General features: G+C 71.6%; 101 protein-coding genes, 12 tRNA genes and 1 other RNA gene (1 of these 114 cut by a window edge). 64 read left to right on the top strand and 50 right to left on the bottom strand.

Annotated elements, in window-relative coordinates; all coding sequences use genetic code 11:
- Positions 1-604, top strand: the 3' end of a protein-coding gene (locus LN251_RS13675) for a long-chain fatty acid--CoA ligase (protein ID WP_458244675.1). It extends 1,076 nt beyond the left edge of the window; the window shows 604 of its 1,680 coding nt (coding positions 1,077-1,680); its start codon lies off the left edge, out of view; it ends in the stop codon at positions 602-604.
- A gap of 168 nt (positions 605-772) precedes the next feature.
- Here LN251_RS13675 and LN251_RS13670 read toward each other — a convergent pair whose 3' ends face one another.
- A complete protein-coding gene (locus LN251_RS13670) occupies positions 773-1,978 on the bottom strand; it encodes an MFS transporter (RefSeq protein ID WP_458244674.1) in 1,206 nt (401 codons plus the stop codon).
- 126 nt (positions 1,979-2,104) lie between these two features.
- Between LN251_RS13670 and LN251_RS13665 the strand changes: the two genes are divergently transcribed.
- Entirely contained in the window at positions 2,105-2,689 is a 585-nt protein-coding gene (locus LN251_RS13665) for a TetR family transcriptional regulator (protein ID WP_458244673.1), read from the top strand.
- A 13-nt stretch (positions 2,690-2,702) separates the two neighbouring features.
- Here the strand turns inward: LN251_RS13665 and LN251_RS13660 are convergent, their stop codons facing one another.
- Complete coding sequence (locus LN251_RS13660; RefSeq protein ID WP_458244672.1) at positions 2,703-7,280, bottom strand: PAS domain-containing protein; 4,578 nt, start codon at positions 7,278-7,280, stop codon at positions 2,703-2,705.
- A 306-nt stretch (positions 7,281-7,586) separates the two neighbouring features.
- On the bottom strand, positions 7,587-8,063 hold the full coding sequence (locus LN251_RS13655; RefSeq protein ID WP_458244671.1) for an SSI family serine proteinase inhibitor: 477 nt from the start codon (positions 8,061-8,063) through the stop codon (positions 7,587-7,589).
- A gap of 182 nt (positions 8,064-8,245) precedes the next feature.
- On the opposite strand from LN251_RS13655, the gene LN251_RS13650 reads away from it, so the two are divergent.
- The 5 genes from LN251_RS13650 to LN251_RS13630 all read left to right on the top strand — a co-directional run bounded on the left by LN251_RS13650 (position 8,246) and on the right by LN251_RS13630 (position 11,664).
- A tRNA-Ser gene (locus LN251_RS13650) sits at positions 8,246-8,336 on the top strand.
- A gap of 210 nt (positions 8,337-8,546) precedes the next feature.
- A tRNA-Arg gene (locus LN251_RS13645) sits at positions 8,547-8,619 on the top strand.
- 211 nt (positions 8,620-8,830) lie between these two features.
- Positions 8,831-9,199 (top strand): hypothetical protein, encoded by a 369-nt coding sequence (locus LN251_RS13640; protein WP_458244670.1) that lies wholly within the window; start codon positions 8,831-8,833, stop codon positions 9,197-9,199.
- Between the two features lie 144 nt (positions 9,200-9,343).
- Positions 9,344-10,879, top strand: a complete 1,536-nt coding sequence (locus LN251_RS13635) for a hypothetical protein (RefSeq protein ID WP_458244669.1) — start codon at positions 9,344-9,346, stop codon at positions 10,877-10,879.
- A 95-nt stretch (positions 10,880-10,974) separates the two neighbouring features.
- Positions 10,975-11,664, top strand: coding sequence for a hypothetical protein (locus tag LN251_RS13630; protein WP_458244668.1), 690 nt, complete (start codon positions 10,975-10,977; stop codon positions 11,662-11,664).
- Between the two features lie 27 nt (positions 11,665-11,691).
- Here the strand turns inward: LN251_RS13630 and LN251_RS13625 are convergent, their stop codons facing one another.
- A complete protein-coding gene (locus tag LN251_RS13625; protein WP_458244667.1) occupies positions 11,692-11,898 on the bottom strand; it encodes a hypothetical protein in 207 nt (68 codons plus the stop codon).
- A 161-nt stretch (positions 11,899-12,059) separates the two neighbouring features.
- Here LN251_RS13625 and LN251_RS13620 point away from each other — a divergent pair, with 161 nt between their 5' ends.
- The 9 genes from LN251_RS13620 to LN251_RS13580 all read left to right on the top strand — a co-directional run bounded on the left by LN251_RS13620 (position 12,060) and on the right by LN251_RS13580 (position 23,029).
- The gene (locus LN251_RS13620) at positions 12,060-12,248 is read left to right on the top strand and encodes a hypothetical protein (RefSeq protein WP_272176592.1); all 189 of its coding nucleotides are present in this window, start codon (positions 12,060-12,062) and stop codon (positions 12,246-12,248) included.
- Between the two features lie 62 nt (positions 12,249-12,310).
- Positions 12,311-13,186: a DUF2797 domain-containing protein gene (locus tag LN251_RS13615; RefSeq protein WP_458244666.1), complete on the top strand. Its 876-nt coding sequence runs from the start codon at positions 12,311-12,313 to the stop codon at positions 13,184-13,186.
- Between the two features lie 149 nt (positions 13,187-13,335).
- The gene (locus tag LN251_RS13610) at positions 13,336-14,235 is read left to right on the top strand and encodes an amidohydrolase family protein (protein ID WP_458244665.1); all 900 of its coding nucleotides are present in this window, start codon (positions 13,336-13,338) and stop codon (positions 14,233-14,235) included.
- Positions 14,236-14,440: 205 nt separating this feature from the next.
- Positions 14,441-15,181 carry a response regulator transcription factor gene (locus LN251_RS13605; protein WP_249835676.1) on the top strand — a complete coding sequence of 247 codons (741 nt, stop codon included), beginning with the start codon at positions 14,441-14,443 and terminating at the stop codon, positions 15,179-15,181.
- Entirely contained in the window at positions 15,178-16,869 is a 1,692-nt protein-coding gene (locus tag LN251_RS13600; RefSeq protein WP_458244664.1) for an ATP-binding protein, read from the top strand. The genes LN251_RS13605 and LN251_RS13600 overlap by 4 nt, the downstream gene beginning before the upstream one ends.
- A gap of 14 nt (positions 16,870-16,883) precedes the next feature.
- Positions 16,884-18,380, top strand: coding sequence for a glycosyltransferase (locus LN251_RS13595; protein ID WP_458244663.1), 1,497 nt, complete (start codon positions 16,884-16,886; stop codon positions 18,378-18,380).
- Positions 18,377-20,653, top strand: coding sequence for a glycosyltransferase family 39 protein (locus LN251_RS13590; protein ID WP_458244662.1), 2,277 nt, complete (start codon positions 18,377-18,379; stop codon positions 20,651-20,653). Before LN251_RS13595 ends, LN251_RS13590 begins: the two co-directional genes overlap by 4 nt.
- Before the next feature lie 61 nt (positions 20,654-20,714).
- Positions 20,715-22,115: an MFS transporter gene (locus tag LN251_RS13585; RefSeq protein ID WP_458244661.1), complete on the top strand. Its 1,401-nt coding sequence runs from the start codon at positions 20,715-20,717 to the stop codon at positions 22,113-22,115.
- 152 nt (positions 22,116-22,267) lie between these two features.
- The gene (locus LN251_RS13580; RefSeq protein WP_458244660.1) at positions 22,268-23,029 is read left to right on the top strand and encodes a TetR/AcrR family transcriptional regulator; all 762 of its coding nucleotides are present in this window, start codon (positions 22,268-22,270) and stop codon (positions 23,027-23,029) included.
- Between the two features lie 14 nt (positions 23,030-23,043).
- Here the strand turns inward: LN251_RS13580 and LN251_RS13575 are convergent, their stop codons facing one another.
- The 4 genes from LN251_RS13575 to LN251_RS13560 form a co-directional block, all read right to left on the bottom strand.
- Positions 23,044-23,517: a PPOX class F420-dependent oxidoreductase gene (locus LN251_RS13575; protein WP_458244659.1), complete on the bottom strand. Its 474-nt coding sequence runs from the start codon at positions 23,515-23,517 to the stop codon at positions 23,044-23,046.
- Between the two features lie 48 nt (positions 23,518-23,565).
- Entirely contained in the window at positions 23,566-24,387 is an 822-nt protein-coding gene (locus LN251_RS13570) for a YceI family protein (RefSeq protein ID WP_458244658.1), read from the bottom strand.
- A 115-nt stretch (positions 24,388-24,502) separates the two neighbouring features.
- On the bottom strand, positions 24,503-27,040 hold the full coding sequence (locus tag LN251_RS13565; protein ID WP_458244657.1) for an MFS transporter: 2,538 nt from the start codon (positions 27,038-27,040) through the stop codon (positions 24,503-24,505).
- Between the two features lie 13 nt (positions 27,041-27,053).
- Entirely contained in the window at positions 27,054-27,557 is a 504-nt protein-coding gene (locus LN251_RS13560; protein ID WP_362983746.1) for a MarR family winged helix-turn-helix transcriptional regulator, read from the bottom strand.
- A 194-nt stretch (positions 27,558-27,751) separates the two neighbouring features.
- Between LN251_RS13560 and LN251_RS13555 the strand changes: the two genes are divergently transcribed.
- Entirely contained in the window at positions 27,752-27,949 is a 198-nt protein-coding gene (locus LN251_RS13555) for a hypothetical protein (RefSeq protein WP_142153387.1), read from the top strand.
- A 13-nt stretch (positions 27,950-27,962) separates the two neighbouring features.
- Here the strand turns inward: LN251_RS13555 and LN251_RS13550 are convergent, their stop codons facing one another.
- From LN251_RS13550 to LN251_RS13510, 9 genes are all read right to left on the bottom strand, one after another.
- Positions 27,963-28,685 (bottom strand): hypothetical protein, encoded by a 723-nt coding sequence (locus LN251_RS13550; protein ID WP_458244656.1) that lies wholly within the window; start codon positions 28,683-28,685, stop codon positions 27,963-27,965.
- A 49-nt stretch (positions 28,686-28,734) separates the two neighbouring features.
- Positions 28,735-29,625: an RNA polymerase sigma factor SigF gene (locus LN251_RS13545; protein WP_058924409.1), complete on the bottom strand. Its 891-nt coding sequence runs from the start codon at positions 29,623-29,625 to the stop codon at positions 28,735-28,737.
- 317 nt (positions 29,626-29,942) lie between these two features.
- Positions 29,943-30,791 (bottom strand): RNA polymerase sigma factor SigF, encoded by an 849-nt coding sequence (locus LN251_RS13540; RefSeq protein WP_362983740.1) that lies wholly within the window; start codon positions 30,789-30,791, stop codon positions 29,943-29,945.
- Between the two features lie 182 nt (positions 30,792-30,973).
- On the bottom strand, positions 30,974-31,267 hold the full coding sequence (locus LN251_RS13535) for a Dabb family protein (RefSeq protein WP_058924411.1): 294 nt from the start codon (positions 31,265-31,267) through the stop codon (positions 30,974-30,976).
- 26 nt (positions 31,268-31,293) lie between these two features.
- Positions 31,294-31,470: a hypothetical protein gene (locus tag LN251_RS13530; RefSeq protein ID WP_203237704.1), complete on the bottom strand. Its 177-nt coding sequence runs from the start codon at positions 31,468-31,470 to the stop codon at positions 31,294-31,296.
- A gap of 355 nt (positions 31,471-31,825) precedes the next feature.
- Positions 31,826-31,910, bottom strand: a tRNA-Ser gene (locus LN251_RS13525).
- A 56-nt stretch (positions 31,911-31,966) separates the two neighbouring features.
- A complete protein-coding gene (gene tadA, locus LN251_RS13520; RefSeq protein WP_458244655.1) occupies positions 31,967-32,392 on the bottom strand; it encodes a tRNA adenosine(34) deaminase TadA in 426 nt (141 codons plus the stop codon).
- A 38-nt stretch (positions 32,393-32,430) separates the two neighbouring features.
- Positions 32,431-32,964 (bottom strand): tRNA adenosine deaminase-associated protein, encoded by a 534-nt coding sequence (locus LN251_RS13515; protein WP_458246716.1) that lies wholly within the window; start codon positions 32,962-32,964, stop codon positions 32,431-32,433.
- A gap of 240 nt (positions 32,965-33,204) precedes the next feature.
- Positions 33,205-33,390: a hypothetical protein gene (locus LN251_RS13510; RefSeq protein WP_079078070.1), complete on the bottom strand. Its 186-nt coding sequence runs from the start codon at positions 33,388-33,390 to the stop codon at positions 33,205-33,207.
- A gap of 95 nt (positions 33,391-33,485) precedes the next feature.
- Here LN251_RS13510 and upp point away from each other — a divergent pair, with 95 nt between their 5' ends.
- On the top strand, positions 33,486-34,121 hold the full coding sequence (gene upp, locus LN251_RS13505) for a uracil phosphoribosyltransferase (protein WP_351563514.1): 636 nt from the start codon (positions 33,486-33,488) through the stop codon (positions 34,119-34,121).
- A gap of 91 nt (positions 34,122-34,212) precedes the next feature.
- On the opposite strand, the gene LN251_RS13500 is transcribed toward upp, so the two are convergent.
- Positions 34,213-34,860: a LytR C-terminal domain-containing protein gene (locus LN251_RS13500; RefSeq protein WP_458244654.1), complete on the bottom strand. Its 648-nt coding sequence runs from the start codon at positions 34,858-34,860 to the stop codon at positions 34,213-34,215.
- 112 nt (positions 34,861-34,972) lie between these two features.
- Positions 34,973-35,269, bottom strand: coding sequence for a type II toxin-antitoxin system VapB family antitoxin (locus tag LN251_RS13495; RefSeq protein WP_003999914.1), 297 nt, complete (start codon positions 35,267-35,269; stop codon positions 34,973-34,975).
- A gap of 106 nt (positions 35,270-35,375) precedes the next feature.
- Between LN251_RS13495 and LN251_RS13490 the strand changes: the two genes are divergently transcribed.
- Positions 35,376-36,965, top strand: coding sequence for a helicase HerA-like domain-containing protein (locus LN251_RS13490; protein WP_458244653.1), 1,590 nt, complete (start codon positions 35,376-35,378; stop codon positions 36,963-36,965).
- A gap of 19 nt (positions 36,966-36,984) precedes the next feature.
- Here LN251_RS13490 and LN251_RS13485 read toward each other — a convergent pair whose 3' ends face one another.
- The 6 genes from LN251_RS13485 to LN251_RS13460 all read right to left on the bottom strand — a co-directional run bounded on the left by LN251_RS13485 (position 36,985) and on the right by LN251_RS13460 (position 40,348).
- Positions 36,985-37,107, bottom strand: a complete 123-nt coding sequence (locus tag LN251_RS13485; RefSeq protein WP_458244652.1) for a hypothetical protein — start codon at positions 37,105-37,107, stop codon at positions 36,985-36,987.
- A gap of 48 nt (positions 37,108-37,155) precedes the next feature.
- The gene (locus LN251_RS13480) at positions 37,156-37,461 is read right to left on the bottom strand and encodes a hypothetical protein (RefSeq protein ID WP_458244651.1); all 306 of its coding nucleotides are present in this window, start codon (positions 37,459-37,461) and stop codon (positions 37,156-37,158) included.
- Positions 37,462-37,538: 77 nt separating this feature from the next.
- Positions 37,539-38,183 carry an HdeD family acid-resistance protein gene (locus LN251_RS13475; protein ID WP_458244650.1) on the bottom strand — a complete coding sequence of 215 codons (645 nt, stop codon included), beginning with the start codon at positions 38,181-38,183 and terminating at the stop codon, positions 37,539-37,541.
- A 60-nt stretch (positions 38,184-38,243) separates the two neighbouring features.
- A complete protein-coding gene (locus tag LN251_RS13470; RefSeq protein ID WP_458244649.1) occupies positions 38,244-38,834 on the bottom strand; it encodes an HhH-GPD-type base excision DNA repair protein in 591 nt (196 codons plus the stop codon).
- Between the two features lie 25 nt (positions 38,835-38,859).
- The gene (locus LN251_RS13465; RefSeq protein WP_458244648.1) at positions 38,860-39,885 is read right to left on the bottom strand and encodes a VCBS repeat-containing protein; all 1,026 of its coding nucleotides are present in this window, start codon (positions 39,883-39,885) and stop codon (positions 38,860-38,862) included.
- A complete protein-coding gene (locus LN251_RS13460; RefSeq protein ID WP_458244647.1) occupies positions 39,797-40,348 on the bottom strand; it encodes an integrin alpha in 552 nt (183 codons plus the stop codon). Before LN251_RS13460 ends, LN251_RS13465 begins: the two co-directional genes overlap by 89 nt.
- Before the next feature lie 163 nt (positions 40,349-40,511).
- On the opposite strand from LN251_RS13460, the gene LN251_RS13455 reads away from it, so the two are divergent.
- The 9 genes from LN251_RS13455 (at position 40,512) to LN251_RS13415 (ending at position 50,816) form a co-directional block, all read left to right on the top strand.
- Complete coding sequence (locus tag LN251_RS13455) at positions 40,512-40,979, top strand: cupin domain-containing protein (RefSeq protein ID WP_458246715.1); 468 nt, start codon at positions 40,512-40,514, stop codon at positions 40,977-40,979.
- Positions 40,976-41,734: an SDR family NAD(P)-dependent oxidoreductase gene (locus LN251_RS13450; RefSeq protein ID WP_458244646.1), complete on the top strand. Its 759-nt coding sequence runs from the start codon at positions 40,976-40,978 to the stop codon at positions 41,732-41,734. Before LN251_RS13455 ends, LN251_RS13450 begins: the two co-directional genes overlap by 4 nt.
- Positions 41,735-41,934: 200 nt before the next feature.
- Positions 41,935-42,492 carry a copper resistance CopC family protein gene (locus LN251_RS13445; RefSeq protein ID WP_458244645.1) on the top strand — a complete coding sequence of 186 codons (558 nt, stop codon included), beginning with the start codon at positions 41,935-41,937 and terminating at the stop codon, positions 42,490-42,492.
- Entirely contained in the window at positions 42,450-44,054 is a 1,605-nt protein-coding gene (locus LN251_RS13440) for a CopD family protein (protein ID WP_458244644.1), read from the top strand. The genes LN251_RS13445 and LN251_RS13440 overlap by 43 nt, the downstream gene beginning before the upstream one ends.
- A gap of 250 nt (positions 44,055-44,304) precedes the next feature.
- Positions 44,305-45,615: an ABC transporter substrate-binding protein gene (locus tag LN251_RS13435; RefSeq protein WP_458244643.1), complete on the top strand. Its 1,311-nt coding sequence runs from the start codon at positions 44,305-44,307 to the stop codon at positions 45,613-45,615.
- Positions 45,615-46,595 (top strand): carbohydrate ABC transporter permease, encoded by a 981-nt coding sequence (locus LN251_RS13430; protein ID WP_458244642.1) that lies wholly within the window; start codon positions 45,615-45,617, stop codon positions 46,593-46,595. The genes LN251_RS13435 and LN251_RS13430 overlap by 1 nt, the downstream gene beginning before the upstream one ends.
- On the top strand, positions 46,592-47,476 hold the full coding sequence (locus tag LN251_RS13425; RefSeq protein ID WP_249835698.1) for a carbohydrate ABC transporter permease: 885 nt from the start codon (positions 46,592-46,594) through the stop codon (positions 47,474-47,476). Before LN251_RS13430 ends, LN251_RS13425 begins: the two co-directional genes overlap by 4 nt.
- Positions 47,477-47,502: 26 nt before the next feature.
- Positions 47,503-48,816, top strand: a complete 1,314-nt coding sequence (locus LN251_RS13420; RefSeq protein WP_458246714.1) for a glycoside hydrolase family 36 protein — start codon at positions 47,503-47,505, stop codon at positions 48,814-48,816.
- Positions 48,813-50,816: a beta-galactosidase gene (locus LN251_RS13415; protein WP_458244641.1), complete on the top strand. Its 2,004-nt coding sequence runs from the start codon at positions 48,813-48,815 to the stop codon at positions 50,814-50,816. Before LN251_RS13420 ends, LN251_RS13415 begins: the two co-directional genes overlap by 4 nt.
- A 36-nt stretch (positions 50,817-50,852) precedes the next feature.
- Here the strand turns inward: LN251_RS13415 and LN251_RS13410 are convergent, their stop codons facing one another.
- Entirely contained in the window at positions 50,853-51,107 is a 255-nt protein-coding gene (locus LN251_RS13410) for a hypothetical protein (protein ID WP_458244640.1), read from the bottom strand.
- Positions 51,108-51,190: 83 nt separating this feature from the next.
- Between LN251_RS13410 and LN251_RS13405 the strand changes: the two genes are divergently transcribed.
- From LN251_RS13405 to LN251_RS13370, 8 genes are all read left to right on the top strand, one after another.
- Positions 51,191-51,691: a tetratricopeptide repeat protein gene (locus LN251_RS13405; protein WP_458244639.1), complete on the top strand. Its 501-nt coding sequence runs from the start codon at positions 51,191-51,193 to the stop codon at positions 51,689-51,691.
- A 413-nt stretch (positions 51,692-52,104) separates the two neighbouring features.
- Positions 52,105-53,295 carry a cupin domain-containing protein gene (locus LN251_RS13400; RefSeq protein WP_249841503.1) on the top strand — a complete coding sequence of 397 codons (1,191 nt, stop codon included), beginning with the start codon at positions 52,105-52,107 and terminating at the stop codon, positions 53,293-53,295.
- 142 nt (positions 53,296-53,437) lie between these two features.
- Positions 53,438-54,652: a cupin domain-containing protein gene (locus LN251_RS13395; RefSeq protein WP_458244638.1), complete on the top strand. Its 1,215-nt coding sequence runs from the start codon at positions 53,438-53,440 to the stop codon at positions 54,650-54,652.
- A 159-nt stretch (positions 54,653-54,811) separates the two neighbouring features.
- A complete protein-coding gene (locus LN251_RS13390) occupies positions 54,812-56,080 on the top strand; it encodes an MFS transporter (protein ID WP_458244637.1) in 1,269 nt (422 codons plus the stop codon).
- Positions 56,077-58,038, top strand: coding sequence for a M13 family metallopeptidase (locus tag LN251_RS13385; RefSeq protein WP_458244636.1), 1,962 nt, complete (start codon positions 56,077-56,079; stop codon positions 58,036-58,038). The genes LN251_RS13390 and LN251_RS13385 overlap by 4 nt, the downstream gene beginning before the upstream one ends.
- A 17-nt stretch (positions 58,039-58,055) precedes the next feature.
- The gene (locus LN251_RS13380; protein WP_458244635.1) at positions 58,056-60,017 is read left to right on the top strand and encodes a S9 family peptidase; all 1,962 of its coding nucleotides are present in this window, start codon (positions 58,056-58,058) and stop codon (positions 60,015-60,017) included.
- Positions 60,014-61,426, top strand: coding sequence for a M20 family metallo-hydrolase (locus LN251_RS13375; protein WP_458244634.1), 1,413 nt, complete (start codon positions 60,014-60,016; stop codon positions 61,424-61,426). The genes LN251_RS13380 and LN251_RS13375 overlap by 4 nt, the downstream gene beginning before the upstream one ends.
- A 47-nt stretch (positions 61,427-61,473) precedes the next feature.
- On the top strand, positions 61,474-62,070 hold the full coding sequence (locus tag LN251_RS13370; protein WP_458244633.1) for an LOG family protein: 597 nt from the start codon (positions 61,474-61,476) through the stop codon (positions 62,068-62,070).
- Between the two features lie 98 nt (positions 62,071-62,168).
- Here LN251_RS13370 and LN251_RS13365 read toward each other — a convergent pair whose 3' ends face one another.
- Complete coding sequence (locus LN251_RS13365) at positions 62,169-63,119, bottom strand: LuxR C-terminal-related transcriptional regulator (protein WP_458244632.1); 951 nt, start codon at positions 63,117-63,119, stop codon at positions 62,169-62,171.
- 247 nt (positions 63,120-63,366) lie between these two features.
- On the opposite strand from LN251_RS13365, the gene LN251_RS13360 reads away from it, so the two are divergent.
- The 7 genes from LN251_RS13360 (at position 63,367) to LN251_RS13330 (ending at position 69,334) form a co-directional block, all read left to right on the top strand.
- Entirely contained in the window at positions 63,367-63,678 is a 312-nt protein-coding gene (locus LN251_RS13360; RefSeq protein ID WP_458244631.1) for a hypothetical protein, read from the top strand.
- Positions 63,679-63,906: 228 nt separating this feature from the next.
- Entirely contained in the window at positions 63,907-64,065 is a 159-nt protein-coding gene (locus LN251_RS13355; RefSeq protein WP_458244630.1) for a hypothetical protein, read from the top strand.
- A gap of 51 nt (positions 64,066-64,116) precedes the next feature.
- A complete protein-coding gene (locus tag LN251_RS13350; protein ID WP_458244629.1) occupies positions 64,117-65,211 on the top strand; it encodes a hypothetical protein in 1,095 nt (364 codons plus the stop codon).
- Between the two features lie 22 nt (positions 65,212-65,233).
- Complete coding sequence (locus LN251_RS13345) at positions 65,234-67,210, top strand: aminotransferase class I/II-fold pyridoxal phosphate-dependent enzyme (protein WP_458244628.1); 1,977 nt, start codon at positions 65,234-65,236, stop codon at positions 67,208-67,210.
- A complete protein-coding gene (gene gatA, locus LN251_RS13340) occupies positions 67,207-68,706 on the top strand; it encodes an Asp-tRNA(Asn)/Glu-tRNA(Gln) amidotransferase subunit GatA (protein WP_458244627.1) in 1,500 nt (499 codons plus the stop codon). The genes LN251_RS13345 and gatA overlap by 4 nt, the downstream gene beginning before the upstream one ends.
- A 49-nt stretch (positions 68,707-68,755) precedes the next feature.
- Complete coding sequence (locus tag LN251_RS13335) at positions 68,756-69,028, top strand: hypothetical protein (RefSeq protein ID WP_383677307.1); 273 nt, start codon at positions 68,756-68,758, stop codon at positions 69,026-69,028.
- A gap of 108 nt (positions 69,029-69,136) precedes the next feature.
- Entirely contained in the window at positions 69,137-69,334 is a 198-nt protein-coding gene (locus LN251_RS13330) for a hypothetical protein (RefSeq protein ID WP_458244626.1), read from the top strand.
- Between the two features lie 61 nt (positions 69,335-69,395).
- Here the strand turns inward: LN251_RS13330 and LN251_RS13325 are convergent.
- A tRNA-Ser gene (locus LN251_RS13325) sits at positions 69,396-69,483 on the bottom strand.
- 72 nt (positions 69,484-69,555) lie between these two features.
- On the opposite strand from LN251_RS13325, the gene ffs reads away from it, so the two are divergent.
- The 6 genes from ffs (at position 69,556) to LN251_RS13295 (ending at position 78,645) form a co-directional block, all read left to right on the top strand.
- Positions 69,556-69,654: signal recognition particle sRNA small type (ffs, locus tag LN251_RS13320), an RNA gene on the top strand.
- 45 nt (positions 69,655-69,699) lie between these two features.
- A complete protein-coding gene (locus LN251_RS13315; RefSeq protein ID WP_458244625.1) occupies positions 69,700-72,081 on the top strand; it encodes a DNA polymerase III subunit gamma and tau in 2,382 nt (793 codons plus the stop codon).
- 527 nt (positions 72,082-72,608) lie between these two features.
- A complete protein-coding gene (purD, locus tag LN251_RS13310) occupies positions 72,609-73,859 on the top strand; it encodes a phosphoribosylamine--glycine ligase (RefSeq protein WP_458244624.1) in 1,251 nt (416 codons plus the stop codon).
- A gap of 353 nt (positions 73,860-74,212) precedes the next feature.
- A complete protein-coding gene (locus tag LN251_RS13305) occupies positions 74,213-75,967 on the top strand; it encodes a hypothetical protein (protein ID WP_458246713.1) in 1,755 nt (584 codons plus the stop codon).
- Positions 75,968-76,135: 168 nt separating this feature from the next.
- Positions 76,136-77,638: a N,N-dimethylformamidase beta subunit family domain-containing protein gene (locus LN251_RS13300; protein WP_458244623.1), complete on the top strand. Its 1,503-nt coding sequence runs from the start codon at positions 76,136-76,138 to the stop codon at positions 77,636-77,638.
- 107 nt (positions 77,639-77,745) lie between these two features.
- On the top strand, positions 77,746-78,645 hold the full coding sequence (locus LN251_RS13295) for a phosphoribosylaminoimidazolesuccinocarboxamide synthase (RefSeq protein WP_458244622.1): 900 nt from the start codon (positions 77,746-77,748) through the stop codon (positions 78,643-78,645).
- Between the two features lie 41 nt (positions 78,646-78,686).
- On the opposite strand, the gene LN251_RS13290 is transcribed toward LN251_RS13295, so the two are convergent.
- From LN251_RS13290 to LN251_RS13255, 8 genes are all read right to left on the bottom strand, one after another.
- A tRNA-Gly gene (locus tag LN251_RS13290) sits at positions 78,687-78,762 on the bottom strand.
- Positions 78,763-78,785: 23 nt separating this feature from the next.
- Positions 78,786-79,400 carry a response regulator gene (locus LN251_RS13285; RefSeq protein ID WP_458244621.1) on the bottom strand — a complete coding sequence of 205 codons (615 nt, stop codon included), beginning with the start codon at positions 79,398-79,400 and terminating at the stop codon, positions 78,786-78,788.
- Positions 79,397-80,632: a sensor histidine kinase gene (locus tag LN251_RS13280; protein ID WP_458244620.1), complete on the bottom strand. Its 1,236-nt coding sequence runs from the start codon at positions 80,630-80,632 to the stop codon at positions 79,397-79,399. Before LN251_RS13280 ends, LN251_RS13285 begins: the two co-directional genes overlap by 4 nt.
- Positions 80,633-80,646: 14 nt before the next feature.
- On the bottom strand, positions 80,647-81,426 hold the full coding sequence (locus tag LN251_RS13275) for an ABC transporter permease (protein ID WP_458244619.1): 780 nt from the start codon (positions 81,424-81,426) through the stop codon (positions 80,647-80,649).
- Positions 81,423-82,355 carry an ABC transporter ATP-binding protein gene (locus LN251_RS13270; protein ID WP_458244618.1) on the bottom strand — a complete coding sequence of 311 codons (933 nt, stop codon included), beginning with the start codon at positions 82,353-82,355 and terminating at the stop codon, positions 81,423-81,425. Before LN251_RS13270 ends, LN251_RS13275 begins: the two co-directional genes overlap by 4 nt.
- 158 nt (positions 82,356-82,513) lie before the next feature.
- Positions 82,514-82,586: transfer RNA gene (locus tag LN251_RS13265), tRNA-Gly, on the bottom strand.
- A gap of 81 nt (positions 82,587-82,667) precedes the next feature.
- Positions 82,668-82,739: transfer RNA gene (locus LN251_RS13260), tRNA-Gly, on the bottom strand.
- A 138-nt stretch (positions 82,740-82,877) separates the two neighbouring features.
- Entirely contained in the window at positions 82,878-83,195 is a 318-nt protein-coding gene (locus tag LN251_RS13255; RefSeq protein WP_058924446.1) for a histone-like nucleoid-structuring protein Lsr2, read from the bottom strand.
- A gap of 280 nt (positions 83,196-83,475) precedes the next feature.
- Here LN251_RS13255 and purS point away from each other — a divergent pair, with 280 nt between their 5' ends.
- From purS to purM, 7 genes are all read left to right on the top strand, one after another.
- Entirely contained in the window at positions 83,476-83,739 is a 264-nt protein-coding gene (purS, locus tag LN251_RS13250) for a phosphoribosylformylglycinamidine synthase subunit PurS (RefSeq protein ID WP_058924447.1), read from the top strand.
- On the top strand, positions 83,736-84,416 hold the full coding sequence (gene purQ / locus LN251_RS13245) for a phosphoribosylformylglycinamidine synthase subunit PurQ (RefSeq protein ID WP_383677318.1): 681 nt from the start codon (positions 83,736-83,738) through the stop codon (positions 84,414-84,416). The genes purS and purQ overlap by 4 nt, the downstream gene beginning before the upstream one ends.
- A complete protein-coding gene (gene purL, locus LN251_RS13240) occupies positions 84,413-86,671 on the top strand; it encodes a phosphoribosylformylglycinamidine synthase subunit PurL (RefSeq protein ID WP_458244617.1) in 2,259 nt (752 codons plus the stop codon). The genes purQ and purL overlap by 4 nt, the downstream gene beginning before the upstream one ends.
- A 93-nt stretch (positions 86,672-86,764) precedes the next feature.
- The gene (locus tag LN251_RS13235) at positions 86,765-87,562 is read left to right on the top strand and encodes a sterol carrier family protein (RefSeq protein WP_458244616.1); all 798 of its coding nucleotides are present in this window, start codon (positions 86,765-86,767) and stop codon (positions 87,560-87,562) included.
- A 37-nt stretch (positions 87,563-87,599) separates the two neighbouring features.
- Positions 87,600-88,046, top strand: a complete 447-nt coding sequence (locus LN251_RS13230) for an META domain-containing protein (protein WP_458244615.1) — start codon at positions 87,600-87,602, stop codon at positions 88,044-88,046.
- A gap of 61 nt (positions 88,047-88,107) precedes the next feature.
- Positions 88,108-89,637, top strand: a complete 1,530-nt coding sequence (purF, locus tag LN251_RS13225; RefSeq protein WP_458244614.1) for an amidophosphoribosyltransferase — start codon at positions 88,108-88,110, stop codon at positions 89,635-89,637.
- Positions 89,638-89,682: 45 nt separating this feature from the next.
- Positions 89,683-90,750 carry a phosphoribosylformylglycinamidine cyclo-ligase gene (gene purM / locus LN251_RS13220; protein ID WP_458244613.1) on the top strand — a complete coding sequence of 356 codons (1,068 nt, stop codon included), beginning with the start codon at positions 89,683-89,685 and terminating at the stop codon, positions 90,748-90,750.
- Between the two features lie 71 nt (positions 90,751-90,821).
- Here the strand turns inward: purM and LN251_RS13215 are convergent, their stop codons facing one another.
- On the bottom strand, positions 90,822-91,079 hold the full coding sequence (locus tag LN251_RS13215) for a DUF3073 domain-containing protein (protein WP_458244612.1): 258 nt from the start codon (positions 91,077-91,079) through the stop codon (positions 90,822-90,824).
- 281 nt (positions 91,080-91,360) lie between these two features.
- On the bottom strand, positions 91,361-92,464 hold the full coding sequence (locus tag LN251_RS13210) for a Leu/Phe/Val dehydrogenase (RefSeq protein WP_458244611.1): 1,104 nt from the start codon (positions 92,462-92,464) through the stop codon (positions 91,361-91,363).
- 222 nt (positions 92,465-92,686) lie between these two features.
- On the opposite strand from LN251_RS13210, the gene LN251_RS13205 reads away from it, so the two are divergent.
- On the top strand, positions 92,687-93,529 hold the full coding sequence (locus LN251_RS13205) for a hypothetical protein (RefSeq protein ID WP_458244610.1): 843 nt from the start codon (positions 92,687-92,689) through the stop codon (positions 93,527-93,529).
- A 535-nt stretch (positions 93,530-94,064) separates the two neighbouring features.
- Positions 94,065-94,271 (top strand): developmental transcriptional regulator BldC, encoded by a 207-nt coding sequence (bldC, locus tag LN251_RS13200; protein WP_003949541.1) that lies wholly within the window; start codon positions 94,065-94,067, stop codon positions 94,269-94,271.
- A gap of 472 nt (positions 94,272-94,743) precedes the next feature.
- Here the strand turns inward: bldC and LN251_RS13195 are convergent, their stop codons facing one another.
- From LN251_RS13195 to LN251_RS13170, 6 genes are all read right to left on the bottom strand, one after another.
- Positions 94,744-94,935: a DUF6274 family protein gene (locus tag LN251_RS13195; protein ID WP_458244609.1), complete on the bottom strand. Its 192-nt coding sequence runs from the start codon at positions 94,933-94,935 to the stop codon at positions 94,744-94,746.
- 190 nt (positions 94,936-95,125) lie between these two features.
- Positions 95,126-95,200, bottom strand: a tRNA-Asp gene (locus LN251_RS13190).
- Positions 95,201-95,294: 94 nt separating this feature from the next.
- On the bottom strand, positions 95,295-99,272 hold the full coding sequence (gene hrpA, locus LN251_RS13185) for an ATP-dependent RNA helicase HrpA (RefSeq protein ID WP_458244608.1): 3,978 nt from the start codon (positions 99,270-99,272) through the stop codon (positions 95,295-95,297).
- 108 nt (positions 99,273-99,380) lie between these two features.
- A tRNA-Phe gene (locus LN251_RS13180) sits at positions 99,381-99,454 on the bottom strand.
- 22 nt (positions 99,455-99,476) lie between these two features.
- Positions 99,477-99,551: transfer RNA gene (locus tag LN251_RS13175), tRNA-Asp, on the bottom strand.
- A gap of 223 nt (positions 99,552-99,774) precedes the next feature.
- Positions 99,775-100,764 (bottom strand): ScbA/BarX family gamma-butyrolactone biosynthesis protein, encoded by a 990-nt coding sequence (locus LN251_RS13170; protein ID WP_458244607.1) that lies wholly within the window; start codon positions 100,762-100,764, stop codon positions 99,775-99,777.
- A 441-nt stretch (positions 100,765-101,205) separates the two neighbouring features.
- Here LN251_RS13170 and LN251_RS13165 point away from each other — a divergent pair, with 441 nt between their 5' ends.
- Complete coding sequence (locus LN251_RS13165; protein ID WP_458244606.1) at positions 101,206-101,868, top strand: ScbR family autoregulator-binding transcription factor; 663 nt, start codon at positions 101,206-101,208, stop codon at positions 101,866-101,868.
- Between the two features lie 10 nt (positions 101,869-101,878).
- Here the strand turns inward: LN251_RS13165 and LN251_RS13160 are convergent, their stop codons facing one another.
- Positions 101,879-102,655: an SDR family NAD(P)-dependent oxidoreductase gene (locus LN251_RS13160; protein WP_458244605.1), complete on the bottom strand. Its 777-nt coding sequence runs from the start codon at positions 102,653-102,655 to the stop codon at positions 101,879-101,881.
- 282 nt (positions 102,656-102,937) lie between these two features.
- Here LN251_RS13160 and LN251_RS13155 point away from each other — a divergent pair, with 282 nt between their 5' ends.
- A complete protein-coding gene (locus LN251_RS13155) occupies positions 102,938-103,816 on the top strand; it encodes a DUF4097 family beta strand repeat-containing protein (protein WP_458244604.1) in 879 nt (292 codons plus the stop codon).
- Positions 103,817-103,905: 89 nt separating this feature from the next.
- Here LN251_RS13155 and LN251_RS13150 read toward each other — a convergent pair.
- The 4 genes from LN251_RS13150 to LN251_RS13135 all read right to left on the bottom strand — a co-directional run bounded on the left by LN251_RS13150 (position 103,906) and on the right by LN251_RS13135 (position 106,547).
- A tRNA-Glu gene (locus LN251_RS13150) sits at positions 103,906-103,981 on the bottom strand.
- Between the two features lie 80 nt (positions 103,982-104,061).
- Positions 104,062-105,651 carry a metallophosphoesterase family protein gene (locus tag LN251_RS13145; RefSeq protein ID WP_458244603.1) on the bottom strand — a complete coding sequence of 530 codons (1,590 nt, stop codon included), beginning with the start codon at positions 105,649-105,651 and terminating at the stop codon, positions 104,062-104,064.
- 89 nt (positions 105,652-105,740) lie between these two features.
- Positions 105,741-106,091, bottom strand: a complete 351-nt coding sequence (locus LN251_RS13140; protein ID WP_058924463.1) for a metallopeptidase family protein — start codon at positions 106,089-106,091, stop codon at positions 105,741-105,743.
- A gap of 45 nt (positions 106,092-106,136) precedes the next feature.
- Positions 106,137-106,547 (bottom strand): VOC family protein, encoded by a 411-nt coding sequence (locus tag LN251_RS13135; RefSeq protein ID WP_458244602.1) that lies wholly within the window; start codon positions 106,545-106,547, stop codon positions 106,137-106,139.
- Between the two features lie 138 nt (positions 106,548-106,685).
- On the opposite strand from LN251_RS13135, the gene LN251_RS13130 reads away from it, so the two are divergent.
- From LN251_RS13130 to LN251_RS13115, 4 genes are all read left to right on the top strand, one after another.
- Entirely contained in the window at positions 106,686-107,249 is a 564-nt protein-coding gene (locus tag LN251_RS13130) for a hypothetical protein (RefSeq protein WP_458244601.1), read from the top strand.
- Positions 107,250-107,462: 213 nt separating this feature from the next.
- The gene (locus tag LN251_RS13125; protein WP_458244600.1) at positions 107,463-109,595 is read left to right on the top strand and encodes a DEAD/DEAH box helicase; all 2,133 of its coding nucleotides are present in this window, start codon (positions 107,463-107,465) and stop codon (positions 109,593-109,595) included.
- Positions 109,596-109,744: 149 nt separating this feature from the next.
- Positions 109,745-111,307 (top strand): amino acid permease, encoded by a 1,563-nt coding sequence (locus tag LN251_RS13120; RefSeq protein ID WP_458244599.1) that lies wholly within the window; start codon positions 109,745-109,747, stop codon positions 111,305-111,307.
- Positions 111,308-111,407: 100 nt separating this feature from the next.
- Positions 111,408-111,480, top strand: a tRNA-Lys gene (locus LN251_RS13115).
- Positions 111,481-111,547: 67 nt separating this feature from the next.
- Here the strand turns inward: LN251_RS13115 and LN251_RS13110 are convergent.
- Positions 111,548-113,467 carry an N-acetylmuramoyl-L-alanine amidase gene (locus tag LN251_RS13110; protein ID WP_458244598.1) on the bottom strand — a complete coding sequence of 640 codons (1,920 nt, stop codon included), beginning with the start codon at positions 113,465-113,467 and terminating at the stop codon, positions 111,548-111,550.
- Between the last annotated feature and the right edge of the window lie 589 nt (positions 113,468-114,056).

Genomic DNA, 114,056 nt, shown 5'->3' with positions numbered 1-114,056 from the left:
CGCCTACCGCCTCACCCAGGGCCGCTTCCCCGCCTCCGTCGAGGCCCGCCTCACCGGCCCCGGCGGCGAGCGCCTCCCCTGGGACGGCGAGTCGGCCGGCGAGCTGGAGGTCCGCGGCCCGTGGATCGCCGGCGCCTACTACAACGGCCCCGACGCCGAACCCCTGCGCCCCGCCGACAAGTTCAGCGAGGACGGCTGGCTGAAGACCGGCGACGTCGGCACCATCTCCGCCGACGGCTTCCTGACCCTCACCGACCGCGCCAAGGACGTCATCAAGTCCGGCGGCGAGTGGATCTCCTCGGTCGAGCTGGAGAACGCGCTGATGTCCCACCCGGACGTCGCCGAGGCCGCCGTGGTCGCCGTACCGGACGACAAGTGGGGCGAACGCCCGCTCGCCACGGTCGTGCTGAAGGAGGGCTCCACCGCCGACTTCGAGACCCTGCGCGCCTTCCTCGCCTCCGACGCCTGCAAGATCGCCAAGTGGCAGCTGCCGGAGCGCTGGTCGATCGTCGAGGCGGTGCCGAAGACGAGCGTGGGCAAGTTCGACAAGAAGGTGCTGCGCAGGCGGTACGCCGAGGGAGACCTGGACGTCACACAGCTCTGACGCACGGACGCGCCGGGCGGGACTCCCGAGGAGTCCCGCCCGGCCCGTATCCGTGCGGCTGCGGAAGCCGCGGCGGTCACCGTTGCATGGCCGTGACGGTCACCGTCGCATGGCCGTGACGGTCACCGGCGTACGGCCGCGGTGATCACCGTCGTACAGCCGTGGCGCTCAGCGCCGTACGGCCGTCGTGGTCCAGCCCAGCAGGAGCCACACGCCCGCCACCGCGCACACTCCGCCCCAGCCCCAGTGGCTGAAGGCGAGGCCCGCGAGGGCCGAGGCGGTGGCGCCGCCCGCGAAGCCCGCGACCACATAGGCGCTGTTGGCGGTGGCCGGGGTGGAGGTCGTCGTCAGGGCCAGGGTCTGGTTGGCGACGTGGGAGGCGACCAGGGCCGCGTGGATGGCGACCGCCGCCGCGAACAGGGCCACGAGCATGTGCCCGCCCAGCCAGAACAGGGGGACGGAGACGGCCGCGAGGACATAGGCGGACCGTACGACCTTGGCGGCGCCGAAGCGGTCCACCAGTCCGCCCGCCAGGGGCGCCACCACGCTGGCCGCGAGCCCGAAGAGGCCGAAGAGGCCGGCGGTGGCGGTGGAGTAGCCGTAGGAACCGCCCGTCAGCAGCAGGGCGAGCGAGGTCCACAGGGCGCTCCAGGCGCCGTACATCCCCGCCTGCCGGAAGCACGCGCGCCACAGGTCGGGCGAGCGGCGGACCACCGAGGGCATGGCGAGCAGCCCGGCGAACAGCGACCCCTGGCGGTTGCGGGTCTCCGTGGGCAGGACGGCGGCGGTGGCCAGGCCGAGCGCGGCCGTCAGCACCGCCGCGCCGACGAACACCGTCCGCCAGCCGAAGGTCTGCCCGACCAGCCCGCCGAGCACGCGGGCCGCGACGATGCCGGTGAACAGGCCCGCGATGACGGCCGCGACATGGCGGGCGCGCCGGTCGGCGGGAGCGCGCTGGGCGACCAGCGGGACCAGGAGCTGCGGGACCACGGTGGCCGCCGAGGCGATCAGGACGGCCGCGGCGAGCGCGGTGGTCCCGGCGGCGGTGGCGCCGGCGATCAGGGCCGCCGTGGTGACCACCGACAGGACGGCCACCAGGCGGCGCCGGCTGACGCTGTCGCCGAGCGGGGCGAAGAAGAGCAGGCCGGCCGCGTAGCCGAACTGGGCGACCGAGGCGATCCAGGCCACCGCCGACGGGGTGGAGCCGAAGTCGCGGGCGATGAGGGGGAGCAGGGGGGCCGCGAGGTAGATGTTGGCGGCCGTGACGGCGGTGCACAGGGCGATGAGGGGTAGCAGCAGGCGACCGGCCAGGCCGTCGGCGGGGCGCCGGGGGTCGGTGGTGCGGGCTCGGGTGAGGGTGGTGGTGGTGGACATGGCGGGCGTGCTCCTTCGAGCCAGCTCTAGCAACTAACTGGTTGGTTGGAATGGTGAACAGTCTGGAGCGCGGTCCGATTCCCTGTCAACCAAACGGTTGGTTACTTGTCCCGCTACCCTGTCCTCATGGCAGCAGTGAGGGACCCCGAGGCCACCAGGGCCCGGATCTTCGAGGCGGCGGTCGCCGAGTTCGCCCGGCACGGCATCGCGGGCGCCCGCATCGACCGCATCGCGGCCGAGGCCAAGGCCAACAAGCAGTTGATCTACGCCTACTTCGGCAATAAGGCCGAGCTGTTCACCCAGGTCCTGGGAAAGGTCATGCTCGACCTGGCCGTCGCCGTCCCCGTCGACCCCGACGACGTCGAGGGCTGGATCGACCGCCTCATGAACTACCACGAGCAGCACCCCGAGGTGCTGCGCCTGCTCTTCTGGGAGGGCCTGGAGTACGGCGCCACCGCCGAACTCCCCGACGAGGCCGAACGCCAGGAGCACTACCGCCGCAAGGTCGCCGCCCTGGAGGACGGCCAGGCGCGCGGTGTCGTCACCGACGCCATCCCGCCCCGCGACCTGCTGTTCCTGCTGATCGCCGTGGCCAACTGGACCGCCGTCGTCCCGCAGATGAGGCGCATCCTGGTCGGTGCCGAGGCGACCGACCGCGACCGCCTGCGCGCCTCGGTGAAGGAGGCGGCGCGGCGGCTGGTGGCGAAGTGACCGCCGTCAGGCGCTAGTTGGTGCCGATCCGGGCCAGCAGGTCCACGATCCGGGCCTGCACCTCGTCACTGGTCGACCTTTCCGCGAGGAAGAGGACGGTCTCCCCCGACGCCAGCCTGGGCAGGTCGGCCTGGTCGACGGCGGCGGTGTAGACGACGAGCGGAGTACGGTTGAGCTGGCCGTTCGCGCGCAGCCAGTCGATGATCCCGGCCTGCCGGCGATGCACCTGCATCAGGTCCATCACGACGAGGTTGGGCCTGAGCTGCCCGGCCAGCGTCACGGCGTCCGCGTCGCTCGCGGCCCGCGCCACCTGCATCCCCCGGCGCTCCAGCGTCGCGGTCAGGGCGAGCGCGATCTCGGCGTGCTCCTCGATGAGCAGCACCCGCGGCGGATGCTGCTCGCTGTCCCGGGGTGCGAGCGCCTTCAGCAGGACGGCGGGGTCGGCGCCGTAGGCCGCCTCGCGCGTCGCCTGCCCGAGCCCCGCGGTCACCATCACCGGCACCTCGGCGGCGACGGCCGCCTGCCGCAGCGACTGCAGTGCGGTCCGCGTGATCGGGCCGGTCAGCGGGTCCACGAACAGCGCGGCCGGGAAGGCGGCGATCTGTGCGTCGACCTCCTCGCGCGAGTGCACGATCACCGGCCGGTACCCGCGCTCGCTGAGCGCCTGCTGAGTCGTCACGTCCGGCGCGGGCCACACCAGCAGCCGGCGCGGATTGTCCAGCGGCTCCGGCGGCAGCTCGTCGTCCAACGGCTGTGGCCGCGGCGGGTCGGCGACCTCGACGGCGCCACCCGGTCCGTCCAGCGGCTCGGGCCCCTCGGCGGCGTTCTCGTCCGGCGCCCCTATGGCGTACGACCGTCCAGTGCCCTCGGTCGCCTGCGCGAGCCGGGCCTGACCGGCGAGGGAGGGTTGTGCCTGCGGCTGCGGCTGCGCGGGAGTCTGGTCGGCCGTCGGGTGCGGGCGGGCTGCCTGCTCCGGCGCGCCCGCCGCGGCGGGGTCGGGCCGCGTCCCCAGCTTGCGGCGCCGTCCGGAACCGCCGGGGTTGTGCGGCGCGGGGGTCGCCGTCGGCTGCTGGACCTGCGCCGCCTGCCGGGTGAAGGGCACCCCCTGCCCCAGCGTCCGCACGCTGATCGCGCGCCCCTGCGTCGAGTTGGGGTCGACGGGAGCGGCCGCGTCGGCGGGAAGCGGCTGGGCGACGACGCGTGCGTCCGGAGCCATCCGCCCCGCACCGGCCGTCGCTTCGGTGGGCGGCTGGACACCGGGGTGCGGAGGGGGCGTGGGCTGGGAGGACTGCACGGGCTGCACCGGCTGCACGGGCTGCGGCGGCTGTGGCGGTACCGGGGTGGCGGCACCGTCGGCCGGGACGGGCACGCCGACGCCGGGAACCGCCGCCTGTGCCGGCAGGGGCTGGGCGGGGGCAGGGGTGCCGGGGGGCACAGGGGGAGGTGCCGGCGTGGTCTGTGTGCCCGGTGCCGGCGCCGGAGCGGCCTGGGCGGGCAGGGGCTGGCCGGGGGCGAGCGGGACGGCCGCGTTCATCACGTTCGCCGCGTCCGGGGCTGGAGCGCCCGGCATCTGAGCGGCGGGCGCCGGTGGCACAGGGGCAGGCTGGCCCGGCAGTACCTGGGCGGGTCGGCCGGGAAGTGCCTGAGCGGGCCCCGGCTGTACGGGAGCGACCGGCACTCCCTGTGCCGGGACAGGCTGGCCGGGGGCACCCGGGACCCCGACGGGCCGGCCGGGGGCGCCCTGGACCGGGATCGGCTGCCCCGGCGCCATCTGCACGCCCCCCGGCAGCGCGCCCTGCGCGGGAACGGCCACCGACTGCTGGGCCACGGCCTGCTGGACCTGCGGCTGCTGCCCGGGCGGCACCGCCTGCACCGGCTGGCCCGGCGGAATCGGCTGACCGGGCATCGACTGCCCCGGCACGGTCTGCCCGGCGGGCGCCATGCCGCTCTGCTCGCCGACGCCCTCCTGCGCCGGTACGCCTGCGCCCTGCGCGGGCGTTCCGGCCGCGGGCGTCCCCTGCGCGGGCGCCGGCTGTGCCACGGCACGGCGACGGCGGCCCGTCGGAGCGGTCGTGGGATGAGGCTGCGGCGGGGTGTGGTCCCCGGACTGGTCGTGGGGCACGGCGTCGTGCCGGCCGTCGTCGACCAGGGCGTCACCGGCCGCGTCCTGACCGCTCTGACCGGGAAGCTGCGTCTGCGGGCCGGGAACCTGGCCCTGGGCCTGGACCTGTACCTGCCCGGGAATCTGGGGCTGCGCCGGGGCCGGCGGGGGAGCCACCGCGCTGTCGGGCGTCCGGTCCGCCTCCGCCGGGGGCAGCGCGAACACCGCGCGGGGGCCGGCCTCCTGTGCGGCGGCGCGCTCGTTCGCGGCGGCCAGGGCACGCCGACGGCGCCCGGTCGGCTGGCCGTCCTCGGTGGCAACGGGCTCTCCGGACTGGTCTCCCGGAGCCGGTTCCCCGGTCGGCGTGGGCGCCGCGGGCAGTGCCGCCGGCAACGCCTGCTGGGCCCCGCCGCCGTGCCGGGCGCGGCGCCCGCCGGACGCGGGCACGCCCTGCGGCGGAACGGTGCCGCCCAGTCCCGTACCCACGGCGGCGGTTCCCGCGGCATGCTCGGCGGCCATGACGACGGCACCCTCGCTGACCCCGTCACCGGAGCTCTCCGCCGGCCGTCCACGCCGCCGCCCGGTGCCACCGGACACCTCCAGGGCGGCCGAGGCCGCGGCGGCGGCCGACTCCTCCACGGCCCGCCGCCTGCGCCGCCCGGTGGGCACACCGGCCTCCGCGTCGGCGGCGGCCGGCTCCCCGCTCTCCCCCGCGACCTCGCTGTCCAGGAAGGCGTCCACGGAGGACCGCCGGGCCCGCCGCCGCCCCCCGCCGGAGGTGTCATCCCCTGCCGGCGTCTCCACGGGGACCTCGGCCGCGACGGCCCCGGCCCCGCCCCCGATGGGCACCTCCAGCACGAAGGCGCTGCCGCTCATGCCGGGCACCTCGTGGGTCTGCAGCACACCGCCGTGGGCGCGCACGACCCCGCGGACGATCGGCTCGTGCACCGGGTCTCCCCCGGCGTACGGCCCGCGCACCTCGATCCGTACGACCTCGCCGCGCTGAGCGGCGGCGACGACGACGGTGTTGTCCATGTAACCGCCCGCGGAGACGGGCGCGTTGCCGGTGGCGTCCACTCCGGCGACATCGGCGATGAGGTGCGCGAGCGCGCCCGCGAGTCGCTGCGGGTCGACCTCGGCCTCGATCGGCGGGGCGTGGACGGCGAACTGCACGCGCCCGGGCCCGATCAGCTCGACGGCGCCGTCGACACCGGCCGCGACGACGGCGTCCAGCATGACCTTCGTACGGGTGATCTGCTCGCTGCCGGCGTCGAGGCGCTGGTATCCGAGGACGCTGTCGATGAGCGTCGTGATCCGGGAGTAGCCGGCGGACAGGTGGTGCAGCACCTGGTTGGCCTCGGGCCACAGCTGCCCGGCGTCGTCGGCGGCGAGCGCGGCCAGTTCGCGCCGCAGCTCGTCCAGCGGCCCCCGCAGCGAGCGGCCCAGCAGGGTCAGCAGCTGCTCGTGGCGTCCGGCGAGAGCCTCGTACCGGTCCTTCTCCCGCTCGCCGAGCGCGGCGTACCGCTCCTCGCCGGCGGCGAGCTCCTCCTCGTGCTGCGCCTGGAGGTCCTCGAGTTCGTTGAGGTGCTTCTGCCGCAGGGCGGTCAGCTCCGAGGCGTGCTCCTCGTCGATCCGCTCCAGTTCCTCGGCGTGCCGCTTCTCCTCAGCGGCCTTCTCCTCGGCGAGGGCGTCGTAGGGCCGCCGGTCGGTGAAGGTCATCACGGCGCCGACGAGCTGGTCGCCGTCGCGCACGGGCGCGGTGGTGAGGTCGACGGAGACGGGGTTCCCGTTCTTGGCGTAGAGCACCTGCCCGCGCACCCGGTGCTTGCGCCCGGAGCGCAGGGTGTCGGCGAGGGGGGACTCGTCGTACGGGAAGGGGGAGCCGTCGGCCCGCGAGTGCAGGACGAGGGTGTGCAGCTCCTTGCCGCCGAGATCGCTGGCCCGGTAGCCCAGTATCTGGGCGGCGGCCGGGTTGACGAGCACGATCCGCCCGTCGGTGTCCGTCCCCACGACGCCCTCGGCCGCGGCGCGCAGGATCATCTCGGTCTGCCGCTGCGACCGGGCCAGCTCGGCCTCGGTGTCCACGGTGCCGGTCAGGTCGCGCACGACGAGCATGAGCAGCTCGTCGCCGCTGTAGCCGTAGCCGTCGTACGCCTGCTGCCCGTTCTCCAGGTTGGCGCTGGTCACCTCGACGGGGAACTCGCTCCCGTCGGTCCGCCGGGCGATCATCCGGGTCGGCTTGGTCCGCCCGTGCGGGTCCATGTGATCGGGCCGCCGCATGGACCCGGGGATGAGCTTGGAGTCGAACTGCGGCAGCAGGTCCAGCAGCCCCCGGCCCACCAGAGCCGTCCCCGGTGCCTCGAAGGCCTCCAGGGCGATGGTGTTGGCGTTGACGACGGTCCCGTTGGCGTTGACCAGCACCAACGCGTCGGGAAGCGCGTCGAGTATGGCTGCGAGGCGAGCAGCGCCTCGGGATGGCCTGCTGCTCACGAGACGCTTCCTCCCTGTTACCGCACCTTGCCGACCGCTCGGGCCATCTTGCCAACCGGCCCGCGGCGTGTCACGCGGGGGAGTCTACGGGCACCGGTTGCGCCCGCGGCCCCGGATGAGAGGGAGGTCGCACGAGGAAGTGAAGTAGAACGTGTGATCGCATCTTCCGGGCCCTCGGCCTGGCCTGGGCGACTTTACGAAGCCGTGGTTTCCGCCAGGTGATGCCCGCGGGCATCGGGGATTCGGGGCGAACGCCCGGCTACGGACCCCGCACGCCCGGCCGCCCCGAACGCCCATGCCCGGCCGCTACGGACGGCCCTGGGGTCGTAGATCCGGCAGCAGCGGCGCCATCCGGTCCCAGCGGGCGATCTCGCACCCGTTGTCGCGGCTGTACGTCGCGTCCACGGGGCGGCCCGCCCAGACGCCGGTGACGTGCGCGGTCGCGGGGCCGCCGTACTGCATGGTGCAGATGCTGCCCTCGGGCACGGGGGCGAAGGTCTCCCGTCCCCATCGGCTGCCCCGATCGAGGGCCGCGCAGGCGCCGGCCACGTCCGGGTGGTCCCCGGCACCGGGGTGGCAGTACAGCCGGAAGGTCCCGTCCCTGCCGTCGCCCGCGTGCCGCACGGTGACGGTGAGGTGGTCGGCGGGGAGGTCCCCGTCGCGGGCGGGAGGGGGAGCGAGGGCGGCGGCGGGGGTGAGGGGGGAGACGGCGCCGAGTGCGCCGAGGGTGAGCAGGAGCCGGGCGAGGGGCCGGCGGCGGGTACGGACGATGACCTGGGACATGACCTGACTAACGCGGAGCGCGGCACGACGTTGCGCACCCCGTCGCACGCGCCGCCGCGCGCGGGGCAACCCCTTTGCTCTGCGGCCCGAGTGCCTAGTACCGTGGAGGCCGATTGGTGACAGCACGCTCGACTGTGTCATCATCTGCACGCACCACTCGCGCTCGCGCGAGCGGCTGTGCTGGAGGCGTCGCCTAGTCCGGTCTATGGCGCCGCACTGCTAATGCGGTTTGGGCCTTAAAGCCCATCGAGGGTTCAAATCCCTCCGCCTCCGCCCCTGATCACCAGTGATCACCGAAGCCCCGGTCCCACGGACCGGGGCTTCGTCGTTCCCCACCTCGTCCCACACCCCCACTCGAGCGCGTTTTCGCAGCTCACAAGGGGTAGGCCAAACGGATTTCACATGGCGGCGGCAGTCATGTAATGTTCTTCCTGTCGCCGCGAGCGGGCCGAAAGGACCGGGAGCGGCGGAAAAACAAAACAAGCACTCGTAGCTTAACGGATAGAGCATCTGACTACGGATCAGAAGGTTGCAGGTTCGAATCCTGCCGAGTGCACACAGGTCGAAGCCCCCTCGGAATCATCCCGCAGGGGGCTTTGTCGTGCCGTGGTGAAGATCAGGTCCCGGTCGGGGTGGCGGGGTGAGGCTGATTAACCGTTGGCCGGTCGGCCGGTGGGTTCTGTACTTTGCCGCTATGACCGACAACCGAAGGGGCGATGCCGCGTAGGCGCCCGTCAGTTCTGCGGGGTGAGCTGCCCGTCCGTGGTGTGCGGCGGCGCCGGTATCCGCCGATCGACCGTCTTTCCGGGTCCTGTGCCGCCGCTCTGCGCCGGCTGGAGCGGACCCGTTTCTGGCCCGAGGCCACGGAAGAGGCCTTCTGGCACTGGCGTGCTCTCGCCCATGGTCCGCTGAGGCGCCTCGTCGACCCCCTCGCGGGTCCCGGCTGCGGGATTCTCGAGTGCGGGTGCTACGACGCCGGTTTTCGCGGGCACCTCGAAACCGTGCTGCACGCTCTGCCCAAGAAGAGCGCGCGTGAGTTGCGCGCGCTCGTGCGCGCCCTCGACGAGAAGATCCTGACGAGGGCCGCGGTCATCCCGGCCGACAGCCTGGACGTGCCCTGGTGGCGCGAACTCTGAGACGCCGCAAGGCGGTTGCGGGGACGGCGGGCAGCGGCAGGCTGTCGGCGGGCTTCTGGCTCCGGGGAGGGGGCGGTGGCCCCTCGTGCGTCCTGCCTGCGCTACGGTGGCTCGCTTTTGTCGTGTACACCTATGGGGGGTTTGATGCGGCGAACCGCAGCGGCCGCGAGCGTCGTCACCGTGCTCGTGCCGCTTCTCCTGGCCGGCGCCTCGGATGCGTCGGCCGTGACCAAGGGGTCTCTCACCGTCAGGACGCTGGACCGCGGCGGCAAGGCCGTCTACGCGCAGGTGGCGGTCTACAACACGAAGACGTACGACTTCCGCTACATCGACGGCAACAAGAAGATCTCGCTGCCCAACGGCACGTACGAGCTGGTCACGTCCTTCACCGGGGGCAACGGTGAGGACGGCGTCGTGGGCGGCCGCACCGTGAAGGTGTCCGGGGCCACGACGACCACGTTCGACGCCCGCAAGGGCCGCGCGGTCAAGGTCTCGCTCAGTCCCGGCCCGGGCGGCGGGTACGACCACGGCGTCACCGCGGCCGTCTGCGCCACCGACAACAGCCCCGCCACCATGAGCATTTCGGCACCGTCGGGCGAGGTGTACGCCATCCCGAACAGCAGCAGGGCGTACGAGCTGGCCTACGGCACCCTCTACGAGCCGCGGTCGGCGACCGGCGGGGACGTCTGGCTGGCGTCCGCCACGCACGGCCACGGTGTGCCCGCCGGTGTCTCCGCGACGCTCAGGACATCGGGGCTGACCACCCTCAAGGTGTCCGCCCGTTCCGGCCCCGACAGCGGACAGGCGCGGTTCTCGTTCAACGGCGAGCGGAAGGACAGCGGCGTCGACTGCGAGTCCGGGATCGACATCGTCGACGTCGAGCGGGACCTGCCGGCCTCCTTCGCCGTCCATGTCCCGGCCGGCCAATGGGAAGTGGGCCAGGAGGGCCACGACCTCATCGACGGCGGATTCCGCAAGTACGCGGCCGGCAGGACGACTTCGCTGTCCCTCGGGCACGCGGTCTGGGGACCCGGCGGGCATCTGCCGTACACCTGGTACCACCAGCTGTACTTCGGGAACGACAATCCGTTCGCCGACCCGAAGTTCACCGCCGGCGGGATCCTCGCCTCGGGAACCCTGAAACTGACCCACGCCGGCAAGAAGCTCTTCAAGCGCAGCTACGGCCCGTCCCAGGACCTCGACGCGACCCCGCGGATCCCGGGCTCGGGCTGGTACACGGTCACCGAGACCGCCCGCCGCGGCGGGCTGCCGGCCGGATCGCTGTCGACGTCCTCCAGTCTCTCCCTGCACTTCTACGCCGACGCCGGCAAGAACCAGCAGATCCGGGACTACATCACCCGCTTCTGGCCGGAAGGGCTCGACTCCCGCAACAGCGCGGCGGCCGGGTCGACCACCACCGTCGACCTGGGCATGCAGCGCCTGGGCACGGACGACGGCACGATCGGCCGGCTGTCGGACGGCGTGAAGTCCGTACGGGCCTGGTACACCACCGACAACGGCACCACCTGGCACGCCTGCACGGCGAAGCTGTCCGGCGGCAAGTGGACGACCGCCGTCCACAACCCCGCCTCCGGGCGCGTCGGCCTGCGCTCGACGGTCACCGACACCCACGGCGACAGCTCCACGACCACGGTGTACAACGCGTACGCCGTGCGCTGAGGACCTCCTCGGCCACGACGATCGGAAGGCCCCGGCGAGCGCCGGGGCCTTCCGTGCGCGCGGTCGGCACCGATCCGGACGGTGATACTCGGGGGATGGCTGCCGTGTCACCCGTCTCCGAGCCGTGCCGCCGGCTGCTCGCCGACGTACTCGCCGCAGGCGCTCCGTACCGTCTCGCGCTCGCGGGCGATCACGCACTCCACGCGCACGGCCTGACCGGCCACCCCGGCCGGGAACGGAACCTGGAGTTCGCCACGGAGCATGCCGAGGACATGGGGCGGATCGTGGCCGTGCTGCGGGCCGGGCTGTGGGGCCGGGGCCGGCAGGCGGGGGCGTGGGAGACGGGCGCCCTGTCCGCGCGGCTGATCGTCACCGAACCGGACGGCGGCGAGGAGTACGAAGTGGGGGTGGCGAAGGAAGTCCTGTGGCGTCCGCCGGTGCCCACCGGGCACGGACTCGCCCTGTCCCTGGAGGACGCGGTCGGCATCAAGGTCCGGTCGCTGGCCGGGCGAGGACTGGTCGGGGACCTGATCGGCGTCCGGGCCGCCGCGGACCGATGGAGCCTTCCCGAACTCGAGGAGCTCGGCCGCCGTCACGCCCCCGACGGGTTCGACCTCGGCGACCTGCGTATGCGCCTCACCGGCACGGACTGGATCGACGACACCGACTTCGCCGTCCACGGCCTCGACGCGCCCGCGATCGACGAGCTGCGCCGGTGGGCTCAGCGGTGGGCCGACGAGATCGGGGAGCAGTTGTGTGAGGCGGGAGCGCCGGAAGAGGACTGACGCCCTTGAGGGGGCAGGCGGGGCCGCTCAGGCCGACGTGTCCGCCAGGCGGTGGAAGGCACGTGTGGTGCGCGGGTGGGCGAGTTCGTCCAGAACGTGGCGCCACTCCGGGTCCGAGGTGTCCGGGTGGGCCTGGTCCCAGGCGAGGAGAAGGGGAGCGAGCTCGCTCTCGGGGACCTCCTGGGCCGCCTGGACCTCGTGCGGAATCGATTCGCCGTGCTGCTGCGGCTGCATGAAAGGTCTCCGTCCTCGAAGGTTTCCGTCCTCGTCCTACGATGCCGCCCACTGCCGGACCTCACTATGAGGTGCGCCACCGCACCGAGGGTGCGGGTGGCCGTACCTCCGTGAGGGCCGTTCCCCCACCATGGTGCCTCAGGACAAGAAGGAGGAAGCCGGTGAGTCGGAGGCGTTACGTCGCCAGAGGGGTTCCCGGTGGCTACCGGATCTGGGACAACCACGGCCGCCGCTGGTGGGGCGACCTCTACGAGCTGTGCCCCGACGATCTGCTCACCGAGCTCAACGGTGAGGCGAACAGCGAGCGCATCACGGCACTGCTGAAGCGGTACCGGGCCCTGAAGCGGTGAGCACGGCGGTCCTCGTCGTGCTCGGACCCCGTTGTCAGTGGGGTCTTCTACTCTCGTGAGCGATGGCACAGGCGTGGAAGTGCACGGGGCTGCGGTGGTCGGCGGATGGTCCCGTGCTGGTGTGGGACGGCGGGCGGCGCAGCGTGCTGACCCGGGGGAAACGGGTGGCCTTCGGCGTCGCGGACGGGGGTGTGCGGACGTGTGTGGGAGCGCGGGGGAACGCGTGTCCGGTGCGGGCGGCCGTGCCGGCGCGGAGTACGGGGGCGCGGTGCGAGGAGTGCGCGCGGCTGGACCGGGCGCACTCCGTGGCCGCCGACACGATCGCGGACGACCCGCGGCCGTACCGCGTATATCTGGCCTGGTTCGGTCCCGGCCTGGTCAAGGTCGGGATCACCGCCGAGGAGCGGGGCAGCGCGCGGCTGCTGGAGCAGGGGGCCGTCTGCTTCAGCTGGCTCGGGCTCGGTCCGCTCATGGCCGCGCGGCGCACTGAGGAGCTGCTGCGGGCCGCCCTGCGGGTGCCGGACCGGATTCCGTACGCCGAGAAGCGTGCCGTGCGGTCCCGGCTGCCGGCGTCGGCGGCCGAGCGGGCGGCCGAGGTGGAGGCGCTGCACGGGCGGGCCGTGGCGCTGGGCGGCTGGCCCGAGTCGCTGGAGCGGCAGCCGTGCCGGGTCGTCGACCACGTCGGGGTGTTCGGGCTGGAGGGGGTGCCGGGCGCCGTCGCGGAGGTCGGCGAGCTGGCCGGCGGCGGGTGGGTGAGCGGGGAGCTGGTCGCTGCCGCGGGGCCGGATCTGCACCTCGGCACCGCGCGGGGCGTGGTGGTGCTGGACACCCGGCTGATGACGGGGTGGGAGATCGTGCCGGCCGGGGAGGAGCACGGGCTGACCGTTCCGGTGAGGGAGTTCAAGGAGGCCGCAGGGGTGCAGGACGGGCTGTTCTGAGGGGGTCCAGGAGCCCTTTCCGCCCTTTTCGTCCTTTCTGTCCTTCCCGCAGGGAGGTGGACGCGGCCGTGGTGCGAGGGTGATCGTTGGGGGGCTCGCCACGCGGGGCCGCGGCGGGCGCGGTCACGGTCACGGTTTCGAGAGGGCGCATGACAGGGACACCGACGCAGACGGAAACAGAGCCCGAGCAGGTCCGGCGGTTCTGGCGGCGGCTCGGGCTGCCGGGGATCGTCGACGTCCACACGCACTTCATGCCGGAGCAGGTGCTGCGGAAGGTCTGGGGCTACTTCGACTCGCTCGGGCCGTTGACCGGCGGGCTGGAGTGGCCGATCACGTACCGGAAGGAGGAAGAGGAACGGGTCGCGCTCATCAGGGAGTTCGGGGCGCGCGCCTTCACGGCCATGCTCTACCCGCACAAGCCGGGCATGGCGCGGTGGCTCAACGGCTGGGCCGTCGACTTCGCCCGGCGCACGCCTGACTGTCTGCACACCTCGACTCTCTTTCCGGAGGCGGGCGTCGAGGACTACGTCCGGGAGGCACTCGACGCGGGAGCACGGGTGTTCAAGGCGCACGTGCAGGTGGGGGCGTACGACCCGGCGAGTGAACTCCTCGACGGCGCCTGGGGGTTGCTCGCGGAGGCGGGGACGCCGGTGGTGATCCACTGCGGGTCCGGTCCGGCACCCGGCAAGCACACCGGGCCCGAGCCGATCGCGCGCGTGCTGGCCAGGCACCCCCGACTACGGCTGGTGATCGCGCACATGGGCATGCCCGAGTACGAGGACTTCCTCGGCCTGGCCGAGCGGTACGGGGAGGTGCGGCTGGACACGACGATGGCGTTCACGGACTTCGCCGAGCAGCTGGCGCCCTTCCCCCGGCGGGCGTTGCCCCGGCTGGCGGACCTCGGCGACCGCATCCTGCTCGGCACCGACTTCCCGAACATCCCCTATCCGTACGTCGAGCAGCTGCACGCCCTGGAGCGGCTGGGGCTCGGTGCGGAGTGGCTGAGAGCCGTGTGCCATGACAACGGGGCGCGGCTGTTCGGGCTGTGACCGCGCCGCCGAGCCGCGCCTCAGGCCGCGCACAGCAAGCCTTTACGCGCTGATGACCTGGGTCTGGCCGATGATGGGGCGGCTGCCCCTGGCCCCGCGGGGAAAGAGCTTCCCAGGGGTTCCCTGAGAGGTGCCTGTGCGTTTCTTAGGGAAATCACAGGTTGTCGAAAGGGCTCTCTCAGAGCGTCCCGACAGTGTGTCCACCATGACCACGACCTCGCCCCAGGGGCGCACCGAACTGCTGAGGCCGGACGGGAGCCCCGTCCGAGTGCTTGTGGTGGACGACGAGATGTCGATCACCGAGCTGCTGTCCATGGCCCTTCGCTACGAGGGATGGCAGATCCGGAGTGCGGGGGATGGCACGGGTGCCATCCAGACCGCGCGGGAGTTCCGGCCCGACGCCGTCGTTCTCGACATGATGCTTCCGGACATGGACGGGCTGACCGTTCTCGGCCGGCTGCGGCGCGAGCTGCCGGACGTGCCGGTGCTGTTCCTGACGGCGAAGGACGCCGTCGAGGACCGTATCGCCGGGCTGACCGCCGGGGGCGACGACTACGTCACCAAGCCGTTCAGCCTGGAGGAGGTCGTGGCCCGGCTGCGGGGCCTCATCCGCCGCTCGGGCGCCGCCGACCGCCGCTCGGACTCCGTGCTGGTCGTCGGTGACCTGACGCTGGACGAGGACAGCCACGAGGTGTCGCGGGCCGGGGATTCCATCCACCTCACCGCCACCGAGTTCGAGCTGCTGCGGTTCCTGATGCGCAACCCCCGGCGGGTGCTCAGCAAGGCGCAGATCCTCGACCGGGTCTGGTCCTACGACTTCGGCGGACAGGCCAACGTGGTCGAGCTGTACATCTCGTATCTGCGGCGGAAGATCGACGCGGGGCGGGAACCGATGATCCACACCCGGCGCGGTGCCGGTTACCTGATCAAGCCCGCCGCGTCATGAGCGGGCGACGACGACCGCGTGCGCAGAAGCGACGTGCCGGCAAGCCGCGCACCCTGCGGGCGCGGCTCGTCGTCGCGTCCGTGGTGCTGATCGCGGTGGTCTGCGCGGTGATCGGCACGGTGACGACGGTCGCGCTGCGGTCCCACCTGTACGACCAGCTCGGTGACAAGGTGAAGGAGTCCGTCGGCCGTGTCGCGGGCCATGTTCCGGGCGGCGGCGCCGGAGCCCCGGGCGGTCTTCCCGGCAAACCGAACAACGTGCCCTCGGACTCGACCTCCTCTTCCTCGACGCAGCGCTCCCCGGACCAGGACACGGACACGCCGTCCGCCAAGGTCAACAGGTTCCTCCGCAACGGACCGCCAGCGGAGAAGACCGTTGCCGCCTACGTGAAGAAGGGCAAGATCGCCCAAGCCGGCTACAGCCAGCAGCAGAAGTACAGCAACGGCGCGTTCAAGGAGATGAACGCGGTCAGTCTGACCTCTGCCCAGAAGCAGGCCCTGGCGTCCGTGCCGAAGGACGGCAAGAAGCACACCGTCTCCCTGCCGGGGCTCGGGGACTATCTCGCGCAGTACGTCCCGACCGACAACCGCAGTGACGCGTACTACGTTGCTCTGCCGACCAAGGACGTCGACAGCACCGTCAACACCCTCATCGTCGTGGAAGTCAGCGTCACCGCCGCCGGGCTCGGCGCTGCCGTCATCGCCGGTTACGTCCTCGTCGGCTTGGCCACCCGCCCCCTCCGTCGCGTCGCCACCACGGCGACCCGGGTGTCCGAACTCCCCCTGCACACCGGCGAGGTGAACCTCAGTGAGCGGGTGCCGGAGTCGGAGACCGATCCGCACACCGAGGTCGGTCAGGTGGGCGCGGCCCTCAACCGAATGCTGGACCACGTCCACGGCGCCCTGCACGCACGCCAGCAGAGCGAGATGCGGGTACGGCAGTTCGTCGCCGACGCCAGCCACGAGCTCAGGACGCCGCTCGCCTCCATCCGGGGGTACGCGGAGCTGACCCGGCGCGGCAGGGAGCAGATCGGGCCCGACACCCGGCACGCCCTCGGCCGTATCGAGTCCGAGGCGGGCCGGATGACGCTGCTCGTCGAGGACCTGCTGCTGCTCGCCCGGCTGGACGCGGGCAGACCGCTCCAGTTCGAGCACACCGACCTCATCCCCCTCGTCGTCGACACCGTCAGCGACTCCCGCGCGGCCGGCATGGACCACAACTGGCGCCTCGACCTGCCCGACGAGCCGGCCCTGGTGTCGGCGGACGCCGCCCGCATCCAGCAGGTGCTGGTCAACCTCCTCGGCAACGCCCGTAAGCACACCCCCGCGGGGACGACCATCACCGCGCGCGTGCAGCGGCGCGGGCCGTGGATGTGCGTGGACGTCGAGGACAACGGGCAGGGAATCTCCCCCGAGTTGCTGCCGCACGTCTTCGAGAGGTTCGCGCGAGGCGACTCGGCGCGCTCCCGCGCCACGGGCTCCACCGGGCTCGGGCTCGCCATCGTCCAGGCCGTCGCGACCGCGCACGGCGGTGCCGTGACCGTGGACAGCGTCCCCGGGCGGACCGTGTTCACCGTGCATCTGCCGGCGCTCGCCCCGGCGGCCCCCCACCCGGCCCCCGAAACGAACTGGCAATCGCACTCACAGGCACAGCACAGTGCCGGCACATGGGTGCAACAGGGCACTTGACCACAGTCGTTTCCATGCGAAGCGACTCTTCTCCCGGCACCCTGCCGGCGCGGGAGCACCTCCCGGCCGGCGACGCCGGTACGCCTGTCCTGGACGTAGTGATCCCCGTCTACAACGAGGAGAAGGACCTCCAGCCGTGCGTGCTCAGACTGCACGAGCACCTCAAGCGCACCTTCCCGTACGCCTTCCGCATCACGATCGCGGACAACGCGTCCACGGACACCACCCCGCTGGTGGCGGCGCGGCTGGAGGCGGAGATCCCCGAGGTCCTCAACTTCCGCCTGGAGCAGAAGGGACGGGGCCGGGCCCTGCGGACCGTGTGGTCCGCCTCCGACGCGCCGATCCTCGCCTACATGGACGTGGACCTGTCCACCGACCTCAACGCCCTGCTCCCGCTGGTGGCCCCGCTGATCTCGGGCCACTCCGACCTGGCGATCGGATCGCGGCTCGCCCGCTCCTCCAGGGTGGTGCGCGGCCCCAAGCGGGAGTTCATCAGCCGCACGTACAACCTCATCCTGCGCGGCTCGCTGCAGGCCCGCTTCTCGGACGCGCAGTGCGGGTTCAAGGCGATCCGGCGTGATGTCGCCCAGGCGCTGCTGCCGCTGGTGGAGGACACCGGCTGGTTCTTCGACACCGAGATGCTGGTGCTCGCCGAGCGCGCGGGCCTGCGCATCCACGAGGTACCCGTCGACTGGGTCGACGACCCCGACTCCACCGTGCACATAGTCAAGACGGCGACCGACGACCTCAAGGGCGTGTGGCGGGTGGGCAAGGCCCTGGCCACGGGCGCCCTGCCGCTGGACCGGCTCGCCCGGCCCTTCGGCGACGACCCGCGCGACCGTGACGTCCAGGACGTGCCGAAGGGGCTGGCCCGCCAGCTCGTCGGGTTCTGCGTCATCGGCGGCCTGTCGACCCTCTTCTACCTGCTGCTCTACAGCGGCTTCCGGACCTTCTGCGGCGCGCAGGTCGCCAACGCGCTCGCGCTGCTGGTCTCCGCGGTCGCCAACACGGCGGCCAACCGGCGCCTGACCTTCGGGGTGCGCGGCCGGGGCGGCGCCGTCCGCCACCAGGCGCAGGGGCTCGTCGTCTTCGGCATCGGCCTGGCTCTGACCAGCGGTTCGCTCGCCGCCCTGAACGCGGCGAGCAGTGACCCGGCGCACTCCACCGAGCTGGCGGTGCTGATCGCCGCCAACCTCGCCGCGACCGTGCTGCGCTTCCTGCTCTTCCGCGCCTGGGTGTTCTCCGACCGGCGCGACGACCTGGCGTCCACCGTGGTGGCCTCGCACAGCCCGGAGCAGGTGCCCTCCTCGCCGACGTACGTGACGGCCCCGAACCCGCAGTACCGGCAGCAGCCGTACCAGCCGCTGCCGCAGCGTCCGGTGGCGCCGCCGGACTCGTACCGGACCACCCGTTTCCGCGCCGGTGAAGTCGCGGACCGCAGCTGGGAGGACGCCACCCTGCATCTGCAGCCGGTGCGTCAGACCGACACCGATCCGAGGGACCGACGATGACGATCCACGACCACCGGCCGACCCACCGGGAGGGCGACCCCGGTCCCTCCTCCTGGGGGCCGGAACCGACGACGGCCGTACAGGAGACACCGTCGGCCGCAAGGGAGCCCGTTGCTCCGCCGGCCGTCCCGGCCCCCGGGGCCGGCGAGCCGAAGCAGCCCTTCGTCCGCCGACTGTGGCGGGGCCGCCCCGAGGACCCCCGCTGGGCCCGTCCGGCCCTCTGGGGCCTGCTCCTGGCCACCGGCCTGCTCTACCTCTACAACCTCAGCGCCTCCGGCTGGGCCAACTCCTTCTACTCGGCGGCCGTCCAGGCCGGCAGCAGGTCCTGGAAGGCATTCTTCTTCGGGTCGCTGGACGCGAGCAACGCCATCACCGTCGACAAGCCCCCGGCCTCCCTGTGGCCGATGGAACTGTCGGTGCGGATCTTCGGTCTGAACTCCTGGGCGATCCTGGTCCCCGAGATCCTGATGGGCGTCGGCGCGGTCGCCGTCGTGTACGCGGCCGTACGCCGCCGGTTCAGCCCCGGGGCCGGTCTGGTCGCGGGCGCGGTCCTCGCGCTCACTCCCGTCGCGGCGCTGATGTTCCGCTTCAACAACCCCGACGCCATGCTGGCCTTGCTGATGGCGCTCGCCTGCTACTTCGTGGTCCGCGGCGTCGAGGACGGCCGGACCAAGTGGCTGCTGTGGGCGGGTGTGGCGATCGGCTTCGCGTTCCTCGCCAAGACGCTGCAGGCCTTCCTGATCCTGCCGCCGCTGGCGATCGTGTACGCGGTCTGCGCGCCGGTGTCGCTGAAGAAGCGCCTCGGTCAACTGGCCTCCGCCACGGCCGCATTGGTGGTCTCCGGTGGCTGGTGGGTGGCGATCGTCGAGCTGTGGCCGGCGTCCTCCCGCCCGTACATCGGCGGCTCGCAGAACAACAGCTTCCTGGAGCTGACCTTCGGCTACAACGGCCTCGGCCGCCTCAGCGGCGACGAGACCGGCAGCGTCGGCGGTGGCGGAGGCGGCGGCACCGGCATGTGGGGCGCCACCGGCTGGAACCGCATGTTCAGCTCCGAGGTCGGCGGCCAGATCTCCTGGCTGCTCCCGGCCGCGCTGATCCTGCTGGCCGGCGGCCTGGTGGCGACCCGGAGGCTGAGCCGGACGTCGGTGACCCGTGCCTCGTTCCTGGTCTGGGGCGGTTCGCTGCTGATGACCGCGATCGTCTTCAGCTACATGGCGGGCATCTTCCACCAGTACTACACCGTGGCTCTCGCCCCCTACATGGCAGCCGTGATCGGTATGGGCGCCGGGATCCTGTGGGAGAAGCGGACCGAGATGTGGGCCTCGCTCACCCTCGCCGGCGCGGTCGTGGCGAGCGCGGTCTGGTCCTACGTCCTGCTCGACCGCACCTCCACCTATCTCCCCTGGCTGAAGTACCTGATCCTCGTCGGCGGTCTGACCGCCGCGCTCGGCCTGATCTTCGCGGGTCGTGTGAGCCGCCGACTCGCCCTCGGGGCGGCGGCGGTGGGCCTGCTGGCCTCGCTGGCCGGCCCGACGGCGTACACCCTGAGCACCCTGCAGAGCGGCCACACCGGTTCCATCGTGACGGCCGGCCCGGCCGGCGCGAGCATGATGGGCGGCGGCCCCGGCGGCCCCGGCGGCGGTGGCGGCATGCGCGGCGGCTTCGGGGGCGGCGGCATGCCGGGCCGGCAAGGTCAGCAGGGCCAGCAAGGTCAGCAAGGTCAGCAGGGCCAGCAAGGTCAGCAAGGTCAGCAGAACGGGAACGGTTTCCCCGGTGGTGGAATGCCGGGCCAGAACCAGCAGAACGGCAACGGCGGCACCCAGAACCAGCAGAACGGGAACGGCTTCCCCGGTGTCGGCCGGACGGGCGACGGCGGCGGCATGGGCGCCGGTGGCGTCGGCGGCCTGCTGAACGGCGCGAGCGTCTCCTCGCAGGCCAAGAAGCTGCTGGAGACGGACTCGTCCCAGTACACCTGGGTCGCGGCGGCCATCGGAGCCCAGAACGCGGCGAGCTACCAGCTCTCCACCGGCGAGCCGGTGATGGCGATCGGCGGCTTCAACGGCACCGACCCGTCCCCGACGCTGGCCCAGTTCAAGAAGTACGTGGAGGAAGGGAAGATCCACTACTTCATCTCGTCCGGAACCGGCGGCGGCATGGGCGGCAGCAGCAGCGGCACTTCGTCGCAGATCACCTCCTGGGTCGAGAAGACCTTCACGAAGGTGACGGCGGGTTCGGCCACGTTCTACGACCTGACGCAGAAGGCGAGTGACTGACCCGGGCGCCTGACCACAACACTGCTGTACACCGTATAGTGACCGCTATACGGTGTACAGCATGTCCGTTTCCCAGGGTGCCCAGGGCCACCCCCAGCGCTGGCTGATCCTCGGCGTCGTCTGTCTCGCGCAGCTGACCGTGCTGCTCGACAACACCGTCCTGAACGTCGCCATCCCCTCCCTCACCCGGGAACTGGGCGCCGAGACCTCCGACATCCAGTGGATGATCAACGCGTACTCGCTGGTCCAGTCGGGCCTGCTGCTCACGGCCGGCAGCGCGGCCGACCGCTACGGCCGTAAGAAGATGCTGATCACCGGCCTGGTCCTGTTCGGCATCGGTTCGCTGGCCGCCGGCCTCGCGGACGGCACCGGGCAGCTGATCGCGGCGCGGGCGGGCATGGGTGTGGGCGGCGCGCTGCTGCTGACCACGACCCTCGCCGTCGCCATGCAGATCTTCACGTCAGAGGAGCAGCCCCGGGCGATCGGCATCTGGGCGGCGGTCAACGCGCTGGGCTTCGCGGCGGGACCGCTGCTCGGCGGGTTCATGCTCGACCACTTCTGGTGGGGAGCGATCTTCCTGGTCAACCTGCCGGTGGTGGCGCTGGGCCTGGTGGCCGTCGTGGTCCTGGTACCGGAGTCCAGGAACCCGCGCGGCGACCGCCCCGACCTGCTCGGCGCGGTGCTCTCCACGATCGGCATGGCCTCCCTCGTCTTCGCGATCATCTCCGGTCCCGAGCACGGGTGGACGTCCGTCCGGGTGCTGTCGTCGGCGGCCGTCGCGGTTCTGGCCCTGGGCGCCTTCGCGTACGGGGAGAGCCGGATCCCGTACCCGATGCTCGACCCGCACTTCTTCCGCGACCGCCGGTTCACCGGGGCGGTCACCGGTGCCGTGCTGATCACCTTCGGCATGGGCGGGGCGCTGTTCCTGCTCACCCAGCACCTGCAACTCGTCCTCGGATACGGCCCTCTCGAAGCGGGACTGCGTACGGCGCCGCTCGCGCTCACCGTCGTCGCGCTCAACTTCTCGGGGCTGTCGGCGAAGTGGTCGGCCAGGCTCGGTACGCCGGTGTCCATCGCGGCGGGGATGGTGCTCATGGCGGGCGGCCTGGTCGCCATCGCCGTGCTGGACGCCGGGGGTTACGCCGGGACGCTGGTGGGGCTGCTGCTGATCGGCGCGGGCTGCGCGATCGCCAACCCGGCGATGGCACACGCGATCATGAGCTCCATTCCGCCGGAGAAGGCGGGGGTGGGGGCCGGGATCAACGGAACGCTGGCGGAGTTCGGCAACGGGCTGGGGGTGGCGGTGCTCGGGGCCGTGCTCAGTTCCTCCGGAGGGCTGGTGGAAGGGCTGCGGGCCGGGCAGTTGGTGGGGGCCGTGGCCGTGCTGCTCGGCGGGTTCGTGGCGGCGGCGTTGCTGCGGCGGGCTCAGCGGGCAGACTCGGAGATGGTTGTCGCCCACTAGCTCGGATGGAGAGGCCGCAGGGCGGACGCGGGTGGTCTGTGGTGGAACGCGCCCACGCGGCGGAGCCGCACATCGACGCGGTCCCGCGCCCCTTGAGGTCGGCGGCCGCCTGGCATCCTGATCACTGAATGGACGATCTAGGAAGGTGCGCCATGGTGAAGGCGGCTGAGCGTGCGGCGCGGACCAGCGTCTGGCTGGAGGGCAAGGTGCGCCGGGGCGGTCGCGGCGGTCAGCCGTCCGGCCTCGACCGCGACCGGATCACCGAGGTCACCGTCCGTCTCCTGGACGCCGAGGGGCTGGCGAAGTTCTCGATGCGCCGGCTGGCCGGGGAGCTGAACGTCACCGCGATGTCCGTCTACTGGTACGTGGACACCAAGGACGACCTCCTCGAACTCGCTCTCGACGCGGCCTTCGGCGAGCTGATCCTGCCCGACCCGGAGGCCGAGGAGGACTGGCGGGACCAACTGCGCACGCTGGCACGGGAGTACCGCGCCCTCCTGGTCCGCCACCCCTGGCTCTCCCCGCTGGCCGGAACGTTCCTCAACATCGGCCCGAACTCCCTCGCGTTCTCCCGGGTCGTCCAGCAGGTGATCCGCAAGACGGGCCTGCCCGTGCCCGGCCTGACGGGCGCCATCTCCGCCGTCTTCCAGTTCGTGTACGGCTTCGGCACCATCGAGGGCCACTTCATCGCCCGCTGCGCCACCGCCGGCATGACCCAGGACGAGTACTTCCGGCACGCGATGAGCGCGGTGACGCGGTCCCCGGAGGCCGCCGAGATCGTCAAGGAGAACGAGGAGATCATGGCGGCCCGCGGCGGTGACACGGTGGAGGAGATGAGGGACCGCGACTTCACCTTCGCCCTGGACCTGCTGGTGGCGGGAATCGAGGCGATGGTGGAACGCGCCGGTTCCTAGAGGGATATGCCGCCCTAGGCGTCCGGCGAGGCCAGGCGGGCCGGGAAGCCGCCGGTCGCGACCGGGCCCCACCGCTCCGGCGTGACCCGGATGATCGACTTGCCCTGCTTGACCATCGCCCGCCGGTACTCGTCCCAGTCCGGGTGCTCACCGGCGATGTTGCGGTAGTACTCCACCAGGGGCTCCACGGACTCCGGGGTGTCGATGACCTCGGCCGTGCCGTCGACCTGGACCCACGGCCCGTCCCAGTCGTCGCTCAGGACGACGAGGCTGACCCGCTCGTCCCGCTTGGCGTTGCGGGTCTTGGCCCGCTCGGGGTACGTCGAGACGACGATCCGCCCCGAGTCGTCCACACCGCAGGTCAGCGGCGAGGCCTGGGGGCTGCCGTCGGCCCGCCGCGTCAGCAGGATCGCCCGATGGCGGGGCCGTACGAAGTCCAGCAACTCGTCGAGGGAGACGGACGTGTTCGTAGCGATGTTCGGTGCCATGGCCTCAGCCTAGGCGTCCGGCCCCCGCTCAGCCTGTCCCCGCCGGGCCTACCCTTGCGGCAAGGACTCCCCCTGCACCGCCTGGACGTCCAGTTCCACCTTCAGCGTCGTGCCGATCGCCGCGATGCCCGCCTGCACCACCTGGTTGTAGTTCATGGCGAAGTCCTCGCGCCGCAGCTCGGTCGTGGCGCGGAAGGCGGCCCGCGTGCCGCCCCACGGGTCGGCGCCCGTGCCCAGGTAGGCCAGATCCAGGTCGACCGGCCGGACGACGCCGTGCAGCGTCAGCTCCCCGTGCACCGTCCAGCGGTCCGAACCGGCGGCCGTCAGACCCGTCGACCGGTAGGTGATCTCCGGGAACCGTTCCACGTCCAGGAAGTCCGGCGAGCGCAGGTGGTCGTCGCGCATGCCGTTGCCGGTGTCGATGGACGCGGCCCGGATCACCGCCTCCACGCTCGACTTCTCCACCTCGTCCGGCGCGATCTCGATGCGCGCCGAGAAGTCGGTGAAGCGTCCGCGCACGCTGGAGATGCCCAGGTGCTGGGCCACGGCGGCCACGGACGAGTGCGCCGGGTCGACGGTCCACGGTCCGGGCGGCGGCAGCTCGGTGCCGCCCTGCCGTGCCAGCGTCACCGAGCCCAGCTCGGCCCGGCCGCTCGCGGTGACGATCGCCGTGGAGGCCGTGGGCGCGTACCCGACGGCGGTGACGATCACGACGTACGGCCCGGGCGTCAGCGCCGTCGTGTCCCGCACGGCCCCTTCGGCGTCCGCCTCGGCGCGCAGCACCTGCGTGCCGGTCATGTCGGTCACCGTGACGACCGCGTGCGACACGGCCCATCCGTCCCGCGTCCGGATCCTCGCGCTCAGTCCCATCCCGTTTTCTCCCTGCGGTGCAAAGTGGTCTCAAAGAAACCGGCCCGCGGCTTCCGGCCGCGCGGCTCCCACAGGAGCACGCGCACCGTCCGCCACGGGCCGGAGTGATACCGAACTACTCGGCCGGGTGGGCCAGTTCGATGTCGTGGTCGTCGACGCCGCGGCCGTTCACGGTGAGCGCGGTGGCGACCGGCGGGTAGCCCGTCGCGATGACCGTGTACTCGCCGCTGTTCAGGTCGGTGAAGGCGTACGCCCCGTCCGGCCCGGTGGTGGCGGTGCCGACCACGTTGCCGGCCGCGTCCACGAGGGTGACCCGTGCGTCGGCCAGCGGTCCGTGCGGCGCCCGGACGACGCCCTGGAGCTGGGCCCCGGAGTCCAGGTCGATCTCGATCCGGGTGACCCCGGTGCCGCCGACCTCGACGGGCAGGGCGCGCGGCCGGAACCCGGCGGCGTTCACCGCGACGGTCGCGGCACCCGGCACCAGCTCCGCGAAGGAGAACTCGCCCTGCTCACCGGTGTTGCCGGTGGCCAGCAGTTCCCCGCGCACGTCGGTCACGATGACCATGGCGTCCTTGACGGGCAGCGCGTTCTCGGCGGCCCGCACCACACCGCTCAGCCCGCTGGTGCCGCTGAGCAGGACGTCGTACGCGACCGGCTCGCCGTTCACCACGACGGTGGACGCCTGCGGCTGGAAACCGTCGGCGGCGGCGATCAGCACGTAGGAGCCGACGCTCGGCGCGTCCACGGCGTAGGAGCCGTCGGCCTGCGTCACCGACCGGCCCAGCTGGCGTCCGGCCAGCGAGATCAGGGTGACGGCGGCCTGCGGGACGGGAGCGCTCTCGTTGCCGCGGACGAAGCCGCGCACCGGGATGCCGCCGGAGCCGGCCGCCTCCTCGGGGCGGGCGATGGTCGCCACGGCGGCCAGCCGCTGCGTGCCGTCACCGGCGGTCTCCGGCTCGGAGGCCACGGCCCAGCTCGGGACGTGCTCGGCGGCCGGAGCCTCGGCGGCGGGGGCTTCGGCGGCGACGGCCTCCGCGTCGGCCGGGGCGTCCGCCCCGCTCGCGGCCTGGGCCAGGGCGCCCTTGGTCCGCAGCGGGACCTCCTTGATGAACAGGGTGATGAAGAACGCGACGGCCGCGAGGGCGCCGGCGATCATGAAGACATCGGCGATGCCGTGGCCGTAGGCGCTCTCCATGAGCGTGCGGATCGGCACCGGCAGCTTGTTCATGTCCGGGATGGTGTCCGTGGACGAGCTGGAACCGGCCAGCGCGGCCCGGTACTGCGGGTCGAGGGCGGCGATGCCGTCCTTGACGTAGTGCGTGATCCGGTGGGCCATCACCGCACCGAGCGCGGAGACGCCGACCGCACCGCCGAGGGACCGGAAGAAGGTGACCGTGGAGCTCGCCGAGCCGAGGTCGCTCGGGTCGACCTGGTTCTGCGTGCACAGCACCAGGTTCTGCATCATCATGCCGATGCCGAGACCCAGCAGGGCCATGAAGATCGACATCTTCCAGTAGGCCGTGTCGTACCGGATGGTGCCGAGCAGGCCCAGTCCGGCCGTCACCAGGACGCCACCGCTGACCAGCCAGGCCTTCCAGCGGCCGGTGCGGGTGATGAACTGCCCGGAGACGGTCGAGGAGACGAACAGACCGCCGATCATCGGGATGGTCAGCACGCCGGACATCGTCGGGGACTTGTCGCGGGCCAGCTGGAAGTACTGGCTGAAGAACACCGTGCCCGCGAACATCGCGATGCCGACGAACATCGACGCCAGCGACGCCAGGGTGATGGTGCGGTTGCGGAACAGGCGCAGCGGGATGATCGGCTCGCTCGCCCTGGACTCGATCAGCACGAAGAGCGCGCCGAGCAGGATCGAACCGCCGACCATGCTGTACGTCTGCCACGACAGCCAGTCGTACTTGTCACCGGCGAAGGTGACCCAGACCAGCAGCAGCGAGACGGCGGCGGCGATGGCGGTGGCGCCGCCCCAGTCGACCTTGACCTCCCGCTTGACCACGGGCAGGTGCAGGGTCTTCTGCAGGACGATCAACGCGATGACGGCGAAGGGGACGCCGACGTAGAAGCACCAGCGCCAGCCCAGCCAGGAGGTGTCGGTGATGACGCCGCCGAGCAGCGGGCCGCCGACGGTGGCGACCGCGAAGGTGGCACCGAGGTAGCCGGAGTAACGGCCGCGCTCACGCGGCGAGATCATCGCGGCCATGACGATCTGGGCGAGGGCCGACAGACCGCCGACACCGACACCCTGGACGACACGGCAGGCGATCAGCATGCCGGAGTTCTGCGACAGGCCGGCCGCCATGGAGCCCAGGACGTAGATGACCAGGGCTATCTGGACGAGGGCCTTCTTGCTGTAGAGGTCGGCGAGCTTGCCCCACAGGGGAGTGGCCGCGGTCATCGACAGCAGGGCGGCGGTGACGACCCAGGTGTAGGCGGACTGGCCGCCGCCGAGGTCGCTGATGATGTGCGGCAGGGCGTTGGAGACGATCGTCGACGACAGGATCGCCACGAACATGCCGAGCAGCAGACCGGAGAGCGCCTCCATGATCTGCCGATGCGTCATCGGGCCGTGCTCGGCGGAGCCTCCCCCGTGCTTGGCATGAGCCCGCACACCGGCTGGTGTGGTCGTTGCCATGGGCTTCCTTTTCTTACGTGTTCGCGGGTGTACGGGTGGTCGCTTCGAGTTCGGTCGCGGGGGGCGGCAGCCGGGGCGGTACGCCGACGCGGCTGCCGTCGAAGCTGGCGCGCAGCCGGGCCATGAGCCGCGTGAGCTGGGCGACCTCCTCGTCGCTCCAGTCGCTCAGGCAGTCGGCCAGCAGCTGCGTGGTCCGCTCGGAGAGCAGCTCCAGCTGGGCCAGGCCCTTGGGCGTCAGGTGCACGATCCGGGACCGTTTGTCCGTCGGGTCGGGGGAGCGGTCGATCCAGCCGCGCTCGGCGAGGTGGGCGACATGGCGGCTGGTGACCGACATGTCCACGGCGAGCAGCTCGGCGAGCCTGCTCATGCGCATGTCGCCGAAGCGGCCCAGCAGGGTCAGCACGCCGGCGCTGCCGCTCGGGCAGTCGGACGGCATGATCCGCCCGAGCTCCCGCTTCACGGCGCCGAAGGCACTGAACTGACGCATCAGTTCCTCGTACTGCGCCCTCTCGGCCATGGCACCTCCCGCATTCGTTGCTTAGGGCAACCATAAGAGTTGTTGGTTGCTGCAGGCAAACATATCGGGGGTGGGCGGCATAAAAACTTGGCAAAGGCAAGTATTGTGAACGTAAATGCGCAGGTGGAGGCCGCCCTTCCGGGGCCCGGCCCCCCACTTGGGCCACAACCGCGGATTCGCTAGGGTCTCGGGCTATGGCAAACCCCCAGAACCCCCAGGGCAACTACGACCCCGCCGGCAGCACCCAGATGTTCCGCGCGTTCGTGGACGAGGGGCCGCAGGGCCGACAGCAGCAGGCCGCCGCCCCGGCGGGCCCCCGCATCGGCCTCATCGTCGGCATCGTCGTCGCCGTGGCGGTCGTGGCCGCCGTGGCCTGGCTCGCCCTGATGTAAGCGGTACGACAGCTCACTTCCACCGGACGGTGACGTCCCGCGTCTCGATGTGCATGCCCAGCGGCACGCGCCAGGCGTCGACGCACACCGTCCAGGTCTTCGCCTCGCGCACCCCGGCTCCGATCGGCGCCGGGAGCGCCGCGTCCGACGTGACGGTGCCCCAGTCGACGCCGAGCGCGCCGATGACGTGCGTCCCGAAGGTCACCGTGCCCGAACGCACCGCGGTGCCGCCGGAGTTGGTGAAGGTCAGGGTCACGTCCTCGCACCGGCGCTCACCGGTGGCCTCGCGGACCGGGTCCGACCAGGTCAGCGCGGCGGGGCGGGCCGGGCCGGAAGGGCTGGCGTGGTTGGAAGGCGCCGCGGGAGAGGACGGAGCGGCCGTCGTCGGGTCCGACCCGGGTTGGTCGCGCGCCGGACCTCCGCTCGCGCCGGGCGCCGGGGCCGTGTCGCTGGGCGAAGTCACGTGCGCGGCAGGGGCGTTGTGGCCGGCGCCCGACGGTGACCCGCTCGCCTCGCGCGGACCGTCCAGCGGCACCAGCGTCACACTGCCCGTCGGCGTCATCGCCGTAGCGGAGGACGCGCCGCCCACCGCTCCGGTCGCGACGTAACCGCCGCCTTTGCCGCCGCCCCCGCACGCGGCCAGCACCGCGCCGAGACAGACGGCGGCCGCCGACGCGCCGATCAGGGCGCCTCGACGGCCGGGTGTCCACGTCGGCCCAGGAGTCCCACGAAGCATCGCGCCATGGTGGCTGACACTCCGTCAAAGAGGAACCCCCGCGAAGGGATCAGTCCGAGATGAGGCCCTCGCGCAGCTGGGCCAGCGTCCGGGTCAGCAGCCGGGAGACGTGCATCTGGGAGATGCCGACCTCCTCGCCGATCTGCGACTGCGTCATGTTCGCGAAGAAGCGGAGCATGATGATCTGCCGCTCACGGGGCGGGAGTTTGGCCAGCAGCGGCTTGAGGGACTCGCGGTACTCGACGCCCTCCAGGGCGCTGTCCTCGTAACCGAGCCGGTCGGCCAGCGAACCCTCGCCGCCGTCGTCCTCCGGCGCCGGCGAGTCCAGCGACGACGCGGTGTAGGCGTTGCCCACCGCCAGGCCGTCGACCACGTCCTCCTCGGACACGCCCAGCACGGCGGCGAGTTCGGGCACGGTCGGGGAGCGGTCCAGCTTCTGCGACAGCTCGTCGCTGGCCTTGGTGAGGGCCAGCCGCAGCTCCTGCAGGCGGCGCGGGACGCGCACCGACCACGAGGTGTCGCGGAAGAACCGCTTGATCTCGCCGACCACCGTCGGCATCGCGAACGTCGGGAACTCCACGCCCCGTTCGCAGTCGAAGCGGTCGATCGCCTTGATCAGGCCGATGGTGCCGACCTGGACGATGTCCTCCATCGGCTCGTTGCGGGAGCGGAAGCGGGCCGCCGCGTACCGCACGAGCGGAAGGTTGAGCTCGATGAGTGTGTCCCGGACGTAGGCGCGCTCGGGGCTGTTCTCGTCCAGGGCGGCGAGCCGCAGGAACAGGGAGCGGGACAGGGTGCGGGTGTCGATGGACTCGGACGAGGCCGGGAGAGCCGGAGCCGGCAGGGCCTCCAGAACCGGGACGTCGTCGAGCACGGCGTCGGGCGCGGACTCGCTCTTCGTGAGCGTGAGCACCTTCGAGCTGCCCTGTTCTGCGGACATGCCACCCCCTCTGGGTCGCGGGACGGTCGCGGCCGACCCCCGCCTCGTGGCGAGGAGTTCAGCCTTCACCTGAATACCGGAGCCGAAGCCACGGCAAACGCTCTGCCGGAAGAATGTCACATGTCGGCAACACGCTGTAGTGACATGTCGACACCGCAGAGGCGAATCGGCCCTGGAAAGAGGCGGTCTGAGCGTTTTTCTGCGCAGAACTGTCGGGAAGGGCGCCGATGAGCAATTCGCTCGTGCCGGTTACCGCTCGATCCTGCTTGCGAACTGCGATGATCCGCTGTGTTCTCGGGTGTGCTCCCGTGCGCCTCTTATGCCTCGATCCGATTCGCGGAACGCAGCCGCTGGAAACTACGCGCGAGTAGCCGCGAGACGTGCATCTGAGAGACGCCGAGTTCCGCGCTGATCTGCGACTGGGTGAGATTGCTGTAGTAGCGCAGCAGAAGGATGCGCTGTTCGCGTTCCGGGAGCTGGACGAGGAGATGGCGGACCAGATCGCGGTGCTCCACGCCGTCCAGCGCCGGGTCCTCGTAGCCGAGACGGTCCAGCAGTCCGGGCAGCCCGTCGCCCTCCTGGGCGGCCTCCAGCGAGGTCGCGTGGTACGAGCGGCCGGCCTCGATGCAGGACAGCACCTCGTCCTCGGAGATCCGCAGCCGCTCGGCGATCTCCGAGGTGGTCGGGGTGCGCCCGAAGGAGGTCGTCAGGTCCTCGGTGGCGCTGTTGACCTGCACCCACAGCTCGTGCAGCCGGCGCGGTACGTGGACGGTCCGTACGTTGTCCCGGAAGTACCGCTTGATCTCGCCGATGACCGTCGGCATCGCGAAGGTCGGGAACTGCACGCCGCGGTCCGGGTCGAAGCGGTCGATGGCGTTGATGAGCCCGATGGTGCCGACCTGGACCACGTCCTCCATCGGCTCGTTGCGGGAGCGGAAGCGGGCGGCCGCGTAGCGCACCAGCGGGAGGTTGGCCTCGATCAGGGCCCCGCGCACCCGGTTGTGCTCGGGCGTGCCCGGCCTGAGCTCCTTGAGCTGGGCGAAGAGCACCTGGGTGAGGGCCCGGGTGTCGGCTCCGCGGCTGCGCTGCGGAGCGGCCGGCGCTGCTTCCGTGACTTCCGTGACCTCCTGGGGAGGCGCAGTACTGGCCGACACGGTCAACGCCACCTCTTCAAACGGTCTTCATCGGTCAACTCATCCGTCAAAAGCGGTCATAGCATCACAAGACATGTGCACTGTGTGCAAGCACCGCATAACCCCGTGTTGACGCGCGAAAGCCCTCCGCCGTTGAGGCGGAGGGCTCCGAAGGGGTGGCAGGTGACGTGGACCGGCTCGGTCGGCCTATCGGCTCAGTACGCGTAGTCGGCGATCACCCAGGTGGCGAACTCTTTCCACAGGGCCACGCCGGCCTGGTGCTCGGGATGCTCGAGGTAGCGGCGCAGTGCCTCCGGGTCGTCGAATCCGGAGTTGATGGCGAAGTCGTAGGCGATGGGCCGGTCGCTGAAGTTCCAGCCCAGCTCCCAGAAGCGGATCTCGGGGATCTTCCCCTCCAGCGCGCGGAAGGCCTCGACGCCCGCCACGACGCGCGGGTCGTCGCGCTCGACGCCCTCGTCGAGCTTGAAGAGGACGAGGTGGCGGATCATGTGCGCTCCTGAGGGGTGACGGTCGGTCACTTGGCTCCGTCGGCGAGCCAGGTGAAGAAGTCGCCGATGGCCTTGGCGGCGTCCGAGATGCCCTCGAACGCTATCTGCACGTAGTCGGCGGCCTTGGCCGGGTCCGTGATGATCACGTAGAGCGCGAAGACCACGAGTGCATAGACGGCGATCTTCTTCGCGTTCACCGCCATCGCGGCCTCCCCTGTGACTGATGTGCTGCTAGGGACCCCTGTTGCCGCCGGTGAGTGTAACTTCACACGGACTTTAAGGACCAACGGCCCGCCTGCCCGGGGCCTTTGCCGGGTCCGCGCGGCCGCGTCGAGGAGCAGGATGGAATCGAGCCCGCAGGATCTGGCAGGAATCCCGGGCTCGGGACCGAACCCCACTGCGGGGTGCGCACCGCTGTTCTCCCCCGTCGGCGACGCGCACTTGAGGGTCCGGTCCCCGCCGGGGGAGGCGGCTCATCCCTCGAAGCCGTCTCCCTCGTCCTGCATTTCGCTTGCCGACGCACAAAGGGCCCCGTCTTTCGACGGGACCCTTCTCAAGCGGTAGCGGAGGGATTTGAACCCTCGGTGACTTGCGCCACACTCGCTTTCGAGGCGAGCTCCTTCGGCCGCTCGGACACGCTACCGAGGGAGACCTTACAGCACAGTGGCCCATGCCCTGAAATCGGTATTCGGGTGCCTCTCAGCGGGCCCGGAAGAAGTCGGTGAGCAGCCGGGCGCACTCCTCGGCGAGCACGCCCTCGACGACCTCGGGACGGTGGTTGAGCCGGCGGTCGCGGACCACGTCCCAGACGGAGCCGGCCGCGCCGGCCTTCTCGTCGCGGGCGCCGTAGACGACCCGGTCCACCCGGGACTGCACGATCGCGCCCGCGCACATCGTGCACGGCTCCAGCGTGACGACGAGCGTGCAGCCGGACAGCCGCCACTCGCCGAGGCCGGCCGCGGCCCGCCGGATCGCCAGGATCTCGGCGTGCGCGGTCGGGTCACCGGTGGCCTCGCGTTCGTTGTGCCCGGCGCCGATCACCGTCGTGCCGTCCGGGGCCAGCACGACGGCGCCGACGGGGACGTCCGCGCCGGCCCGCCCGGCCTCGGCCAGGGCGAGCCGCATCGCGGCCCGCCAGCGGTCACGTACGGGGTCGGCCGCCGTCAGCGGACGGTCTCCAGGACCTCCGAGGCGCCCAGGGCCTCGGCGATCGCGGTCAGCGCGTCCTCGTCCAGGGAGCGCAGCTCCTTGGCTCCGACGCCGAGGTCGTCGAGGATCTCGGCGTCGCCGACGGGGCTGTGCGGCACCGCCTCGGCGGAGCCGCTCACCTCGTCTCCGTCGTCGTCCTCGTCCTCGCCGTCCTCGGTCCCGTCGAGGTCGAGGGCGTCGAGGTCGGGGCCGTCGTCGCCGGGCTCCCTTCCGAGCAGTTCGTCGGTGAGGAGGATCTCGCCGTAACTGCTGCGAGCGGCGGCGGCGGCGTCCGAGACGTAGATACGAGGGTCGTCCTCGCCGTCCACGCGGACGACGCCGAACCACGCGTCCTCCTGCTCGATGAGCACCAGCACCGTGTCGTCGTCGGGCGAGGCTTCACGGGCCAGGTCGGCCAGATCCGACAGCGTCTCCACATTGTCGAGGAGCTCTGTGTCGCTCGCTTCCCACCCGTCTTCGGTGCGCGCGAGCAGTGCGGCGAAGTACACCGTGACTCTCCCACTGGTCATAGGTGTGCCGGTTGGGGGTCCCCCCGGCGGAGGTTTCGGGCGGAGAGAGCTTGGCTCCGAGCCCCACCCACTCGGAATCGTGGCAGAAACAAGGCGTTCAGGGGACGTCTTCGGCTCCCTGTGTCCGCTCGTTTTGATCGACCACCAGCGGGATCGTACGCGGCAAACGTGAGGCGCATGCACCCGGTTGCCCTACTCGGCTCCCGCGACGGACCCCGGCTACCAGCGGAACGTCCGCATGCGCATGGCGTGACGAAGGCGGGCGACCTTGGCGCGGCGGGGCTGCACCCGGTCCCGCAGTTCGCGGGCCTCCGCGAGCTCGCGCAGGAACCGGGCGCGGCGCCGCCGGCGCTCGGCGTCGGTCTCCTGCTGTGACGTGTCCGCTCGGGACTCAGGTTCAGGCATTGGTTCACCACCCCGTTTGCGTCCCTCCCACTTTCCCTCCGATGGCCGGTTTGATGCCAGAGCGAGCGTTCCCCGGCCGCGGTTACTGTTAGGCCATGCGTCTCCACGTCGTCGACCACCCCTTGGTCGCCCACAAGCTCACCACCCTGCGCGACCAGCGCACCGACTCCGCGACCTTCCGCCGTCTCGCCGACGAGCTGGTCACCCTGCTCGCCTACGAGGCCACGCGCGACGTGCGCACCGAGGCGATCGACATCCAGACGCCGGTCGCCCGGACCACCGGTGTGAAGCTCTCCCGGCCGCGCCCGCTGGTCGTCCCGATCCTGCGGGCGGGCCTCGGCATGCTGGACGGCATGGTCCGGCTGCTGCCGACCGCCGAGGTGGGCTTCCTGGGGATGATCCGCAACGAGGAGACCCTGCAGGCCTCGACGTACGCCTCGCGGATGCCCGAGGACCTCTCCGGGCGCCAGGTCTACGTCCTGGACCCGATGCTGGCGACCGGCGGGACGCTGGTCGCGGCCATCCAGGAGCTGATCAAGCGCGGTGCGGACGACGTGACCGCGGTCGTGCTGCTGGCGGCCCCCGAGGGCGTGGAGCTCATGGAGCGCGAGCTGGCGGGCACGCCGGTGACGGTCGTGACGGCGGCGGTCGACGACCACCTCAACGAGCACGGCTACATCGTCCCGGGCCTGGGCGACGCGGGAGATCGCCTCTACGGCGCGGCCGAGTAACACCCCCCAGGGGCGCGGGGAACCGCGCGACCGGCCGCGTCGGACCTGCGGCCGCCGTGCGACCGCGCCCCCTACGGCGGGCAAGCGCCTCTCAGCAGGTCTTCTTCGAAGAGGTGGGCGCCGGCACCGGCTTGCCCAGCGCGGCCATCGCCTTGTCCGCGTCCGCCTGCTTCATGAGCGACGTGAAACCCGTGCCGATGATCAGATCGACGTCGGCTCCCTTACGGGAAGCCTCCGTGCGGCGCTCGGCGCCGGAAAGCTGGGTACCCAGCACGGGCAGCGAGGTGTTCAGGGACGACGCCGGGCCCAGCAGTATCCCGGTGCCCTTGACCTTCTTGTCGAACTCCTTGGCCGCGTTGCCCACGTCACCGATCTTGAAGCCGCGCTTCTTGAGCTCGTCCGCGGTGTCCTTGGCCAGCCCGCTGCGCGGGGTGGCGTTGTAGACGTTCACGGTGATCTGCGCGGGCTTGGGCACCTTCGTGGCGGCCGCGGCGGACGCGCTCGCGCTGACCCGCGTGGAGCAGTCCGCTTTGGGGCCGGCGGCCGAGGCCTGTTTGCCGCCGCCGGTGAAGACGTCGACGAGCTGCAGCGTGCCCCAGCCGAGCACGCCGAGCACGACGACGGAGGCCGTGGCGGCGAGGGTGAGCCTGCCGCGCCTCCGGCGGGGGCGCATCCGGGGGTACTTGTCTCCCTTGATCCGGTATTTGCCACCCATGCCGGGGGGAGTCAGCATGCTCATGAGCGCAGCGTAGTGCGCCTGAGCGGCGATGCCTACTAGATGATCATTCGACGCCGCGCAGGTGAACCCGAAAGGGCCAAGCCTTTACCGACCGTCCTCGATCCCGGGCGTGTCAGTCCAGTTCCAGCACGCGCGCGTGGAGCACCTGGCGCTGCTGCAGCGCCGCCCGCACCGCGCGGTGCAGGCCGTCCTCCAGGTAGAGGTCGCCCTGCCACTTGACGACGTGGGCGAACAGGTCGCCGTAGAAGGTCGAGTCCTCGGCCAGGAGTGTTTCCAGGTCGAGCTGTCCCTTGGTCGTCACGAGCTGATCGAGGCGGACCGGGCGCGGCGCGACGTCCGCCCACTGCCGGGTGCTTTCCCGGCCGTGGTCGGGGTACGGCCGGCCGTTTCCGATGCGCTTGAAGATCACACGGAAAGCCTACCGGTCAAGACCTTCCGGGCGCAGCCATGGAGACGGAGTGCGACGCTGGAAAAGATGCCGCAAAGCGGGCCGAACCGGGAACAGAGGGTCTGACATGAGCGAGCGCGAGACCATGCCACCGGCAACCACGTCCGAAGCCCCGGGAAGCGCCCGCGCTCTCCCCCGGGAGGCCCTGGAGATCGCCTCCGGGTACGCCTTCACCGGCCCGGCGCTGGACCTCGGCGCCCTGATGTGGGGCGGGGAGTGCCTGCCGGACGCGCAGATCCGCATCCCGCTGACCATGCTCAACCGGCACGGTCTGGTCGCGGGCGCCACCGGCACCGGCAAGACCAAGACGCTCCAACTGGTCGCCGAGCAGCTCTCGGCGCAGGGCGTGCCGGTCTTCCTCGCCGACATCAAGGGCGACCTGTCCGGCGTTTCGGCGGCCGGAGAGCCGAACGACAAGGTGCGGGCACGGGCAGCGGAGGTCCACCAGGAGTGGACGCCGACCGGCTTTCCCGCCGAGTTCTACGCCCTCGGCGGGCTCGGGCACGGCATCCCCGTGCGCGCCACGGTCACCAGCTTCGGGCCGGTGCTGCTGGCCAAGGTGCTCCGGCTCAACCAGACCCAGGAGCAGTCCCTCGGCCTGATCTTCCACTACGCCGACACCAAGGGCCTTGAGCTGGTCGACCTCAAGGACCTGCGCGCGGTCGTCGCCTTCCTCACCTCCGACGAGGGCAGGGCGGAGCTGAAGGGCATCGGCGGGCTGTCGGCCGCCACGGCCGGCGTCATCCTGCGCTCGCTGACCGCGTTCGAGGCCCAGGGGATGGCCGACTTCTTCGGGGAGCCGGAGTTCGACACCGCCGAGTTCCTGCGCACGGCGCCCGACGGGCGGGGCGTCGTCTCCGTCCTCGAACTCGCCGCCGTACAGGACCGGCCGCAGCTGTTCTCGACGTTCCTGATGTGGCTGCTCGCCGACCTCTTCCACGACCTGCCGGAGGTCGGGGACGCCGAGAAGCCGGGGCTGGTGTTCTTCTTCGACGAGGCCCACCTGCTCTTCGACGACGCCTCCGAGGCGTTCCTCGACGCGATCACGCAGACCGTCCGGCTGATTCGCTCGAAAGGAGTCGGCGTCTTCTTCGTCACCCAGACCCCGAAAGACGTACCCTCCGACGTCCTCGCCCAGCTCGGCAACCGTGTCCAGCACGCTCTGCGGGCGTTCACACCGGACGACCAGAAGGCCCTCAAGGCGACGGTGAAGACCTTCCCGAACAGCGCCTACGACCTGGAGGAGCTGCTCACGGGCCTGGGGACCGGCGAGGCCGTCGTCACCGTGCTCAGCGAGAAGGGCGCCCCGACGCCGGTCGCCGCCACCCGGCTGCGCGCACCCGAGTCCCTGATGGGACCGCTCGACGGCCCCGCCCTGGACGAGGCGGTGCGCTCCTCGGCGCTGTACGGGCGTTACGCACAGGCTGTGGACAGGGAATCGGCGTACGAGAAGCTGACGTCGGACCAGCCCGCCGGGGCCAAGGGGCCGGAGGAGATGAAGGAAGCCGCCAGGGCGCCGAAGGCGAAGCCGCAGCCGAGCGTGGTCGAACAGGTCGTCGGCAGCGGCATGTTCAAGTCCCTCGCCCGCTCGGTCGGCACGCAGATCGGTCGCGAGATCACCCGCTCCCTCTTCGGCACGGCACGGCGGAGGCGGTAGGCCCGCCTCCGCCGCTCGGTCAGCGGCCCCGTTCCTCCGGGGGCCGCTGCTGCTGCGGTTTCCTCGCGTCCGGCTTGGGCGCGCTGCGGGCGGCCTCCGCGCGCAGCAGGGCGCGCAGGATCGCGTACGGGTCTGTGGGCATGAGTGTGTTCCTCGCGTCGTGACGGACCGTGCCTGGGGGCGGGGTCCGTCAGCAGCGCAGGACCACGGTGCGCAGGAGACGCGGGAGGCGCGCCGGGAGGCTCCGGGAGGGCGCCGCGGGCCCGGCGGGTGCCGGGGGCGGCAGTGGCGCCGGCCGCGGGGGCACGGCCGGGCGTTGCAGGGAGCGGAGGAGGGGTGGCAGCGCCGCCGTCTCCGAGACGTCGTACTCGGCGCTCATGGCCTGTGGCGGCGCGGACGCCACCGTCCAGGCCTCCCGGGGGACCAGCAGCGCGAGCAGCAGCACGAGCGCCCGCAGCCAGGAGCGGCGGTGCGGGCGGCGTCGTGCGGAGGTCACGGAGGTCCTCTCCCCCGACACGCCCGCCGTTCGGCACGCCGGGCGCGGGATACGCCCGTTCGGAGCACACGACGCCGCTAGAGCGCTTGCGGCACCTGGCGGGCCCGGCTCCGGATGCGGATCGCCGTGATGATCTCCACGATTCCGACGGCGACCAGCCAGATGCCGCCGACCAGGGTCAGCACGGCGACCGACTCGAAGGGCGAGTCGATCAGCACGATCCCGGCGACGAAGGTCAGGACGCCGAGGAAGATCTGCCAGCCGCGGGCCGGCATCTCCTTGTCGTGCGCCGCGGCCAGGGTCTGGGTGATCCCGCGGATCAGCCAGCCGATGCCGATCCACAGGGCGAGCAGCAGGATCGACCGCATCGGGCCGCGCAGACAGAACAGGCCCAGCAGGATGGAGAGGGCACCGCTGATGAAGGCCAGGACGCGCAGGGACGTCGACCGGTGCGTGCCGAAGGCGGCGATCAGCTGGAAGACGCCGCTGACGAGGAGATAGACGCCGAACAGGACTCCGGCCGCGAGCAGTGAGGCGCCCGGCCAGACGAGCACCAGGACGCCGAGGATCAGCGAGGCGACGCCGGTGAGCAGGACGATTTGCCAGGCGGCGCGGGACAGGGCGTGCAGGGGGCCTTCGAGGGGCGGCTCGGACGCGGTGGCGTACGCCTTGCGGTCGTCGTACCCGGCGCCCCGGTCAGCGGTGTTGGGCAGGTCGGTCATGATCCATGCTGGGCCCGGCGCCGGACACTCCGCCACCGCAGGACCCCACTTGGCCCACGCCTACCCCTGACTCTTGGCGGCCTTGGCCGCCGCCTTCATCTCCTGCTTGTGCGCGCGCACCCTGGCCAGGGACTCCGGCCCGGTGATGTCGGCGACGGACCGGAAGGACTCCGTTTCGCCGTAGGCGCCGGCGGCCTCCTGCCACCCCTCGGGCCGCACGCCCAGCTGCTTGCCGAGCAGCGCCAGGAAGATCTGCGCCTTCTGCTTGCCGAAGCCGGGCAGGTCCTGCAGGCGGCGCAGCAGCTCACGGCCGTCGGCGACGCCCTTCCAGACGAGCTCGGCGTTGCCGTCGTAGTGCTCGACGAGGTACTGGCACAGCTGCTGGATCCGCTTGGCCATGGAACCGGGGTAGCGGTGCACGGCCGGCTTCTCGGAGAGCAGCGCGACGAACGCCTCCGGGTCCTGCGCGGCGATCTCATGCGCGTCCAGGTCGTCGGCGCCGAGCCGGTCGGCGATGGTGCGGGGTCCCTTGAACGCCCACTCCATCGGGACCTGCTGGTCCAGCAGCATCCCGACCAGCGCGGCGAGCGGGGAGCGCCCGAGGAGCTCGTCGGCCTCGGGGTCCTGGGCGAGGTGAAGGGTGACGTCCATGACCCCGATCATGCCTCCGCGGCGGTCAGAGCTCCACGTGAGCACTCGCGAGCGCCGCGCCGAAGTAGCCCTTGACGCCGTGGACGGTGATGCCCGCGCTCTTGCCGCAGACGTCGACCGAACCGCTCAGGACGGGGCCGGCGGAGGAACCGCGGGCGATCCACACGCAGCCGTCGCTGTTCTCGGTGGGCGCCCCCACGACGGTCTCCAGCTTGCCGTCCTTGTTGAGGTCCGTGAGGTGGACGGCCGTGCCGAACCAGTCGCCGGTCTCGGCGGTCCCGGGCACCCCGGCCGTGTTCTGGGTGTAGCCGGCCGCCTTGGCGGTGGTCAGGCCGGAGGCCGAGCCGCGCAGCAGGACCGCGGTCCCGGCCGCCGCGTGGGTGCCGACGCCCTCGCCGGGGGAGCCGACCAGGACGTCGGCGTACTTGTCGCCGTCGACGTCCCCGACGCTGATCGACTGGCCGAACATGTCGCCGTTCTCGGCGGTGCCGGGCACGCCCGCGGTGTCCTGGTGGTAGACCGTCGGCTTCTGGTCCGCGGTGATGCCCTGCGCGCTGCCGTACAGGACCTGGATCTCGCCGCCGCGATGCGCCCAGCCGGCCGGGCCGCCGGACATGGAGTCGTCGGTGGAGACGCCGGTGACGAGGTCGCCGTAGCCGTCGCCGTTGATGTCGCCGACCACGCCCGCGTGGCCGTCGGCGTTGGGGAGTTCGGTGCGGCCGGAGGACGGCATGGACTCGCCGTCGCTGACGCCGGGCTGGACGTACACCGGTCCGCGCAGGTCGCCGTCGGTGGGGCCCGGGAGCCAGAACTGCTCCGCGTTCCCGTCGCCGTCGACGTCTCCCATCACGACGCCGCGGGTCTCGCCGTAGAAGGGCTCCCGGACGGTGGCGGCGGCCTTCCCGGTGCGCGTGAAGGGGCCGGTGTAGGTGGCGGCCTCGCAGCCCGAGCCGACGCTCAGCTCAGGGGCCCCGTCGCCGTTCATGTCGCCGGTGGCCAGGGACAGTCCGAAGCGGCAGTACGTCCTGCCCTCGCCGTAGCCCGTCGGCACCGAGATGTTCGCCCCGCCCCGGAGGCCGTTCGGGCCGCCCCACACGACCGTCACCGAGCCGCGCGAGTAGGCGTCGCCGACGGCCTCGTGGGGCCCCGACGATCAGGTCCGCGTATCCGTCGCGGTCCAGGTCGGCGCTGGCCACGGTGCCGCCGAACTGGTCGTCGTCCTCCGGCGAGCCGGGGATCCCGGTGGTCGCCTGGGTGATGACCGTGCGCCGGGTCGCGCTCAACGACGACGCCGAGCCGTACAGCACGACGACCGAACCGGCCTCCTCCACACCGCCGTTGGAGGCGTGGGGCGCGCCCACGGCCAGGTCCCGGTACCCGTCCCCGTTGAAGTCGTCCTGCACGGCCGCCGTGTTGGCGCCCTTGTAGGGGGCCGCGGCGGACGCCGTGACGGGCGTGAGCGTGACGGCGGCGGACGCGGTGATCATGGTCGCCACCAGGGCTGCTCTGCGCAACGGGACTCCTCGACTGAGTCTGGCCAGGGCTGTGCCCGGCAACGGACGTCCCACTGGACACACGAGACACACGAATGGTTGTACGGCCGACGGCGCCCCAACTGGCGCTTCCTGTAGGGGGAGTAGCGTGCGGCAGGTGAGCCAGCCGACCCCGGCGAAGCCGGTGACCCCACAAGACCTGATCGCGCACTACGCGCTGGAACCCATCCCCCACGAGGGCGGCCTGTTCCACACCACCTGGGCGGGACCCGAACGGGCCGACGGCCGCCCGGAGGGCACCGCGATCGTCGCCCTGCTGCGGGCCGGCGACCACTCCGCCCTGCACCGTCTGCCGACCGACGAGATCTGGCACTTCTACCTCGGCGGCCCGCTCGAACTGCTGCTCCTCGCCCCCGACGGCACCTCGTCCACGGCCGTCCTCGGCCCAGACGTCCTGGGCGGCCAGCATCCCCAGCTGACCGTGCCCGCCGGCACCTGGATGGGCGGCCGGACGCTGGGCGCGTGGACGTTCTTCGGCTGCACGATGGCCCCCGGGTTCACCTACGAGGGGTACGAGCACGGCGACGCGGACCGACTGACGGCGCGGTATCCCGACCGTGCGGCCCAGATCCTGGAACTGTCCCGCCCATGAGACTCCTCGAAGGACAGGTCGCCCTGGTCACCGGCGCGGGCGGCGGCATCGGCCGGGGCATCGCGCTGAGGTTCGCCGAGGAAGGAGCCGCGGTCGCGGTCCACTGCCATACGGCCGTGGAGCCGGCGCGTGAGGTGGCCGGGCGGATCGGGCGGTCGGGCGGGCGGGCCGTCGTGGTGCGGGGCGACCTCACGGATGAGGGCGTGTGCCGGCAGGTGGTGGGGGAGGCGGCCGCGTGGGGCGGCCGGCTGGACGCCCTGGTCAACAACGCGGGGGTGCAGCCCGTCCAGGAGCTGCCCGGGATGACGGCGGGCGAGTGGCGCGCGGTGGTGGACGCCAACCTGTCGAGCGTCTTCGCGTGCACGCAGGCCGCGGCGGAGTTCATGCGCGAGGGCGGCGGCGGTTCGGTCACCCACATCGCGTCCGTCGAGGGTCGGCAGCCGGCCGCCGCGCACGCCCACTACAGCGCCTCCAAGGCGGCCGTCGTCATGCACGCCCGGTCGGCGGCCCTGGAGTACGGGCGGTACGGCATCCGCGTCAACACCGTCTCGCCCGGGCTCATCGACCGGGAGGGGCTGGCCGAGGCCTGGCCCGAAGGGGTGGCACGCTGGCGGGCGGCGGTACCGCTCGGGCGGCTGGGGCGGCCGGAGGACGTCGGGGACGCCTGCGTGTTCCTGGCCTCCCGGCTCGCGTCCTGGGTCACGGGCCACGACCTGGTGACGGACGGCGGGGTCTCGGCGCGGCCGACGTGGTGAGCGGCGCTGAGCACACGGCGGCTTCCGTCCGTACCTAGGGCGTGTGTCGAAAGTCCCGCCTGCCCCGCGGGGCCCCGCCCTTCGGGCGGACGACGGGACTTTCGACACACGCCCTGACCGGAAGGCGGCGAGTCCGACGACGGAGAGACGACGTGAGGTGTGAGGGTGCGCGCGGCGGACGGCGGCCGCGGGAAACCGGTGTGCGCGCGGGAGTCCGGGGACCACTGCTGCTGGGCGCCCTGCTGGTGCTGCTCGTCCTCGGCGGTGCCGGACCGGCGTCGGCGCACGCGGCCCTGAAGTCCACCGACCCGAAGGACGGAAGCGTCCTGAAGTCGGCGCCCCGTTCGATCACGCTGACCTTCACCGAGTCCGTCGGCCTGCTCGACGACTCCTTCCGCGTCCTGGACCCCGACAACAAGCGGGTCCGCACGGGGCCGGCCGAGCACGGGCCGGGCGGCTCGGACACCGCGCGCGTGACGCTCCCCGCCGAACTCGCCCGGGGCACGTACGTGGTGGCCTGGCGGGCCGTGTCCGCCGACAGCCACCCGGTGTCGGGCGCGTTCACCTTCTCGGTCGGCAAACCCTCACCGACGGTCGCCGCGGTGAACACCGGCCCGGTCGAGAACCCGGCCACCGCCGGCCTGTACAACATCGCCCGCTATCTGGCCTACCTCGCCGCCGCCCTGCTCATCGGCACGTCGGCCTTCGTCGTCCTGTGCCGCCCGGCGGACCCCGCCCCCTGCGCAAACCCCTGCTGACAGGCTGGTGGACCCTCCTGGGCACCAGCCTGTTCCTGCTGGCCCTGCGCGCCCCGTACGAGACCGGGGCGGGCCCGACCGCGGCCTTCGACGCCGGGGCCCTCACCCGGACCCTGACGGGCCGCCCCGGGCTGGCCCTGCTGGTCCGGCTGGCGCTGCTGCTGATCGTCGCCGCCGCGGTCGTGTCACTCCGCAAACGACCGGGCTGGTCCTGGCTGTCGGCCGCGGGGAGCAATCGGTCGGCGCGGTCGGTCGCGGGGAGCCGTGGGAGCGGGCCGGTCGGCGCGGGCCCCGAGGAGGCCGTCCCGGATGCGTCGCGGGGGACGGCCGCCGACGCCGGCCCGGACCGGCCCGAAGCCCCGGAAGAACCGCGCGAGGACGCACACGAGGCCGACGCGCCTCCTCCGGTGGCCGAAGCCCAGAACGGGCCCCACGGGGCCGGGCGGCGGCCCCCGGCCGTGGTGGACGCCGGACGGGCGGACGCGGGGTCTGAGGGCGCCCGCCGGGCCGCCTCGCGGCCGATCCCGGCCGCCTCCGTCCTGCCCCTGACCGCCCTCACCGCCCTGGCCGTCGCGCTCGCGCTGACCTGGGCCGCCGCCGAGCACGCCTCGGCCGGCATCCAGGTGCCCCTGGCCATGACCTCCTCGGTGCTGCATCTGCTGGCCATGGCCGTCTGGCTGGGCGGACTCACGGCCCTGCTGGTCCTGCTGCACCGCACCGAGCTGGCCCCGGCCGCCGTGGCTCGCTTCTCCCGCCTCGCCCCGGCCTGCGTGACCGTCCTCGTCGTCACCGGCGTCTACCAGTCCTGGCGCGGCCTGGGCTCCCTGAACGCGCTCACGGGGACGACGTACGGCCGTCTGCTGCTCGCCAAGCTGGCCGTGGTCGTGCTGCTGCTGGCCCTGGCGTGGCTCTCCCGGCAGTGGACGGCACGGCTCGTCGAGGCGCCGGCCGAGGCGGTCGTACGGGAACGGGTGCCCGAGCCGGTCGGCGGCCGGCCGTCGCTGCCCGCGCCGGACGACCCCGCCGGCCCGTCCGCGGCGCCCGCGTCCGCCGACCCGGCGGAGTCCGCCGCCTCCCGCCGCGGGCTGCGCCGCTCCGTTCTCGCCGAGGTGACCGTGGGCGTGGTCGTCCTGGTGGTCACCACGGTTCTCACCGGCACCCTGCCGGGCCGCGCCGCCGCCGAGGCGGAGCAGGCGCCGACGACGGCCGGCGGGCTGCCGGCCACGTCCGTGACCATGATCCCGTTCGACGTCGGCACCCCCGGCGGGCACGGCAAGGTGCAGATCACCCTCGACCCCGGACGGGTCGGCGACAACTCCGTGCAGGCGGTCGTCTTCGGCCCCGACGGCGGCATCTCCACCGTCCCCGAGCTGCGGCTCTCCCTCATGCTCCCCGCCCGCGGGATCGGCCCGATCGACGCGCGGCTGACGAACCTCGGCGGCTACTGGGGGACCAGCTCCCTGACCCTCCCCATCGCCGGGACCTGGACGTTGAAGGCGACGGTCAGGACCTCCGACATCGACCAGGTCACCGTCTCCAGGACCGTGCGGATCACCGGCTGACCTCGGTCGGCGCCCGGTGCGAAACCGGCATGTCCTCTTATCTCACGGCACCTCTGTCCGAGCGCTCGGACGAGATCGATCTAAAACATGTCGGTCACGTTTCCACAAAGCTCTTGGGCAGCTATTGACCCATGAGCGGACATGACGCTGTTATTACCGCCACGATGTTCGGTCGAGTTGATTTCTGGTCGGTTTCGACTTGTTTCGACATGGCGCAGTTGTGGCCGAACCCTGCCTTCAGGAGCCGTACATGGACCTCTCCCCCTCGGGTCTCTCCCTTCCCTCCCCGAGCCGCCGCAGTCTGCTGCGCGGCGCGGGCGGTGCCGCGCTGCTCGCCGGAGCGGGCATACCCCTGCTGAGCGCCTGCGGAAGCAGCAGCAGCGGGTCGGATTCCAAGACCGTCAGCGTCGGTTCCAACGACTCGGATGCGGTGCCGAAGAAGGCGTACGCCGCCGTCTACGACACGTTCAAGAAGCAGTCCGGCATCACGGTCGACGTCAACACGAAGGACCACAACACCTTCCAGGAGCAGATCAACTCCTACCTGCAGGGCACGCCGGACGACGTGTTCAAGTGGTTCGCGGGCTACCGCATGCAGTTCTTCGCCAAGAAGGGCCTCGCTTCCCCGATCGACGACGTGTGGGACAAGATCGGGGGCAACTTCCCCGACGCGATGAAGAAGCTCAGCAAGGGCGAGGACGGCAAGTACTACTTCGTGCCGATGACCACGTACCCGTGGGCGGTCTTCTACCGCAAGAGCGTCTTCCAGGCGAAGGGCTACCAGGTCCCCACCACGTGGGACGAGTTGGTCGCCCTGTGCAAGAAGATGAAGAAGGACGGCCTGGTCCCGATCGCGTTCGGCGACAAGGACGCCTGGCCGGCCATGGGCACCTTCGACCAGATCAACTTCCGCCTGAACGGCTACGACTTCCACGTCGAGCTGATGGCGGGCAAGGCCGCGTGGACCGACGCCAAGGTCAAGGCCGTCTTCGACCACTGGGCCGAGCTGCTGCCCTACCACCAGGACGGCTTCATGGGCCGCACCTGGCAGGACGCCGCGCAGACCCTGGTGTCGAAGAAGGCCGGCATGTACCTCCTGGGCACCTTCGTGGCCCAGCAGTTCACCAACAAGGCCGACCTCGACGACCTCGACTTCTTCGCCTTCCCGGAGATCAACTCCGCGTACGGGCAGGACACCGTGGAGGCGCCCACCGACGGCTTCATGGTCTCCAAGGCGCCGAAGAACAAGGCCGGCATGCTCAAGCTGATGGAGTACCTGGGCACCCCGGGTGCCGAGGAGCTCTACCTCAAGGGCGACCCGAGCGTGGTCGCGGCCTCCAACAAGGCCTCCACCGCCTCCTACTCGCCGCTGCAGAAGAAGGCGTTCGAGATGATCTCCAACGCCAAGAGCCTGACGCAGTTCATGGACCGCGACTCCCGGCCGGACTTCACCTCGACGGTGATGCAGCCCTCGCTGCAGAAGTTCCTGCAGAACCCCAAGGGCGTCGACAGCCTGCTGGCCTCGATCGAACGCCAGAAGAAGACGATCTTCGCGTCCTGATGAGCGCCGACACCACCACCACGAGCCCGGAGACGGCCCCCCAGCCGTCTTCGGGCCCCGCGCCTGTCAAGGAGCGGGTCCCGCGGGGCCACAAGCGCCTGCTGACCCGCCGCGACCGCGTCACGCTCGCCTTCATGGCCGGCGTGCCGACGGTCCTTCATGTGGCCCTCGTCTGGGTCACCGCCATCGCGTCGATCTTCCTGGCCTTCACCAGCTGGGACGGCATCGGCTTCGACTCCATCAAGTGGGTGGGGCTGGACAACTTCAAACAGCTGTTCAGCGACAACCCGCAGTTCTGGCCCGCGGTCGAGCACAACATCATCTGGTTCGTCGTGCTCATCCTGATCCCCACGCCGATGGGCCTGTTCCTGGCCGTCCAGCTGGACAAGAAGATCCGTTTCTCCCGGGTCTACCAGACCGCCTACTTCCTGCCGGTCGTGGTCTCGCTCGCGGTCACCGGCTTCGTCTGGCAGCTCGTCTACAACCCCGACACCGGCCTGATCAACAGCCTCATCGGGGCCAACAAGCCCGGCCACTACATCGACTGGATCGGCGACCCGCACCTGAACCTGTGGGCCGTGCTGGTCGCCGCATCCTGGCGGCACACCGGTTACATGATGATCCTCTACCTGGCCGGCCTGAAGGGCGTGGACCCCTCCCTGCGCGAGGCCTCCGCCCTGGACGGCGCGAACGAGTGGCAGACGTTCAAGAACGTCATCTTCCCCACCCTGCGCCCCACCAACACCGTCGTCCTGGTGGTCACGATCATCGAGGCGCTGCGCGCCTTCGACCTGGTCTTCGTCTTCAATAAGGGCGCCCAGGGCACCGAGTTGCTGTCGATCCTGATCACCAACAACATCATCGGCGAGTCCAGCCGGATCGGTTACGGCTCCGCGATCGCCGTCGTCCTGCTGGTGATCTCCCTCGCGGTCATCATCCCGTACCTGATCGCGACCTTCCGGAAGGAGCGGCGCGCATGAGCACGGCTGTCGTCACCAAGCAGCGCACTCCCGTCCGCCCGGCCCGGATCCTGCTGCACGTCTTCCTCGTCACCACCTCGCTGGCCTGGCTCGCCCCGCTGGTGTGGGCGGTCTTCGCCGCGCTGCGGCCGTACTCGGAGACCAGCAACAAGGGCTATGTGTCCTGGCCGGACAAGCTGACGTTCGACAACTTCAAGAACGCCTTCGTGCAGTCCGACATGCTGCACTACTTCGGCAACACGCTGATCATCGCGGTGCCGGCCGTGCTGCTGACGCTGCTGCTGTCGTCGATGGTGGCGTTCTACGTCAGCCGGTTCGACTTCCGCCTCAACATCGCCCTGCTGCTGGTGTTCACCGCGGGCAACCTGCTGCCCCAGCAGGTCATCATCACCCCGCTGTACCGGATGTACCTGCTGATCGACCTGCCGGGGGTCACCGCCAGCGGCAAGCTGTACGACTCCGCGCTCGGCCTGGTGCTGATCCACGTCGCGTTCCAGTCCGGGTTCTGCGCGTTCGTGCTGTCCAACTACATGCGGATGCTGCCGCACGAACTCACCGAGGCCGCCCTGGTGGACGGCGCGTCGGTGTGGCGCCAGTACTGGCAGATCGTGCTGCCCCTGTGCAAGCCCGCCATGGCCGCCCTGGCGACGTTGCTGTCCATCTGGATCTACAACGACTTCTTCTGGGCCATCGTGCTGATCTCCACCGGGGAGAACATGCCGATCACCAGCGCGTTGAACAACCTCTCCGGGCAGTACTTCACCGACCCCAACCTCGTCGCCGCCGGCGCCCTGCTCACCGCGATCCCCACCCTGATCGTGTACTTCGTGCTGCAACGGCAGTTCGTCAGCGGCCTCACCCTCGGCGCCAACAAGGGCTGACGCCCCCCTTTGTGAAAGAGACCCCCGTGCACCACCCCTTCACCCCCGTCGCCTCCCTCCCCGTGGACCCGCTCAACGCCCGGGTCCACGAGGAGGGCTGGCAGTCCTGGAGCCCCAGCGGGGCCTACGCCCCGGGTGAGCGGCCGTACCGCCCGACCAACGACAACTGGGCGACGGTCTGTTACCGCCCCGGCGTCACCGTCCCCGAGGGCACCTTCCAGGGCGAGGGCCTGCTGGCGCTCGACCCCGGCGACGGCTCACCGGCCCGGCTGTGGGCGGCCGTCGACCCCACCGGCGAGGTCCCCTCCATCCGGCTGACGGTGACGGACGGCCTCGCGGAGGTCACCGCGGACGGTCCGGTGAAGGAGTGGACGGGCACCGACATCCAGGAAGCACTGGGCGGCTGGGCCGACAGCCTCGGCGTCGCACCGCCGCGGCCGGCCCCCACCGTCTGGTGCTCCTGGTACGAGTACTTCACGCACGTCACCGAGGACGACATCCACGAGAACCTCCGTGCGATGGACACCCTCGACCTGCCCATCGACGTCGTCCAGATCGACGACGGCTACCAGAAGGCCCTCGGCGACTGGCTCACCCTCTCCGGCCGCTTCCGCTCCCGCGCGGGCATCGCGGACGCCATCCGGGCGCGCGGCCGCCGGGCCGGCATCTGGACGGCCCCCTTCCTGGTGGACCCGGCGAGCGACCTGGCCGGCGAGCACCCCGACTGGCTGGTCCGCTCCGCCGACGGCGGCTTCGCGCACGCCGGCCGCAACTGGGGCCACGACCTGCGGGTGCTGGACACCACCCACCCCGAGGCGGCGGCGTACCTGACGGACGTCTTCCGCACGCTGCGCTCCGAGGGCTACGACTACTTCAAGGTCGACTTCCTGTACGCCGGCGCGCTGGACGGCGTACGGCACGAGGACGTCGACGCGCTGACCGCGTACCGCGACGGCATCCGGCTGATCCGCGAGGCCATCGGCGCCGACGCCTACCTGCTGGGCTGCGGGGCGCCGATCCTGCCCTCCATCGGCCTGTTCGACGCGATGCGGGTCAGCCCCGACACGGCCCCGCACCGCCGCCCCGAGGCCGACGACTACAGCCAGCCCGGCCAGGACCCGGCCGAGTTCACCGGCGTGGGCCGCCAGTGGCAGCACGGCCGGCTCTGGACCAACGACCCCGACTGCCTGATGGCCCGCCCCGCCGTGGAGACCCGCGAGCGCTGGGCGGCCCACGTGGAGGCCACCGGCGGCCTGATGGCCTCCAGCGACCGGCTGCTGTCCCTGGACGAGTGGGGCGTCGCCACCACGCGCCGGCTGCTCTCCGGAGGTGCCCGATGACACGCGCCCTGAACGTCCCGGGCATCGCCTACGGCGGCGACTACAACCCCGAGCAGTGGCCCGAGGAGGTGTGGGCCGAGGACATGCGGCTGATGGCCGAGGCCGGGGTCACCATGGTCAGCGTCAACATCTTCTCCTGGGCGCTGCTGGAACCCTCCGAGGGCACCTACGACTTCTCGCGCCTGGACCGCATCCTCGGCCTGCTGCACGAGCACGGCATCGCCGCCGACCTCGCGACCCCGACCGCGGCCCCGCCCGCCTGGTTCTTCGTCGCCCACCCGGACGCCCTGCCGGTGGACGCGGACGGCCGCAGGCTGTCGTACGGCAGCCGCCAGACGTTCTGCCCGTCCAGCCCGGCCTACCGGGAGGCCGCCCTGCGGATCGTCGGGGAGCTGGCGCGCCGGTACGCCGATCACCCGGCCGTGGCGATGTGGCACGTCCACAACGAGTACGGCTGCCACAACGCCGAGTGCTTCTGCGACACCAGCGCGGAGGCGTTCCGCGCCTGGCTGCAGGACCGGTACGCGAGCCTGGACGCCCTCAACCACGCCTGGGGCACCACCTTCTGGAGCCAGTGGTACTACGACTGGGACCAGATCCTGCCCCCGCGCGCGACCGGCGCGGTCCCCAACCCCACGCACCGGCTGGACTGGCGCCGCTTCTGCAGCGACGCCCTGCTGTCGCTGTACGAGGCCGAGCGGGACGTCCTGGCCGAGGCCGCGCCGACGACCCCGGCGACCACCAACTTCATGGTGATGTACAACTTCGACGCCCTCGACTACTGGCGCTGGGCCCCGAAGCTGGACATCGTCTCCAACGACCACTACCTGCGGTCCTCCGACCCCGAGTCCGAGATCGACATCGCGCTCAGCGGCGACCTGGTCCGCTCCCTGGCCGGCGGCCCGTGGCTGCTGATGGAGCACTCCACGGGCGCCGTCAACTGGCAGCCGGTCAACCGGGCCAAAACGGCAGGGGAGTTGCGCCGCAACGCCCTCGCACACGTCGCCCGGGGCGCCGACGGCATCGCCTACTTCCAGTGGCGGGCCGCCAAGGCGGGCGCCGAGCAGTGGCACTCGGCGATGCTGCCGCACGCCGGGACCGACAGCCAGATCTGGCGCGACGTCGTGCGACTGGGCGCGGACCTGCGGGCGCTCGCGGAGGTGCGCGGCAGTACGACGCCGGCCGAGGTGGCCGTGGCCTGGGACTGGGACGCCCGTTGGGCCCTGGAACTGCCCTCGCAGCCGAGCGGCGCACTGCGCTTCCTGGACCTGGTGCGGGACTGGTACGAGCCCTTGTGGCGCGCGGGCGTGGCGGTGGACTTCGTCCGCCCGGACGCCGACCTGTCGGCGTACCGGCTTGTCCTGGCGCCCAGCCTCTACCTGGTGGACGACGAGGGCGCGGCGAACCTCAGTGCGTTCGCCGAGCGCGGCGGCACGCTCGCCGTCGGCTTCCACAGCGGCATGGTCGACGCCAACTGCCATGTCCGGCTGGGCGGTTACCCGGGCGCGTTCCGTACGGCCCTGGGCATCCGGACGGACGAGCTGTTCCCGCTGCTGCCCGGGGAGACGGTGGCCCTGAGCGGCGGCGGCACGGGCACGCTGTGGTCGGAGCGGGTACGGTTGGAGGGCGCGGAGGCGGTGTCGTCGTACACGACGGGCCCGCTGGCCGGGACCCCGGCGGTGACCCGCCACGCGCACGGCTCGGGCGCCGCCTGGTACCTGTCCACGCGGCCCGACCCGGCGACCCTGGCCGGCCTGCTGGAGCGGGTCCGCGCGGAGGCCGGTGTGACGGCCGTCCGCACGGCGCCCGCCGGGGTGGAGGCGGCGCTGCGGCGCGGCCCCGACGCCGACTACCTGTTTCTGATCAACCACGGCGACGAGGACGCGACGGTCCCGGTCGCGCCGGGAGCGGTCGAACTGCTCACCGGGAAACCGGCGGGCGACGCGGTCGCCGTGCCGGCCGGCGAGGTCGCCGTGGTGCGGGAGCCGCACCACCGCTGACGGCCCCGCGCCCCCGCACCGCCCTTCGCGCCCTGTTCAACCGCTGCCCGGCAGCGGTTGAACAGGGCGCTTCGCGTTCAATTTCCCGCCTCTTTTGATCGGTTGACGGAAATCCGTGTTCCCGGCGAAGATTTCATCAGTCGCCGGGAACAACCCGGCGAAGACAAAGAGGGGAAGTGAATCGCGATGGAGAACGTCGAGTTCGACGACATCGAGTTCATCGAGACGGCCGAGGAGCTGCTCGCCACCTCCTACTACAAGAACATCCAGTAATTGTTCTTGAAGTAGCACAGTGGTGAAGGGCGGCGTCTGCGGACGCCGCCCCTCGCCGCATGACCGGCCCAACAGAGTTCAACAGCGGGAAGGCTGTCGCAGTGGCAACAGAAGACACGGCCTGGGAAGAGCGGATCGCCGCCCTGTGGTCCGCCCTCGATGATCACGACGAGGAGGAATTCGTCAGAAGAGTCCGGGAACTCACCTCGGAACTTCCGTCGGACGACGCGAGGATTCCCTTCGAACTCGCCTGCGCCTTCGACTCCACCGGCCACTCCGACCAGGCCGTCCCGCTCTACCGGCAGGCGCTCGACGAGGGTCTCACCGGTGTGCGCCGCCGCCGCGCCGTCATCCAGCTGGCCAGCTCCCTGCGCAACGTCGGCCAGGTCAAGGAGAGCGTCGCCCTGCTGGAGGCCGAGCGCGAGGCCGGCTCGGACCTGCTGGACGACGCCGTCGTCGGGTTCCTCGCCCTCGCCTACGCGGACGTCGGCCGGGAGCGCGAGGCGCTCTCGTACGCCCTCGTCGCGCTGGCCCGGCACCTGCCGCGCTACAACCGCTCCCTCGCGGACTACGCCAGGGACCTGACCGGAGAGCCGGCATAGGACCGCCGTCCCTTTCGCCGCGCGCCCGGGTGTCGTCACGACGACACCCGGGCGTTTTTCTGTGCGCTTTCTTTTCCCGGCGCATTTCCGTGTGCGCGCCGGCCGTAGTTGAACTCGTTGACCCAACTCCCCTCCCCGGGCGAAGATTTCATCAGTCGCCGGGAACAACCCGGGGAAAAAGAAGAAGGGAAGTGAGTCACGATGGAGAACGTCGAGTTCGACGACATCGAGTTCATCGAGACGGCCGAGGAGCTGCTCGCCACCTCCTACTACAAGAACATCCAGTAATTGTTCTTGACGTAGGCAGTGACGAAGGGCGGCGTCCCCGGACGCCGCCCCTCGCCCGGCCCGCAGCCGCACGACCCTCACGGCTTCCCCGTCCCATAAGCAATCGAATTCATTGAGAGGCAGGCATGGCGGACTACGCATTCGCGGACCTGGTGGGAGACGAGCAGGTCTTCTTCGCCGAGTACTTCAACAAGAAGCCCATGCTGCGGAAGAACGCCGTGCCGGGGGACCCGCGCGACATACTCTCGCTCCGCAAGCTGGACCAGCTGGTGAACCTCGAGGTGATCCGGCCGCCCTACATCAAGGTCAACCTCAAGGGCAACGGCGTGCCCGAGCAGGGCTACAGCCGCAACGTCGTCGTCCAGGGGCAGACCATCACCGACGTGGTGGACCCCGAGAAGATCTACGAGCTCTTCCGGGCCGGCGCCACCGTCACCTGGTGCTCGCTCAACCAGATCGACCCGGGCATGCGGGACTTCACCCGTCTCATCACCGAGAAGATGGCCGTCCGCACCGACACGGTCGCCTTCCTGACGCCCGCCGGCAAGAAGGGCTACCCGCCGCACCACGACCCGGTGGACCTGTTCATCGTCCAGCTCGAGGGCACCAAGCACTGGAAGCTGTGGAACCCGCCGACCCCGCGCCTGGGCGACAACGCCCAGTACACGCTGGAGGGCCTCGGCGAGCCGGAGATCGAGGTCACCCTCCAGCCCGGTGACGTGCTCTACCTGCCCTACGGCACCCCGCACGCGGCGACCGCCGAGGGCAAGGCCTCGCTGCACCTGTCGATCATGATGCGTCCGCGCATGTGGCGGGACCTGCTGCGCGAGACCTTCGAACAGCTGCTGACGGACGAGGTGTTCACCGCGTACCCGCACATCGGCGAGCTGCGCGAGCCGGACGTCGAGGCCGTCTTCAAGGACAAGATCCAGGAGCTGGTGGCGCGTCTGGAGTCCGTCGACACCTCGGCCGAGCTGGACCGGCTCGCCGAGACCGGCCGCCACATGGACGGCAGCTCCAAGGGCACCACCTTCCAGAACATCGCCGACACCGACGACATCGGCCCGGACACGCGGTTGCGCCGCGGCGGCGTGGCCCTGACGTTCGGTGACGACGAGGGCGGCCGCACCCAGCTGGTCGTCAAGGGCCACAAGATCGCGGTACCCACTCCGATCGCCGAAACCCTGGCCGCGCTCGGCCCGGACGCGGAGATCGAGGCGTCCCACGTGTTCCCCGGTGTGGACGCGCTCCGCTCTGCCAAAGCCGCTCAAGGGCTCACCCGGCTGGGTGTGTTCGAGCTGGCCCAGGCCGGGTGACGAGCCGCTGGTACCCCTCGTGAACCGTCGCGGGTCCCTCGTCCGGGGGGCCCGCGACGGGGCCGCGGGGGGCCGGCGGCGTCAGCCCGGTCCCACCGGCGACGGGCCGGGACCCGACCACCAGGAGGAGGCAGGAGAAACGGTGGACACCTATTCCTTCGAGGACTTCGTCGGCGACACGGACGTCTTCTTCACCCAGTACTTCGACCGCGGGCCGCTGCTGCGCAGGGGCGCGCTGGCGGGCCGGCTGGCCGGTCTGCCCTCGGTCCGGCAACTCGACGACGTCCTCGCCCTGGAGACGGTCCCGCCGTCCTACCTGCGGGTGACGAAGGGCGGCAAGGGCGTGCCGTCCGGCGCCTACACGCGCACGGTGGCGCGCGGTGCCGCGCTCGCCGAGGCCCTCAACCCGGAGAAGGTGTACGAGCTGTTCCGCTCCGGCGGCACCGTCACCTGGAACTCCCTCCACCACGTCCTGCCCTCCGCCCGCCGTCTCCGGGAGCCGTTCGCCGACGCGTTCGCCAGCGAGGCCGAGGTCGTCGTGTTCGTCACGCCGGCCCGCACGGACGGCTTCTCCCCGCACCACGACTCCATCGACGTGTTCGTCGTCCAGGTCGACGGCACCAAGACCTGGCGGGTGTGGGACACCCCGGAGCACCGTCGCGGCGACGAGGGCTCCTACACGCCGGAGGAGCTCGGCGAACCAGCCCTCGAGGTGACGCTGGAGCCCGGCGACGTCCTGTACGTGCCGCACGGCACTCCGCACGCGGCGGCCGCCAAGAGCGAGCTGTCGCTGCACCTCTCGGTGGGCGTCGAACCGCGCCGCTGGCGCCATCTGCTCCAGGACACCGTCGCCGCGCTGGTCGAGGACGACGACTTCCACGCCTTCCCGCACCTGGCCGACGGGGCGGAGGCCGCCGTCGCCGCGCTCACCGCGAAGGTGGAGCTGCTGCGTGACCGGCTCGCCCGGCTGGACGCCGCCGACGAGGTCAAGCGGCTGCTCGACACCGGCCGCAGCCGGCACGGAGCCGGCCGCACCCGCGAGTTCGCGCGGCTCGCCGCGATCGACACGCTGGGCCCCGGCACCGTGATCCGCCGCACCGCCACCCCCGTCGAGATCGGCTCCACCGCCGACGGCAAGACCGGCCTGCAGGTGGCGGGCCACCGGCTGAACGTGCCGGATGCCGTCGCGGACGCGCTGCGCGGCCTCGACGGCGAACGCACCGTCACCGCGGCCGAGTTCTTCCCCGGTGTCCCCGAGGCCCGGTCCGTCGGCGTCGCTCGCGGGCTCGCCCGCCTGGGCGTCCTCGAAGCGGTCGGCGCCGCGCGGGGTGCCGGGACGGCCGACGGCGGCCGCTGAGCGGTCCACCGCGGCCGAGTGCCGATCGAGCTCCCGCGGCCGGCTCCCGGCCGGCCGCGCCCGCGCCGCTCCCGGCTCCGCGTCCCGTCGGGCGCTGTCCGCACCGGTGCGACCCCGACGCCGTACCCGTCCCCACGTCGAGAGGAAGTGAGCCACGAGATGGCCACCGACACCACGTCACCCACCACAGAGGCCGGGTCACCGCCGGTCTCCCGCACCGCCTGGCGCGAGGTCTACATCCTGGCCGGCATGCGCGGTCTGTCCTTCGCCGGCGACATCGCCGCCGAGACGGCCATCGCCCTGCAGCTGCAGGCCCAGGGCGCCGGCTCCTACGCCGTCATGGCGCTGCTGCTGGCCGCGACCGTGCCGCCGGTGCTGCTGTCGCCGCTGACCGGCAGGGTCGCCGACCGCTTCGACAGCCGCACCCTGATCGTCGGGGTCGGCACGCTGCAGGCCCTGGTCTGCGTGGCGATGACCCTGTGGACCTCGCCGGCCGTGCTGATCGCCCTGTCGGTCCTGCTGTCCGCCGGACTCGCCTTCACCCACCCGGTGTTCGGCGCGCTGCCCAGCGCCATCGTCGGCAAGGACAACGTCCCGCGAGCCTCCTCCATCTCCCAGACCTGGGCGATGGCCGGCATGGTGGCCGCCCCCGGCATCGCCGGCTTCCTCATCGGCCGCTTCGGCGTGACCGTGCCGTTGCTCATCGACGCGCTCAGCTTCGCCGCGGTCGTGGCGGGCGGCCTGCTCATCCGCACCCGCCTGCACAAGGGCCGCGACGCCGCGGCGGCCAAGGGCGGCGCGGACGCCGACAAGCCCGTCACCCCCTACAAGGTCACCTCCGACCGCTTCCTGACCGCCGTGCTCATCCTGAGCGGCGCGGTCATGGCGGCCGCGAGCATCATCAACGTCCTCATCGTCTTCTACGTCCGGGAGACCTTCGGCGCCTCCGAGGAGACCTTCGGCCTCATCATGTCCGCCTGGATGCTGGGCCTGATCCCCGGCGGGATGCTGGTGCGCCGGCTCAAGCGGCTCAGCCACGAGGCCATCCTGATCGGCACGTTCCTCTGCATCGCCGTGGCCATCCTGGGCACCGGGCTGGCCCCGGGCGTGTGGTGGATCCTGCCGTTCTACGTCCTCGGCGGCATCGGCAACGGCGCCCAGGCGACGGTCACCCACATCCTGCTCAACGTCCGCGTGCCCGACACCCACCGCGGCCGTGCCTTCGCCGCGCTCGGCGCCGTCTCCAACACCGGCCCGGCGCTCGGCTACCTGATCGGCGGCGCGATCCTCAGCTTCACCACCCCGCGCTACGGCTTCCTCGCCGCGGGCGTGTTCGCCCTGGCCGCCCTGGCCGTCTTCGCCAACGGCGTGCTGAAGAACTCCGACGCCGAGGTGCCCGCCCCGCTGCTGAACGAGGCCGCGCGATGACGGTGGCCTCGGACCCGGCCCAAGCGCCGGCGTATCTGCCCCGCGGCACGGAACCCGACCTCTCCGCCAGGCCGCAGGACGACTTCTACCGCTTCGTCAACGGACCCTGGACGGACGGGTACGCGCTGCCGGCCCACCGGGCCGAGGCCACCACCCTGACCCTGCTGGCGGACAAGGTGCAGGACGACGTCGAGCGCGTCATCCACCGCGCCGTCGCCCACCCCGGACGCGGCGGCGCCGAGCGCCGCATCGCCGACCTGCACGCCAGCTTCATGGACGAGGAGCGCATCGAGGAACTGGGCGCCACCCGCGGCTTCGAGGCCGACCTGGCCGGCATCCGGGCCGCGGCCGACCGGGAGGCCCTGGCCGAGGTCATGGGCCGCCTCCAGGCCCAAGGGGTGGGCGGCGCCTTCGACTTCTCGGTCGCCGTCGACACCGCGGACGCCGACCAGTACGTCCTCACCCTCTCCCAGGCTGGTCTCGGGCTTCCCTCGGCCGGCCACTACGGACGCGCCGAGCTGCTCGCGCAGTACACCGCGCACATCGACGTGATGCTCGCCCACGCCGGGCAGACCGACACCGCCCGGGCCGCCGAGGACGTCGTACGACTGGAGCGGGAACTGGCCGGCCGGCACACCGTGCCGCAGCCGGGCACCCGCGCCGCGGTCCGCCCGTGGACCGGCACGGTCGCCGAACTCGCCGCGCGCGAGGGCGGGTTCGCGTGGGCGGCCTGGCTTCGGGGCCTCGGAGAGGTGCCCGCCGACGCCACCGTCCGGCTGCGCCAGCCGGACTTCGCCGCCGGCCTGGACGACTGGTGGCGGCAGACCGGCCTGGACGAACTGCGGCTGTGGCTGTCCTGGCGGTACGTGCACGAGATGGTGCCGTTCGGGCCGCGGCAGGTCTTCGCCGACAACTTCGCCTTCTACGGCCGCACCCTCAACGGCTTCACCGAGCCGCGCCCGCGCCGCCTGCGGGTGATCTCCTTCGTCGAGACCTTCCTCGGGGACGCCGTCGCCGAGCGCTACCTCGCCGAGCACCTCGCCCCGGGCACCGTCGAGGCCGCCCGCGACCTGGTCGGCGCCCTGGTGGACGCCTACCGGGCCCGGCTGGAGCAGGCGGACTGGATGACGGCCGGCACCCGGGACGCCGCCCTGCGCAAGCTCGGCGACATGGTCTTCGAGATCGGCGCCCCCGAGACCGCCCGCGCCGACGGCGGCGACGCCCTCGACGTGGACCCGCGCGACCTGCTCGGCAACGTCAAGCGCGGCCGGCACCGGCACATCGCCCGGGAGCTCGCCCGCCTCGGCACCCCGGTCGACCGCACCGAGTGGAAGATCCATCCGCACCAGGTCACCGCGTACTACCGGCACGGACTCAACCAGGTGGTCATCCCCGCCGCGCTGCTCCAGCCCCCCGTCTTCGACCCCGCGGGCGACCCCGCGCGGAACTTCGCGCTGCTGGGCGCGATCGTCGGCCACGAGATGGCGCACGCCTTCGACAGCCGCGGCTCGCGCTACGACGGACGCGGCAGGCTGCGGGACTGGTGGGCGCCCGAGGACCGGGCCGAGTTCACCCGCCGCGCCCGGCTGCTGGTCGCGCAGTACGACGCCTACGAGCCCGAGGGCTTCGCCGGGACGCGGGTGAGCGGGGCCCGCACGGTCGGCGAGAACATGGCCGACATCGCCGGCGTCACCGTCGCGCACACCGCGTTCACCGCCCGTACCGGCGCGGCCGGACCCGAGGAGACGCGCCGCTTCTTCGCGCACTGGGCCACGATGTGGCGCGCCCGCACCACCGCGACCCGCATGGCCGAGCGGCTGGCGTCGGACCGGCATCCGCCCGCCGAGTTCCGCTGCAACGGCGTGCTCGGCCACGTCGGGGCCTTCTACGACGCCTTCGACGTGCGTCCCTCGGACGGCCTGTTCATCGACCCGGCACAGCGTTTCTCCCTTCTGTGAGTCTGTGAGGACCCGACATGCTGCCCACCGACATCGAATTGCTGCCCGTGCTCGGGCGCCCCACGCTCTCACCGGACGGCGCCCACGCCGTGGTGGAGGTCACCCGCGCCGACGTGGCGGGCGACGACTACACCACCGAGATGCTGATCTTCGACACCACCGGCGCGACCCCGCCGCGCCGTGTCACCCAGGGCCCCTACGACGGCGCGCCCGTCTTTTCGCCCGACGGCCGGTTCCTGGCCTTCCTGCGCCCCGGCGCCCACGGCCGCGCGCAGATCCATCTGCTGCCGATGCAGGGCGGCGGCGAGGCCTACCCGGTCACCGACCACCCGATGGGCGCGGGGCAGCCGGTGTGGAGCCCGGACTCGACCCGGATCGCCTACACCAGCCGGGTGCCCGCGCCGGGCCGCTACCAGGGCCCGGCCGAGCAGGAGCGGCCGCGCCGCGTCACCACGCTCGTGTACCAGCTCGACGGCTTCGGCTACACCTACGACCGCCCCCGGCAGGTCTTCGTCACCGACCCCTTCGCCGCCGAGGCCGCGCCGCTGCAGCTCACCGAAGGCGACTACGACCACGGCGACCTGGCCTGGAGCCCCGACGGCCGCCTGCTGGCCTTCGTGACGGCCCGGCACGAGGAGCGCGGCGACGACTCCCGCAACGACGTGTGGGCCGTCGGCGCCGACGGCACCGGCCTGAGGCCGCTGACCCACGGCGGGATGTACCTGTTCACGCCCCGCTTCGCCGCGGACGGCGGCTCGGTCGTCTTCTGCGGCGCGGAGCTGGACAAGAACAACAACTCGTGCGCCACGGCCAGTTACGGCCTGTGGTCGGTGCCGGTCCGGTCCGCCGACACCGAGCCGGCCGGCAGCCCGGTCGTACCGCGCCGCCTCACCGGCGACGCCCACCACCTCAGCTTCGCCAGCCAGATGATCTGGCCCGCCGCCGACGGCGTGTACTTCGCGAGCGACCACCGCGGCGAGGTCCACCTCGTCCTGGTCCCCTACGACGGCGGCGAGCCCACCCCCGTCATCACCGGGCGGCGCCAGGTCAACGGCTACGCGGTCGCCGAGACGCCCGACGGGTCGGTCACCGTCGCCGCCGTCGTCGCCGGCGACCGCAGCGCCGGCGACCTGATGGTCTGGCGCGACGGCACCGAGCGCGTCCTGACGCCCTACGGCGCCGAACTCGCCGAGCGCGCCGGGCTGCTGCCGATGGAGGAGTTCACCGCCTACGCCCCCGACGGCTACCCGCTGCACGCATGGGTGGTGCGCCCCGAGGGCCCCGGCCCGCACCCCGTGATCTTCCAGGTCAAGGGCGGCCCTTACACGCAGTGGGGCTACACCCTGAACGGGCCGGCCGCCTTCGACGAGGCGCAGGTGTACGCGAGCGCCGGATACGCGGTGGTGCTGGGCAACCCGCGCGGCTGCTCCGGCTACGGCCAGGCGCACGGCGCCCACGTCCGCGACGACCTGCCGCGCAGGTCCGCCACCGACCTCCTCGCCATCCTCGACACGGCGCTCGAGTCCCCCGACCTGGACGCCGGCCGGGTCGGCGTGATGGGCGGCTCGTTCGGCGGCTACATGGCGGCGTGGTTCAACGCCCATCACGGCGAGCGGTTCCGCGCCATGATCGGCGAGCGCGGGCTGTACGCCATCGACAGCTACGCCGCCACCAGCGACGACGGGGCGGACCTCGCCGTCTCCCTGTACGGCGCCGACCGCGGCCGCTGGGCCGAGCAGAGCCCGCTGACGTACGTGGACCGGATGTCCACGCCGATGCTGGTCATCCAGTCCGAGGAGGACAAGCACTGCCCGCCGGAGCAGGCGCAGCGCCTGTTCACGGAGCTGAAGGTGCGCAAGGTCCCCGTGGAGATGCTGCTGTTCCCGGGCGAGGGACACGACATGTCCCGCAGCGGCCTGCCCAGCCACCGGCTGGCGCGTTTCGAGGCCGTCCTGGAGTGGTGGGAGCGGCACCTGTGAGCGGCCTCGCCGATGTGGCGGGCCTCGCGGACCTACGACCCGAGCGGGAGGACGTACGGATGGGCGACACCCTGGTACAGGGGGCGGACGGACTGCTGTCCCTGGACATCGACGCGGACCGGCTGCTCGGGCGGATCGAGGCCCTGGGCCGGATCGGGCTGGACGAGCGGACGGGCGGCATCACCCGGGAGGGCTTCAGCGCGGCCGACCGGGAGGCGCGCGGCTACCTGATGGACGAAGCACGCGGCGCGGGCCTGGTCCCCGCCGTCGACGCGGCCGGCAACCTCATCGTCCGGCTCCGGCCGCGGCCCGGCGAGCACCCCGGGGACCGGCAGGTGCTGATGATGGGCTCGCACCTGGACACCGTCGTCAACGGCGGCCGCCTGGACGGCGCGTACGGGGTGCTGGCCGCCCTGGAGGTGCTCCAGACCGTCGCTGACAGCGGCGCCCGGCTGCCGTACGACCCGGTGGCGGTGGCCTTCGCCAACGAGGAGGGGGCGCTGTTCCCGCAGCCGTTCTGGGGCTCCATGGCGATCGCCGGGAGGCTGGCCGAGCTGCCCCGGGAGCCGCGCGACCACGAGGGACGGCCGCTGCGCGAGGCGCTGCGGCTCGCCGGCGGCGACCTGGACGCGCTCGGCAGCGCGGGCTGGCCGCACGGTTCGGTGGCCGCCTACCTCGAACTCCACGTGGAGCAGGGGCCGGTGCTGGAGCGCAGCGGCAGCCGGATCGGGGTGGTCGACGCCATCACGGGCCGCACCGTGCTGACGGTGGAGGTGCGGGGCGCCGCCGGGCACTCGGGCACCAGCCCGATGGAGGGGCGCCGGGACGCGCTCACGGCGGCCGGCCGGGTGGTGCTGGCCGTGGAGCACATCGCGCGGGACAAGAAGATGTGCCGCGTGGGCACCGTGGGCCGCCTGGACCTGCACCCCAACACGCCGAACACCATCCCGGGCACGGTGCGGCTGACCGTGGACCTGCGGGACACCGACGTGTGGCGGGCCGCGAAGGCCGAGGAGACCCTGCGCCGGGCCCTGCGGAGCATCGCCGCGGACACCGGCACCGAGATCGAGGTGGTGGCCGAGACCCGCTCCGACCCGGTGTCCACCGACCCGGTGCTGCGCGCGGCCATCGAGTGCAGCGCCGACGAACTGGGGCTGCCGTACGAGTTCCTGCCCAGCGGCGCGGGGCACGACGCGCAGATGATCGCCGACATCGCGCCCATCGGAATGATCTTCGTCCCGAGTATCGGCGGCATCAGCCACGTCCCGGAGGAGGACACCGCACCGCGCGACCTGGTCGCCGGCGCGCGCGTGCTGCTGCGCACCGCGATGCGTGTCACCGCGCTCAGCGAGCGCTCCGTGTCCGGGCGGCCGGCGCGCCGCGTACGGGCCGGCGCGCAGGACCGCTAGCGGTCCCACGAACAGGTCGGCATCAGTCCTCAGAGGAAGAAGAAGCCATGCAACTCAGGCTCAGCAAGACCGAACGCGTCGCGGTGTTCTGCGGCGCCCGGCCGGGTGTGCAGTCCCTGTACACCGACTTCGCCCGGGAGTTCGGCCGGATGATCGCCCGGCGCGGGCTCGACCTGGTCTACGGCGCCGGCGGCGTCGGGGTCATGGGCGCGGTGGCCTCCGGGGTGCTGGACGGCGGCGGCAGCGTCACGGGCGTGATCCCGCGCACGCTGCACGAGCGGGAGCGGGCCGACAAGGCGCCCGGAGAGGTCTTCGTGGTCCGCTCCATGCACGAGCGCAAGGCCCTCATGTACCGGCTCTCGTCGGCCTTCGCGGTGCTGCCCGGCGGTATCGGCACCCTGGACGAGCTCATGGAGGTGATGACCTGGAACCAGCTGTCGCTGATGGAGAAGCCCATCGTCGTGGTCAACCACAACGGCTTCTTCACCCCGATGCTGGCCATGCTCGACCACCTGGTCGGGGAGGGCTTCCTGCACGACCACGAGCGGCGGCTGGTCCAGGTCGCCGGCACCCCCGAGGAGGCCCTGTGCCGGCTCGGCTTCCCCGAGCCGGCGGTCGCGACGCCGGCGCTGGTGCCGGCCTGACCGCCGCCGGCTCGTGCGGAGGAACGGCCCGGCCGCGCGGAACGGGTCGCCCGAGCGGAACGGGTCGCCCGAGCGAAGGGCGAATCGTATCTGCGGGGCTATTCCGGGAGCGCCGGCAGATAGCCCTTCTGGACCGCGTACACGCCGGCCTGGAACCGGCTGCGGGCGTCCAGATGGGTCATCAGACCGTGCGCGATACGGCGTGCGGTGCGGGCGGACACCCCGAGGCGTTTGGCGATCGCCTCGTCTGTGGAGCCCTGAGCCAGTAGTCTCAGGGCCTCGGACTGCTGACGCGTGAGACCGCCGGGATCCGGCTGCCTCATCGCGTCCAACGGATCGGCGGACTGCCAGACGCTCTCGAACAGGGCGTGCAGCGAGGCGATCATCCCCTGCGACGACACCTGTACGGCACCGGCTGCGGTGTTGTCGGTGTCGGTGGCCAGGATCGCGGCTTCCCGGTCGTAAATGATCATCCGATTGGGGAGCGTGGGCGCCGTGCGGACCTGGCAGCCCTGCTCCACGAGCCAGTGCGCGTATTCCATGGTGTCCGGGGAGGAACGGATGGACTCCAGGTAGATCGTGCGCATGCGGACGCCGCGTTCCAGCAATTGCTGGTTGAGGGGGCGGGACGCCTGCATGTTCGCCGGCGTCTGGGGGCCGCCCGGTGCGAACGTCAGGAGTTCCTGGGTCACTTTGTCGTGCAGCGCGGTGAGGTGATCGCGTATGGCGTCGAGACCCTGCAGATGCTCGATACCGGTGGCGGACGGACCGGTCTGGCGCTGACCGTCGAATTCCAGGATCAGTTTCGCCGCGGCCGCCCGACTGGCGTCGAACCGCTGCTGCTGGGCGGCGAGCTGGGCCTGCTGCTGGGCCAGTAGCAGTTCCATGCCGACGTGCGGACTGACCGCGTACAACTGGTCCGGGTCCTCCGTCGAGGCGCGCACCAGCGCCATCTCGCTGAGCCGGTCGAGCGCCCCCCGCACCTCCTGCTCGGAAAGGGACAGAAGCGAACACACGTCGGCGACACCCTTGCGGGGATTCGCGAGCATCGCTTTGTAGACGGATTCCGTAACGGCGTCAAGACCCAGAACGTGAAGCATCTATTTCGGCAGCCCCAAGTCGAAATTCAGCGTCGGACGACAACCGGCGGCGCTCAGCGGTCAAGGGTCAGATGACAGTACGTGACCTGGTTGTTACAGGCAAGCGGGTGTCCTTAATCGGACGTTTTGCCGCCCGGGTCAATGAATCGGTAAGGCGCATTCCCCGGGGGTGTTCCTGACTTTCCTGAGGTGGCACATGTATCTCGTCCATGTATATCTGCGGTCGCATCCGCGCGGTGGTGTCCTGCCCGACTGGACCGCCGCGGCCGTCGCCCGCTGCGGTGCGGAGGTCGACGGATTCGAGCATGTCAGCGTACATCGGGACCCGGCGTCGGCCCCGACCGTGGGCATCTTCCTGCGGGCGTCCTCCCTGGAGGAGGCCGAGACGGCCGCCGAGTTGCTGTGGCGGCGGACCTGTGCCGCCCAACCCCTGCTTCGGGGCTGGGAGTTGCGAAGTGCCGAAGTACCGCTGATTGCGCCCGAATACCTGTCGTGGCATGCGGAATAATCTCGTCCACGCTTTGCGGTCCCTTGGCATTGTGCGGAGTTAAGCGTGGGACCTTTTGTTCGCCTCTGTGAACCGGGGTGGACACAGTAGGCCAGGGCCGGTTTGCCCCGCACGGAACCACTGTTCCCGCCGTCATGGCTGCGACAAGACTTCTTCCTGCCAGCACAGGCCAGCAGAAAGGCAGAAGCCATGTCGCGCAAGCTCTCCGCAACCGCTTCCAGTCGGCTCATGCGCAGTGTCCTCGTGGCCGGAGCGGTCATCATGACCGCCGGCGCCGGTGCGGTCACCGCCGAGGCCCTGACTCCCGCCGCCGGCACGGCGGTCCACGCCTCGTCCGCCGGTTCCGCGCTGCCCCTGACCGGAGAGGACGACCTCGGCTGGCAGTGAGCCGTTCCGCATCGCCGTGCGCACGTGGGACGACTTCCAAGGGGGACTGCTGTGGAACGAGACACTCGCGACGACCCGGACGGCCGGGGCACCCGGGATCTGCCGGACGCCGAAGCGGCACCGGACGGCGCGGACCATCTGATCAGACTGCGCGACCGCGGATTCGAGGACCGGCCCGTCGAGCTCGTGCCGATCGAACGACTCGTCGTCGACTTCGACGACTTCTCGCCCCGCAGTGACGGCGAGGACGAGGACTACGTACGGACGCTGGCCGAGACGGAGGCGGAGTTCCCGCCCATCCTCGTGCACCGCGCCACCCTGACCGTCGTCGACGGCGCCCACCGTCTGAGGGCCGCCTGCCTGCGGGGTGCCGACCACATCACCGCACGCTTCTTCGAAGGCGACCTCGCCACCGCCCGGCTGCTCGCCGTGGCCACCAACGTCACCCACGGACGGCCGCTGTCCACCGACGACCGCATCGCCGCCGCACGGCGCATCCTCGCCGCCCACCCCAGCTGGGCGGACCGGGCCGTGGCGGCACTCGCCGGGCTCTCCGCGAAGGCCGTCGCCCGACTGCGCGACGGAACCGGCCTGGAGGCCGGGGCGTTCAGGATCGGCCGGGACGGCCGCTCCCGCCCCGTCGACGCCTCGCAGCGCCGTGAACTGGCGGGCGAGCTCATCAGGAGCGACCCGGGTGCCTCCCTGCGCCAGATCGCCGCGCGGGCCGGCCTGGCCCCGGCGACCGTCGCCGACGTGCGGGCCCGCATCCGGCGCGGCGAGAGCCCCGTACCCGACCGCGGCCGCGACCGTACGGCCGCTCGGGCCCGTGAGCCGGTTCCGCCGGGACAGCGCCGCGTGCCGCCGGCGAGCACCGGGCAGCCCCTCGCGGACGACGAGGTCCTGCGCCTCTTCGACGCGCTGCGACGCGACCCCTCCCTGCGGTTCAGCGACGCCGGCCGCAGCGTCCTGAGGATCCTCGACGCCTGCGCCGTGATCGCCCGCGACGGCGGCCGCATCGCCGCCACGGTCCCGCCCCACTGCCGCGAGTCCCTGGCCCAACTCGCCCACGGCTATGCCGGGATCTGGAACCGGCTCGCCCACGACCTGACCGGCGAGGGCGAACGGATCGCCTCACTGGGGGCCTGAGCACATCGACAGGGGGATGGCCATGGACAGGGTGCGTCGCACGGACGTCCCCGCGCTGGGACCGCTGCTCGGGGACTGGCGCGGCGACGGCGACGGCAGCGCGTACCGGCGCCTGGCGGTGGCCCTGCGCGGCCTCGTCCGCGACGGCCGCATCCCGCCCGGCACCCGCCTGCCGGCCGAACGCCGGCTGGCCGCCACCCTCGCCGTCAGCCGCACCACGGTCACGGCCGCCTACGGCCTCCTCCGCGCCACAGGCCACGTCGAAAGCCACCACGGCTCGGGCACGTACGCGGTCCTCCCGCCTCCGGCCCGTCCGCTCCCGGCCCAGCGGATACCAGGAGCGGGGGAGGCGGGACGGAAGAGGGACGACCTCATGCTTCGGGCGTCGGCGGGGGCCGGGCTGACGGAGGGCGTGGGCGCGGTGGCGGGACCGGGGAGGGGACTGCCCGCGTCTCAGATGTCTCCGGGTGCGGGGTGGGCGGCTTCGGGGGCCGGGCTGACGGAGGCCGTGGACTCGGTGACGGGACCGGGGAGGGGACTGCCCGCTTCCCAGGCGTCTCCGGGGGCCGGGCCGGTGGTGGGCACGGACCCGGTGGCGAGACTGGGAAGGGGACTGCCCGCGTCGCAGGTGTCCTCGGGGGCCGGGCCGGTGGAGGGCGCGGACTCGGTGGCCCTACCAGGGACGGGACTGCCCGTATCCCAGGCCGCCTTGGGCGCCGGATCGGCGGAGTGGGCGTCCAGGGGCGCCGAACCGGGGGCAGGGCGGCTCGCGGTCCCCGCGGGCACGGCGGCCGGGCCGATGGAGCGTGCCGGCTCCGCTGCCGGACCGGGGGCAAGCCGGCCCTCGTCCCCGGCACCGGCCTCGCGCCGAACCGGCTCGCACGGCGTGGGCGCGTCGGACATGCGGGTCATCGACCTGGTCACCGCCTCGCTGCCCGCGCCCGAGCCATGGTTGTCCGGGGCGGTGGACGCGGCTGGGCGGGAGCTCGCGCGGTACGCGCACGGCCACGGCTGTTTCCCCGCGGGACTGCGGGAGTTGAGGGCGGCCGTGGCCGAGCGGTACACGCGGCGCGGGGTGCTCACGGACCCCGAGCAGATCCTCGTCACGAGCGGAGCGACCGGCGCCTTCGCCCTGCTGCTGCGGGAGTTGACCGAACCGCACGACCGGGTGGCCGTGGAGTCGCCCGGCCACCCCAACCTGGTGCGGGCCGTGGAGGCGGCCGGCGCCCGCCCCCTCCCGGTGGCCATGCGGGACGACGCATGGGACCTGCCGGCCTGGACCCGGGCGCTGCGCTCCGCCGCTCCCCGCCTGGCCTGTCTGACCCCCGACCACCAGCAGCCGACCGGCCTGCTGATGTCCGAGGACCAACGCCGTGCCCTGGTCGACCTGGCCGCCTCCACCGGCGTGACGCTCCTCGTCGACGAGACCCTGGCCGAGCTGTCCCTCACCCCAGGCGCCCCGGCACCGACCCCGCCGGCCGCCCTGGACCCGGGAGGCACGGTGGTCAGCGTCGGTTCCATGGCCAAGACCCTGTGGTCCGGGCTGCGGGTCGGCTGGATCCGCGCCACGCCCCAGCTCGTGCGCACGCTCGCCGCCCGACGGACGGGCGTGGACCTCGCACCCCCGGTCCTCGAACAACTGGTGGTCCTTCAACTCCTCGCCCGCCCGCAGGCGTTCGCGGACGTCGTCGACACCCAGCGCGAACGCGCCCGCACCCGGCGCGACGCACTCGTCACCGCCCTGCGCGACGAACTCCCCGGCTGGAGCTTCCGCGTGCCGGACGGCGGCCTCGCCCTGTGGGCCCGCACCGGAGACCGGCCGGCCCGCGAGATCACCGCCCTCGCGGAAAGAGCCGGTGTGCGCCTGGCGGCCCGCCCCGACTCCGGCACGGACCGCCCGCGCCTCGAGCACTTCCTCCGCCTCCCCTTCGCCCAGCCTCCCGAGGTCCTGGCGGAGGCGGTACGCCGTATCGCACGACACCCGAAAGGCCCGGCATGACGGACAGCGCCCTCATCAGACTCACGGCGGCACAGGTCGCCGAGCGGATCGCCACGGGGGAGGTCACGGCCGTCGAGGTCACCGAGGCCCACCTGGCCCGCATCGACGCCGTCGACGAGAAGGTGCACGCCTTCCTCCACGTCGACCGCGAAGGCGCCCTCGCCCAGGCCCGCTCGGTGGACGCCCGGCTGGCGCGGGGCGAGAGCCTCGGTCCGCTGGCGGGTGTCCCGCTCGCCCTGAAGGACGCCTTCACCACCCGCGGCGTGCCCACCACCTGCGGCTCCCGCATGCTGGAGGGCTGGCTCCCGCCGTACGACGCGACACTGACCCGGCGGCTCAAGGCCGCCGGGGTCGTCATCCTCGGCAAGACCAACATGGACGAGTTCGCCATGGGCTCCTCCACCGAGAACAGCGCCTTCGGGCCGACCCGCAACCCGTGGGACATGACGCGCGTCCCCGGCGGCTCCGGCGGCGGATCGGCCGCGGCCCTGGCCGCGTACGAGGCCCCGCTGGCCATCGGCACCGACACCGGCGGCTCGATCCGCCAGCCCGCCGCCCTGACCGGGACCGTCGGCGTCAAACCCACCTACGGATCGGTGTCCCGCTACGGCCTCGTCTCCTACTCCTCCTCCCTGGACCAGGGCGGCCCCTGCGGACGGACGGTGCTGGACACGGCCCTGCTGCACGAGGCCGTCGCCGGACACGACCCGATGGACTCCACGTCCGTCGACGCGCCCGTCCCGCCCGTCGTGGCGGCCGCCCGCCACGGCGACGTACGGGGGATGCGCGTCGGCGTGGTGCGCGAGTTCGGCGGCGAGGGCTACCAGGACGGGGTGATGCGGCGCTTCACGGAGGCCGTGGAGCTGCTGCGGCACCTCGGCGCCGAGGTCGTGGAGGTGTCCTGCCCGTCCTTCACGTACGCCCTGGCCGCCTACTACCTGATCGCGCCCTCCGAGTGCTCCAGCAACCTCGCGCGCTTCGACGCCCTGCGGTACGGGAGGCGGGTCGGCGACGACGGCACGCGCTCCGCCGAGGAGGTCACCGCGCTCACCCGCGCCGCCGGATTCGGTCCCGAGGTCAAGCGCCGCATCATCCTCGGCACCTACGCGCTCAGCTCCGGCTACTACGACGCCTACTACCGCAGCGCCCAGCGCACCCGCACGCTGATCATCCGCGACTTCACCCGCGCCTTCGCGGACGTCGACGTCCTGGTCTCGCCGACCATGCCGACCACGGCCTTCCCGCTCGGGGAGCGCGTCGACGACCCGATGGCGATGTACCTCGCCGACCTGTGCACCATCCCGACCAACCTCGCGGGCAACGCCGCCATGTCACTGCCCTGCGGCCTGGCGCCGGAGGACGGGCTCCCCGTCGGACTCCAGATCATCGCTCCGGCCATGGCCGACGACCTCCTGTACCGGGTCGGCGCCGCCCTGGAGACGGCGTTCGCCGAGCAGTGGGGTCACCTCCTGCTGGAGGAAGCCCCCGCGCTGTAGGCACGGCCCCGCACGAACCCACTTCACCGACAGCACCAGGAGGAACGTCATGAAGACACAGTCCGAGACCATCGCCCGGCAGGAGATCTCCGGTGTCGTCGACGCGCTGGTCACCGCCAACCAGGATGCCGACGGCGCGCTGGCCTTTCACCTGGTCGTCGGCCCCGCCGACCGCCCCGGGGAGTGCGACCGCATCGAGTTCTCCCTCGACGCCGAACACGCGGCGGCCCTCTTCGGCACCCCCACGACCCGCCCGACCCCGTTCACCGTCCCCTGCCGAGTAGGAGTGGAACTCCACTCCGTCCCGTACCTCCACCACTGACCACCCCACACCACGGCCGCAACGCCCGAGGGCACGCTCGCCGCCAAGCCGACCGGCCGAGACACCGCCGTAGGCTCCGGACTCCAGGCCGGCCGACGCCACCAGGGAGTGACCACGCAGAGTGCCCCGGATCTGCGGCCGGGGGACACCGTCCTGGTGATCGACGGTCCCTTCGCCCGGTCGACGGGTCCGGTCCGCGCCATTGATCAGGAGCGGCATCGGGTGCGACTGATCGTGCAGATCTTCGGAGACGACACCCTCATCGACGTCCCCCTCGACGCGGTCGAGAAGCTGTCCGGAACCTGAGCACGCCGAAGGGCCCCACCGCGAACGGTGGGGCCCTTCGACATCGTGCCCGGTGAGGCACTGGCGGAGGATACGAGATTCGAACTCGTGAGGGGTTGCCCCCAACACGCTTTCCAAGCGTGCGCCCTAGGCCTCTAGGCGAATCCTCCGCCGGAAACATTACATGACCGAGAGGAGTGCTCGCGAACTCGTTCCCACCCCCTCGGATCAGGTAGCCTGTGCGCAGCCCCTCACGCGGCGCTATCTGACTGAACTCCCCCAGGGCCGGAAGGCAGCAAGGGTAGGTCGGCTCTGGCGGGTGCGTGGGGGGCGCTTGCGTTCCCGAGCGGGTCGGCTTGTCAGTGGGCGCCTATAACCTCGTAGGCGTGTCGTCTCTCGCGCTGTACCGCCGCTATCGCCCGGAGTCGTTCGCCGAGGTCATCGGGCAGGAGCATGTCACCGACCCGTTGCAGCAGGCGCTGCGGAACAACCGGGTCAATCACGCGTACCTGTTCAGTGGTCCGCGCGGCTGCGGCAAGACGACGAGCGCGCGCATCCTGGCGCGCTGCCTGAACTGCGAGCAGGGCCCCACGCCCACCCCGTGCGGCGAGTGCCAGTCCTGCCGCGACCTGGCGCGCAACGGCCCCGGCTCCATCGACGTCATCGAGATCGACGCGGCCTCCCACGGTGGTGTGGACGACGCCCGTGAGCTGCGAGAGAAGGCGTTCTTCGGCCCCGCCGCCAGCCGTTACAAGATCTACATCATCGACGAGGCCCACATGGTCACGTCGGCCGGTTTCAACGCGCTGCTGAAGGTCGTCGAGGAGCCCCCGGAGCACCTCAAGTTCATCTTCGCCACGACCGAGCCCGAGAAGGTCATCGGGACCATCCGGTCGCGCACCCATCACTACCCGTTCCGGCTCGTGCCGCCGGGCACCCTCAGGGAGTACCTGGGCGAGGTCTGCCAGAAGGAGGACATCCCGGTCGAGGACGGCGTGCTGCCGCTCGTCGTGCGCGCGGGGCAGGGCTCGGTGCGTGACTCCATGTCGGTCATGGACCAGCTCCTCGCCGGAGCACGGGAGGAGGGTGTGACATACGCCATGGCCACCTCCCTCCTCGGCTACACGGACGGCTCACTCCTCGACTCCGTCGTCGAGGCCTTCGCCACCGGCGACGGCGCCGCCGCCTTCGAGGTCGTGGACCGGGTCATCGAGGGCGGCAACGACCCGCGCCGCTTCGTCGCCGACCTGCTGGAGCGGCTGCGCGACCTCGTCATCCTCGCCGCCGTACCGGACGCCGCCGAGAAGGGCCTCATCGACGCCCCGGCCGACGTCATCGAGCGGATGCAGGCCCAGGCGAGCACGTTCGGCGCCGCCGAGCTCAGCCGCGCCGCCGACCTGGTCAACGAGGGCCTGACCGAGATGCGCGGCGCCAACTCGCCCCGCCTCCAACTGGAGCTGATCTGCGCGCGCGTGCTGCTGCCGGCCGCGTACGGGGACGAGCGGGCGGTGATGGCCCGCCTCGACCGCCTGGAGCGGGGCGTGAACTTCTCGGCCGGCGGCGCGATGCCCACGGCGGGATACGTGCCGGGTCCCGAGGCGCACGGCGGAGTGGCCCCCAGCGGCCCGGCAGGCCCCGGTGGCCCGGGAGGCCCTGCAAGTCCTGCAATGCCCGCAGGCGCCCCCGTGGCGCCCGGTGGTGGCCCGGCCGCGGCCCGTGCGGCGGTACGGGGTTCGGGCGCACCCGCCGCAACCGGAACCCCCGGCGCTCCCGCGCAGGCGGTCCCCGGCGTGCCGTCCCCCACGGCGCCCCCGGCCCCGCCCCAGCCGACACCGCAGACGGCTCCCCAGTCTCAGCCCCAGTCCTCGCCGCCGCCCACTCCGGCTCCGGCTGCCCCGGCCCCCGCCGCCGCGACGGCCTCGGCCCCCGGCGCCTGGCCCACCGCTGCCCCCGCCGGCGGCGGCCGCCGTCCCGGCGGCTGGCCCACGGCGGCTCCGGCGGGCGGTGGGGGACAGCCCCCGGCCGCCGCGCCCAGCGCTCCGGCTCCCGCTCCGGCCGCGGCTCACACCCCCGACCCGGCGGCAGGGGCACCGGCCTACGCCCCGCCCAGCGGTGGACTCGACCCCCGCATGCTCTGGCCGAACATCCTCGAAGCGGTCAAGAACCGCCGCCGCTTCACCTGGATCCTGCTCAGCCAGAACGCCCACGTGGCCGGCTTCGACGGCACCACTCTGCAACTGGGCTTCGTCAACGCCGGAGCCCGCGACAACTTCGTCAGCAGCGGCAGCGAGGACGTCCTCAAGGCCGCGCTGGGCGAGCAGTTCAGCGTCCAGTGGAAGATCGAGGCGGTCGTCGACCCGAGCGGCGGCTCCGGCCCGCCCCCCTCGGGCGGCCCCTCGGCGCCCTCCGGCTTCACCGGCGGAGGCGGCGGTGGCGGCTTCGCGGGCGGAGGCGGCTACGGCGGCGGTGGCACGGGCGGCTACGGCGGTACCGCCACCGCCCAGCGCCCGGCTCCCGCCCAGTCGGCGCACGCCGCCCCTTCGTCCGCCGGCGCGTCCTTCTCACCGAGCCCGAGCCTCGGCTCGAACGCGGGCTCGGCCCCGTCCCCGGCGGCCCGGCCCTCCGCCCCGGAACCGCCGCCGGTCTCCATCGAGGACGACATCCCCGAGGACGACGACCCCGACCTCAACGAGTCGGCCCTGTCCGGCCGCGAGCTGATCGTGCGCGAGCTGGGGGCGACGGTGGTCGAGGAGTTCACGAACGAGTAGCCGCGGCAGCGGGCGCGACAGGCCAGTCCGGGCCCCGGCGTCGGTGTGCCGACCGTCCGCACCGGGCTACCCGGACCACAGCCCCCGGTGGACCTCTCCACCCGTCCACCGGACCCGGGCTGTCCGAGGCGCGGCCCTGCGGGACTCATCCGACCCGTCCCGTAACCCGGGCTGTCCGAAGCGCGACTCCGGGGGACGGATCCGATCCGTCCCGCACGCCGGACTGTCCGGAGTTCGGCCCCGGCGGACCGATCCACCCCGTCGGAACCAGCCCGCGCGGATCTCGGCGCCGGCCCACCAATCCAGCCCGTCCGGCGTTTGAGGACGAGGCCCGTCCAGGGCCGAAGGTTCAGGGGGGCCGGCCCCGGGGCAGCGGCACGGCACCACCACGCCGCCACCGCCCCCGCGACGGAACCCGCGACGCCACGCCCACCCCCGCCCCACCAGCCCCGACTTGGAGGAACCCACAACTCCCCAACCCCCCACCCCTCGGAACCCCGCACAAAAACCCCGTTAGGCTGACCCCCGTGAAGGTCCTCGTCATCGGTAGCGGCGCCCGCGAACACGCCCTGTGCCACGCCCTCTCCCACGACCCCGGCGTCACCGCCCTGCACTGCGCCCCCGGCAACGCCGGTATCGCCGGGGTGGCCGAGTTGCACGAGGTCGACGCCCTCGACGGCGAAGCGGTGTCCGCGCTGGCCGAACGGCTCGGCGCCGACCTCGTCGTCGTGGGCCCGGAGGCCCCGCTCGTCGCCGGGGTCGCCGACGCCGTGCGCGAGGCGGGCATCCCGGTCTTCGGCCCCTCCCGGGAGGCCGCGCAGATCGAGGGTTCCAAGGCCTTCGCGAAGGACGTGATGGCGGGGGCCGGCGTCCCCACGGCCCGCTCCTACGTCTGCACCACCCCGGACGAGGTCGACGCCGCCCTCGACGCCTTCGGCGCCCCTTACGTCGTCAAGGACGACGGCCTCGCCGCCGGAAAGGGCGTCGTCGTCACCTCCGACCTCGACACCGCCCGCGCCCACGCCAACTCCTGCGAGCGCGTCGTCATCGAGGAGTACCTGGACGGCCCCGAGGTCTCCCTCTTCGCCATCACCGACGGCCAGACGGTCGTCCCGCTCCAGCCCGCCCAGGACTTCAAGCGCGCCCTCGACGGCGACGAGGGCCCGAACACCGGCGGCATGGGCGCGTACTCCCCGCTCCCGTGGGCCGACCCGAAGCTGGTCGACGAGGTGCTGCAGACGGTCCTGCAGCCGACCGTCGACGAGATGCGCCGCCGCGGCACCCCCTTCTCCGGCCTTCTCTACGCGGGCCTCGCGATCACCTCCCGCGGTGTCCGGGTCATCGAGTTCAACGCCCGCTTCGGCGACCCGGAGACCCAGGTGGTCCTGGCCCGCCTGAAGACCCCGCTGGCCGGCGTCCTGCTGGCCGCGGCGAACGGCACCCTCGCCGACCTGGAGCCGCTGCGCTGGAGCGACGACGCCGCGGTCACCGTGGTCGTCGCCTCGCACAACTACCCCGGCACCCCGCGCACCGGCGACCCGATCACGGGTCTCGACGAGGTGGCGGCCGAGGACGCCCCGCACGCCTACGTCCTGCACGCCGGTACTCGGCGCGACGGCGACGCGGTCGTCAGCGCCGGCGGCCGCGTGCTGTCCGTCACGGCGACCGGCAAGGACCTCGCCGAGGCCCGCGAGCGCGCCTACGGGGCCGTCGCCCGCATCCACCTGGACGGCTCCCAGCACCGCACCGACATCGCGGCCAAGGCGGCGGGCGCCTGACGGCCGCAGCGCCCGGATGAACCCCGCAGGCCCCGCGTCCGTCTTCGGATGCGGGGCCTGTGTCATACCCCCCCGCCGCCGTTCTTGGAATCTGAGTCAAGAACAGGGGCCTGATCGTCGCTTTCCGTCATCCACCTCTGACCAAAGCCATTCCATCGAGTGACCGCTCCCCCATCCGGCTGACGGGGGCCGAGGGCCCAACTAGGGTGCGGCGCAAGCGTTCCGGCACTTGGCCCACCGGCATTGCGATGTCAGTGGCGGGTGCCACAGTGGGGGAGTGACCAAAGCCAGGACAGCTGGACATTCAGGACAGCAGGGGAGGGGGTGAGATACCGGTGGTGACCGGTACCGGCATGGGTGCGGAAATGGGCGCGCAGGCCGCGCGCTCGAGGGCTCTCGCCGTGCTGCGCATCCGCGGCCGCGCGCTGGCCGTGGCGCTGCTGCCCGCGGCGGTCGCCGTGATCCTGCTCGTCGGCGACTCCACGGGCCATCTCGTGGGCCCGTTCTGGCACGCCGCCCGCTGGGCGGTGACCCCTGTCGCCGTCCTCGTGCTGCTCGCCGCCGGAGTCATCGCCCTGGTCGTCGCCCGGGCCCGCCCGGCCGTCACCCCGACCGTCCCCGTCCCGGAGGGCTCGGCGCCGGATCTGTACCGGATGGTGCGCGATCTCGCCGACCGCCTGGACGTCCCGGCTCCGTCCGCGATAGCGCTCACCCCGGACTGCGACAGCTGGCTGGAGGACCGCACCCACCCTTCGCACGGCCCGCCCGCGCGGGAGGACGGCGACGAGATAGCCGGCGCCCGTTCCGCCCACCGCCGGGCGGCCGCGGCCCCGGTCCTGGTCATCGGCTCGCCGTTCCTGTGGTGGATGCGCGTCGGTGAACTGCGCGCGGTCCTCGCGCCGGTCGTCGCGGGTACGGGCCCCTCGGCCCACCCGGACATAGCCGCCGCCCGGCGCTTCGTGCGCGGGCTGGACGCCGCGGTGGCCGTCGCCTCCACCCCCGCCCGCTGCCCGCTGACCCGAGGCGTCTGCGCCGGACTGGGTGCCGTGGCGCGCCTGCTGCTGCGCAGCTGCCGGGAGCACGCGGCGCTGATGGAGCGCGGTGTCGCGGCAGCGGCGGCGGAGCGTGCACAGGCTGTGGACTACGGCCTGCGCATCGTCGCCCAGGAACAGGTGGGCCTGGCCTACGCGGGCTGGGACCGCCTCCTGACCCGGGTGGCGCTGCCCGCCTGGCGGATGGGCCGCTGGCCGTCCCGGCTCGACGCGGGCGTGGTGGCGGCCCTGACGGAGCTGTCCCGCCGTGACCGCCTCGCCGAGGGCTTCGCCTCCCGCCTGGGCGAGCGTCCGGCCTGCGACCTGCTGGAGGAGCCCGGCGCGGTCGACGAGGCCGTCTCCCTCCTCGCCGCCCGGCTCTTCCACGGCGGCCCCGCCGAGACCGGTCCCGACTGGGCCCCGGTGGACTGGCAGGAGTACCCGGAGGAGGTCGTCGACCGTAAATGGCGCACGGACGCGGCCCGCCTCCACCACGTCCTGGACACGCTGGGTGTCACCCGCTCCACGGACCCCGCGGCCCCGGCCCCGGACGGCCCCACCCTGACCCGGATCCTGGCCCACCTCTCGGCGCCCCCGAGTCCGGTCGCCATCGCTGCTGAGGCCGGGCGGACCGCGCCCGAGCGCCCGGCGCCCGCCGACCACGAGGCCGAGGCCGAGGCAGAGGTCGAGAACGAACGCGCGGCCGCCCTCGCCGCGGCGCTGACCGCACAGCTCGCCCGGGAAGAGGCCGCCCCCGCTCCCCGGCCCACCGCCGCCGACCCCGCTCCCTGGGACGACACGGCACTGCCGCTCTTCCCGCTCCAGCCGCCCCGCACGGCCCGCGAGCTGCTCACCGACCATGTCACCGCGATGGTGTGCTGCGCCGCCATGGACACCGCCGGCGCGGCCCCGGGCCTGGACTGGCTGGACGGCCCCACGCTCCTGATCGCCGGCGAACGGGCCGCCGACCTGACCCCCCGGGTCCTGAGCCTCGTGGAGGACGGCGACCCCGCCCCGCTGCGGGCCTGGCTGCGGGAGTCCGGCATACGCCCGGAGAAACCCGTACGGCTCGTCTGACCCCGCCCACCCAGCCGTACCGGAACGAGCTGTTCCACTTTCGGCCAATTCGCAACGAACTGTGACCACCTGCGTGCGTAATGTGATGTGCTGGGACCGATCGGGCACATGGCAAGGGCTTGCGGCACAGGACACGCGACCACGGGGGCACGAGGGAGGGGAGCGATCATGGAATCGGAGCGATCGGAGCACATCCGCCGCTGGGAGTCCGGAGCGCTGGCACACGCCGTCACCGATCCCTTCGGCCAGGGCCCCGTCCCCTGGCTGCGCGGCAACGTCACCTACTTCGACGACACCGGCCAGGTCGTCCCCTGGTACCTGGACGGCCAGGCCCATCCCCCGACGCCCGGCACCCACCGGGTCCCGGGCCCCCGGAGCGCAGGCGGCCCACGCTCCGCCGACGACGTCCACCGCCAGATCAAGGGCTTCATCTCCACCGGCGCGGTCGCCCCGGGCCAGGCCGTCGACTTCCACATCACGGTCGACCCGCCCCAGGAGTTCGCCGTGGACATCTACCGCATCGGACACTACGGCGGCGACGGCGCGGCCAAGATCACCACCAGCCCCCGCCTCTCCGGCATCGTTCAGCCCCCGCCGCTCACCGCCGACCGCACGGTCTCCTGTCACCACTGGTGGCTGTCGTGGCGGCTGCAGATCCCGAGCCACTGGAGCATCGGGGCGTACGTGGCCGTCCTGACCACCGTCGACGGCTACCGCTCCCACATCCCGTTCACGATCCGCGACAACCACCCCGCCGACCTGCTGCTGCTCCTGCCCGACGTGACCTGGCAGGCGTACAACCTCTACCCGGAGGACGGCCGCACCGGCGCCAGCCTGTACCACGCCTGGGACGAGCAGGGCCGGCTCCTCGGCGAGTCCGACGCGGCGACGACCGTCTCCTTCGACCGCCCGTACGCCGGCGCCGGCCTCCCGCTCCACGTGGGCCACGCCTACGACTTCATCCGCTTCGCCGAGCGCTACGGCTATGACCTCGCCTACGCCGACGCCCGCGACCTGCACGCGGGGCACGTCGATCCCACCCGCTACCGGGGCCTGGTCTTCCCCGGGCACGACGAGTACTGGTCGGCGAACATGCGCCGCACGGTCGAGATCGCCCGCGAGAACGGCACCTCCCTGGTGTTCCTCTCCGCGAACTCCATGTACTGGCAGGTCGAGTTGGGCCCGTCTCCCTCCGGGGTGCCCGACCGCCTGCTGACCTGCCGAAAACGCAAGGGCCCCGGCAAACCCGTCCTGTGGCGGGAGATCGACCGCCCCGAGCAGCAGGTGGTCGGCATCCAGTACGCGGGCCGGGTCCCCGAGCCCCATCCCCTGATCGTCCGCAACGCCGACCACTGGCTGTGGGAGGCGACCGGCGCGCACGAGGGCGACCCGATCGAGGGGATGGTCGCGGGCGAGGCTGACCGCTACTTCCCGCGCACCCCCCTGCCCGACCACGAGGACCGCATCCTGCTGGCGCACTCCCCGTACACCGACTCCGAGGGCGTCCAGCGTCACCAGGAGACCTCGCTCTACCGCGCCCCCTCCGGGGCCCTGGTGTTCGCGTCCGGGACCTTCGCCTGGTCGCCCGCCCTGGACCGTCCGGGCCACGTCGACGCCCGGGTCCAGCGCGCCACCGCCAACCTCCTGGACCGCATCTGCAAACGTGACTGAGCTCACGTACGCCCACGTCACCGCCCCTTCCGAGCCGACCCCACCCCCTGGGCGATCCCCGGCATACGGGAGAATCGAGCCATAGGACAGAACTACAGGGAGGAACCGTGTCCGGATTCGTAGAAAAGCCCGAGCCGCTCCAGGTTCCGGGCCTGGTTCACCTCCACACCGGCAAGGTGCGCGAGCTCTACCAGAACGAGGCGGGCGACCTCGTGATGGTCGCCAGTGACCGCATTTCGGCCTTCGACTGGGTGCTGCCGACGGAAATCACCGACAAGGGCCGGGTGCTGACCCAGTTGTCCCTGTGGTGGTTCGACCAGATCGCCGATCTGATCCCCAACCATGTGCTGAGCACCGAACTGCCGGCCGGCGCCCCCGCCGACTGGGCCGGCCGGACGCTCGTCTGCAAATCGCTGCGGATGGTCCCGGTGGAGGCCGTCGCCCGCGGCTACCTGACCGGCTCGGGCCTGCTGGAGTACAACGACTCCCGCACGGTCTGCGGGCTGGCCCTGCCCGAGGGCCTGGTCGACGGCAGCGAACTGCCCGCCCCGATCTTCACCCCGGCCACCAAGGCCGAGGTCGGCGAGCACGACGAGAACGTCTCGTACGAGGAGGTCGCGCGCCGCGTCGGCGCCGACACCGCGGCCGAGCTGCGCCAGGCCACCCTCGCCGTCTACGGGCGTGGCCGGGACATCGCCCGGGACCGCGGCATCATCCTCGCCGACACCAAGTTCGAGTTCGGCTTCGACGGCGACACCCTGGTCCTCGCGGACGAGATCCTCACCCCGGACTCCTCCCGGTTCTGGCCGGCCGACCAGTGGCAGCCGGGCCGCGCGCAGCCGTCGTACGACAAGCAGTTCGTGCGCGACTGGCTGACCTCGCCGGAGTCCGGCTGGGACCGAAAGAGCGAGCAGCCTCCGCCCCCGCTGCCGCAGCAGGTCGTGGACGCGACGCGGGCGAAGTACATCGAGGCGTACGAGCGTCTGACGGGCACCGGCTGGAGCTGACCCATGACGAAGGCCCCGGTCGGTGACCGGGGCCTTCGCTGTGGAGCGGACGACGAGGCTCGAACTCGCGACCTCAACCTTGGCAAGGTTGCGCTCTACCAACTGAGCTACGTCCGCAGTGCGCCGTGGCGCGACGCCAACTATACCCAACCTCGCTCCCGTGCGAGTCGCACGGCCGCGTGCCGGTTCTCCGCACCGAGCTTCGAGACGGCCGACGAGAGATAGTTCCGCACGGTCCCCTGCGACAGCGCGGCCCGCTCGGCGATCTCCGCGACGGGCGCCCCGTCGGCGGCCAGTTCCAGCACCTCGGCCTCCCGCGCGGTCAGCGGGGAGTCCCCGGAGGCGATGGCGTCGGCGGCCAACTCGGGGTCGACGTAGCGCTGTCCGGAGTGCACGGTCCGGATGATCTCGGCCAGGCGCTGGGCGCTCACCGTCTTGGGGACGAACCCGCGCACCCCCGCCGCGAGGGCCCGCTTGAGATGCCCGGCCCGCCCGTGACCGGTCACGATCAGCACCCGGCAGCCGGGCAGTTCGGCCCGCAGGGATGTGGCGACCTTCACACCGTCGGCGCCCGGCATCTGCAGGTCCAGCACGGCCACGTCCGGTTCGTGCGCCCTCGCCATCGCCAGCGCCTCCGGCCCGCTCGCCGCCTCGGCGACGACCAGGAGGTCGTCCTCCAGTCCGAGCAGCGCGGCCAGCGCACCCCGGATCAGATGCTCGTCGTCGGCGAGCAGCAGCCGCACGGGGCCGGTCATGCCGTGACCTCGCGCACCTGCACGGGCACCTCGGCCACCACTCGGAACAGGTCTCCTCCGACCCGGCCGGCCTCCAGGGTCCCGCCCACCGCCGACAGCCGCTCGCGCAGCCCCGCCAGCCCCGAGCCGCCCGCGCCCGCGGGGGCCGAGGCCCCGTCGTTCTCCACGGTCAGCACCACACGTCCTTCCTCCACCGTCAGGACGACCGCGCACCGTCGGGTGTCGCCGTGCCGCAGCACGTTCGTCGTCGCCTCGCGCACGACCCAGCCGAGCGCCGACTGCACCTCGGGAGCCAGCCCGGTGGCCGCTCCGCGCACCTCGCACTCGATCCCGGCCGCACTCAACACCCCTTGCGCACCCGCGAGTTCGATCCCCAGGTCGGCCTTCCGGTATCCCCGTACGACCTCCCGCACCTCCCGCTGCGACTCCTGGGCGATCCGCTGCACCTCGATCATCTGCTCCACCGCCTCCGGCCGTCCGCGCCGCGCCAGTTGCACGGCCAGCTCGCTCTTGAGCGCGATGACGGCCAGGTTCCGCCCCACCACGTCGTGCAGGTCGCGCCCGAACCGCAGCCGCTCCTCGGCGACGGCGAGCCGGGCCTCGACCTCGCGGGCCCGCTCCGCCTCCCACAGCACGGACAGGGTCCAGGCGCCGCAGCGGCAGGCGAGCAGCGAGAAGAGCGCCCCGAAGACGGTCAGCACTCCGATCATGAGAATCCCGGCGGGCTCGGGGGCGACCCAGCCGAAGACGGCCATCAGCACCACGGCGAGCGCGGCGGACCGGCGCAGGAAGACCCCGATGGGCGCCACCAGCCCGTACAGCAGCCCGAAGGGCAGCAGCGAGGCGCCGGCGAAGAGCCGGACGCCCATCGGGTCGGCGCCGTCCAGCGAGGCCAGCACCAGGGTCAGGGCCAGCGCGAGGGCGAGCAGCCCGGCGCCGGGGCGCAGTGCGCCGGGCGGGAGGGGAGCGCGGCCCAGGTAGTGGTCGAGCACCGGCCGGGTGCGCCGGTTGGCCTCGACGCACTGCAGGGCGCCGACGAGGAGCAGCAGCCCGCCGACGGCCAGCGGCGCCGGCCGCCGGGCCAGCGCGCCCACCAGGGGCAGCCCGAGCCAGGAGACGGAGAAGATCCAGGTTGTGACGTACCAGGTGATCACGGTCTGCAGCTCGACCCGCTCGGCCTTGCTGCGCTCCCGCCAGTGGCGCCGCTGCCATCCCCGTATGCGCCCGAGCACCGCTCCCCCGTCCGTCAACGCCGGGGTTCCCACCGGAACCACCGCCGTACAGCAAACACCGCGGCCGCGAGCCAGGCCAGTGCGACCGCCGCGGACGCCAGCGCCTCGGCGGCGCTCAGCCGGCCGGTGAACCCGCCGCTCACCAGCCGGATCGCGGGGGACAGCGGCAGCAGCGCGCACACGGAGGCGAACCGGTCGGGCAGGGTGCCGGCCGGGATCGCGATGCCCGAGCCCAGCATCGACACGAACACCAGCGGCAGCGCCGTGACCTGGGCGCTCTCGGCGGTCCGGGTGAAGGAGGCGGTGAGCGCGGCGAGCGCGGCGCACAGCACCAGACCCATGAGGACGCCGAGCGCGACCAGGTAGGGCGCCCGTGGTGCCCCCGCGTCGAGGAAGAGCACGCAGCCAAGCGTCAGCACCAGTGACTGGGCGAGGCCGAGGCACGCGGCGGGCAGGGCGGTGCCGAGGAGGATCTCGGCGTCGCCGAGTTCCCCGGTCCGCAGGCGTTTGAGGACGAGTTCCTCGCGGCGGGCGACGAAGGCACTCACCAGGCCGGTGTAGACCGAGAACAGGAAGGAGAAGCCGATGGCCGCGGTCAGCGTCACCGTGCCGGTGTTCAGCCCCGACCGCTGGAGATCCATCCCGTCGAGCGCGGGCCTGACGGTGAACGGCAGCGCCAGCGGCACCAGCAGTGCTGTGGTCACCGCGCTCCGGTTGCGTCCCAGCAGCGTCAGCTCCGCCCGGGCAAGGGCCCGCAGCCGCCGCCCGGCAGGGGCGAGGACGAGCGCGCTCACGCCGCCACCCCCTGCTCCCGGGCGATCCCGAGGAACGCCTCCTCCAGCGAGGCCGACCGGACGTCTAGCCCCGGCAGCTCCACCCGCTCGCCCTGCGCCCACACCAGCAGTGCGGTGGCCGTCCGCTGCAGCTCCCGGGTCCGCAGCCGTACGACCCTGCCGTCCAGCTCGTGCCCGCACACCCCCAGCTCGCCGAGGGGTGGCAGGTCGCCCAGGAAGTAGCCGTCGGGCAGCCGGAAGGAGATGCGGGCGGGCTGGGCGGCCGTCACCTCGGCGGGCGTGCCGGTCGTCGCGATGCGTCCCTCGTGCAGGATCGCCAGCCGGTCGGCGAGGCCCTCGGCCTCCTCCAGGTAGTGCGTGGTCAGCAGCACCGTCGTGCCCGTCTCGCGCAGTGCCCGCACCAACTCCCAGGTGTCCCGGCGTCCTTCGGCGTCGAGGCCGGTGGTCGGCTCGTCCAGGAACAGCACCTCGGGCTCGCCGAGCAGTGCGAGCGCCAGGTCGAGGCGGCGCCGTTCACCCCCGGACAGCTGCTTCACGCGTACGCCGGTGCGGCCCGCGAGCCCGACCAGCTCCAGCGCCTCGGTCTCAGGGCGTGCCCCGCTCACGCAGCCCGCCCACATCCGCGCGGTCTCGGCGACGGTCAGCTCGGACGGGAAGCCGCCCTCCTGGAGCATCACGCCGGTGCGGGGCCGTACGGCGGCCCGCTCCTCGTACGGGTCGTGCCCGAGCACCCGCACCCGGCCCCCGGCCGGCCGCGCGAGCCCCTCCAGCAGTTCCACCGTCGACGTCTTGCCCGCGCCGTTGGTGCCGAGCAGAGCGAAGATCTCGCCGCGGTTCACGGAGAAGGTGATCCCGCGCACCGCCTCGAACCCGCCCCCGTACACACGCCGCAGGTCAGTGACCTCAATCACGTGTTCGTTCGTGTCCATGTCCTCAGCGTCCCGGCGCAGGGGAGCGGTCAGCAGTGCGCGCTGTCATCGCTCGGCATGACAAATGTCAGACAGGGAGGGCAGGGACGGGAGGGACGGCCTTGGGGGAGGCGAACATGAAAAAGCCCCTCGGCCGAAGCCGGGGGGCTTGATTCCAGAGCGGACGACGAGGCTCGAACTCGCGACCTCAACCTTGGCAAGGTTGCGCTCTACCAACTGAGCTACGTCCGCATTGCCTCCGACCGGCTCCCACCGATCGGCGCGAGCACCAGCCTACCTGATCCACAACAGTGGTCCGGACCGGTGGTGCAGAGCGGGTGACAGGAATTGCACACTGCGCCTTCCCCCTGGAAGGGGGATGTTCTGCTACTGAACTACACCCGCATGTACTCCGTGAGGTTCGGCCTTTCGGCCTTGCCCCTCGGCGTGCTCCAGACTCTAGCCGACCAGGAGGGGTGCAGCGCAAGTCGGTTCTCCCGAGGGGCGGCTGACCGGCCGTCGGTCAGAGGGCCGGTCACTCCTCTACTGGGCCTCGCCGAACGCCTCGTAGACCTTCTTGGGGATGCGCCCGCGGGCGGGGACGTCCATCTTGTTGGCCTGCGCCCAGGCCCGGACGGCGGCGGGGTCGGGGGCGACCTCGGTCTGCCGGTAGGCCTTGCCCGACTTCGACCGCTTGCGGCCGGCCTCCACGTAGGGCTCGAGCGCCTTACGCAGTTTCTCTGCATTGGCTTGATTCAGGTCGATCTCGTACGACTTGCCGTCGAGTCCGAAGGCGATCGTTTCCGCCGCTTCCGAGCCGTCGATGTCGTCAAAGAGAGTGACCACGACCTTCTGCGCCACGAATATCGGTCCCTTCATTCGGCACGTGCCAAATTATTTGTACAGTGCCCGGCAAAGCATTGTGAAGCCCGACTAAATCCTTTGGCGTGTCCGAGCGCAATAGGTACCGGGTGCCGATCCCGGAAATTTTGGTGAACAAGACGCCGCCCGGTCGATCGTGACCGCGATCACGTAGATTCCTACAAGTCGACGCGCGTAGAAATTTCGTGCGGGTAGTCTGAAGACGCCTGTCGGAGACACCTTCAGGAACCTGCTCAGCACCACACCATCGGGAGTGCCAGTGGCACGCGTCGTAGTCGACGTCATGCTCAAGCCGGAGATCCTCGACCCCCAGGGCCAGGCGGTCCAGCGCGCACTGCCGCGACTGGGTTTCGAAGGCATCTCCGATGTACGTCAGGGAAAGCGATTCGAACTGGAAGTTGACGGACCGGTCGACGAGGCCGCGCTCGCCCGCATCCATGATCTCGCCGAATCCTTCCTGGCCAACACCGTGATCGAGAACTTCACCGTGCGGATCGAGGAAGTCGCGGAGGCCGCGAAGTGACCGCTCGTATTGGCGTCGTCACTTTCCCGGGCAGCCTCGACGACCGGGACACCCAGCGCGCGATCCGCCTCGCGGGCGCCGAACCCGTCGCCCTCTGGCACAAGGACAAGGACCTGCACCAGGTGGACGCGGTCGTCCTCCCCGGTGGTTTCTCCTACGGCGACTATCTGCGGGCCGGCGCCATCTCCCGCTTCTCGCCCGTGATGGAGACGGTCATCGAGCAGGCGAAGGCCGGACTGCCGGTCCTCGGCATCTGCAACGGCTTCCAGATCCTCACCGAGGCCCACCTCCTGCCGGGCGGCATGCTCGGCAACGACCACCTGCACTTCATCTGCCGCGATCAGAAGCTGCGGGTGGAGAACGCGGAGACGGCCTGGACCGTGGACTACGAGGCGGGCCAGGAGATCCACATCCCGCTGAAGAACATGGACGGCCGCTACGTGGCCGACGAGTACACCCTCGACAAGCTCGAGGCCGAGGGCCGTGTCGCCTTCCGGTACATGGACTTCAACCCCAACGGCTCGCTCCGCGACATCGCGGGCATCACCAACGAGGCCGGCAACGTCGTGGGCCTGATGCCGCACCCCGAGCACGCCACCGAGCCGCTGATCGGCACGGGCCGTACCGACGGCCTCCCCTTCTTCACCTCGATCCTCAAGAAGCTGGTCACCGCATGAGCAGGACGCCTCTGGACACGGTCGAGAACGCGGCCGCGACCCCCGACGTCGAGCTGCCCTGGGCCGAACTCGGCCTGAAGAAGGACGAGTACGAGCGGGTGGTGGAGATCCTCGGCCGCCGCCCGACCGGCGCCGAGCTCGCCATGTACTCCGTCATGTGGTCCGAGCACTGCTCGTACAAGTCCTCCAAGGTCCACCTGCGCCAGTTCGGCGAGAAGGCCCCGCAGTCCGACGCCCTCCTCGTCGGCATCGGCGAGAACGCCGGCGTGGTCGACGTCGGCCAGGGCTACGCGGTCACCTTCAAGGTCGAGTCGCACAACCACCCGTCGTACGTCGAGCCCTACCAGGGCGCGGCCACCGGCGTCGGCGGCATCGTCCGCGACATCATCGCGATGGGCGCCCGCCCGGTCGCGGTCGTGGACCCGCTGCGCTTCGGCGCGGCCGACCACCCCGACACCAAGCGCGTGCTGCCCGGCGTCGTCGCCGGCATCGGCGGCTACGGCAACTGCCTGGGCCTGCCCAACATCGGCGGCGAGGTCGTCTTCGACGCCTGCTACCAGGGCAACCCGCTGGTCAACGCCGGTGCCATCGGCGTCATGCGGCACGAGGACATCCACCTCGCCAAGGCGTCCGGCGCCGGCAACAAGGTCATCCTCTACGGCGCCCGGACCGGCGGCGACGGCATCGGCGGCGCCTCGATCCTGGCCTCCGAGACCTTCGACGACGCCAAGCCGTCGAAGCGCCCGGCCGTCCAGGTCGGCGACCCCTTCCAGGAGAAGCTCCTCATCGAGTGCACCCTGGAGGCGTTCAAGGAGAAGCTGGTCGTCGGCATCCAGGACCTCGGCGCGGCCGGTCTGTCCTGCGCCACCTCCGAGCTGGCCTCCAACGGCTCCGGCGGCATGCGCGTGACCCTGGACGACGTACCGCTGCGCGACTCCACGCTCTCGCCCGAGGAGATCCTCATGAGCGAGTCGCAGGAACGCATGTGCGCGGTCGTGGAGCCGGCGAAGGTCGAGCGCTTCCTGGAGATCTGCGAGAAGTGGGACGTCATCGCCACCGTCATCGGTGAGGTGACCGACGGCGACCGCCTGGAGATCTACTGGCACGGCGGCAAGATCGTCGACGTCGACCCGCGCACCGTCGCCCACGACGGCCCGGTCTACGAGCGCCCGTACGCCCGTCCGGACTGGCAGGACGCCCTCCAGGCCGACGACGCGAACAAGCTGCCCCGCCCGGCCACGGGCGAGGAGCTGAAGGACCAGGTCCTGAAGCTGGTGGCCTCCCCCAACCAGGCCTCCAAGAAGTGGATCACCTCGCAGTACGACCACTTCGTGCAGGGCAACACCGTCCTCGCGCAGCCGGAGGACTCCGGCATGATCCGCATCGACGAGGAGACCGGCCTCGGCGTCGCCATCGCGACCGACGGCAACGGCCGGTACGCCAAGCTCGACCCGTACACCGGCGCCCAGCTGGCACTGGCGGAGGCGTACCGCAACGTCGCCACCACCGGCGCAAAGCCGCTCGCCGTCTCCGACTGCCTGAACTTCGGCTCGCCCGAGGACCCGGCCGTCATGTGGCAGTTCGCCGAGGCCATTCGTGGTCTCGCCGACGGCTGCCAGCAGCTCGGCACCCCGGTGACCGGCGGCAACGTCTCGCTCTACAACCAGACGGGCGAGGCCGCCATCCACCCGACCCCCGTGGTCGCGGTCCTCGGCGTGATCGACGACGTCGCCCGCCGTACGCCGGTCGCCTTCCAGGAGGAGGGCCACCTGCTCTACCTCCTCGGCGACACGCGTGAGGAGTTCGGCGGCTCGGCCTGGTCGCAGGTCGTCCACGACCACCTCGGCGGCCTGCCGCCCAAGGTCGACCTGGAGCGGGAGCGGCTGCTCGGCGAGATCCTGATCTCCGCCAGCCGCGACGGCATGATCGACTCGGCGCACGACCTGTCCGACGGCGGTCTGATCCAGGCGGTCGTGGAGTCGGCACTGCTCGGCGGCAAGGGCGCGCGTCTGGTCGTCCCGGACGGGCTGGACGCCTTCACGTTCTGCTTCTCCGAGTCGGCGGGCCGCGCGGTCGTCGCCGTGCCGCGCTCCGAGGAGGTCCGCTTCAACGACATGTGCGGCGCCCGGGGCCTGCCCGTGACCCGCATCGGTGTCGTCGACGGCGAGTCGGTGGAGGTGCAGGGCGAGTTCGAGCTCTCCCTGGACGAGCTGCGCCGGGCGCACGAGGAGACCATCCCCGCGCTGCTGAAGTAGGCGCCCGTACGACGCCGAAGGCCCCGCCCGTGCCGAACGGGCGGGGCCTTCGGCCATGTCCGGCCCACGCGCCGGCCGCTCTAGGCTGAGCCCATGTCACCGGCCGGGAAACGCGCGCGCACGTACGACTCCGCCAAGATCCGCAAGGCCGTGGCGGCGCAGTTCGACCACGTCCGCGAGGCCGTCGGCACGCTCGGCCCCGAGCAGCTCGCGCTGCCGACCCGGCTCGGTGACTGGTCGGTGCGGGAGCTGGTCGCGCACATCGGCAGGTGCATCGACGTCGTCGCCCGTCTCGCCGAGCTGCCCGAGCCGCCCCGGGCGGAGATCACGCTGCTGGAGTGGGCGTTCGGCACCGCCGCCGACGCCGAGCTGCTGTCCGAGGCCCCCCACGAGCTCGCCCGGCGCGACGCCGACGCGAACGCCGCCCTGACCGTCGTCGCCGAGCGGCTGTCCGGCACGCTCGCCGGTACGCCCGACGGCCGGGTCCTCGCCTTCCGCACCGGCGCCCTCACCCTCGCCGACCTGCTGGTCACCCGTACCGTCGAACTCGTCGTCCACACGGACGACCTGAACGCCGCGGTGCCGGGGCTTCAGGTGCCGTTCGACCGGCAGGCCCTCGCGGCCTGCACCCGGCTGCTCGCGGACGCCCTCGCCGCGAAGGCGCCCGGCGGCTCCACCGAGGTGCGGGTGCCGCCGTACGCCGTGGTGCAGTGCGTCGAGGGGCCGCGGCACACCCGCGGCACCCCGCCCAACGTCGTCGAGACCGACCCGCTGACCTGGATCCGGCTGGCGACCGGTCGGCTGACCTGGAAGGACGCGCTCGCGGACGCCAAAGTCAGCGCGAGCGGGGAGCGGGCGGACCTCGGCGGGCTGCTGCCCGTGATGAGCTGAGCCGGAACCGGGCGCGGGTCCCTCCCGTCCCATCCCCATGGACACACAGCGACTCACCCTCGCCGTCCTGACACTGGTGCCGCTCGCGGTGGCGTGCGGCAGCGAGAAGGCGGACGGCGGCAGCGGCTCGGTGGCCGTCGAGCGGCCCGTCACGGGCGTCGACTGGAGCGTCAGGGACATCACGGTGAACGGCACGACCGGCGTCGCGCACGGCAGTCCGTACCTCTCCTTCGACGCCAAGACCCACAAGGCGGCCGGCCGGCTCGGCTGCAATCACGTCGACGCCACGGCGACCGTACGCGCCGGGCACATCGCGCTCGGCCGACCGATGACCACCCGAATGATGTGCGACGCCTCACTCATGCAGACCGAACGAGCCCTGCTGGGGCTGTTCCACCACACGGTCGGCTACCGAGTCGATCACGACACCCTCACGCTGACCAGCACAAACGGCCTGAAGGTCCGAGCCGTCGTCCGAAAGTGATCCACTACTGACCAGTAACCCCAATTCGGACCAGTGGTCGATCTCGCCTACACTCGGAGCCGTGCCACGTGGTGACGGTCGACTCAATCATGATCTGCTCCCCGGTGAGAAAGGCCCCCAGGACGCCTGCGGCGTCTTCGGAGTCTGGGCTCCGGGCGAAGAGGTCGCCAAGCTCACTTACTTCGGGCTCTACGCCCTCCAGCATCGGGGCCAGGAATCCGCGGGAATCGCGGTCAGCAACGGCTCCCAGATCCTCGTCTTCAAGGACATGGGCCTCGTCTCCCAGGTCTTCGACGAGACCTCTCTCGGTTCGCTCCAGGGTCACATCGCGGTCGGACACGCCCGCTACTCGACCACCGGCGCCTCCGTGTGGGAGAACGCCCAGCCGACGTTCCGCGCCACCGCGCAGGGCTCCATCGCGCTCGGCCACAACGGCAACCTGGTCAACACGGCGCAGCTCGCCGAGATGGTCGCCGACCTGCCGAAGAAGGAGGGCGGCCGCGCCCCGCGCGTGGCGGCCACCAACGACACCGACCTCCTGACGGCGCTGCTCGCCGCCCAGGAGGACGCGGACGGCAAGCCCCTGACCATCGAGGAGGCGGCCCACACGGTGCTGCCGAAGGTGCGCGGCGCCTTCTCCCTGGTCTTCATGGACGAACACACCCTCTACGCCGCCCGCGACCCGCAGGGCATCCGCCCGCTGGTCCTCGGGCGTCTGGAGCGCGGCTGGGTGGTCGCCTCCGAGTCCGCCGCCCTCGACATCTGCGGCGCCAGCTACGTCCGCGAGATCGAGCCGGGCGAGTTCGTCGCCATCGACGAGAACGGCCTGCGCACCTCCCGATTCGCGGACGCGAAGCCCAAGGGCTGTGTCTTCGAGTACGTGTACCTGGCCCGCCCGGACACCGACATCGCCGGCCGGAACGTCTACCTCTCCCGTGTGGAGATGGGCCGCAAGCTGGCGAAGGAGGCTCCGGTCGAGGCCGATCTGGTCATAGCGACCCCGGAGTCCGGAACGCCCGCGGCCATCGGCTACGCGGAAGCCTCCGGCATCCCCTTCGGCGCCGGACTGGTCAAGAACGCCTATGTCGGCCGGACCTTCATCCAGCCCTCGCAGACCATCCGGCAGCTCGGCATCCGCCTGAAGCTGAACCCGCTGAAGGAAGTCATCAAGGGCAAGCGCCTGGTCGTCGTCGACGACTCGATCGTGCGCGGCAACACCCAGCGGGCGCTGGTGCGGATGCTGCGCGAGGCGGGCGCGGCCGAGGTCCACATCCGGATCTCCTCGCCGCCCGTGAAGTGGCCCTGCTTCTTCGGCATCGACTTCGCCACCCGCGCCGAGCTCATCGCCAACGGCATGACGATCGAAGAGATCGGCACCTCGCTGGGCGCCGACTCCCTGGCCTACATCTCCATCGACGGCATGATCGAGGCGACCACCATCGCCAAGCCGAACCTCTGCCGCGCCTGCTTCGACGGCGAGTACCCGATGGAGCTCCCCGACCCCGAGCTGCTCGGCAAGCAGCTCCTGGAGACCGAGCTGGCCGCGGGGCCGGCCGCCACGGCCGCGGCCGACGCGATCCGTCGCCCGTAGACCGCCCGTAAAACCTGCCGTACGACACGAAAGTTCTCACTAGCCATGTCTGAGACAACTGGTGCCAGCTACGCAGCCGCGGGCGTCGACATCGAAGCGGGCGACCGCGCCGTGGAACTCATGAAGGAGTGGGTGAAGAAGACGCAGCGCCCCGAGGTCCTCGGCGGCCTCGGCGGCTTCGCCGGCCTCTTCGACGCCTCCGCCCTGAAGAACTACGAGCGGCCCCTGCTCGCCTCGGCCACCGACGGCGTGGGCACGAAGGTGGACGTCGCCCGTCAGCTGGGCGTGTACGACACCATCGGCCACGACCTGGTCGCGATGGTCATGGACGACATCGTGGTGTGCGGCGCCGAGCCGCTGTTCATGACCGACTACATCTGCGTCGGCAAGGTCCACCCCGAGCGGGTCGCCGCGATCGTCAAGGGCATCGCGGAAGGCTGTGTGCTGGCCGGGTGCGCCCTGGTGGGCGGCGAGACGGCCGAACACCCGGGTCTGCTGGGCGAGGACGACTTCGACGTCGCCGGCGCCGGTACGGGCGTCGTGGAGGCCGACCGGCTGCTGGGCGCCGATCGCATCCGTACGGGTGACACCGTCATCGCCATGGCGGCCTCCGGGCTTCACTCGAACGGGTACTCGCTCGTCCGGCATGTCCTGCTGAACCGGGCGGGTCTGTCCCTGGAGGCGCGGATCGAGGACCTGGGCCGCACCCTCGGCGAGGAACTGCTGGAGCCGACCAAGATCTACTCGCTGGACTGCCTGGCCCTGACGCGCACCACGGACGTGCACGCCTTCAGCCACGTCACCGGCGGCGGCCTCGCGGCCAACCTGGCCCGGGTGATCCCGGACGGCCTGCACGCGATCGTCGACCGTTCCACCTGGACCCCGGCCCCGATCTTCGACCTCGTCGGAAAGACGGGTCAGGTCGAGCGCCTGGAGTTGGAGAAGACGCTGAACATGGGTGTCGGCATGATCGCGATCGTGCCCGAGGAGTCCACGGACGTGGCGCTCGCCACACTGGCGGACCGGGGCGTCGAGGCGTGGGTGGCCGGCGAGATCACCGAGCGGGGCGAGCACACCACCGGTGCCGCCCTGGTCGGGGACTACGCGAGCTGATCCGAGGCAGGCAGCACAGAACCCGGTCGGTGACCGAGGTCACCGACCGGGTAGGTGCTCACTATGCGACGTCAAGCGCCGCGACGCTGCTGTGAAGGGTTGCCGCCCTCTTCCTCGTCGTCGTCGTCCTCATAGAGGTCGGCGTAACGGGAGTACAGGTCGTCGTCGTCCTGCCCATCGTCCTCGAAATGGTCACCGTTCGGTGACTGATTCGATGTCGACGATGCGCCCAGCTCCTCGGCCAGGCGTGAGAGGTCCGTCCCGCCGCTGTTGTACTTCAGCTGGCGGGCGACCTTCGTCTGCTTGGCCTTGGCCCGGCCGCGCCCCATGGCTCGACCCCCTCAACGACGGGGCTCGACGGCCCCAGAGTCTGACACGCGTTCATGATCTGGAACGGACTCTCCGTGGAGAGGCCGGTCCGTAGGGCTTCCACGGTACCTGAGCCCACGCCCATACGGTACGTCGCCCGCAGGGGCAGCGTGTGCCCAGGACCTTCGAGGCGCCCTGTCCTCGCTGGTCAATCGCGATTTTAACCACTTATCGGCGGCCGACCCGCCGACGAACGTGAGAGTTCTCTCTAAGTGCCCGCCGGCGGGTACCGGTCAAACGTTCACAGCGCGCGTTCCCCGGCGGCCTCGTGCATCCGCTGCTCGGCGATCCGGTCGGCCGCGGCGGCCGGCGGAATCCCGTCCGTCTTCGCACGTGCGAAGATCGCGAGCGTGGTGTCGAAGATCTTCGCCGCCTTCGCCCTGCACCGCTCGAAGTCGAAGCCGTGCAGCTCGTCGGCGACCTGGATGACACCGCCGGCGTTGACCACGTAGTCCGGCGCGTAGAGGATCCCGCGGTCGGCGAGGTCCTTCTCCACGCCCGGGTGGGCGAGCTGGTTGTTGGCCGCCCCGCAGACGATCCTCGCGGTCAGCACGGGCACGGTGTCGTCGTTCAGGGCGCCGCCCAGCGCGCAGGGGGCGTAGATGTCCAGGCCCTCCACGCGGATCAGGGCCTCCGTGTCGGCGACGGCCGTCACGCCCTCGGGATGGGCCGCCAGGATCCGCCCGACGGCCTCCTCGCGGACGTCCGTGATGACGACCTCGGCGCCCTCGTCGCGCAGATGCCGCACCAGGTGGTGGCCGACCTTGCCGACGCCCGCGATGCCGACCTTGCGGCCGCGCAGCGACGGGTCGCCCCACAGGTGCTGGGCACTGGCCCGCATGCCCTGGTAGACGCCGTAGGCGGTCAGCACGGAGGAGTCGCCGGCGCCGCCGTTCTCGGGCGAGCGGCCGGTGGTCCAGCGGCACTCGCGGGCGACGACGTCCATGTCGGCGACGTAGGTGCCGACGTCGCACGCGGTGACGTACCTGCCGCCGAGGGAGGCGACCATCCGCCCGTAGGCGAGCAGCAGCTCCTCGGTCTTGTCGCGCTCCGGGTCGCCGATGATCACGGCCTTGCCGCCGCCGTGGTCGAGACCGGCCATGGCGTTCTTGTACGACATCCCGCGCGCGAGGTTGAGCGCGTCGGCGACGGCCTCCGCCTCGGTCGCGTACGGGTAGAAGCGCGTGCCGCCGAGGGCCGGGCCCAGGGCGGTGGAGTGGATGGCGATGACGGCCTTCAGCCCGCTGGCGCGGTCCTGGCAGAGCACGACTTGCTCATGTCCGCCCTGGTCCGAGTGGAACAGGGTGTGCAGTACATCAGCAGGTGCGCCGGTCACGTCGGTCACTGTGGTGACTCCTGAAGTAAAGAGCGGCGGGTGGACTGGGCTCCCGTACGGGTGGCGGGGGCCCGTGAGGACGAGAGTAGAGCCTGTGGGGCCCGCCATCCGGGCAGTGTTGAGGATCACTCGTTCCCCAGGAGCGCCCGTGCGACGATTTGCATGGATTTCCCGCAGGTTCGTGGCGGGTTCCGCAGGTTTTCCCGGTGGCGGGCGGGGGAGGGAGCAGGCGTGCCCAAGGTGTCCTCGGTGATCGTTCCGTACGCGACGTATCTGCGCGTCTACGAACCGCTGGCCGCCTTCCCCGAGCCCGAGCGCGGCCACTGGGCCCGCTACGCGGACCGCTCCGACCGGCCCTCGTACCAGGACGAACTGCGTCGCTCCCTCGCCGACCTGCTGCCCACTCCGCCCGTCCCGGTGCCGGTGCACGAGAGCAGCGAGGCGTTCGTCCTGGACGTGGACGGCGTGGTGTGCGTGTGCCCGTGGCGCACCCGGCTGCGCGGCTGGCAGGCCCTGCAGGAGCTGGGCGACGAGCTGCCCCCACCGGTCCTCGACGCGGTGCTGCCGGAGGTCGTACGACGGCAGGCGACCCAGGACTACGAGCGCTGGCTGGTGCGCAACCCGGACGCGCGGCCCTGGATCCGCACGGGGACCTGGCAGGTGCCGCTGCACTGGTTCGTGCTGGTCGCCGACGAGGAGCGGCGCTTCGACAAGGGCTCCGGGGACATTCCGCCGATGCTGCGCTACCGGACGCCGATGGTGCAGGCCCGGCGGCGCGTGGCGCGCGCCCTGCGGGCGCTGAAGGACGCCATCGACGAGGGGCCGCTCATCGACGGTCTGCTGGACGTGGGGCGCTGGCTGGAGGAGTTCCACCCCCGCTCCCTGGTCGAGCTGGACTACGGCGGCCTGGTGCACACCCTGCCGGCCGGTGAGCTGGAGGACGACCACTCGGCGGCCGACGTGGCCGAGGGCATCGAGGCGCTGCGCCGCGGCGACGGCGCGGCCGCCGGGGAGGCGTACGGGCGGCTCGTGGAGCGCTGGCGGTCCGTCAGGGACCGGCGGTCGGCCAACTAGCGCCCTGGCCTGCTTCGGGGAGCCGCGCCGTGCCTTAGATAACGAACTGGCGTTTGACGAATCGCCCGTTTTGGGGTTTCGTCCTCGCACCGAGGTTACTGAGGTGTCGTCAACATCGGACGTACGGCCCGATCCGGGCTTATGTGTCGAGGGTGACGGACCGCACGTTCCCGGCTCTTGCGTCGCTTGCCCCTCCTCATGCCAAAATAGGACAAGGAGTCCGGGGAGGACTCCGTCCGCATTGCACGCTTTGGGGGGTCTGGTGACTCCTGATCGTCCTGTGACTGATCGTCACAGTGGCGTGACTGTCCGCTATGGCATGGTCCATCGGCTTCCGTCGCTGATGAACACCTGGAGGGCAATTCCATCGGTTTGGCCGACGCGGCTGGACAGATGGTGTAGTTGTAGTGCCGAGGACAAGCCGTTCGTCCTATAACCGACTCGACCCGCGTCCACCATTTCGGGCAACGCGGGTCAAGGTGCAGAATTTAGAGGAAAGAACCGAGAAGGTTCGGTTCTCCCGAGGAGGCCGCTCATGACCGCTCGCACCCCTGATGCCGAGCCGCTGCTGACCCCGGCTGAGGTCGCCACCATGTTCCGCGTCGACCCCAAGACGGTCACGCGGTGGGCGAAGGCCGGAAAGCTCACTTCGATCCGTACGCTCGGCGGGCACCGCCGCTACCGCGAGGCGGAGGTCCGTGCTCTGCTTGCGGGCATCCCCCAGCAGCGCAGCGAGGCCTGACAACTTCATAACAGGGCAAACCGGCAGGTCCCCCAACTGCGTCGAGTTGCCCGAACCCTAGCTCCAAGCGACGCGGGTTCTGCCCCAACAGGACCCACGCCCAAGCCCATCGGGACTTTTCGAGCAAGCGACAGGGTGCGTCGTCGATCGCGCTGGACTCCGCCGAGTCCGGCGCGATCTTTTTTGTGCGCGCGGCCCGCCCGCCCGGCCGGCCCTGTGGGCGGGCTTGTCGGAGTCTGGGGAGGGCTGTCGGATCTCCTGTGAGCGCCCCTGGGGCGACCCGCCCAGGGTGGTGCAATTGCACATATTAAATTGACCTGTTGTAGGCGGGGTGTAAGTACCGCGATCTCAGAAACTCATGCGGTGACACCCGTCACACGGCCCACAGCTTGTTGGCGCCGCCGCGCGTGCGCTAAAGGGGGTCGGCGCTCCAGCTTCCCCCGGGCGTACGGGTGTTGGGCGGTCCGGGCGCTCACGCACCGGCTGGACTCTCTTCCTCGACCACCTCGTCCGGCGCCTCGGCGGCCGGCGGCACGGAGTCCATCGCCAGCCGCAGGAGGTGGTGGCAGATCGGGCAGTGGCGGGTCAGATGGCGGTACGACGAGGCGGCCGACAGATGTGCACGGAGCAGAGCTCGCGTCTCGTGCCTCACCGAAGCCGTCATGCGCCACCTCCAGGGCCCACGGGGAAAGGGCCCTGGTCTCTGGGTACCGACGGATGAAGACGCCGTCAAGACGGCGTGGGACGCAGGGGGGTCTGTGGGAACACTTCGAGGCCTCGGTGCGCAACGGGCCGTTGAGGCATGAAGAAGGGCCCGCAACCCCCGTAGGGTGCGGGCCCTTCTTTCTTCACTGCGGTCCTGACGGGATTTGAACCCGCGGCCTCCACCTTGACAGGGTGGCGAGCACTCCAAACTGCTCCACAGGACCAGGTTTCGCGGCGCTATTCGTGCGTTGCGCTGCGAGAAGAGACTGTACAGGAGGGTGAGCCCCCTGGTCGAACTCACCCTCTGTGAGGGGCTGGTCACGGTGCGGCCGCGTCGATCGCCTTCACGATCCGCTTGTCCGAGACCGGGTACGCCGTGCCCAGCGCGTGCGCGAAGTAGCTGACCCGGAGCTCCTCCAGCATCCAGCGGATGTCCTTGACCGAGGACGGCACCGGGCGGCCCTGGGGGAGCTGTTCCAGGAGCCAGGCGTACTCGTCCCGCATTTCGTGGACCTTCTCCATGCGCGTGGTGTCGCGCTGGACGTTGGTCGGCATCTGCTGGAGGCGGCGGTCCGCGGCGACCAGGTACCGCATCAGGTCGGGAAGGCGGCGCAGACCGGCCTCGGTGACGAAGCCCGGCTTCACGAGGGCGTCCAGCTGGGCCCGGACGTCCTGGAGGTTGGGCAGCAGGACGGGACTGCGGACGCCCTTCAGACGGCGCTCACAGGCCTGCCAGGCGGCCAGCACCTGCTGCACCTGACCCACCGTGCGGACGGTGGTGTCCACGATCTCCGCGCGCACCCTCTCGTACAGCTTGCGGTACGACTCCTCGTCCCACGCCGGCCCCCCGAAGTCCCCGATCAGCTTGTCGGCCGCGGCCATCGCGCAGTCGTCGAAGAGCGCCTGGATCGAGCCGTGCGGATTGGCGGAGAGGGCGAGCTTCTGGGCGTTCGTCAGCTTCTCGGACGCGAACTTCGCCGGGTTGACCGGGATGTTGCGCAGGATGAGCCGGCGGGTGCCCTTCCACATCGCCTCCGCCTGCTCCGCCTCCGTGTCGAAGAGGCGTACGGAGACCGTGTCGCCGTCGTCCACGAGCGCCGGGTACGCCTTCACCGGCTGGCCGGCGCGGCGGGTCTCGAAGACGCGGCTGAGGGATCCGATCGTCCAGTCGGTCAGGCCGGAGCGTTCCAGGGATTCCCCGCCGGAGCGCTCCGCCGTCGCCGCGGCCGCCTGGGACAGGGCCTGGCGGGCCTTGGGCCGCAACCGCAGCCGCAGTGTCTCCAGGTCCTTCTCCTCGGCCAGCTTCCGCCGCCGTTCGTCCACGATCCGGAAGGTGACGCGCAGATGCTCCGGGACCTTCGACCAGTCGAAGTCCTCGGCGGTGAAGGGCACTCCGACCATGCGCTTCAGCTCGCGCGCCATGGTCGTCGTCAGCGGCTCCTGCAGGGGTACGGCCGTGTCCAGGAACCGCTTCGCGAAGTTCGGGGCCGGAACGTAGTGGCGGCGGATCGGCTTGGGCAGGGAGCGGATCAGCTCCGTCACCAACTCCTCCCGCAGACCCGGGATCTGCCAGTCGAAGCCCTCGTCCTTGACCTGGTTGAGGACCTGCAGCGGGATGTGGACCGTCACACCGTCGGCGTCCGCACCCGGCTCGAACTGGTACGTCACCCGGAACTTCAGGCCGCCCTGCCGCCAGGAGTCCGGATAGTCGGCCTTGGTGACCGCCTCCGCCGACTCCCTGATGAGCATCTCGCGCTCGAAGTCCAGGTACTCCGGCTGCTCGTGCCGCTTGCGCTTCCACCAGGAGTCGAAGTGGGCTCCGGAGACCACGTGCTCGGGCACCCGGGCGTCGTAGAAGTCGAAGAGCGTCTCGTCGTCGACGACGATGTCCCGGCGCCGGGCGCGGTGTTCGAGCTCCTCGACCTCGCTCAGCAGCTTGCGGTTGTCGGCGAAGAACTTGTGGTGGGTGCGCCAGTCGCCCTCGACGAGGGCGTTGCGGATGAACAGTTCGCGGGAGGCCTCGGGGTCGATCCGGCCGTAGTTCACCTTGCGCTGGGCGATGATCGGGACGCCGTAGAGCGTGACTTTCTCGTACGCCATCACCGCCGCCTGGTCCTTCTCCCAGTGCGGCTCGCTGTAGGTGCGCTTGAGGAGGTGGCCGGCGAGGGGTTCGACCCACTCCGGCTCGATCCTGGCGTTGACGCGGGCCCACAGGCGCGAGGTCTCCACCAGCTCCGCCGACATCACGAACCGCGGCGGCTTCTTGAACAGCGCCGAGCCGGGGAAGATCGCGAACTTGGCGCTGCGGGCGCCCAGATACTCGTTCTTGGCGCCGTCCTTGACGTCCTTCATGCCGATGTGCGACAGCAGACCCGCGAGGAGGGAGACGTGGATACGGTCGCCCGGTGCGTCGTCCTCGTTGAGGTGGATGCCCATCTGCTTGGCGACCGTGCGCAGTTGGGAGTAGATGTCCTGCCACTCGCGGATGCGCAGGAAGTTGAGGTACTCCTGCTTGCACATCCGGCGGAAGGAGCTGGAGCCCCGCTCCTTCTGCTGTTCCCGGACGTACCGCCAGAGGTTCAGGTAGGCCAGGAAGTCGCTGGTCTCGTCCTTGAAGCGGGCGTGCTGCTGGTCGGCCTGCGCCTGCTTGTCCGCGGGCCGCTCGCGCGGGTCCTGGATGGACAGCGCCGCGGCTATGACCATGACCTCGCGGACGCAGCCGTTCTTGTCGGCCTCCAGGACCATCCGGGCCAGCCGGGGGTCGACCGGTAGCTGGGCGAGCTTGCGGCCGGTCTGCGTGAGCCGCTTGCGCGGGTCCTTCTCGGCCGCGTCGAGCGCGCCCAGTTCCTGCAGCAGCTGCACGCCGTCACGGATGTTGCGGTGGTCCGGAGGATCGATGAAGGGGAACTTCTCGATGTCGCCGAGGCCGGCCGCGGTCATCTGCAGGATGACGGAGGCCAGGTTCGTGCGGAGGATCTCGGCGTCCGTGAACTCCGGGCGGGCGAGGAAGTCGTCCTCGGAGTAGAGCCGAATGCAGATGCCGTCGCTGGTACGGCCGCAGCGGCCCTTGCGCTGGTTGGCGCTGGCCTGGCTGATCGGCTCGATGGGCAGCCGCTGCACCTTGGTGCGGTGGCTGTAGCGGCTGATCCTCGCGAAGCCCGGGTCGATGACGTACTTGATGCCGGGGACCGTCAGGGACGTCTCGGCGACGTTCGTCGCCAGAACGATCCTGCGCCCGGTGTGCTGCTGGAACACGCGGTGCTGCTCGGCGTGCGAGAGGCGGGCGTAGAGCGGCAGGATCTCCGTGCCCTGCCAATCAGCGCCTCCGGCGCGGGGGTACTGCTTCTTCATGAGCGCGTCCGCGGTGTCCCGGATCTCCCGCTCTCCGGAGAGGAAGACCAGGATGTCGCCCTTCCCCTCGCCCATCAGCTCCTCGACGGCGTCCGTGATCGCCGTGATCTGGTCCCGGTCGGCGTCGTCGGAGTCCTCCTCCAGGAGGGGGCGGTAGCGCACCTCCACCGGATACGTCCGCCCGCTGACCTCGACGATCGGGGCGTCGCCGAAATGCCGGGAGAAACGCTCGGGATCGATGGTCGCCGAGGTGATGACGACCTTCAGATCCGGTCGCTTGGGCAGCAACTGGGCGAGATACCCGAGCAGGAAGTCGATGTTGAGGGACCGCTCGTGGGCCTCGTCGATGATGATCGTGTCGTAGGCGCGCAGCTCGCGGTCGGTCTGGATCTCGGCGAGCAGGATGCCGTCCGTCATCAGCTTGATGAACGTCGCGTCCGGGTTCACCTGGTCGGTGAACCTGACCTTCCAGCCGACGGCCTCGCCGAGGGGGGTGTCCATCTCCTCCGCCACGCGCTCCGCGACCGTGCGCGCGGCGATCCGGCGGGGCTGCGTGTGGCCGATCATGCCGCGTACGCCGCGCCCCAGTTCGAGGCAGATCTTCGGGATCTGGGTGGTCTTGCCGGACCCGGTCTCACCGGCCACGATGACGACCTGGTGGTCGCGGATGGCCGCGGCGATCTCGTCCTTCTTCTGGCTGACCGGCAGCTGCTCGGGGTAGCTGACCGCGGGGACGCGGACGCGCCGTTCGCCCATGCGCTCCTCGGCGCGGGCGACCTCCGCCTCGATCTCGGCGAGCACGGCGGCACGGGCCTCCGCCTTGCGGATCTTGCGCGCGCCTTCGAGCCTGCGCCCGAGCCGGTGCGCGTCGCGCAGGGACAGCTCGGTCAGGCGGGGGGCGAGGGTGCCGAGGGCCGGGGCATCGGGGGCAGGGTGCGTAGACATACGCGATCCAGGATCTCATCCCCGGGAAATCCGTGGCGAACGATTTGTACCGGGGCGGGTGGCCGGGCATACAACGAGGCCCCGATCCGGGGATCGGGGCCTTGGCTGTGGCTGGGGCCGGGGTCGAACCGGCGACCTATCGCTTTTCAGGCGATCGCTCGTACCAACTGAGCTACCCAGCCACGAGACCGGTGAGGGTCTCGGCGGTCCTGACGGGATTTGAACCCGCGGCCTCCACCTTGACAGGGTGGCGAGCACTCCAAACTGCTCCACAGGACCTTGCTGTTGTGCGAACCAGTGAACCTAGTGTCGCACACCGTTTTGCGTGTCCCCAGCGAGTTTCCGCCGCTGCCACTCGGTGACTGCGGGGGCCCTCGTCAGCTGGGGTGACGTCGCTGGAGCAGCGTATCAGAGGATGAGCGGTGCTCTGAAAACGATCAGAAGCGCAGGCCGGACGGAGGGGTGCCGCGCACCACGCCGGCCCGCGCCGGCGTGGCGGCGGTCAGTACCGGGTGACCGGGCCGCAGACGGAGGTGGTGAACACGGTCTTGCCGTCCTGGCTGCCGGTCACCCGGAAGCCGGCCCATCCGTCCCGCTGCTCGGGCAGGGGGGTCGCCTCGATCCAGCAGGGGGACGCGAACTCGACGTAGCGGTGGAACTCCGTGGACATCTCCACCGGTGTCAGGGTGGCGGCCGGGCCGAGCAGGGCGCAGGAGGCCTGGCGTGCCGCCTCCAGCAGGACCATGCCGGGGATGTGGTCGCCGGCGTGGTCGAACATGACCGGGTGCCGGGTGTCGGGGGCGAGCAACCAGCGCTGGGGCCGGTCGGTGGGGGCGAGCACCACTTCGCCGGGGCGGATGCGGCCGACCTCGGCCGGGTCCATCCGGACCGGGTGCTCCTCGGGTTCCGTTCGCGGCGGTACGGACAGCGCGTCGCCGCGCAGCCGGCGGTAGGTCTCCGGCGAGAGACAGGTGAAGCTGGCGTTGCCGGTCCCCGCGGTACGCCCTTCGCGCCGGATCGTCACCTCCACACGCCTCCTGACCGTCACGGCGTTCCTGCGCCCTTCGGCGGCGATCGCGATCTCCACGGTGAAGTCGCTGGGCGTGGCCCCGATGAGGAGTTGCTCCGGCATGACCGTCCAGTTGAGGTCCCACATCACGAAGTGCTGGCCGACGAGGACTCCGAGCTCGGCGTGGGCCAGGCACAGCCCCGCCTGACGAATCGTCTCGGCCACCTGAAGAGGGTCGTGCCGCAGACCGTTCGGGCTGTTGAAGTACATGTGCGCCCGGGGCCACTGCCCGGTGAGCGCGAAGTGTGTCTCGTCGATCCGGGTGCAGCCGGTGAGAAAGACCTCGGCCACGGAGGCCCGGTGGACGTACTCGCGGGGCACCGTCGTCGTCAGTCGCGGAAGGACGTCGAGGCGCGGTGCGGAAAGGGTTCCCTCCGGTCGGTCGGTGTGGCGCTCTGGCTCGTGGACCGTCAGCACGCTCATGAACCTCTCCCCCAAGGAGGCGAATGGATGTGCCAAAGATACGTACTCACCGGTTTTATTTTCAAGGCCGAAGCAGCTTCAATTGCCTTGAATGTTGAGCTAGTTGGGCGCGAAGCGCCTCCATGGGCGAAATGATCCGCTCAAGAAACCGCCTGCCTGGTTTATGTCTGACCTTTGACGCCCCTCGATGGCGGCGACGACCGGCCGCCTCGGCCGGGGGCCGGCTGCGGCCACCGCCGAGCCCCGCCGGATGATGGAACCGGGGGGTCCGCATTCGTCGGTGCCGCGGTGACACGTGCGCGACCTGTGAGGATTCGGTGCGCGGCCCTCGTAGGGGGCCGTTCGGTCCCTTACGGCTTCTTCTGGGCCCGTATAAGGTACGTGCTGGATGGTTTTTTTGTGGGCCGTCTCAGGCAGGTCCTCGATCTGAGGGGAGGTCCCGTGGCACAGCAGGAGCGAGCGATCCGAACCCGCGCTGCGATTCTGCAGGCGGCGGCGGAGGTGTTCGCCGAGCGGGGGTACGCGGCCACGACGGTCGCCGACATCCTCAAGGTCGCCGGGGTCACCAAGGGCGCCTTGTACTTCCACTTCGACTCGAAGAAGGCCCTGGCCAAGGGAGTTCTGGGGGTGCAGACGTCGCTGGACGTGCCCGCCCAGAACTTCAAGCTCCAGGAGATGGTGGACACCGCCATGGTGGTGGCCCACCGGCTGACGCGCGACCCCGTGCTGCGCGCCGGGGCCAAGCTCTCGGAGGACCGGGAGGGACGCGCCCAGTACGGCAGCGCCTGGCCGGCCTGGATCGAGCTGCTGACGCGCTACCTGGTCGAGGCGCAGCAGCGCAACGAGGTCCTCGCGCACGTGGTGCCGCGGGAGACGGCGGAGTTCGTGCTGACGGCGTTCCACGGTGCCCAGACCTACTCCCACCTGGAGAAGAACCTGACGGACATCGAGTACCGGGTCTCCGTGCTCTTCCGGCACATGCTCCCCTCGATCGCGGCGCCGGCGGTCCTGGCGAACCTGGACACGGCTCCCGACCGGGGGGCCCGCGTGTACGCGCAGATGCAGGGCGAGAGCGAGGATCTCCCCGCGCTGCGGGCCGGCTGACCCGGCCGCTTCACCAGGCGGTGGCCCCGCCGTCCACGGGCAGGGTCGCGCCGGTGACGAACGACGCGGCGTCGCTGCACAGCCAGGCGGCCGCCTCGGCCACCTCCTCGGGGTCGGCGGCGCGGCCCTGGGGTGCCGAGGTGAGGCTGCGTTCCCTGGCACCGGGATAACGGGCGAACCAGCCGTCGGTCATCTCCGACCGTGTCAGGCCGGGGGCGATGACGTTGACCCGGATGCCGTCCTTGACGTACTCGACCGCCGCCGCCTTCGTCAGGCCGATGACGGCGTGCTTGGAGGCGATGTAGGCGGCTCCGGCCGATGTGGCGACCAAGCCGGCCGTACTGCTGGTGTTGACGATGGAGCCGCCGCCGCAGGAGATCAACGCGCCGATCTCGTGCCGCATGCAGTTCCACACGCCGCGCACATTGGTGTTCATGACCTCGTCGTACGCCTCGTCCTCCACCAGGTGCAGGGGGCGCGGCGCCACCACCGTGCCGGCGTTGTTGAAGGCGGCGTCCAGGCGGCCGTACGTGGTCGTCGCGTGCGCGACGGCGTCGGCGATCTCCGCCGAATTCTGCACGTCCCCCACCGCGTAGGAGACCTCTCCGCCGGTGGCGCGGATCTCGTCCGCGAGGTCCGCGAGCTTGTTCTTCCTGCGGGCGACCAGCACCACGCGGGCTCCCCGCCGGGCGAACAGGCGGGCCGCCGCCTGGCCGATCCCGCTGCTGGCGCCCGTGATGAGGACGACTTTTCCCTCGAGCGAGGTCGCCCGTCCGGATGCGTTCACAGCAGGTCTCACCGAAGCCTGCGCAGGCGTCATCAACGATCCCCCGTCTTCATGCCCTGGCTGACCCGGGCAAGGTAACCAGGCTCACGGGTGAAGAAGACAGGCTGGTCAGTTTTTTTGTTACAAAAAATCCACACCTCGCGGTGCTCGAACGCGTCGACCGCCGCCCGGAGGGGTGGCCGACGGTGCGCGCGGCGCGGGTCCGCCACTGAGCGTCATGAAAAAACCTGGTCACTGGTATGTTTGTGTGGCTGCGCTCCATACTCGGACGAGGGCATCGTCATGCAGGTCTTCCCCACTCCCGCACCGATCCGCGCCGTCGTCGAACTCGGCGTCGGTGACGTGCGGATCGCCGCGGGCGACCGCGCCGACACCACCGTCGACGTCCTTCCCGGCGACCGTGCCGACTTCCGTGACCTGGTGACCGCGGCCGAGGCCGTCGTCACCTGCGACGGCGAGGAGCTGCTGGTGTCGGTCCCGCGGGCGGCCGACCTGCCTCGCGGCGGCGGCTCCGTGTCCGTCGCCATCGAGGTTCCGGCGGGTTCCGCCGTGCACGGCACCGCGCTCGCCGGGGACTTCCACGGCACCGGCCGGCTGGGGGAGTGCCGGATCGTCGTCGACTGCGGCCACGTCCGGCTCGACCGGACGGGGCCGCTGCATCTCGGCTCCCTGCTCGGCAATGTCACCGTGGGGCGGGTGGCCGGCGACGTCGAGGCCGTCGTCGAGAGCGGCGCCGTGCGCATCGACTACGTCGAGGGCCGGACGCGGCTGACGCGGACTCAGGGAGCCACGCACCTCGGTGAGGTCGCCGGTGACGTGCACGTGTCGGTGGGCAGCGGGGACGTGCGCATCGGACGGGCGCACGCCGCGGTCGAGGTCCGGGTCGGACAGGGTGACATCGGTGTCGGCGAGGCCGTGCGGGGGCCGCTGGCGCTGCACGCCGAGCACGGGACGATGGAGATCGGCATCGTCGGCGGAGTGGCCGCCCGCCTCGACCTCATCTCCCGGCTCGGGACGGTCCACCGGCCCCCCGACCTGTGCGACGGCGGCGGGCCGGCCGCCCGCGCCGGCAAGGCGGTCGAGGTGTGCGCGCGTACCGGCGCCGGCGACATCGTGGTCCGCCGGGCGGAGTTCCGTACCGACGAGGAACCGTCTTGCTGAGACTCCGCGGCACCTGCGGCAGAAGAGCAGGCGGGCAAAAGGAAAAGGGCGGATGGTATCCGCCCTGACCTGCTGCGACGCAGTGCTGCTGGTGCCCCCAACGGGATTCGAACCCGTGCTACCGCCTTGAAAGGGCGGCGTCCTAGGCCGCTAGACGATGAGGGCTATCGGCCCGCCTGGGCGCCTTACGGCGCGTCGGGGACGTGAGAAGCATATGGGATGCGGAGAGCTATCGCCAAAACGGTTTACGAGCCCGAGGGGGAGGGCGTGGGGGTGCCGGGCGTGGCGGAGCCGGACGGGGAGGGGGTCGCTCCGGGGCGGTTCTCCTTGGGCAGGTGCCGGGTGACCTCGGCCGTCGTCTCGCCCAGACCGCCCAGTTTGATGGAGTCCCAGGCCTGGAGGCGGCGGGTGTCGCGGTCGAAGTAGAGGATCGAGGCCTCGACGGGCGCGGGGTACTTGTGCTCGAGGGCGCGCAGGCCGCTGCCGCCCGTGGAGCCCTCCATGCGCAGCCGGGTGCCGTACTTCAGGATCTCGTCGCCCTCGTGGTGCAGGTGGCCGCAGAGGACGAGCGGCACCGTGCCGTCGACCCCACGGGCCGCGGAGGGCTCGTGGATCATGGCGACGTCGACCGGGGTGCCGGCCGCCTTCTGGTCGTTCAGGGCCGCGGCCAGCTGCGCCCCCGCCAGCTCCTCGGACTGGTCGGCACCCGTCACCGTGGAGCGGTCGGGAGTGAACTGCGGGTCGCCGAGGCCCGCGAAACGCAGGCCGGCGACCGTCTCGGCGCGGCCCTCGTCGAGGACGTGGACGTTCTTCATGCGTTCCAGGTAGCGCTGGGTGACGTGGGAGTCGTGGTTGCCGCGGACCCAGACGTACGGCGCTCCCAGGTTCGCGATCGGGTCCAGGAAGCCGTTCTCGGCCGCCGTTCCGTGGTCCATGGTGTCGCCGGTGTCGACGATGACGTTCACCTTGTACTGCGCCACCAGCGACGCGATGATCTTCCAGCTCGCCGGGTTGAGGTGGATGTCGGAGACGTGCAGGACCCGGATGGTGGTCGGGTCCGGCTGGTAGGCGGGGAGGGTGGAGGTGACGTCGTACAGCTTGGTCACGTTCGTGACCAGGCGGGCCAGTTCCTTCTGGTAGACGTCGAACTCGGTGACGATGCTGCGGGCGTTGCCGACGAGCGAGGGGGCCGAGGAGAGCAGGCCCGAGTACTTCGGTTCGAGGACGGCGTCCTTGTTCCAGGTCGCGTACGCGGACGCGCCGGAGGCCATCAGCAGGGCGAGGGCGGTGCCGCCGGCGGCGAGGGCCCGCCCGGGGCGGCGGTAGACGGCGAGGCCAAGGGCGGTGGCGCCGGCGACCACCGCGACGCAGGAGCGCAGGGCCAGGTCGAGGGTGCCGTGCTCGACGTCGTGCACGACCTCGTCCTGCAGCCCGGAGAGCCGCTCGGGGTGGTCGACCAGGGCCTGGGAGCGGGTCGGGTCGAGCTGGTCGACGTTGACGTCCAGACGGACGGGCGCGTGATGGGTGTTCAGTTCCAGGGCGCCGAGCGGCGAGACGTTGATCTTCGTGCCGCCGGACAGGGACGGCCGCAGGGTCATCGTCGTGTTCATCGGCCCGACCGGCACCCGCACGTTGCCGACGATCAGCAGTCCCAGCCAGGCGCCGAGCAGCACGACGGCGACGAGTCCGAGGGCGCGGACCCAGGGACGCGGCTGGTGGGCCAGTTCGAGGGAGGGGGCGGGGCGGCGGGTGCGGCGGTGGCGGCGGTTCAGGATGTGCGGGGACTTTCGTACGCGGTTCAGGACGGTCACGGCTATGGCGGGGACGCGGGCCATTGGTCCCGTATGCCCAAGTCCGGACGTGGATATGCGGGGCCGCGTGCGGAGTTCGCGGGGGTGCGGCTCGGAGTTCGCGGAGTCGCGGCTCAGCCCCAGCCCAGTTCGTGAAGGCGCGCGTCGTCGATCCCGAAGTGGTGCGCGATCTCGTGGATCACGGTCACGGCGACCTCGTGGACCACGTCCTCCCGTGTCGCGCAGTGGCGCAGGGTCGGGCCCATGTAGATCGAGATGCGGTCGGGCAGGACCCCCGCGTACCACTCGCCGCGGTCGGTGAGCGGGGTTCCCTCGTACAGGCCCAGGAGGTCGGGGTCGTCGGCTGGAGGTTCGTCCTCGACGAACACGGCGACGTTGTCCATGACCCGGGTCAGTTCGGGCGGGATCCGGTCCAGGGCCTGGCTGACGAGTTCCTCGAACGATTCGCGTGTCATCTCCAGCACACGGCCATTGTCAGGGACGGGGCGCCCGTGGTGGAGCAGGGCGGCTCACGCGGGCAGGTTCAGTTGCCAGGAGACGCCGAAGCGGTCGTTGACCCAGGTGAACTTCCGGCTGAAGCCGTAGTCGCCCGGCGGCATGAGTTCGCCGCCGCCCGCGGAGAGCGCCGCGTGCAGGCGGTCGAGTTCGGCCTCGTCGTCGCACTGCACGAACAGGGAGGTCGCGGGCGTGAAGGTGAACTCGTGGTGGGCGGGGCTGTCGATGCACATGAACTGCGTGCCCGCGAGGGAGAAGGTGGCGTGCTGGACGCTTCCCTCCTTGCCGGGGCCGTCGGCGCCGTGCCGGGTGAGGCCGACGATCTCGGCGTCGTCGAAGAGCGAGACGTAGAAGTTCATCGCGTCCTCCGCGTCGCCCTCGAACATCAGGAACGTGGTGATCTTCTGTGCGGCCGCGATCTGCATGTGACGTGCTCCTTGGGCGCCGTTTCGGACGGTCGGTGCGCGGCCACGGTAGCGCCGCGCCGTGCGGGGCGCGTGTCCTGACGCGTACGGCGGGAGTTGGGCACGGCGACGTCTTTCCCGCCTGAGAGGTGGCTTCCCGTGCGCCCCATGTACGTACCCGTCCGTCTGGCCGCCACCGTCATGGCCGTCGCCGCCGCCGCCGGCTGCATGAGCGTGGGTGAGGACGCGGGGGGCGACGGCGCGCGGCCCTCGCACTCGGCGGGACGCCACGGCGGCGAGGCGCCCGACGGGGGCACGGCGCACTCCGGCGGCGGATGGGGGCTGGGAGCGGCGGCCGACGGCAAGCACCCGGGCAGGAAGGGCAAGGGCAAGGACGGCGGGGAGTCCGCCTCGCCTTCGGCCTCGCCGTCGGCCGGTGCGTCCGCCTCCGCGCACGCGCGGGGCGGGGCGGGGAAGACGGACCAGCCCGGCGCTCCGACGCCGACGCGGGCGACGCCCACCCCCACGCACACCGATCCGCAGCCGCCCACGCCGACCGAGCAGCCCACGTCCTCCGCCCCGGAACCGCCGCCGTCGGCCGAGCCGTCCTCGTCGGCGCACCCGGACGCCGGGCCGCAGCTGGTGCAGCGGGAGCCGGCGCCGACGGCCGGGTCACCGGTGCGGGAGCGCCGCAACGGGGCGGCCCGCGGGGCGGGAGTGTGATCTCGCCTACGTCCGTGGGGTTCGGTTTGCCCCGAGGGTGGATGGGTGCGTATGGTGGTAGATCGTTTGATCCCATTGCCCGGCGCCATTGCAGAGAGCGCCGTGTGGCGCGTTCTCTCCCTTGCCGTGGCTGACCGCATAGAGGCGGTCGTATTGCGAATCACGGAGTTGACGGGCGCGTGCCGACGAGACTCCGGAAGGTTTCGCATACGCATGTCCATTTCCAGTACTGATCACGTCGTCGTGCCCGAGAACGAGGGCACCGAGGACGCCGTCGAGGTCACCTTCGCGGACCTCGGCCTCCCCGAGGGCGTCGTGCGCAAGCTCGCCCAGAACGGCGTGACCACCCCCTTCCCGATCCAGGCCGCGACCATCCCGGACGCCCTGGCCGGCAAGGACATCCTCGGCCGTGGCCGCACCGGCTCCGGCAAGACCCTCTCCTTCGGTCTGCCGACCATGACGCGCCTCGCCGGCGGCCGCACCGAGAAGCACAAGCCGCGCGCCGTCATCCTCACCCCGACCCGTGAGCTCGCGATGCAGGTCGCGGACGCCCTCCAGCCCTACGGCGACGTCCTCGGCCTCAAGATGAAGGTCGTCTGCGGCGGTACGTCGATGGGCAACCAGATCTACGCCCTGGAGCGCGGCGTCGACATCCTCGTCGCCACCCCGGGCCGCCTGCGCGACATCATCAACCGGGGCGCCTGCTCCCTGGAGAACGTCGAGGTCGCCGTCCTCGACGAGGCCGACCAGATGTCCGACCTGGGCTTCCTGCCCGAGGTCACCGAGCTCCTCGACCAGATCCCGGCCGGCGGCCAGCGGATGCTGTTCTCGGCCACGATGGAGAACGAGATCTCCACCCTGGTCAAGCGTTACCTGAGCAACCCGGTCACGCACGAGGTCGACAGCGCCCAGGGCAACGTCACGACCATGTCGCACCACATCCTGATCGTGAAGCCCAAGGACAAGGCGCCGGTCACCGCGGCCATCGCCTCCCGCAAGGGCCGCACCATCATCTTCGTCCGCACCCAGCTGGGCGCGGACCGCATCGCCGAGCAGCTGCGCGACGCCGGTGTGAAGGCCGACGCGCTGCACGGCGGCATGACGCAGGGCGCGCGCACCCGCACGCTGGCCGACTTCAAGGACGGTTACGTCAACGCGCTCGTCGCGACCGACGTCGCCGCCCGCGGCATCCACGTCGACGGCATCGACCTCGTCCTGAACGTCGACCCCGCCGGTGACCACAAGGACTACCTGCACCGCGCCGGCCGTACCGCTCGCGCGGGCCGCACCGGCACGGTCGTGTCCCTCTCCCTGCCGCACCAGCGCCGCCAGATCTTCCGGCTGATGGAGGACGCGGGCGTCGACGCCGGGCGTCACATCATCAACTCCGGTACGGCCTTCGAGCCCGAGGTCGCAGAGATCACCGGCGCCCGTTCGATGACCGAGGTCCAGTCCGAGTCCGCGGCCAACGCGGCGCAGCTGGCCGAGCGCGAGGTCGCCCAGCTCACCAAGGAGCTGGAGCGGGCGCAGCGCCGCGCGACCGAGCTGCGCGAGGAGGCCGACCGGCTCGTCGCCCGGGTCGCCCGCGAGCGCGGCGAGGACCCCGAGGTCGCGGTGGCCGAGGCGCAGGCGGCGGTCACGGAGGCCGCCGAGACCGTGGCCCAGGCGTCCGTGCCGGAGCAGCCGGCCGCGCAGGACGTCGAGCGCACGGAGTCGGCGCCGTCGTACGAGCGTCGCGAGCGCCGGGACAACGACCGCGGCGACCGTGGCGGGTTCCGCCGTGACGACCGTCGGGACGACCGTGGTGGCCGTTCCTTCGAGCGCCGTGACGACCGTGGTGGCCGTGGGTTCGAGCGTCGGGACAACGACCGCGGCGGTTTCCGCCGTGACGATCGTTCGGCGGGCCGTTCCTTCGAGCGCCGTGACGACCGTGGTGGCCGCGGCTTCGAGCGCCGGGACAACGACCGTGGGTTCGAGCGTCGTGACAACGACCGTGGCGACCGTGGCGGTTTCCGCCGTGACGATCGTCCGGCGGGCCGTTCCTTCGAGCGCCGTGACGACCGTGGTGGCCGTGGCTTCGAGCGTCGTGACAACGACCGTGGCGACCGTGGCGGGTTCCGCCGTGACGACCGTCCGGCCGCCGGCCGTTCCTTCGAGCGCCGGGACGACCGCGGCGGTCACCGCGGCAGCGACCGTCCGTTCAACCGCGACCGCCGTGACGACCGTCCGGGCTTCCGCTCCGGCGGCCACGACCGCCCCAACGGCCGTCGTGACGACCACCGCGGCACCGGCACCGGTTCCTTCGGCCGCCGCGACGACAAGCCGCGCTGGAAGCGCAACGGCTGACACCGAGTGAGCTGAACGAGGGCCCGTACGACTTCGGTCGTACGGGCCCTTTCGCGTTCACACGGCGGTTACCGGCCACGAGAAACTTTTGGCCAAAGCACCTTTCTTGTGACGCATGTCACGGGTCCTGCGAGGGAATCGCTGGGGGCATGACAGATGACGCCATAGCGAGCGGGCAGTCGGGACTCTCCGACGAAGAGCGGCTTGCCCAGCTCGGCTACACGCAGGTCCTTGCCCGCCGCATGTCGGCGTTCAGCAACTACGCGGTCTCCTTCACGATCATCTCGGTCCTCTCGGGCTGCCTGACCCTCTACGCCTTCGGTATGAACACCGGCGGTCCGGCGGTGATCACCTGGGGCTGGGTGGCCGTGGGCCTGATGACGCTGTTCGTAGGGCTGTCCATGGCCGAGATCTGCTCGGCCTACCCGACGTCGGCCGGCCTGTACTTCTGGGCGCACCGGCTCGCCCCGCCCCGCACGGCGGCCGCCTGGGCGTGGTTCACGGGCTGGTTCAACGTGCTGGGCCAGGTGGCGGTGACCGCCGGCATCGACTTCGGTGCGGCCTCCTTCCTCGGCGCGTACCTGAACCTGCAGTTCGGCTTCGAGGTGACCAAGGGGCGGACGGTCCTGCTGTTCGCCGCGATCCTGCTGCTGCACGGCCTGCTGAACACCTTCGGCGTGAAGATCGTCGCCCTGCTGAACGACATCAGCGTCTGGTGGCACGTGCTGGGCGTCGGGGTGATCGTCGGCGCGCTGGCCTTCGTACCCGACCACCACCAGTCGGCGTCCTTCGTGTTCGGGAAGTTCGTGAACAACACGGGCTGGGGCAGCGGGGTGTACGTCGTCCTGCTGGGCCTGCTGATGGCGCAGTACACCTTCACCGGCTACGACGCCTCCGCCCACATGACGGAGGAGACGCACGACGCGTCGACCGCGGGCCCGAAGGGCATCGTGCGGTCGATCTGGACGTCGTGGATCGCGGGCTTCGTCCTCCTCCTCGGCTTCACCTTCGCCATCCAGTCCTACGACAAGGAACTCGGGTCCGCCACGGGCGCGCCGCCGGCCCAGATCCTGCTGGACGCGCTGGGGGCGACGGCCGGGAAGCTGCTGCTCCTGGTCGTGATCGGCGCGCAGCTGTTCTGCGGGATGGCGTCCGTGACCGCCAACAGCCGCATGATCTACGCCTTTTCCCGCGACGGCGCGCTGCCCTTCTCCCGCGTCTGGCACACTGTCAGCCCGCGCACCCGGACGCCCGTCGCGGCCGTGTGGCTGGCGGCAGCCGGGGCGCTGGTGCTGGGCCTGCCGTACCTGATCAATGTGACGGCGTACGCGGCGGTGACGTCGATCGCGGTCATCGGCCTCTACATCGCCTACGTCATCCCCACGCTGCTGCGGGTGCGCAAGGGCGACGCCTTCGAGCGCGGGCCGTGGCACCTGGGCCGCTGGTCGACGCTGATCGGCTGGGTGTCGGTGGTGTGGGTCGGCGTCATCACGGTCCTGTTCATGCTGCCCCAGGTCTCCCCGGTCACCTCGGAGACCTTCAACTACGCCCCCGTCGCCGTCCTCGTCGTCCTCGGCTTCGCCGCCGCGTGGTGGGGCGCGTCGGCCCGACACTGGTTCCTCAACCCGTCCCACACCCGCACCCGGGCCCGCGAGGCGGCGCGCGCGGGCAGCGCGGGCGGTGCGAGCGGTGCGCAAAAGGTCGATCCGTAACACTCCCGGCGTCCCCGCGCGGCACGGCACGGCCGTGTCCCCGATACCCGATCGGAGACACGGCCGTGTCCGGCTATGCTCGGGGAGGCAACATCGCCAGGGGCCCTTAGCTCAATTGGCAGAGCAGTGGACTTTTAATCCATTGGTTGTGGGTTCGAGTCCCACAGGGCCTACACAGAAGCCCCAGGTCGGGAAGTTCGCGACCTGGGGCTTTCGTGTGTTCGGCGGGTCAGGCGGGGGTCACTCCGCGGCGGCCGTGACGTCGCCGGCGTAGACCAGGGCGACCCGGTGGTTGTACTGGATGGTGTACATCGACTTGGCGCCGGTGACGACCGTGCCGCCGGACGGGAAGAAGTCCTGGGTGGGGGCCGGCGGCTCGGTCGCCACGTAGGCCTGGCCGGCCGGGACGGAGTACATGCTCAGCGGGGCCTGGGTCGAGGGGGACAGGCCCGAGGGGTACTCGGCGGCGTCCGGGTAGGCGGAGCCGTACACCGCCACCGGGGACGTGCCGGCCGCGCTGATCACCTGAACGCCGTACGCCGGCGCGGTGTTGCAGCCGTGCGGGTTGTAGAACCACACCTTGGCGCCGCTGTACCAGATCGCGGTCCAGTCGCCGTCGCGGTCGGCGACCACGAACTGCTGGCCGGCCACCGCCGTGCCGCCCCAGTCGTTGATCCGGTCGGTGCCGGCCGCGCCCGGGTGGACGGCCTGGTCGCCGAAGAGCGGGGCGGTGTCGTTCGGCTCGGTGCGCAGGTAGACGAAGTTCGACGGCTGCTGCGTCTCGGTGCAGGCGGTGGTGGCGCCGGTCGGGTCGTCGGCGGGGCAGATCTGGACGGTCTGCAGGTTGTCCTCGAACCGGGGCGCGATGGTGACCACCGAGCCGACCGGGCCGACGCCGTGCGGGCCGGTGCGGACGCCGAGCAGGTGCATGAAGTGGTTCCAGTCCCAGGACGGGCCCGGGTCCCAGTGCATGCTGGAGACGAGGGACGACTTCGGCCCGGCGACGTTGTCGTGGCCGATGATGTGCTCGCGGTCCAGCGGGATGTCGTACCGGGCCGCGAGGTAGGCGACCAGTTCGGCCGTGGCCTCGTACTGGGCCTCGGTGTACCAGGTCGCGCCGTGCGCGGCGTAGCCCTCGTGCTCGATGCCGATGGAGTGCATGTTGGTGGTGTAGTTGCCCGCGTGGAAGGCGAGGTCCTTCGTGGGCACCATCTGCGTCACCGCGCCGTCGGCGGAGCGCATCACGTAGTGCGCGGCGGCGCCGCCTGCCGCCTGGGCGGTCTTGATGGCGGCGTCGTAGGAGCTCTCGGTGTCGTGGATGACGATGGTGTCGATCTTGATGCCGTTCGCGGGGCGGTTCGAGACCTGGCCGTTGGACGCCGCTGCCGGGACGAAGGTGCAGTCCAGGGTGGGCGGGCACTCGACGGCCGTGGCCGCCGCGGACTTCAGGTGCAGGTCGGCCAGCTGGCCGGTGGCGGGGCGGATGCCGCTGTCGCCCGCCAGGCTCATGCGCCGGCCGTCGGAGGTGGTGCGGGCGGCGCCCTTGCGCAGGGAGGCGAAGACGCGGTCGGCGAAGGCCGCGGCGCCCTGGCGCTGGGTGGACTGGCTGTAACGGGCCACCGCGCCGTACCAGTTGCCGGGGTCCGCGGACGTGCCGCCGGTCACCTTCTTCTGGTACGAGGCGAGCAGCGCCGCGCCGCCGCGGATGTTGGCGGCCGGGTCGGTGCGCAGCTTCCCGGCGGACAGGCCGGTCAGCTTCGCGGCGGCCTGCAGGGTGTGCAGGGCGGGGTCGGCGGCCAGCAGGGCCAGATCGCCGCGCCCGGCGGCTCCCGCGGGGCCCGCGGCGAGCATGGCGGGCGTCACGTCCGTCAGGTGCATCGGGCCGTAGCCGCCGTCGGTGCTGTGCTGCCCGGGGTGGGTGTCCCAGGCGGACTCCTGGTACGACACGGCCAGCAGCACCTGGCGCGGCACGTGGTACGCGTCGGCGGCTGCGGTGAAGGCCCGCTCCAGCGAGGAGGCCGGGCGACCGGAGGCGTCGGCGGCCGCGGCCGTCACCGGGACGGTCGTCGCGCCCGCGGCGGCCAGTGCGGCGACCGCGGCCAGGAGGGCCGTACGGCGGAGGGGAGACGCGTGCCCGCGTCTGTCACTGTGTGTGGTCATCAAGGGATCCCGGACCTGAGTCGAGTCGGTTGGCTGCGGAGAACGCGCGCGTGACGGGGCGTCATACGCCGGCCGGACCGGCCGGTGAGCCCACGGGCCGGCGGCGGACGGCCCTTCTCCGGAGGAGAGTATGTCAACTCAGTTACGGGCAAGGAGATTTGGGCGCGGAAGATCGATGAACGGCGCCTTCGGGGAGATGACCGGAAGCGGTGCGGCAGGCGGCCCGCGCGGTGACGCACTCGGCACGCTCGCCCGGCCCGCTGGACCGGGCGGAGGATTCGGAGGGCCTGCCTGCCGGCCGTTCACCGGGACACTGCGCGAGCGCGTCCGTACGGGCCGTCCGCGAAGCGCCGCGGCCCGCCCCGGACCCCGGTCCGGCTCCTCCGGCTGAAGCGCGGGCTGCGGATGAGGGGGGTCGACCAGAGACGCGGCGGCGCCGACGAGACCGGCGAACTCGGGCCTGCCACCATGCGGCGCCCGGTCGCCGTGCCCGACGGAAGCGTGGACATCTCCGGCCCGCCAAGCGGTCGGCGACGAGCCGGCTTTCGCCGGGGTCGGTGGTGCGTGGGGGGCTGGTCCTTCGCGGTCC

The organism is Streptomyces sp. MAI_2237 (genome assembly GCF_054189285.1).
This window is presented reverse-complemented; position numbering and strand designations above follow the sequence as displayed.

What these genes read in the sequence shown, in the direction of transcription:
- purM (WP_458244613.1), top strand. Translation starts at nt 89,683, where the DNA reads ATGTCTGAGACAACTGGTGCCAGCTACGCAGCCGCGGGCGTCGACATC.
- hrpA (WP_458244608.1), bottom strand. Translation starts at nt 99,272, where the DNA reads ATGTCTACGCACCCTGCCCCCGATGCCCCGGCCCTCGGCACCCTCGCC.
- LN251_RS13170 (WP_458244607.1), bottom strand. Translation starts at nt 100,764, where the DNA reads ATGAGCGTGCTGACGGTCCACGAGCCAGAGCGCCACACCGACCGACCG.
- LN251_RS13145 (WP_458244603.1), bottom strand. Translation starts at nt 105,651, where the DNA reads ATGGCCCGCGTCCCCGCCATAGCCGTGACCGTCCTGAACCGCGTACGA.
- LN251_RS13195 (WP_458244609.1), bottom strand. Translation starts at nt 94,935, where the DNA reads ATGACGGCTTCGGTGAGGCACGAGACGCGAGCTCTGCTCCGTGCACAT.
- LN251_RS13355 (WP_458244630.1), top strand. Translation starts at nt 63,907, where the DNA reads ATGCGCAGTGTCCTCGTGGCCGGAGCGGTCATCATGACCGCCGGCGCC.
- LN251_RS13560 (WP_362983746.1), bottom strand. Translation starts at nt 27,557, where the DNA reads ATGGCCGAGAGGGCGCAGTACGAGGAACTGATGCGTCAGTTCAGTGCC.
- LN251_RS13125 (WP_458244600.1), top strand. Translation starts at nt 107,463, where the DNA reads ATGTCCATTTCCAGTACTGATCACGTCGTCGTGCCCGAGAACGAGGGC.
- LN251_RS13510 (WP_079078070.1), bottom strand. Translation starts at nt 33,390, where the DNA reads ATGCCTGAACCTGAGTCCCGAGCGGACACGTCACAGCAGGAGACCGAC.
- LN251_RS13655 (WP_458244671.1), bottom strand. Translation starts at nt 8,063, where the DNA reads ATGTCCCAGGTCATCGTCCGTACCCGCCGCCGGCCCCTCGCCCGGCTC.
- LN251_RS13270 (WP_458244618.1), bottom strand. Translation starts at nt 82,355, where the DNA reads ATGGACACGAACGAACACGTGATTGAGGTCACTGACCTGCGGCGTGTG.
- LN251_RS13630 (WP_458244668.1), top strand. Translation starts at nt 10,975, where the DNA reads ATGGCTGCCGTGTCACCCGTCTCCGAGCCGTGCCGCCGGCTGCTCGCC.
- LN251_RS13625 (WP_458244667.1), bottom strand. Translation starts at nt 11,898, where the DNA reads ATGCAGCCGCAGCAGCACGGCGAATCGATTCCGCACGAGGTCCAGGCG.
- LN251_RS13550 (WP_458244656.1), bottom strand. Translation starts at nt 28,685, where the DNA reads ATGCTTCGTGGGACTCCTGGGCCGACGTGGACACCCGGCCGTCGAGGC.
- LN251_RS13570 (WP_458244658.1), bottom strand. Translation starts at nt 24,387, where the DNA reads ATGGGACTGAGCGCGAGGATCCGGACGCGGGACGGATGGGCCGTGTCG.
- LN251_RS13665 (WP_458244673.1), top strand. Translation starts at nt 2,105, where the DNA reads ATGGCAGCAGTGAGGGACCCCGAGGCCACCAGGGCCCGGATCTTCGAG.
- LN251_RS13565 (WP_458244657.1), bottom strand. Translation starts at nt 27,040, where the DNA reads ATGGCAACGACCACACCAGCCGGTGTGCGGGCTCATGCCAAGCACGGG.
- LN251_RS13300 (WP_458244623.1), top strand. Translation starts at nt 76,136, where the DNA reads ATGGAATCGGAGCGATCGGAGCACATCCGCCGCTGGGAGTCCGGAGCG.
- LN251_RS13390 (WP_458244637.1), top strand. Translation starts at nt 54,812, where the DNA reads ATGGCCACCGACACCACGTCACCCACCACAGAGGCCGGGTCACCGCCG.
- LN251_RS13305 (WP_458246713.1), top strand. Translation starts at nt 74,213, where the DNA reads ATGGGTGCGGAAATGGGCGCGCAGGCCGCGCGCTCGAGGGCTCTCGCC.
- LN251_RS13450 (WP_458244646.1), top strand. Translation starts at nt 40,976, where the DNA reads ATGAGACTCCTCGAAGGACAGGTCGCCCTGGTCACCGGCGCGGGCGGC.
- LN251_RS13365 (WP_458244632.1), bottom strand. Translation starts at nt 63,119, where the DNA reads ATGCTCGCGAATCCCCGCAAGGGTGTCGCCGACGTGTGTTCGCTTCTG.
- LN251_RS13580 (WP_458244660.1), top strand. Translation starts at nt 22,268, where the DNA reads ATGGTGAAGGCGGCTGAGCGTGCGGCGCGGACCAGCGTCTGGCTGGAG.
- LN251_RS13380 (WP_458244635.1), top strand. Translation starts at nt 58,056, where the DNA reads ATGCTGCCCACCGACATCGAATTGCTGCCCGTGCTCGGGCGCCCCACG.
- LN251_RS13585 (WP_458244661.1), top strand. Translation starts at nt 20,715, where the DNA reads ATGTCCGTTTCCCAGGGTGCCCAGGGCCACCCCCAGCGCTGGCTGATC.
- LN251_RS13610 (WP_458244665.1), top strand. Translation starts at nt 13,336, where the DNA reads ATGACAGGGACACCGACGCAGACGGAAACAGAGCCCGAGCAGGTCCGG.
- upp (WP_351563514.1), top strand. Translation starts at nt 33,486, where the DNA reads ATGCGTCTCCACGTCGTCGACCACCCCTTGGTCGCCCACAAGCTCACC.
- LN251_RS13545 (WP_058924409.1), bottom strand. Translation starts at nt 29,625, where the DNA reads ATGTCCGCAGAACAGGGCAGCTCGAAGGTGCTCACGCTCACGAAGAGC.
- LN251_RS13470 (WP_458244649.1), bottom strand. Translation starts at nt 38,834, where the DNA reads ATGGACGTCACCCTTCACCTCGCCCAGGACCCCGAGGCCGACGAGCTC.
- LN251_RS13235 (WP_458244616.1), top strand. Translation starts at nt 86,765, where the DNA reads ATGTCACCGGCCGGGAAACGCGCGCGCACGTACGACTCCGCCAAGATC.
- LN251_RS13590 (WP_458244662.1), top strand. Translation starts at nt 18,377, where the DNA reads ATGACGATCCACGACCACCGGCCGACCCACCGGGAGGGCGACCCCGGT.
- LN251_RS13120 (WP_458244599.1), top strand. Translation starts at nt 109,745, where the DNA reads ATGACAGATGACGCCATAGCGAGCGGGCAGTCGGGACTCTCCGACGAA.
- LN251_RS13415 (WP_458244641.1), top strand. Translation starts at nt 48,813, where the DNA reads ATGACACGCGCCCTGAACGTCCCGGGCATCGCCTACGGCGGCGACTAC.
- LN251_RS13500 (WP_458244654.1), bottom strand. Translation starts at nt 34,860, where the DNA reads ATGAGCATGCTGACTCCCCCCGGCATGGGTGGCAAATACCGGATCAAG.
- LN251_RS13370 (WP_458244633.1), top strand. Translation starts at nt 61,474, where the DNA reads ATGCAACTCAGGCTCAGCAAGACCGAACGCGTCGCGGTGTTCTGCGGC.
- LN251_RS13335 (WP_383677307.1), top strand. Translation starts at nt 68,756, where the DNA reads ATGAAGACACAGTCCGAGACCATCGCCCGGCAGGAGATCTCCGGTGTC.
- LN251_RS13435 (WP_458244643.1), top strand. Translation starts at nt 44,305, where the DNA reads ATGGACCTCTCCCCCTCGGGTCTCTCCCTTCCCTCCCCGAGCCGCCGC.
- LN251_RS13575 (WP_458244659.1), bottom strand. Translation starts at nt 23,517, where the DNA reads ATGGCACCGAACATCGCTACGAACACGTCCGTCTCCCTCGACGAGTTG.
- LN251_RS13135 (WP_458244602.1), bottom strand. Translation starts at nt 106,547, where the DNA reads ATGCAGATCGCGGCCGCACAGAAGATCACCACGTTCCTGATGTTCGAG.
- LN251_RS13285 (WP_458244621.1), bottom strand. Translation starts at nt 79,400, where the DNA reads ATGACCGGCCCCGTGCGGCTGCTGCTCGCCGACGACGAGCATCTGATC.
- LN251_RS13530 (WP_203237704.1), bottom strand. Translation starts at nt 31,470, where the DNA reads ATGGCGGTGAACGCGAAGAAGATCGCCGTCTATGCACTCGTGGTCTTC.
- LN251_RS13215 (WP_458244612.1), bottom strand. Translation starts at nt 91,079, where the DNA reads ATGGGGCGCGGCCGGGCCAAGGCCAAGCAGACGAAGGTCGCCCGCCAG.
- LN251_RS13485 (WP_458244652.1), bottom strand. Translation starts at nt 37,107, where the DNA reads ATGCCCACAGACCCGTACGCGATCCTGCGCGCCCTGCTGCGCGCGGAG.
- tadA (WP_458244655.1), bottom strand. Translation starts at nt 32,392, where the DNA reads ATGCGGCTCGCCCTGGCCGAGGCCGGGCGGGCCGGCGCGGACGTCCCC.
- LN251_RS13490 (WP_458244653.1), top strand. Translation starts at nt 35,376, where the DNA reads ATGAGCGAGCGCGAGACCATGCCACCGGCAACCACGTCCGAAGCCCCG.
- LN251_RS13535 (WP_058924411.1), bottom strand. Translation starts at nt 31,267, where the DNA reads ATGATCCGCCACCTCGTCCTCTTCAAGCTCGACGAGGGCGTCGAGCGC.
- LN251_RS13600 (WP_458244664.1), top strand. Translation starts at nt 15,178, where the DNA reads ATGAGCGGGCGACGACGACCGCGTGCGCAGAAGCGACGTGCCGGCAAG.
- LN251_RS13110 (WP_458244598.1), bottom strand. Translation starts at nt 113,467, where the DNA reads ATGACCACACACAGTGACAGACGCGGGCACGCGTCTCCCCTCCGCCGT.
- LN251_RS13400 (WP_249841503.1), top strand. Translation starts at nt 52,105, where the DNA reads ATGGCGGACTACGCATTCGCGGACCTGGTGGGAGACGAGCAGGTCTTC.
- LN251_RS13155 (WP_458244604.1), top strand. Translation starts at nt 102,938, where the DNA reads ATGCAGGTCTTCCCCACTCCCGCACCGATCCGCGCCGTCGTCGAACTC.
- LN251_RS13230 (WP_458244615.1), top strand. Translation starts at nt 87,600, where the DNA reads ATGGACACACAGCGACTCACCCTCGCCGTCCTGACACTGGTGCCGCTC.
- LN251_RS13635 (WP_458244669.1), top strand. Translation starts at nt 9,344, where the DNA reads ATGCGGCGAACCGCAGCGGCCGCGAGCGTCGTCACCGTGCTCGTGCCG.
- LN251_RS13615 (WP_458244666.1), top strand. Translation starts at nt 12,311, where the DNA reads ATGGCACAGGCGTGGAAGTGCACGGGGCTGCGGTGGTCGGCGGATGGT.
- LN251_RS13360 (WP_458244631.1), top strand. Translation starts at nt 63,367, where the DNA reads ATGTATCTCGTCCATGTATATCTGCGGTCGCATCCGCGCGGTGGTGTC.
- LN251_RS13425 (WP_249835698.1), top strand. Translation starts at nt 46,592, where the DNA reads ATGAGCACGGCTGTCGTCACCAAGCAGCGCACTCCCGTCCGCCCGGCC.
- bldC (WP_003949541.1), top strand. Translation starts at nt 94,065, where the DNA reads ATGACCGCTCGCACCCCTGATGCCGAGCCGCTGCTGACCCCGGCTGAG.
- LN251_RS13385 (WP_458244636.1), top strand. Translation starts at nt 56,077, where the DNA reads ATGACGGTGGCCTCGGACCCGGCCCAAGCGCCGGCGTATCTGCCCCGC.
- LN251_RS13430 (WP_458244642.1), top strand. Translation starts at nt 45,615, where the DNA reads ATGAGCGCCGACACCACCACCACGAGCCCGGAGACGGCCCCCCAGCCG.
- gatA (WP_458244627.1), top strand. Translation starts at nt 67,207, where the DNA reads ATGACGGACAGCGCCCTCATCAGACTCACGGCGGCACAGGTCGCCGAG.
- LN251_RS13605 (WP_249835676.1), top strand. Translation starts at nt 14,441, where the DNA reads ATGACCACGACCTCGCCCCAGGGGCGCACCGAACTGCTGAGGCCGGAC.
- LN251_RS13555 (WP_142153387.1), top strand. Translation starts at nt 27,752, where the DNA reads ATGGCAAACCCCCAGAACCCCCAGGGCAACTACGACCCCGCCGGCAGC.
- LN251_RS13595 (WP_458244663.1), top strand. Translation starts at nt 16,884, where the DNA reads ATGCGAAGCGACTCTTCTCCCGGCACCCTGCCGGCGCGGGAGCACCTC.
- LN251_RS13475 (WP_458244650.1), bottom strand. Translation starts at nt 38,183, where the DNA reads ATGACCGACCTGCCCAACACCGCTGACCGGGGCGCCGGGTACGACGAC.
- LN251_RS13670 (WP_458244674.1), bottom strand. Translation starts at nt 1,978, where the DNA reads ATGTCCACCACCACCACCCTCACCCGAGCCCGCACCACCGACCCCCGG.
- LN251_RS13345 (WP_458244628.1), top strand. Translation starts at nt 65,234, where the DNA reads ATGGACAGGGTGCGTCGCACGGACGTCCCCGCGCTGGGACCGCTGCTC.
- purL (WP_458244617.1), top strand. Translation starts at nt 84,413, where the DNA reads ATGAGCAGGACGCCTCTGGACACGGTCGAGAACGCGGCCGCGACCCCC.